This is a genomic window from Mesorhizobium sp. YC-39, from assembly GCF_025753795.1.
Classification (GTDB): Bacteria; Pseudomonadota; Alphaproteobacteria; order Rhizobiales; family Rhizobiaceae; genus Mesorhizobium.
Window position 1 is genome coordinate 1 of the sequence record NZ_JAOWPS010000006.1, and the last position, 110280, is coordinate 110280.

Sequence of the window (110280 nt, forward strand, 5' to 3'; positions counted from 1 at the left end):
ACAGAAAACCGTCAGACAGCCGCTCGCCTTTGCCCGCCTTGTGCGGCTCAACATCATGCACAGGCGCTCAATCGACGCCCTCAAGACCCCGCCGCCGCCCAAACATGACGACAGACAGACGATCTTCAGCCTATCTTCAGTTTAACCGGACAGCAGTGGGCTTGACCCGAGGATGACGAAGTAGGTATTCCGCCAGCGCCACCGCATTGTTGTGCGCCTCATCATGCGCGCCATAGAGTAGCGTCACCTTGCCGTCGCGAAGCAGGGTGCGCAGTTCCGCCAATGCCCCGCCATTCTCACCCAACTCGGCGCGATACCGCCTCTGGAACTCCGCCCAATGCTCAGGCTTGTGCCCGAACCATTTTCGCAACTCATCGCTCGGCGCCACATCCTTCAGCCATAGCGTCAGCGCGGCGTGCTCCTTGCTGACCCCGCGCGGCCATATCCGGTCGACCAGCACCCGCTGGCCATCGGCTTTTTCCGGCGCTGCATAGATGCGCTTGACTGCGATGTCGAAGGTCATTGCAACCTCCGCCTTGTCGGCTCCCCTAGGCCCATTCGCCCTTGCGCATGACCGGCACCCTTCTGCCGTCCTTGCCGAGCCCGTCTATGTCGATCTTGTCCGAGCCGATCATCCAGTCGATATGGATGAAACTCTTGTTACCGCCGCGTGCCGCGATCTCGTCCTGGCTGAGCGAGGCGCCGTCGACGAAGCACTTCGAATAGCACTGGCCGAGCGCGATGTGGCAGGCGGCGTTCTCGTCGAACAGCGTGTTGAAGAACAAAAGGCCGCTCGCCGAGATCGGCGAGGAATGCGGCACCAGCGCCACTTCGCCGAGCCGGCGTGAGCCCTCGTCGGTGTCGAGCACCTTCTTCAGCACGTCCTCGCCCTTCGAAGCCTTTGCCTCGACGATCCTGCCTTCCTCGAAGCGCACCGAGATCTCGTCGATCAGCGTGCCCTGGTAGGACAGCGGCTTGGTCGAGGAGACATGGCCCGAGACGCGCCGTGCATGCGGGGTGGTGAAGACTTCCTCGGTCGGAATGTTGGGGTTGCAGGTGATGCCGTTCTTGGCGGTCGAGGCGCCGCCCATCCATTCATGGCCGTCGGCCAGCCCGACGGTGAGATCAGTGCCTGGCCCGGTGAAATGCAGCGCATGGAAATTGTGGCCGTTCAGCCATTCGGTCCGGCTCTTCAATGCCGCATTGTGCGCCGTCCAGTTGCCGATCGGGTCCTCCACATCCACCCGCGACGCGGCGAAGATGGCGTCGGCGAGCTTCACCACCGCGACGTCGTCGGCGTCGCCTGGGAATACCTGTTTGGCCCAGGCGAGGTCGGGGTAGGCGACGATGTTCCAGTTGATATCGAAGCCGGTGATCTTCTCCAGCGCCGGCTGATAAGCCATCGAATTCGCCTTGTTGGCGCGCGCCACCTTGGCGGGGTCCTGCGCCGACAGCAGCGACGGATCCTCGCCGCGCACCGCAAGCCGCGCCGCATTGCCGGCGAAGGCCTTCGCCATGCCCTCATAGAGCCAGCCGGTGGCACGGTCGAAGCCGGCGTCCGCCCCGTAGCGGAAGCGCGCCAGCGTAATCTCGTCGTCGTTGAAGATCGGCGTCACCAGCCCGGCTCCGGCCTTATAGGCATGCTCGACGATCCGCCTGGTCAAGGGCAGGGCCGCGATCGATGAGGTCAGCACCAGATCCTGCCCCGGCTGCAGTTGCAGCCCGACCTTGATGGCGACCTCCGCCAGCCTGTCGAGCTTCACCGGGTCGATCGTTGCGGAAACGCCGCGCGAATGTGTGGTCATGGTCCTGCCTGCCGTGATGTGTGGGGTTCGTTATACATAGACCGGTGGGTTGGCGCTTTCCACCGTCATTGCGGTGGGCCACAGCGCCACGCGTCCATTTGGACGTGCGAAGGACGCGGTGGCATCTGGATTGTGCGCGAGCGTCAAGCCGCGCTGTCGAGCGCGCCGAACTGCGCCATCGTCGCCTCGATCTCTTCGCGGATCCAGGCCTTGAAATCGCGCACCTTGCGGCTCTCGCTCTTGCTGGCGGAGGTCACCAGCCAATAGCCCAGCCCGCTCTCAGCGCGCACGCCGAACGGCGCCACCAGCCGGCCGTCGGCGAGAGCGTCGGCGGTCAGCAATTGCCAGGCGAGCATCACACCATGACCGGCGATCGCCGATTCCAGACAGAGCATCGGGTCGGTGAAGCGCGCGCCCTTGAGAAAGGTCACGGGCTTCGCACCCGCCGCCTCGAACCAGCTTTCCCAGTTGATCATCGCCCGCTCGTCGGTGATCGCACAGGTCTGCGCCAGATCCTCGATCGATTTCAGTCTGGCTGCGATCGACGGCGCGCAGACCGGAAACACCTCCTGCGCCAGCAGCAGTTCCGCGCGGACGCCCGGCCATTTGCCGTCGCCCATCCGGATTCCGATGTCGATGTCGGAATGGTCTAGATCGGCGATCCGTCCCGAAGCGTCGATGCGCAGCAGCACGCTCGGATGGCGGGCGAAATGCCTGGACAGCCGTGGCAGCAGCCATTTCGAGGCAAAGGCCGGCGCCACCGAAACCACCAGCGTGCATTGGCTCGCCTCGTCAGCCAGCGCCACCGCCTGCGCAAGCTCGCGGAAACCCGCGCTGAGCCGCGCCGTGAAGACCGTGCCGAACTCGGTCGGCACGAGACCGCCTGGCGTGCGCTCGAACAGCGCCTGGCCGAGTTGTTTCTCGGTCCGCTTGATCTGCTGGCTGACGGCGCTGGAAGATACGTTAAGTTCGCCGGCTGCCGCGGCAAGCGACCCCAGGCGGGCGACAGTTTCCACGGCGCGCAAGCCGTTGAGATGGACGCGGTTCAGCATGGCCATGTAGTTTTTCTAAACCGTCATGGCCGAAATCTCAATTGAAACATGCAAGAAAATGGCAGATTTTAAGGAGGCTAGTCAGACCTGAGGAGGCGAAGATGGTGAAGATTTTATCATTGCTCAGGGGCCTTTTTGTCGCCGATACATGGCGAGGCCGGCGACATGAAAGCGAAATCGGCCGATGGGTGATCGATCCGCTGTCGCATCCCGTTCTGGACACCATGTCGGAGCGAGAGCTTGGCGACGTGCCGTTCCGGCTGACGGCGCGGCGCACTGCCTATGAGACGGCGCGGGCCGGCTGCGGCTGAATCCTTCGCACAGAGGATCGCTGCCGAGACGTCGGCGGGACAGCGCCCCCCTCTGTCCTGCCGGACATCTCCCCCACGAGGGGGGAGATTGGCGTCATCTCCGCTTTCGCCAATCTCCGAAGACGAAGAAGGAGAGCCGGCGCCGAAGCTGCCGATCTCCCCCTTCGTGGGGGAGATGTCCGGCAGGACAAAGGGCGCGCGAAGGATCGTCGACGCTCGTTCTGTATCTCAGCGGCGCTCGAATCCTAGCGAACCCTTCTGGCCCAACATAAGTGGATTGTTTGATAGGCCGGCGCACTTATTGTGCACCGCAATGAAAGCCGCTTCGCCATCCCCTTTACGCCTCGCCTTCGCCGGCATGGTCGCGCTTGCCGTCGCTATGGGCATCGGCCGCTTCGTCTATACGCCGATCCTGCCCGGCATGATGGAAGAACTCGGCCTGTCGCCGGCCGATGCCGGCTGGATCGCGTCGGCCAACTATCTCGGCTACCTCGTCGGCGCGCTTGCCGCCGCCGGTGGCTGGGCGCATGGGCGCGAGCGCATGCTGATGTTCTCCGGCCTTGCTGCCAGCACCGTGTTGGCCGCGCTGATGGGGCTGACCGACACCATGGCGGCCTTTCTCGTCATCCGTTTTCTTGGCGGTGTCGCCAGCGCCCTGGTCATGGTTTTCATGTCCAGCATCGTCTTTGGCCATCTTACCGCGGCCGACCGCAACGACCTGCAGGCGCTGCATTTCGGTGGCGTTGGCCTCGGTATCGCGGCCTCCTCGGCGCTGATGGCCGTTCTCGTCACCGGACATGCCGGCTGGGCGGCGGGCTGGCTGTGGTCGGCGGCGATTTGTGGCTGCGGCTTCGCTGTCGTGGCGTTGCTGGTGGGGCCTGCCTCGACCACCAACGGCGTTGCGGTTCGCGAACCGGCGCTGCCGAAGGACCGGTCGCTGGTGAAAATGATTGTCGCCTACGGCCTGTTCGGCTTCGGCTATGTGGTGACGGCGACGTTTCTCGTCGCCATCGTTCGCCAGGGCGGCGGCGGCCGCGTCTTCGAGGCGATCGTCTGGTTGGTCACCGGCCTTGCCGGAATTCCCTCGGTCTGGCTGTGGCAGAAGATCGCAGAACGGATCGGCCTCTATGCGGCCTGCCTTGCGGGTTGCCTCATTGAGGCGGTCGGCGTCACCGCCAGCGTGGCCATGGGCGGGCGCGCCGGGCCGCTGCTCGGCGGGTTTCTGCTTGGCGCCACGTTCATGGCCATGACCGCGCTCGGCCTGCAGGCCGTAAAGCTGCTCGCCCCGCAGGCGCCGCGCCGGACTTTCGCGCTGATGACGGCGTCCTTCGGCCTCGGACAGATCATCGGCCCGCTGGTCGCCGGTCTGCTGGCGCAAGCATCAGGCGGCTTTTTCCTGGCCTCGATCGTGGCCGCCGCTGTCCTGATCGTCTCCGGCGTGGTCGCCTGGTCGGCTGCGCCAAAATCGCCATGATTGTGGGTTTGCTCGGGGCCGGGCACTAGGCACGGGGCATTTTCTTTCCACCTAATGTGTGACCTTATGCCCGCTGTAGTCAGCTGATTTGCGCACCGACCGAGGATTTCGCCACAGTGTTCGTATCGTTTTTCCCGCAGCCGAAGTTGTTTTTCACCTCGGCCGCCGTCTGGAGCCTTGCCGCGATCTTGTTCTGGTTTTTCGGCGGAGAGCAGTTGGGTGCGCTAATCGGGCTTCCGCCCGCCGCTGCCGGCGCTCCACCAATCATCGGCATTGCCGTGCTCTGGTCGAAGCCGTTCCTGTGGTTCTACATCTATTTCGGGATCTGCGTGGCGATCTTTTACGCTTTCTGGGCCTGGTACTCGCCACATCCCTGGCAGAACTGGTCGATCCTGATGACCGCCGTCATCCTGTTCTTCATCTATTTCAACGTGCAGGTCAGCGTCGCAGTCAATGCCTGGTATGGCCCTTTCTTCGACTACGTGCAGGGGCTGATGTCGGGCACGACGAAGTCGACCGACGGTGAGTTCTATATCGGCTTGGCCGATTTTTCATGGCTGGCATTGGTCGGCATGAATGTGCAGGTGGTCAATGCCTTCATCGTCAGCCACTGGATCTTCCGCTGGCGCACGGCGATGAACAATTATTTCGTCGAGAACTGGAGCCGGCTTCGCCATATCGAAGGCGCCTCGCAGCGTATTCAGGAAGATACGATGCGTTTCTCGCAGATCATGGAAGATCTGGGCTCCAGCTTCGTCCAGTCGATCATGACATTGATTGCATTCCTTCCGGTCATGATCCAGTTGCAAGCCCATATCAGCGAATTGCCGATTGTCGGCGCCATCCCGCAGCCATTGGTGGTCGCAGCACTTGCCTGGTGTCTGTTCGGAACGATTTCGGTCATGATAGCCGGCATGAAATTGCCGGGACTGCAGTTCCGCAACCAGCGTGTGGAAGCCGCTTATCGCAAGGAACTCGTCTACGGCGAGGATCATGCCGACAGGGCCCAGCCTGCGACCACTGCCGAGCTGTTCGCCAATGTCCGCCACAACTATTTCAGGCTCTATTTCCACTACATCTATTTCAACGTCGTCCGTTACACCTATCTGCAGGCTGACAACATTTTCTCGCTGCTGATCCTCGGGCCTTCGCTTGTGGCACACAAGATCACCTTCGGCGCCCTGAACCAGATATCGAACGCCTTCGGCAAGGTGACAAGCTCGCTTCAGTTCCTGCTCACCTCGTGGTCGACCATCGTGGAACTACAGTCCGTGCATAAGCGACTGCGCGCCTTCGAGGCGACATTGCAGGGCGAGCCGCTGCCTGAAATCGACCAGCGCTATCTCGCCAGGCAGAGCGCCGAGGATCCGGCCTGATATCTAAGGAAAAAGCGTGGGCGGTTCAGCCGCCCACATTTGCCTGTCTCTCGCCGGCGCGTTGCCGCGAAACATAGTCGCGGAAACTGATGCACTCGACGTCGGCTTTGACGCAGACCTCGCCGGCGAAACGCTCCAACGCGTTCCAGTAGGCGCCGTCATTCATCAGCGTGAAGTGGAAGCCGAGCTCCAGCGGGATGCGGCCGCCCGCATATTGCTTGTCGAAGGCGCTGCGGAAGGCCTGATAGGTCCGCTCCGCGAACTCGCCCCCCTTGCTTGGCCGCTCGAAACCGCCGGAATGCCTGACATAGAGATTGTAGTCCATGGCGATAACAGGCCTTGATTTCGGGCCTTCCGGAATCTGCGGCAGCGAAAAATGCGTGATGCCGTTACTGGTCGGCGCCCGGACCGGGCCTTTTGAGACGCCGCTCGCGTCGAACTGGAAGCCGGCCTTGGGCAACGCCTCGTAGAGCGCCTTGTTCGTCGACAGATAGGGCGCGCGAAAGCCGATAACCGAATGCCGCGCGAAATCGCGCCAGCCCTTGGGTTCGGGCGCAATGCCGTTGATCGAATAGGCGTTTTCCAGAATGTGCTCGAACGAGCCGAACTCGGCGAGCCAGTCGGCCTTGTTCCAGTCCTTGCCGTCGAAATGGCCACAGCCATGGCTGCCGATATCGTGGCCTTCCGCGGCAGCCAGCCGGATCTGTTCAAGCCGGTCGGCTACGTCCTGTTTCGAGGCGGCAAAGCCGATATTGGATTTGCCGGCGCTCTTGCCGGGCGCCGTGTACTCCGCGCGCGTCTGCGGCGAGAGCAGGAAGACGCAGGAGAGAAAATAGGTGAAATGGGCGCCGGTGCGCTGCGCCAGCGCGCGGCTGCGCTTCCACTGCGAAATGTCGCGGGCGCTGTCGAACGAGATGATGACGACCTGCTTCGGCTTTGTCGGCGGAGGCGCCGCGGGCGGATCGGCGAAAGCCGTGCCGGCTGCGGCAAGCGAGGCCAGAGAAAGCGAGGCAAGAGAAAACGCAACAACGCGGGACAAACGAGGCATCGGCATCCGGTCTGGCACAGGAACGGTTAAGGTCGGCTATCGGCGAAATGTGGCGCGGGTACGGTCGGCTTTGCCGTCGCACGTTGGGTCGCCTGCCTGGCGCTCAGCCGATTTTCCTGGGGAACCCCTTCCATGCCGGCGAAATTTCGCTAAAACGCGGGCTCATGAAGCGCTCCGCTTTGGGGCAGCAATGGTTTGATTGATGTCCGACGACAGTTTTATCCGCGAAGTCAACGAAGAGATTCGTCGCGAACAGGCGCAGGTGCTGTGGGATCGTTTCGGTCCAGCCCTGCTTGTGCTCGCGGTGCTGGTGGTGCTCGGCACCGCCGCCGTCGTCGGCTACCGCTATTGGGACGAGACCCGCGCCAACCGTTCGGGCGACGCTTTCTCGCAAGCGCTGAAGCTTGCCAATGACGGCAAGAGCGATGAGGCTCTGGCCGCGCTCGATTCGCTGGAAAAGGACGGCTACGGCGCCTACCCGCTGCTCGCCCGCATGCGTGCGGCGACCGTCAAGGCCGACAAGGGCGACGTCGACGCTGCCGTCAAGGACTTCGACGACGTTGCCGCCGACACCGACATTCCATCGGGCCTTCGCGACATGGCGCGCCTCAGGGCAGCGCTGTTGCTGGTCGACCACGGCTCCTTTGCCGATGTCTCCAGCCGCGTCGAGGCGCTCACCGCCGACACCAATACGCTGCGCCACACCGCGCGCGAGGCGCTTGGCCTTGCTGCCTGGAAGGAAGGCAAGGCACAGGATGCTCTGAAACTGTTCGACCAGATCGCCGCGGATGACGGCGCCCCGCGCAACACGCGCGAACGGGCGACGCTGATGTCCGAGTTGATCCGCGGGTCGGGCAGCGCGTCGTGATCTTGGATGTCGTTCAAAGTCGCCATCATCGGCCGGCCTAACGTCGGCAAATCGACCCTTTTCAATCGGCTGGTGGGAAGGAAGCTGGCGCTTGTCGACGACACGCCGGGCGTCACCCGTGATCGCCGTGTCCATGCGGCAAAACTCTACGATCTGCATTTCGACGTCATCGACACCGCCGGTTTCGAGGACGCCGGTGCCTCGACGCTGCCCGGCCGCATGCGCGTCCAGACCGAGATCGCCATCCACGAGGCCGACCTGATCTTCTTCACCGTCGATGCCAAGTCCGGCCTGCTGCCCGACGACCGGACCTTTGCCGAGATCGTCCGGAAATCTGGCAAGCCGGTGGTGCTGGTTGCCAACAAGGCAGAGGCAAAGGGCGCGCAAGGCGGCATGCTGGAAGCCTGGGAGCTTGGGCTCGGCGAACCGATCCCGGTCTCGGCCGAGCACGGCCAGGGCCTGCCGGACCTGCGCGACGCGGTGATCGCGGCGCTTGGCGAGGCACGCGCCTTCGGCGAGGACGAGGACGGCGAAGACGAGGAGATCGCCGCCAGCGAGGTGCTGATCGGCGAGGACATCGCCGATCCCGACGCCGAACCGGCCTATGACGACACCAAGCCGATGCGCATTGCCGTCGTCGGCCGTCCGAACGCCGGCAAGTCGACGCTTATCAATGCGCTGATCGGCGAGGAGCGGCTTTTGACCGGGCCGGAAGCCGGTATCACCCGCGATTCCATCTCCGTCGACTGGGACTGGCGCGGCCGGCGGGTGAAACTGTTCGACACCGCCGGCATGCGCCGCAAGGCCAGGATACACGAAAAGCTGGAAGTGATGTCGGTGCAGGACGGCTTGCGCGCCATCCGTTTCGCCGAGATCGTCATCATCGTGCTCGACGCCACCATTCCCTTCGAGAAACAGGATCTGCAAATCGCCGACCTGATCATCCGCGAGGGCCGCGCCCCAGTGATCGCCTTCAACAAATGGGACCTGATCGACCGCCCCCAGGAGTTGCTGGCGGAGTTGCGCGAGAAGACGGAGCGGCTGCTGCCGCAGGCGCGCGGCATCCAGGCGGTGCCGGTCTCGGCCGAGACCGGGCGCGGCCTCGACAAATTGATGGATGCCGTCATCAGGACGCACAAGGTCTGGAACAGTCGCGTCTCGACCGGCAAGCTCAACCGCTGGCTGGAAGGCATATTGGCGCATCATCCGCCGCCCGCCGTCGCCGGCCGCCGCCTGAAGGTCAAATACGTCACCCAGGCCAAGACGCGGCCGCCGGGCTTCGTTGTCCAATGCTCGCGGCCCGACGCGATGCCGCAATCCTATGTCCGCTATCTCTCGAACAGCCTGCGCGAGGCCTTCGACATGCCCGGCGTGCCGATCCGCATCGCCTTGCGCACCTCGGACAATCCGTTCGCCGGCAGGGCCAAGAAGCGCTAGCGGCAGCGCTCCGGCGCCATGGTCATGCGCGTCTGGAGCGGGCGCTTCACCGATCGCCACGGCAACCGCCTGTTTCTCCGGTTATGCAGCGCGCTTAGCGCGCTTGCCTTTGTGCTGCTTTGGCTGCTGGTTCTGCTCGCCTCCGGGCAACCGGCGCTGATGTGGGCGCTTCCGATCGCGCTGGTCTTTGCTGGCATCTGCGTTTCGGCCTGGCACGGCGTCGCCTATACAGAGCTTGCCACGCTTGCTGGTGCCGGACATGTCGGAACCGCACTCAGCCTTGCCAACAGCTGCGTTTTCGTCGGCTTTTTCCTGGTGCCGGCAGCCATTCCGGGTCTGGTGGTTCTCTGGTCGTGGTCGGGTGTATGGCTGGCGGCGGCCGTCTGCGCATTGATCGCCTGGCCGGTTTTTCTTCGGCCGAGCTGAATTTCCGGCCTGGTTGGGCGGCGCAAAGACGTCTCGTTTCGGATCAACATTAAAAAAACACGATCGACCCCGTTAACGCCCCATCAAGGTTAATGCATCATTGTTCCTCTCCAGTGGGGTCCGTGGCGTTTCTGGAGAGTTCCGTGCATCGACGTGTTGTGAAGCGGCTGGTCGCCGCCGCCGGTGAGAAAAGACGTTCACTCCTATCTCCGTCCATTGTTGGTCTGTGCATTCGGGTCGGCTTTCCCCGGAGTTCTGTGCATCGACGTGTCTTGAAGCGGCTTCTCGCCGCCGCCGGCGAGAAGAAGCGTTCCTTCCTGTCTCCTCTGGTCATTGGGCTTGGCATCTGGGTTGGTTTTCCCAATGTCATTGCTTACCAGGACATGACGAGCCTGGTTTCCGGCCTCGAAGCGCCGAACGCCCGCTGGAACGCCTTTGTCGAAAAATCCGTCGCCGGTTCGGTTCATGCCGCCGAGATGCCTTTTCTTGATTCCGACACCACCGGTTCGATCTCGGGTTCAGGCGTCCGCTTGCCCGGCATTGGGGCTGTGTCGTTTCGCGGCAAGGGCAGCGCAGCCAGCACGACACCCGACGAGGATCGCGTCATGCGTGCCGACAAGAAGGGCCGCATCATCCAGGTCTCGCCAGTGGCGCCGCCGAAGCACTTCAATGCCGGCTCGATCTTCGAGCGCACCTCCTCGCTGCTTCGCCCGAGCATGGACAGCGGCCTGAAGATGGCCTTCGCCAAGCCCGAGATCAAAGGCAAGGAGATCGAGATCGCCGCCGCATTCCACACGCGCGTCGACAAGAAGCCCGATCCCGCCATGCCGGCCATGCTTGCGGCGCTGGTCAACAACGATCACCCCGATGTGCTGGCGACCGCCTATGCATCGGCCGCACCAGACTATGCGCAGGCCTCGCCCTTCGAGGCCTTGCTGCAGGACGAGAAGCCGAACAATGGTCGCTTCATTCCGCCGATGACCAAGGGCGACCATTCCTGGATGCAGAACCCGTTGCCGGCGAGTGTCTTCTCCAAGCCGGAGCAGACATGCCTTGCCAACGGCATCTATTTCGAGGCGCGCGGCGAGAGCGTGCGCGGCCAGGCCGCCGTCGCCCAGGTCATCCTCAACCGCGTCCGCAATCCCGCCTATCCGAATTCGATCTGCGGTGTCGTCTACCAGAACGACAAATGGTTCAATCGTTGCCAGTTCTCCTTCGCTTGCGACGGCAGGAAGAAGCGCATCGAGAGCCCCGCCAACTACAAGATCGCCCAGGACGTCGCCATGGCGGTCACCGCCGGCAAGATCTTCATCCCGGAAGTGGGATCGTCGACCCATTACTACGCCAATTATGTCAATCCGGGCTGGGCGCGGGCGATGAAAAGAATGACGAAGATCGGCCTGCATATCTTCTACCGCACCTATGGCGGCGGCTGGAGCTGAGCGCCCTGGGCGCGGCCAATCGAAGGGCCATCGCCGGAGGGATTCGGCCGTCGCGCGCCAGAGACAATGTCGGGCACGATGTCGCACCTTGACAAGCCATTGATTTAAATACGAAAAATACTTCAGGCCGAAGTTCTGCCCGTGGCTTGACGGAGACAGACCCTCTAACTATGTTGCCGGCGACTTTACAAGCGGACGGACGGCGACGGTCTGACCGGGCAGGGGGGTTCGATGGCCGACAAGAATGGGCCACACGGAACCGGAGAAACCGGCCGCGGCAAGCAGCATGAAGCCGACATCCGCGACGACGATCTTGAGCGCCGCCGGCGCGACCTTGAAGCATCGCTAGCGTCAAGGCGGCCGGACCGGCTCGAGGGGAAAGACGACGCGAAAGCGGGCAGTGCGGCCGGATACGGCCAGGCACTCAAACTGTCCAGCGAGTTCATCGCCGGGATAGTGGTGGGTGCGGCTCTCGGCTGGTTTGTCGATCGCCTGGCGGGAATGTCGCCATGGGGTCTGATAGTCGGCCTGCTGCTCGGCTTCGGCGCCGGCGTGCTCAACGTCCTGCGTTCCGCGGGGCTGGTGGCGCAATTCGGACAGGGCGAGAAACCGCGCGATCCGAAAGAATGAATGAAGGCGCCGCTGGCCGGCGCGATGAACGGGACAGTAAAGTCGCGCGCGGCTGTGATGGGGATTATTAAGTGGCTGCTGACAAGGTCGATCCGATCCACCAGTTCCATATCGTCAAGCTGATTCCGATCAACATCGGCGGCTATGATTTGTCCTTCACCAATTCGGCGCTCTTCATGGTCGCCACCGTTGCCGTTGCATCGGCGTTCCTCTACCTCACGACGTCGAGCCGCAGCCTTATTCCCACCCGTCTTCAGTCGATCTCCGAAATGGCCTACGAATTCGTCGGCAACATGCTGAGGGATGCGGCCGGAACGCAAGGCATGAAGTTCTTCCCCTTCGTGTTTTCGCTGTTCATGTTCGTGCTCGTCGCCAATCTGCTTGGCCTTTTCCCGTATTTCTTCACCGTCACCAGCCACATCATCGTCACCTTCGGTCTCGCCGCGCTGGTGATCGGAACCGTCGTCGTCTATGGCTTCATGAAGCACGGCCTGGGTTTCCTGAAGCTGTTCGTGCCGCATGGCGTTCCCGTCTACCTTTTGCCACTGGTAGTGCTAATCGAGGTGATTTCCTTCGTATCGCGTCCGGTTAGCCTCTCGGTTCGTCTGTTCGCCAACATGCTGGCCGGCCACATCACGCTGAAGGTGTTCTCCGGCTTTGTCGTCAGCCTGAGCGCGCTGGGCGCGGTCGGCGTCGCCGGCTCGGTCCTGCCCTTGGCGATGGCGGTGGCGCTGACGGCACTGGAGTTGCTGGTCGCCTTCCTGCAGGCCTACGTCTTTGCCGTGCTGACCTGCATGTATCTGAACGACGCCCTGCATCCCGGGCACTGATCAAGAGTTTCCGGCCCAAGCGTTTCGACATTGCCGCCGGATGGAATTGCAACGGAATTTTAGATCCAAAGGAGTTGAACACATGGAAGCAGAAGCAGCAAAGTACATCGGCGCCGGCATCGCGTGCCTCGGCATGGGTGGCGCGGGCATTGGCCTCGGCAACATCTTCGGCAGCTATCTGTCGGGCGCGCTGCGCAACCCGTCGGCTGCGGATGGCCAGTTCGGCCGCCTGATTTTCGGCTTCGCCGTGACCGAAGCTCTGGGCATCTTCTCCCTTCTCATCGCGCTTCTGGCCCTGTTCGGCTGAGCCCATGTTCGGCTAACATTGGGAATTGGACGGGCCGGCTGCAAGCCTGCGGCAGGCCTGATATCAGGGGATAGTCCATGTTCGTGACATCTGCGTTTGCAGAAGAGGCCGCGCCCGCCGTCGAAGGTGGCCATACCGGGACGGAAGGCGATACGCATTCCAGCACCGGCGTGCCCGCCGAGGCGCACGGCGTGTTCCCGCCATTCGATCCGGCGACTTTCCCGTCGCAGCTTCTGTGGTTGGCGATCACTTTCGGGCTGTTCTACCTGTTCCTGAAGAAGGTGGTGATGCCGCGCGTCGGTGGCATCATCGATGTGCGCAATGACCGGATCACACAGGATCTCGATCATGCTGCCAGGCTGAAGGGCGAGGCCGACGCCGCGGTTGCCGCCTATGAGCAGGAACTGGCGGAAGCCAAGACCAGGGCCAACGCGATCGGCCAGCAGGCCAACGACGCCGCCAAGGCGGAGGCCGAGACCGCCCGCAAGAAGATCGAGGCAGCGCTCGACCAGAAGCTTGGCGAAGCGGAAGCCCGCATTTCTTCCATCAAGGCCAATGCCATGAAGGAAGTCGGCACGATCGCCGAGGATACTGCTTCGGCAATCGTCGAGGCGCTGGTCGGCGGCAAGGCCAGCAAGGCCGAGATCGCGGCCGCGGTCAAATCCGTGGCCCGGTGAGGAGCGCATCATGGACGCCACATCTCTCGCAACGCTTTGGGCCACGGTTGCCCTGGTCATTTTCCTGGCCATTGCCATCTACATCAAGGTACCGGGCCTGATCGCCAAGGCGCTCGATGCTCGCGCCGCCAAGATCAGCGCCGAGCTTGAGGATGCGCGCCGGCTGCGCGAGGAGGCCCAGCAACTGCTTGGCCAATACCAGAAGAAGCGCAAGGAAGCCGAGCAGGAGGCCGCCGACATCGTCGCCGCCGCCAAGCGCGAGGCCGACATGCTTGCCGCCGAGGCGCACAAGAAGACCGAGGATTATGTCATCAGGCGCACCGCGCTTGCCGAGCAGAAGATCGGTCAGGCCGAGCGTGAGGCGATCGGCGAAGTGCGCGCCAGCGCCGTTGACATTGCTGTCGAGGCTGCCCGCACCTTGCTTGCCGCCAAGACGGACGCCAAGGCTGGTGCGGACCTGTTCAAGGCTGCGCTGCAGGACGTGAAGGCAAAGTTGAACTGAGTGGCTTCCAGGGCCGCTAATATGAAGCCGCCCGGGCAACTTGGCGGCTTTTTTGTTATGGCGCGGATAATCTCCCCCTTGAGGGGGAGATGTCGCCAAAGGCGACAGAGGGGGTCGGGCCGACCGGGCGCGACGCCTTTTGCGGCGAAAAACGAAGCCGGCGCTTCACGCGAGGCTACCCCTCTGGCCTGCCGGCCATCTCCCCCTCAAGGGGGGAGATTACGCGCCTAGCCGCTTTCGCTACTCCAGGCCCGCTAAGCCCTCTTCCTCCACCACTTCCGTCCCGCCAAGCCGGAACGGGGCGAAGGATACGCGGTGCAGCCGCGCCACCGGCCCATGCGCCTCGATGGCCGTGCGGTGACGGACTGTCGCATAGCCCATATGGACCTCGAAACCGTAATGCGCGTGATGGCTGCCGCAGCCGCACATCATGCGGTCGCGCATCACCTTGGCGACGATCGAGGCGGCGGCGATCGACTGCGAGCGCTGGTCGCCCTTGATCAGCGCGCGTCCGGCGCAGGGCAGGCCAGGCGGCACGTCGCGGCCGTCGGCGAGCGCCAGTTTCGGCTGCACCGGCAGGCCGACCAGGGCGCGGCGCATCGCCTCTAAGCTGGCCTTGAGGATATTGCTGTCATCGATGCCCTCGGCGCTGACCGAGGCCATCGATACGCCAAAGGCGGAACCAAGGATTCTCGAGAACAGCGCCTCGCGCTGCAAATGGCTAAGGCGCTTGGAATCGTCGAGACCGTCGGGAATGTTGGCGGGATCGAGCACCACCGCCGCCGCCACGACCGGCCCGGCGAGCGGCCCCCTGCCGGCCTCGTCCATCCCCGCCACCGGCCACAGGCCTTCGGCCATCGCCTTCGTCTCGAAGGAGAAGTCGGGTCTCTCGACGATTTCAAAGAGAAGCGGAGAATCGGAACGCTGGCGAGCCATGGTGCGGCGAGGTTCGCATCAGCTCCGATTCTCCGCAAGCCCCTCCGGGCCGGTGGGGCACCGGACCCGGAGGGCACCGTCTACAAGCCCGGGGACAGGACAGGCCGGACGGAATTTTTTCGCGTGCCGCCGGTACCGGCGGCACATCACGTCTTCAAAGCAGCATCAACTGCTCGGTTGCCTTGGCGGCCGCGACGAACCGGTCGGTCCTGAGCGACCGCCGCTCGGCATTGAGGCCAAGCCGCTTGGCGGCGATTTCGAAGCGCCGGCCGATCTGCCAGGCATAGGGACCGGAGCCTTTCATGCGCTTGCCCCATTCCGAATCGTAATCCTTGCCGTCGCGCATCGAGCGGATCAGCGACATGACGTGACGATAGCGGTCGGGATAGTGGCGCAGCAGCCAGTCCTTGAAGATCGGCGCGACCTCCAGCGGCAAGCGCAGCAGGACATAGCCGGCCTCGCGCGCGCCGGCTGCGTAGGCCGAATCGAGGATACGTTCCATCTCCTGGTCGGTCAGGCCAGGCACGATCGGCGCGACCATGACCGAGGCGGGAATGCCGGCATCCGAAAGCTGACGGATCGCCTCCAGCCGCTTGGTTGGCGTCGACGCGCGGGGTTCCATGGTGCGCGCCAGCATGCGGTCGAGAGTCGTCACCGACAGCGCCACCTTGGCCAGTCCGCGTTCGGCCATGCGCGCCAGAATGTCGATGTCGCGCGTCACCAGCGCCGATTTGGTGACGATGCCGACCGGATGGCCGCGCGCCTCCAGCACTTCCAGGATCTCGCGCATGATCCGGTACTGCTTCTCGATCGGCTGGTAGGGATCGGTGTTGGTGCCGATGGCGATGGTGCGCGGCTGGTAGCCGTCCCTGGACAATTCCTTGTCGAGCATCCGCGCTGCATCCGGCTTGGCGAACAGCTTCGATTCGAAATCCAGCCCCGGCGACAGGCCCATGAAGGCGTGCGTCGGCCTGGCGAAGCAGTAGACGCAGCCATGCTCGCAGCCGCGATAGGGGTTGATGGAACGGTCGAAGGAAATATCGGGCGACTCGTTTCGGGTGATGATGGTGCGCGGCCTCTCGACCTGTACCTCGGTCTTGAAGGGCGGCAGTTCCTCCAGCGAATTCCAGCCGTCGTCGAAGACATGCCGGCTGACCGGCTCGAAGCGGCCGGACGGATTGATGCCGGCGGAGCGGCCGCGATTGCGGTCGGGACGCACGCGCATGCCGCTCTGTTCGATCATCGCATTGGCCATCTCGGCTCTTCCGGCTCCGAAGGCTGCAATGTCCGCACGCACGATCTGTTCCATTTTCGCCCTCTCCCAGGGACTGTCGGCCGGCTGTCGAATCGCTCTGTTCATGAAATTATTCCTATTTCACCAAATAGAACAAATCAAGAACTTTTTATGGTGCGACGCGAAAACTGGCGCTCCGTCCGGCTTTCCGCTATTCGGCTAGGAATGCTCAGCGTTCTCATCGAAACCCTGAATGACGAAGAGGGCCTTGCCCGCACGCTCGCCTCGCTGATCGGCGGCGCGGTCGAGGGGGTGGTGCGCGATGTCATCGTCTGCGACAACGGTTCGACCGACCAGACGCATCGGGTCGCAGAGCATGCCGGCTGCCACTATGTGGCGGGCGGCGTTGCCACCGGCATCCGGCAGGCCAAGGGAGATTGGTTGCTGCTGCTGGAGCCCGGCGCACGGCTGGCGGAAGGCTGGATCGACGATGTCGCCGTCCACACGGCCAGGCAAACCATGCCGGCGCGGTTCTCGCGGGCGCGTGCCAGCCGCACGCCGTTTCTGTCACGGGTCTTTTCGGGAAACCGGGCGCTGGCCGAAGGGCTGGTGATCAGCAAGCGTCAGGCTGCTGCCTTATCCAAGAACGCCCGCAGCGCCGAAGCCATTGCGCGCGGCCTGGCGACCAAGCGGCTCCACGCCGAGATCTGGGTCGCGCCGGCGAAGTGAGGTCTTCCCGTATGGTAGGCGGGGGGAGGCCGCGTCCTTCGCTGAAATAAATTTTTTGCAAAGGTCGTCGTTTATTGTGCATTGCACAAAATTTGACCTGGGGTTACCATTCCTTCGATGCGGGCGGATTGGGTTTGGGTAATGCCGGAGCGGTGAGCGACCGACACTTCGTCGACGCCGCCTTCACAGCCGAGGAGCCGATGACCCTTTCAAGCCCTGACAAATCCGGCGCCGCCAGCCTCGAGGCGATTGCCCGAAACGGCAGCCTGTTGCGCCGCATCGCCGTGCGGATTCCGACCTATCTGACGGACCTTCGCGAGAACCCGGCCTGGCTGCCGATGTTCATGCTGGCGCGCACCATGCCGGCGCGGCGGCTGCATTGGCGGGGCGCAAAACCGGTTCGGCCGGCACAAAAAGCCCAGGAAACGATGTTCACCGGCGTCGATCGCGAGGCGGTGGTCGATGCGCTCCGCTCCGACGGCCTCTTTTCCGGGCTCGTCCTGCCGTCGTCGATCCACGAAGAGATCGCTAGCTTTGCGCAGCGCACGCCGTGCTTCGGCAACTTCGACCGCCGGCTGGAATTCCTGCCGGCCAAACATGCCGAGGCCGAGAAGCATTTCGGCCGTCCATTGCTCAGCGGGCATTTTTTCGAACGGATCCTCGACTGCAATGCCGCGCTCGCCGTCCAGCGTGATCCGCTGCTCCTCGACATCGCCGCCCACTATCTCGGCGGCCAGGCCAAGCTGATCACGACGCGTGTCTGGTGGAGCTTTCCGACGGGCGGGGTATCCGACGCCGAGAAAAACCTCGCGTCGCTCGGCAAATACCACTTCGACCTCGACGACTGGCGCATGCTGAAATTCTTCTTCTACCTTGTGCCGGTCGACGATGGCACTGGTCCGCATGTTTATGTCAGGGGCAGCCATAACCGCCGCATCGTCAAGCATCAGATGACGCTTCTCGTCGGCCATCCGGCTGAGGAGGTTCTGAACGTCTACGGCGTGCAAAGCCCGATCACGCTGACCGGCGAGGCCGGTCTCGGCTTTGTCGAGGATCCCTTCGGTTTCCACATGGGCACCGTGCCGACGCGCGCGCCGCGGCTGATGATGGAAGTGGGCTTCGGCGTCTCGCCACCGTCGCGCCGGCGCTTCCACGGCGAGCCGGTCATTCGCTGATCGCGCTCCTATCCGGGCTTGCCCCGCCTGAGATGCTCGTCCAGCCGTGGCATGATCTCGACGAAATTGCAGGGCATGTGCCGGTAGTCGAGCTGTGGCTTCAGGATACCGTCCCAGGCGTCCTTGCAGGCGCCGGGCGAACCCGGCAGCACGAAGACGAAGGTGGCGTTGACGACGCCGCCGGTCGCCCGGCTCTGGATCGTCGAAGTGCCGATCTTGTCGTAGGAGATGCGGTGGAACACTTCGGAAAACCCGTCCATGCGTTTTTCGAAGATCAGCTCCAGCGCTTCAGGCGTCACGTCGCGGCCGGTGAAGCCGGTGCCGCCGGTGGTGATGACGACATCGACCGCTTCGTCCCTGGACCAGCCAAGCACCTTGTCGCGGATCTTTTCCCGGTCGTCGGTGACGATGTCGCGGGCGGCAAGGATGTGGCCGGCTTCAGTGATACGGTCGGCCAGTGTCTGGCCTGATTTGTCGTCGGCGAGGCTGCGCGTATCGGAAACCGTCAGCACCGCGATGCGCACGGGGATGAAGGGGCGGCTCTCGTCAATCCTGGCCATGTCAGTCGGCCTCCAGGCTGCGTGTCGCCGCGACGAACCAGTCAGGCTGGCGGCCGCGGATTTCGGCGGCGGCGCGCTTGGCGACATTGCCGGTCTCGAATAGCCCGAAACAGGTCGCGCCGGAACCGGACATCCGGGCGAACCCGGCGCCGGCCTTGTTCAGCACGGAAAGCGCCTTACCGATAGCCGGCTGGATGGCGCGCGCCGCCGGTTCGAGATCGTTGCGGGTGATCTCCAGCCAGTTGCGGACGCTGTGGAAATCGAACGTACGCGGCAGCGGCGGCAGCCCATCATTGTCACGGCGCGAAAGTGCTGCGAATATCTCGGCCGTGGAGACAGCCGTGCCCGGATTGACCAGCACCAGTCCCAAGGCCGGAAAATTCGGCACGAGCGACAACTCGTCGCCGACGCCGCGCGCGATCAGCGGCTTTGCCGCCAGACACATCGGAATGTCGGCGCCAAGCGAAAGGCCAATCCGCGCCAGGTCGGTATCGCCAATGTCGAGCTCCCAGCTCTGCACGAGCCCGCGCAACACGGCCGCGGCATCACTTGAGCCGCCGCCGACGCCGGACGCGACCGGCAGGTTCTTTTCCAACCGAATGACAACCGGCGGCGCATGCAGGAGACCAGCCTCCTGCCGCAAGGCGTCGCGCGCTTTCACCACCAGATTGCTGTCGTCGAGCGGGACGGCGGACGCGTATTTGCCGGAGACGGAAAACCCGTCGCTGTCGGCACGCTCGATTTCGACCCTGTCGCCGAAGCGCGTGAAGACGGCGAGGCTCTCGATCAGGTGATAGCCATCCGGCCGCTTGCCGGTGACGTGCAGCGCAAGGTTGATCTTGGCATGCGCGTGCCACGTCCGCAGGTCGGAATTCACGGTCTCGGCGACGAGGGAGATGGCGTTCAGTCCTTGGCCAGGCGGTATTCGCCGGTCTTCGGATCCTTGACCAGCGTTCCCATCGTGCCGTTGGTCGCCTGCTTTTCGGTGCGCCGTATCTTGGCTGTCACGCGCTGGGCTTCCCTGACGAAGGAGCGATAACCGACATAGGCGAGCACCCCGACGGTGGCGAAGAAAATGATCTGTGGCATGTCAAACTCCTCCCTCGCAGGGCTGGCGAACGCGGCCAATGGGGTCGGTTAGGACACTATGCTAGACGGTTCCGCTGGTTTTTCAAAGCCCGAAGCGAGCCCACAGCGCGCGCTCTTCCGCCGCATCGATCACGCTGCTAGCAGCGGCAGCGGCGATGTCGGGCGCCGAAAAGCCCTGGCGCGAGCCGAACAGGCCGAACCGCCCGAACAGGCCGCGCGGCGCTGTGATCAGCCTGAGCTGGGTCTTTGCGCCGAAACGGGTCTTCAGCACTCCGCGCATGTCGCCCAGCGCATCGACAAGGCCGAGCTCCAGTCCTTTCTTGCCGGTCCAGAACAGCCCGGTGAACAGGTCGGGATCATCCTTGAGCCTGGTGCCGCGCCGCTCCTTGACGAGATCGATGAAGGTCTCGTGGACCTCGAGCTGCAACGCCTTCAGCCGTTCGACATCCTCCTTCTTCTCGGGCTTGAACGGGTCGAGCACCGCCTTGTTCTGGCCGGCGGTGTGGACGCGGCGCTCGACGCCGATCTTCTTCATCAGTTCGGGAAAGCCGAACGAGGCCGACACCACGCCGATCGAGCCGACGATGGAGGAGGGGTCGGCAAAGATCTCGTCGCCGGCAACCGCGATCATGTAGCCGCCCGACGCCGCGACGTCCTCGACGAAGACCAGAACCTTCTTGTTCTTCTCGCTCGCCAGGTCGCGAATGCGTCTGAAGATCAGCCGCGACTGCACCGGCGAGCCGCCCGGCGAATTGATCGAGATGGCGACCGCGGGTGCGGCGAAGGAGAACGCCTTCTCGATGAGGCCGGCGGTGGAAGCCAGCGACAGGCTCGGCCGGAACTGGCCGCCGCCGGCCATGATGGTGCCGTGCAGCCGGATGACCGGAATGACGACGACGTTCGAGCGCCAGGATTTCGGCAGCAGGTGGTTGAGGAAGCGTTTCACGAGGTCTCCGGTCAACAAGTTGAAGGCATGTAGGGATTCGCCGGCCAACCGCAATGCCGCGACGCCGGCCAGCAGGAATCAGTCAGTCGCCAAACAGCGACACCAGTCCGTTGTTGATCATCTCGGTCCGCTCCGTTGGGTGGTCGCCCGATTGCGCGTGCAACATCAGCGGCGGGCGGATCGATAGTTTTCCGCGTGCGCCGAGCGTTGCCCTGACGACAATGCGGATTGCTGCCGCCTCGGGGCGCGGGTGGACTGCCAGCATTTCGGCGTCGCCGAAACGGCCCGACATCGCGTCGAGAATGGCGCCGAGCTGCTCTGGCCGGGCAATAGTGGCGAGACCGCCGCGTGGCCTAACCACTGCCGCGGCACTTCGGATCCAGTGGTCGAACAGCCCGTCTTCCATCACATGCGCCGCCTTCCTCAGCGGGTCGGGCGTGGCGCGATCCGCGGCGGCGTTGAAGGGCGGGTTCATGATGACGAAATCGAAGGAATTGTCGGCAAGGCCAGCGGCCGTCCGTGCCTGGCCCGACAAGGTGACATCGGCGGCGAGCACGGAGGCGCGGTCGCCGAGATGGGCGTTGCCGGGGTGAGCGAGCGTGGTTGCGGCAAAACCCGCCATTTCAGGCGAACGTTCGACGAGCACCACCTCGGCCGCCGGACAGCGCGACAGCACCGCGAGGCCTGCGGCACCGGCGCCCGCGCCGAAATCGGCGAGCCGGCCAGTAAAGGCGGACGGTACCGAAGCGGCCAGCATCATTGCGTCCATGCCGGCGCGATGGCCACCCTGTTTCGGCTGCACCAGCCAGAAGCGCCCGCGATGGAAGGCATCGACCGTATGGGCCGGCGTATCGCGGACAAAGGTGGCGCGCGACACCGACATTATGTCAGGCGGATCTCGTTGGCGATGCCGGCATCGGTCAGGATGCGCCGCGCCGCGTCGGCCTGATCGGCGTCGACCATGATGCGCCGTGGCAGGATACCGATCGACCCATCGAGCACGCTCATGTTCTGATCGGCCACGAAACAGCCGATGCCGGCGTCGCGCATCAGCGATTCGACAAAGGAGATGATCACGGCATCGTTGGTACGGATGAGCTCTATCATCGGGCGAGGTTCGCAGTTTGCAGCGTTGATGTAAATGTGGATGGACCCAAGCGCCAGAGCACCCGCGCCAATTCGCCTCTTGCCGCCCCCGTGTGTAGCGCCCTAGAGTCCCCTCAAGGGACCAGCATGCCGTCGTGCATATTGAGGTTGGGAGTTTTGTCGTGGGTGTCGTTCTCAACATTGAAAACGGGAAGCGGGACGTTGCGTCCATCAAGGATCTCATCGATCTGACGGCGGCCGACATGGCAAGGGTCAACGAATTGATCCTGTCGAAGGCCGGTTCCGACGTCGAGATGATCCCGGAGGTTGCCAACCATCTGATCTCGTCCGGCGGCAAGCGGCTGCGGCCGATGCTGACGCTCGCCTCGGCCCAGATGTTCGGTTATTCCGGCGAGGGCCACGTCAAGCTCGCCACATCGGTCGAATTCATGCATACGGCCACGCTCCTTCACGACGATGTCGTCGACGAGAGCGGCATGCGGCGTGGCAAGAAGACCGCCCGTATGATCTGGGGCAACCAGGCGAGCGTGCTGGTCGGCGATTTCCTGCTCGGTCAGGCCTTCCGCATGATGGTCGATGTCGGCTCGCTGGAAGCGCTCGACATCCTGTCCAGTGCCGCTTCGATCATCGCCGAGGGCGAGGTGATGCAGCTTGCCGCCGCCAAGAACCTCGAGACCACCGAGGATGAGCATTTCGCTGTCATCAAGGCCAAGACGGCGGCGCTGTTCTCGGCCGCCGCCGAGGTCGGTCCCGTCATCGCCCAGGCGACCCGCAACGATCGCGCGGCACTGCGCTCCTATGGCATGAATCTCGGCCTGGCCTTCCAGTTGATCGACGATGCGCTGGATTATGGCGGCACCAGCAAGGATCTGGGCAAGAATGTCGGCGACGATTTCCGCGAAGGCAAGGTGACGCTGCCAGTCATCCTCGCATATAGGCGCGGCACCAAGGCCGAGCGTACCTTCTGGAAGCGCGCTATCGAGGACAATGTCACCGACGATGCCGGGCTGGAAAAGGCGATCGGCCTGATGACCCGCCACGGGGCGATCGCCGACACGATCGGACGTGCCCGCCATTTCGGCGAGATCGCCCGCGACGCGTTGGCGCCGCTAGAGGCCACGCCGCAGAAGTCGGCGCTGATCGATGTCATCGATTTCTGCATCAGCCGGGTGAACTGAGAAGCGTCACCCGGGTGCCGGCTACTTCGCTCTTCCTGGCAGGACCATCGCGGCGAGCAGGCTGATCACTATGCCTGCCGCTGCGAGCCAGAAGGCTACCTGTATGCCGTCGGCTATCGCGGCTTTCAGTGCATCGCCCGTCAGCCCGCTGGTATGGCTGTTGGCAATCGCGATCAATGTCGCCATGCCGATCGCATTGCCGATGTTGAGCGTCGTGCAGGCCATTCCCGAGGCAACGCCCTGTTCGTCGTGAGCCACGCCCGAAGCGGCCGCGATCCACATGGCGGTCCAGACGATGCCTTGCCCGACACCGGAGATGACCAGGCCAGGAACGATGGCGGCATAGCTGCTTTCGGCTGAAGCCCCCAGAACCATCAAGGCTGTGCCAGCAGCCCCGACGACCATGCCGCCGACTAAGGTTGAGCGTGTCGAAAAGCGCGTCGCCAGGCGTTCGCCTAGTTGCGTGCCGGTGGCGATGGCGATCGATGGCACCAGGAACGCCAGGCCCGTCTGCAGGGCGGTGAAGCCGTGCACGGTCTGCAACAACACGGTGAGGAAGTAGGGTAGGGCTCCGAACGTTCCCATATAGAGGAAGGTGATCGTCATGCCGGCGACAAGGCTGCGATTTTGGAATAGGCGAAGCGGCATCAGCGGGTCGGCGCTCCTTGCCTCGATCATGGTGAAGACGATCAGGAACAGGGCTGCCAGCAGGGCGCTTGCGAGGATCGTCGGTGAAGCCCAGCCATAGTCCGGTCCCTGAACCAGCGTGAAAACCAGCAGTGTGGCTCCGGCGGTAACGGTCAGCGCGCCCGGCAGGTCGAAGTTGCGGTGCTCATGTCGCTTCGGATCGCTCGGGATGATGGCAAAAGCAGCGACGATGGCGATCCCGGCCAGCACCACATTGACATAGAACACGGCCGGCCAGCCGAAGGCACCGGTGAGGAACCCTCCCGCCAGTGAACCGAGCGTCAGGCCGCTTGCCCCGGCGCCGCCCCAGACCGCGAGCGCCCGGTTGCGCTCCGGTCCCTCGGCGAACAGGCGGTTGATCAGCGACAATGTCGCTGGAAACAGGAAGGCAGCGCCGATGCCTTGCACGGCACGTGCCGCGATGATGATCCAGGGCGACCAGGCGAGACCGCCAAGCAGCGACGAAAGCGCATAGAGCCAGAGCGCGAGGATAAACACCCGGCGCTGGCCCACGAGGTCGGCGGCGCGGCCGCCGAACAGCAGGAAGCCGCCGGTGAAGACGGTGTAGGCGCTCACCACCCATTGCAGTGTCTGGGCCGAAAAGCCGAGGCTGGAGCCGATCTCCGGCAGCGCCACGAAGACGATGTTGAGGTCGAGCGCGATGATGAGCTGGGCGAAGGCAAGCAACGCCAGCGTTGCGCCGCGCCTCGTATCGATCCCCCCGCCTGTTGCCGTCACCCCGCCTGTTTCAATCACCCCGCCTGTTTCAATCACATTGAGTGGCGCTCCTTGGTCCAATGAACTCATGTCGGTCTCCATTCCATGATTCTTTATCGATTGACAAAGAATTAGAATTTGCAATCCGGAGTCAAGCGGATTATTTGTTGATCGATAAAAAATGGAGTCCGCCGTGGCAGGAAGGCCGAGGGAGTTCGATCGGGATCAGGCGTTGGAGAAAGCGCGCGACGCCTTTTGGACGCGCGGTTACGAAGGCGTTTCGATGGCTGATCTCGTCTCGGCGCTTGGCATTGCTTCGGCCCGTATCTATGCCGCCTTCGGCTCGAAGGAGGAGCTGTTTCGGGAAGCCGTCAGCCTTTACGAAGCCAATGAGGGCGGCTTCGCCACCCGCGCACTTGCCGAAGAGGCGACCGTCCGGCGCGTCATCGAACGGATGCTGCGCGAGGCTGTCGAAACCTACACCAGGCCGGGGCAGCCGCAAGGCTGCATGGTGGTGTCGGCGGCAACCAACTGCGCTGCCGAAAACGACGGCGTGCTTAACTGGCTGGCGGAGCATCGCCTGGCACGCACCGCATCGATCATCGAGCGGTTGCAGCAGGGCGTTCGGGATGGCGAGCTGAAGCCGGACACGGATGCCGAGACGCTTGGCGATTACTACGCCACGCTTATGCATGGCCTCTCGGTGCAGGCGCGCGATGGCGTGCCGAAACAGCGGCTCGGCGAGTTGATCACCGTGGCGATGCAGGCGTTGGATGCCAGACTTTCGCAGAAACTGTGAAATTCACGGATCGTGGCGTATCGACAATCCATCGCACAGCAAATTATCTATAAAAATGGCAAAGACCGCAGACGACACCATCGCCGTCCGCATCAGCAAGGTGCTGGCGGATCGCATCATATCCGGCGTCATCGAGCCGGGGGCTCGGCTGCGGCAGGATCACATTGCCGAGGAATTCCAGACCAGCCATGTTCCGGTACGCGAGGCTTTCCGGCGTCTTGAGGCGCAAGGCCTGGCGACCGGCGAGCCGCGCCGCGGCGTGCGCGTCGCATCCTTTGATCTCGGCGAGGTCAGGGAAGTCGCCGAGATGCGGGCCGCACTCGAAGTGCTGGCGCTGCGCCACGCCGCGCCGCATCTGACAGCGGCTATCCTTGATCTCGCCGAGGAGGCGACCAAGGCCGGCGATAAGTCTCGCGACGTCCGTTCCTGGGAAGAGGCCAACCGCACTTTCCACCGGTTGATCCTGGCGCCATGCGGCATGCCGCGTCTGCTCGCCACCATCGACGACCTGCACGCGGCGAGCGCCCGCTTCCTGTTCGCCGCCTGGCGATCGGAGTGGGAGATCCGCACCGATCAGGATCACCGGGCAATCCTGAGTGCGCTCCGGCAAGGCAACACCGAATCGGCCGCCGCCACGCTCGGCCGGCATGTGCAGTGGATCGGCCAGAAGCCGGTCAAAACCGCCTCCGGCAGGACGCGGGACGCCTTCGCTATCGTCGGATAGACCAAGCGAGGTCGGCAGCATGACGTTTCGCGATCAGGCCGAGGTGTCCGATCCGTAGGCAACGAACGTTGGGATCTCGGATCAGGCGGCAGCCTGTCTGAGCGGATTTCTCCAGGCCATTTAATCGCTCTGCAGCGATCCTTCACACCCCCCTCTGTCATGCCAGGGGGGCTGTCCCGCCGGTCTTCTCAGTGTCCTGTATCACGACGCTCAAAAGCCCAGTCCTTTTCCAAACCGGGCTTGCCATCTCCGCAGAAATATGGATTCGATAATAGATCGAATATAAAAATTATCTATAATTTGTAACCAGCCGAGGGAATCCACCGTGACCAACATCGCCTTTTCATCCCGCAAACCGTCCTTCAGCCCGCTGCGCCTGCAAGACCGCTCCCTCGGTTGGCAGGTCGGAGCCGTCGTCCTCGGCACGCTGTTTCTGGCGCTGTCGTCCTATATCGAGATGCCGATGGTGCCGGTGCCGGTCACCATGCAGACCTTTGCCGTCACGCTGATCGGCGCCCTCTATGGCTGGCGGCTTGGCGCTATCACCATCGCGGCCTGGCTTGTCGAGGGTGCGGTGGGCTTTCCGGTGCTGGCCGGCGGCGCAGCCGGCGTGCAGCATTTCCTTGGGCCAACCGGCGGCTATCTCTTTGCCTTCCCGCTCACCGGCGCACTGGTCGGCTGGCTGGCCGAACGCGGCTGGAACGGCAACCGGGTCGTGCTGGCCTTTGTCGCCATGCTGCTTGGCAACCTCGCTTGCCTGGTTCTCGGCACGGCGTGGCTCGCCGTCATGATCGGTCTCGAAAAGGCCGTCACTTTCGGCTTTCTGCCGTTCATCGTCGGCGGCTTGCTCAAGTCGGCGCTCGGCGCCGCGACGTTGAAGCTGTGTGCCGGCAACAAGGCGGATCAGATCGATCCCTCCTGAAGCGATGACCGTCAGGCTGCGCTCCCACCACCTGCTTTGCCTGCTGACCTATGTCGGCAAGGGCTACAGCGCCGCCTTCACGGCAAACTATGACAAGATCGTGGAGCGTCTTGGCCGGGGCGAGGATATCCTGATCGTCTCCGGCCCGGACGACATCTGCGCTCCGCTGCTCGACGAGCCGGAGCCGCATTGCCTGGGCGAAAGCGCGGCCGAGCGGGATCGGCTTGCGGCGCGCGACGTCGGAAACTTGCTGGCTCGGCCGATTCAGCCTGGCGCCCGCGTCAGCTTCGATACCGGAATTTTGGCCACGATGCGCGAGGCCTTTTCGGCCGGGCACACACGCCAGGCATGCCAGGGCTGCGAATGGGTCGGGCTGTGCAGCGCCGTCTCCGCCAGCTTCTATCGCGGTACCCGGTTCTAACGCATGTCGCCGCCCAATCGGCCAGCCTGCAAACATGCCTGCGGCCTACAAAAACGACCGCGCGCTCTTCAGCAGCGCCACGAGCTGGCTTTGGCGGTTGGTCCCGGTCTTTCGGAAGATTCGTTCGAGATAGGAGCGGGCCGATTTGACGGCGACGCCGACCTCCATGGCCGCTTCCTGCGTGGAACGGCCCGAGGCAAGCGCCGTGGCGAGCCGGGCTTCCGCCGGCGTCAGGTCGAACAGGGCCGAAAGGATACTCGGCGAGGGCATGTTGGCGTCAGCGTTTACCGTCGCCGCGATGACGAGAATATCGGCGCCCGAAAAAATGTCGTGCGCCGCGCGGCGCAGCGGCATCAGGTGAACGATCAGCCCGGCCCGCTCCTGCACGGCCGGGACGGGGATGGAACGCACGGCGCGGTCATCCCTGTTTTGCGCGATGGCTTGCTGGAAAAGCGCGTTCGCCGGTTCGTCGGCAAGCGCCATGCCGCCATGAGACAGGAAGATGTCAGCCATCTTTTCCAGCAGGCTGTTGGCCGACAGCACGCGACCAGACTCGCCGATAACCGCTGCCGGCAGTCCCATATCGCCGAGGACGGAAACGGCCGTGCTTGCCCGTTCCAGACCCAGACGCCGGGCTATGAGGCCAGCGCGTGCCAGATGCGGACGCAGCCCGTTCAAAAGGTCGATCGCCGCCTCATCGTAGTCGCCATCCTTCAGCCAACGCTGGAAGACAAACAGGGCAAGCTCTCCGCCAGGCATGGAAATCGATGTGCAGACAGGCGACCCGACGCCGAACGGTCTGGCGCTGGCATAAAGCGGATCGCGCCCGATTTCTTGGCCGGTCATGAAATCGTCTATCCGCACAAAACTTGCGGGCCTGGCGCTGCATATGCGCTGCACGCTCTCGGAAAATCTCCAATTGTTGTCCGCCATGAACGCGTCGAGCAGGGGCTGGAGATGCGCTTCGCCAATAGCGCGAACCGGCGAATGGTCGCTGACCACGAAAATCGCGCCGCCCGCCGAGCGCGAGAGCGCGCTGGCCGCTTCCAGCGCATCCGGCCACAGCTCGGTAGCGAAAGCCGCTTCATAGATCCGATCGGCAATGGCGAAGGCTTGCTCGTCCTGCGGCATCTTCAGCATCGGCATCTCTCTGAGCGAAACAAGCGCATCCATCTGCATGCACCACGCGTCATTCCGTTGCGGCAGTTTTCAACTCCTGCCGCTTACGCATCGCTTACGGGAATATCGAAGGCATTGAAGTGAACAACGTCACATTGGAACGTCGCGTGGCGATATTCGAAGACGCTTTTTCGCTTGTCGCATGCTTTCTTAAGCGCATGACCCGATTGTGAATTCGGGCCGGATTGATGCTTGACCCAAAAAAGGCCATGCTTTGCCCGGAAAAGATCGAGTCTACGGTGACCCCGCTGATGCGGAGCCCAGGCTGAAAGGGATATGATGCGGCAAGGATGTGCGCGCTGGCTGGCAGGGCTGGCAATTGTGACGGCTATGGCGGTGTCCGATCTGCCGGCCTATGCCAAACAGGCCACCGAACCGGTCAAGATCACATCCTTCTCGGGCGCTTATCTCGCCGCGCGGGTCGCCGAAGGCGACAATGATCTCGACAGCGCCATCACCTATTACAAGCAGGCGCTCGCCTTCGACCCCAGCGACACCTCGTTGCAGCAGAGCCTGATGCTGTCGCTGATCGCGCAGGGACGCTTCGACGAATCCCTGGTCTATGCCGACAAGCTCAAGACGGTTCCCGACGTCGAGCGATTCTCGCGCCTGGCGCTCGCCGTCGGTTCCTTCCACAAGAAGGACTTCCCCAAGGCTGAGTACTGGCTCAAGCTTTCGCTCGAATCCGATCTCGACCGGTTGATCTCGGGCATCATGACCGGCTGGGCCAAGCAGGGCGCCGGCGACAGCAGCGATGCCCTGGCCTTCGTCGACAAGCTGCAGGGGCCGGACTGGTTCGGCCTGTTCAAATCCTTCCATCGCGCGCTGATCGCCGATGCCTCGGGCCTGCCCGAAAAGGCGGATGAACTCTATGCCGCGACCTTGGCTGACACCACGGCCGGCGGTGCTGCGCCCGAGACCTGGCTGCGCAACGCGCAGGCCTACGCCTCCTTCCTCGCCCGCAAGGGCGACAAGGACAAGGCACTTTCCGTCCTCGACCAGGCCGAGACGTTTGCGCCGGGCAAGGTGGAAATCGCTGCCCTCCGCGACAAGATCACCAAGGGCGAGAAGGTCGAACCCTTTGTTGCCGGTCCGTCGGACGGTGCCTCGGAAATCCTGCTCGATCTCGCCACCGCGCTCAATCGCGGCGGTGGTGAGCCGTTCGTGCGCCTCTATCTGCAATACGCCCTGGCGCTGAAGCCCGACAGCGACGCGGCACTCGTCCAGCTTGCGGCCGTCGCCGAACAGTTGAAGGACGGCGATGGCGCCATTGCCTTGTATCGCCGCATTCCGGCCACTTCGCCGCTGAAGGAGCTTTCGGACCTGCAGCTCGGCCTCAACCTTGCCGATCTCGACCGCCATAACGAGGCGGTCACCCATCTGAAAGCCCTGGTCGACGCTCACCCCGACGACATGCGCGCCTATCTGGCGCTCGGCGGCGTCTACTCCTCGAAGGAGGATTTCCGCTCCGCCGCCAATCTCTACGACAAGGCGGTGGAGGTGCTGAAGACGCCCACCGGCGCCAACTGGAACATCTTCTATCAGCGCGGCATCGCCTATGAGCGGTTGAAGGAATGGCCGAAGGCCGAGCCGAATTTCCGCAAGGCGCTGGAATTGTTCCCCGACCAGCCGCAGGTTCTGAACTATCTCGGCTATTCCTGGGTCGACATGAACATGAACCTCAAGGAAGGCCTTCAGATGATCCAGAAGGCCGTCGATCTGAGGCCAAGCGACGGCTACATCGTCGATTCGCTGGGCTGGGCCTATTACCGCCTTGGCAGGTTCGACGACGCCGTGCGTGAAATGGAGCGGGCCGTGTCGCTGAAGCCGGAAGATCCGGTGCTGAACGATCACCTCGGCGACGCCTACTGGCGCGTCGGCCGCAAGCTGGAAGCCACCTTCCAGTGGAACCAGGCCCGCGACCTGAAGCCGGACCCCGACGTGTTGGCCGCTGTGCAGCAGAAGCTTTTGAAGGGCCTGCCGCCGATCGAATCCAACACCGCGCAGGAAACCCCGAAGGCAAAGCCGCCGAAGGGCTGAATACTTCTGAATTCGATTACGCGGGGCTCGAAGTCAGGCCCCGCTTCTGTTTTCAGAACAGCTTTCGGTAGACGACAAAGCCGGAGCGGTCACCGACCTTGTCGTAAAGCTTCATCGCCGAGTGATTGGTTTCATGCGTCAGCCAGTAGACCCGGCCCGAGCCGGCGGCTTTGGCGCGGTCGTAAACGCCTTCGATCAGAGCTCTGCCGACGCCTTTTCCACGCCAAGCCTCGGTGGTGAAAAGATCCTGCAAATAGCAATTCGGCGCGATCGACGTGGTGCTGCGGTGGTAGAGATAGTGCACCTGGCCGAGAAGCTGCCCGTCGGTCTCGGCGACGAGCGCATGCACCGGCTCATAGACGTCGAAGAAGCGAGACCAGGTCATATCGGTAATTTCTTTTGGCAGAGCGGTAGTGCCTGAGCGGCCGTAGAATGCGTTGTAGCCATCCCATAGCGGCAACCATTGGTCGAAATCCTGTCGCGTGACAGGGCGGATGGTGATCGGACTGGGCATTGCTGAACCTGCTGTCTCTGAACCGTGGTGCCGGGGCAGCAGACTGCAGCCACCGATGGCGGGCAATGGGCCAGCACCTGGCAAAGCGACACGCCTCAGGTCAGCTGCGGCCGGCCCTTTGCCTTGACGCTTGCGGGTGGGCCCTCTAGGGAGGACCGCATCCCACCGCTCCGCCGAGGCCGCCGTGACTGTCGCCATACCCGCCCATATGCATCCTAGCCGCTCATTTCAGGGGCTGATCCTGACCCTGCACAATTACTGGGCGGACTATGGCTGCGTCATCCTCCAGCCCTACGACATGGAAGTCGGCGCCGGCACCTTCCATCCGGCGACAACGCTGCGCGCGCTGGGGCCCAAGCGCTGGAACGCGGCCTATGTCCAGCCCTCGCGCCGGCCAAAGGATGGGCGCTACGGCGAGAATCCGAACCGGCTGCAGCACTATTACCAGTATCAGGTGATCCTGAAGCCGAACCCGCCCAATCTGCAGGAGCTCTATCTTGGCTCGCTCAAGGTCATCGGCGTCGATCCGCTGCTGCATGACATCCGCTTCGTCGAGGACGATTGGGAAAGCCCGACGCTGGGCGCCTGGGGACTGGGCTGGGAGTGCTGGTGCGACGGCATGGAAGTCTCGCAATTCACCTATTTCCAGCAGGTCTGCGGCATCGAATGCGCGCCGGTGGCGGGCGAGCTCACCTACGGGCTGGAGCGGCTGGCCATGTATGTACAGGGCGTCGACAATGTCTACGACCTCAACTTCAACGGTCGCGAAGGCGCCGACAGGGTGACCTATGGCGACGTCTTCCTGCAGGCCGAGCAGGAATATTCGCGCCACAATTTCGAATTCGCCGACACGGCGATGCTGCTGCGGCACTTTGACGACGCCGAGGCCGAGTGCAAGGCGCTGCTCGATGCCGGCGCGCCCGCGCCAAGCGACAATCTGGCGATGCACCGCATGGTGTTTCCCGCCTATGACCAGTGCATCAAGGCCAGCCACGTCTTCAACCTGCTCGATGCGCGCGGCGTGATTTCGGTCACCGAGCGCCAGAGCTACATCCTGCGGGTGCGCAATCTGGCCAAGGCCTGTGGCGAGGCGTTTCTGCTGACGCAGGCCGGCGGGCTGGCGGCCTAGTTTAGGGCGTTTTGTGCAATTTCGAGCGGAGTGGCGGTAGGCGGCATGCTCTGGCTGTTCGCACCGTCCATGGTCCGCAGCGCCTGCCTCACACCCGGCATCGCGAACGTGCCATGGACCTGCGCGGCAAAGCAGGCGCTGAGTGCGAGGATCTGCAGGAATGTCGATGCCGTTTTCATTGTCGTTAAGCCAATAGCTCTCTGCCTGAGCGTGGGTCGCTTCAGCGCTGCGTTCGGTTCATGGAAATCTTTGACCCAAGGACGAGCGGGTTTGCCTCGGCCCGACAGTCCGTCGAATTTTTTCGGAAATCGCCGCCAGATGCTCCGATGTTGCGCGGAAGGGTGACAGCGGCCAGCCGAGTTGCTATGCCCCGCGCGGACCATTTTGCCGCGTGAGCCCCATCAATGCCCGACCTGCTTCTAGAACTCCGCTCGGAAGAGATCCCAGCCCGCATGCAGCGCAAGGCTGCGGGCGATCTCAGGAAGATGCTGACCGACGGTCTTGTCGAGGCGGGCCTGACCTATGAGGCAGCGCGCGAATACTGGACGCCGCGGCGTCTGACGCTCGATATCAGGGGCCTCACCGCACGCTCGAAGGATGTTCACGAGGAGATAAAAGGCCCCTCGACCAAGGCGCCCGAACAGGCCGTCCAGGGTTTCCTGCGCAAGGCCGGTCTTGCCTCGGTCGCCGAGGCGCATGTCCATGCCGACCCGAAGAAGGGCGATTTCTATGTCGCCCATATCTCCAGGCCGGGCAGGGCGGCGGAACAAATCATTGCCGATCTTGTGCCAGGCATCATCCGCAATTTCCCGTGGCCGAAATCGATGCGGTGGGGGCCGGCCTCGGCAAAGCCGGGCTCGTTGCGCTGGGTGCGGCCGCTGCAATCGATCCTCTGCACCTTCGGCCCCGAGACCGAGGAGCCGGTGGTGGTCGATTTCGAGATCGACGGCATCCGCTCCGGCAATGTCACCTACGGCCATCGCTTCCTCGCGCCGGGCGAAATCACCGTGCGCCGCTTCGACGATTATGTGAGCAAGCTGGAAGCGGCCAAGGTCGTGCTCGATGCCGACCGGCGCAAGGAGATCATCCTTGCCGACGCCCGCAACCTTGCCTTCGCCAACGGGCTCGATCTCGTCGAGGACGAGGGGTTGCTGGAAGAAGTGTCCGGGCTGGTCGAATGGCCGGTCGTTCTGATGGGCGAATTCGAGCAGGATTTCCTGGCAATACCCGCCGAGGTTATCCGGCTGACCATCCGCGCCAACCAGAAGTGTTTTGTCACCAGGCCGCAGGGCGCGGGCGAGGATCTGTCCAACCGCTTCATCCTCACCGCCAATATCGGGGCCAAGGATGGCGGCAAGGAGATTGCGCACGGCAACGGCAAGGTGGTGCGCGCGCGTCTCTCCGACGCGCTCTATTTCTGGACGACCGACCAGGGCGACCTGCCCGATCTCGACCAGCTCAAGGCCTCGGCCGAAAAATTCGGACTCGATCTCAAGAAGCCGCTCGACCAGCGCATGGCTCGGCTGGATCATCTCAACGTGACGTTCCATGCCAAGCTCGGCACGCAGGGCGAACGGGTGGAGCGCATCAAGCGGCTGGCGGAAGAACTGGCGCCGATCGTGGCGAAGGGGATCTCCCCCCTTGAGGGGGAGATGGCCGGCAGGCCAGAGGGGGTCGCATCGCGTAAAGCGCCGGCATCCTCTGTCCACAATAGGGAGTCGCATCAGGACGTGCCGCCCCCCTCTGTCGCCTTCGGCGACATCTCCCCCTCAAGGGGGGAGATTCCAGCGCTCGCACGCCGCGCCGCGGTCCTGGCCAAGGCCGATCTCACGACCGAAGTGGTCGGCGAATTCCCGGAACTCCAGGGCGCCATGGGCCGCAAATACGCGCTGCTGCAGGGCGAGCATCCGTCCGTCGCCGCCGCGATCGAGGAACACTACAAGCCGCAAGGCCCGTCAGACCGCGTGCCGACCGATCCGGTTTCGATTGCCGTCGCGCTCGCCGACAAGCTCGACACGCTGGTCGGCTTCTGGGCAATCGACGAAAAGCCGACCGGGTCGAAGGACCCCTATGCGCTCAGGAGGGCGGCGCTCGGAGTGGTGAGGACGCTGGTCGAGAACAGTATCCGATTGGGGCTAGTACCCGTCTTTGGCCGTGCCTCCAGGAGCTACGCGGGTGGCAATGCGTCTCAAACTTCCGACCTCCTCGCTTTCTTCCACGATCGCCTGAAGGTTTACCTCCGCGACCAGGGCGCTCGCCATGATCTGATTGATGCGGTGCTGGCGCCGCGCCCAATCTCCCCCCTTGAGGGGGAGATGTCGCCGAAGGCGACAGAGGGGGTCCTCTCGCGTGGATCGGCGACCCCCTCTGCCCTTCCGGGCATCTCCCCCTCAAGGGGAGAGATTGGCCAATCACCGAACGACGATCTCCTGCAAATCGTCCGCCGGGTCGAAGCGCTCGGCTCCTTCCTCGACACTGAGGACGGCAAGAACCTGCTCGCCGGCACCAAGCGCGCCGCAAACATCCTGGCCGCGGAGGAGAAGAAGAAAACAGTGATTGCCGACCATGTTGAGCCGGCGCTGTTCCGGGAAGCGGCCGAGAAATCGCTGTTTACCGCGGTGAATCAAGCTGAGAGGCAAGCCGGCGAAGCGATTCGAAACGAAGACTTTTCCGCCGCCATGCTGGCGCTTAGCGTGTTGCGCGAGCCGGTTGATTCATTCTTCGAGCAAGTGCTCGTAAATGACGAGGATCAGGCCGTCCGCGCCAATCGCCTGGCATTGCTCGCCCGCATCCGGGCAGCCACCGATCAGGTCGCCGATTTTTCCAGGATCGCGGGCTGAATTAGCAGAAAAAATCTTGCTGGGCCGGCCTTCCAGCCGGCTTACAGTCATATGACGATGATCTCTCCGTGGCAAAAGGACATGTTCCCCAACCCACGGAGGCTTCCATGAATTCCGCTCACGAAATCGAAGTGACAGAAGAAACCCCGGCCCCCGCCGAGGCGCTTGATTCCGCTTCCGAAACGACGCTCGACCAGGCCGCCGCCGCAGTGGTCGAGGCCGCCTACCTGTCTGACGACGAGCAGGAAGGCGACGACGAAGACAGCGAAGAATCGGAAGAGGAAGGCGATGAAGACGAAGAAGCCGCTACCCTCTCGGACGATGAGGACGACGAAGACGAAGATGATGACGACGATGACAAGGAAGACGACGACAGCGTAAAGGCCGAAGCCGACGACGCTGACGAAGAAAACGATGAAGAAGAATCCGAAGAGGCGTCCACCGACGAGGCGGACAAAGAGGTCGCTGCCTGAGATTTTTCAGGCGCCAGAATGAATAGAGCGGGATGCGTGCATCCCGCTCTATTCATTTGTTTTGGTCGCATTTGTCCGGTGCCAGGCGATTTCACTTGGCGGCAAAATGCTCTTGGATTTTTACGGCAAAGGAATTTGAGCTAAGCTGGCGCATCCCTGCCACGCTGGAGCAACACGCCTTATGGCCGAACGTCCGAGTGGAGGTGAAAGCAACGGTACTGCCGCAAGCAGTCCTGCCGACGATGACCCTCGTATGGCGTTCATCTATCAGGAGGCGGTGAGAGGTCTTACGCAGCAGCAGAACCTCGTCGAGAACATGAGTACCCGCGCCGGGAGCCTTATCTTTGCCACCGCATTCGCCAATTCATTGCTCGGCGGCGCGGCCCTTGCCAACGGGCTCGGGCTTTGGGACTGGATCGCGGTGGCCCTGCTGTTCGGCATCGGCGGGCTGATCGTCTTCATGCTTTGGCCGTACCACCAATACACATTCCGCTTCGACCCGGAAGAACTGCTCCATCAGTATGTCGATAGCGACAGGCCGACAACGATGTCGACCATGCGCCGCGCGCTTGCCCTTCGCATCAAGGCGGACATGGCCAGCAACTGGCGAATCCAGCGGCTCCGGGTGGCGTTGCAGATTGCGCTGCTGTTTCTGTTGTTCGATATCCTGGCCTGGCTTTTGGCGATTGCGGGCGTTTGAGCCGGAAGCGCTTCGAACTCTATTTGGCCGTGTCGGTCTCGGGGATGGGAGTCGGCTGCGGCGTCGCGGGCGGGCTGTTCGCCGCTTCCGTCTTGTTGCCGGATCCTGCCTGAGGTGCCGCGGCAGTGGTGGCCGGTGCTGGTATGGAAAAGTCGCCGCCGACAATACCGCCGCGAATGATCATCAGGCCCGGCATGAAACCGCGTTTGAGCTCGGGCTGGTTCGGGATCGCCGCGACCTTTTCATAGGTGACGTCGGGCTCAGCCGCGCCGAGCGCCACGACCGATGGCGTTGAGTGGCCGGCCTGGTTCTCGGCCATCGTCACCGTCTCGGGCGCGCCGAGCTTGACGACCGATGGCGTCGAAGACGGTGCGCCGAGAACGATGATGGACGAAGCCTGCGCTTCGCCCGCCGCCAGGATGAAACCAAGCGCTCCAAGAATGCGCACCGAGACCATGATAATTCCCCTTGCCCTAGAAGCCTGCACCATACTGTGCGGTGATTGATGCGGGCTTGCGGGGAAGCGTGGCATTTTAGCGATCGAGGATTCGCTCATGGCCGGACTTGCCCCACGGCCGCCGCCGTACTACGCAGCCGGCATCTGTGAGGTAACGACCGTGGTTGAAATACGCGCCGTCGGCGATGCGATGGAAATGGCGCTGGCGCTGCTGGAAGGCGGCGAGGTCGTCGCCATCCCGACAGAGACCGTCTATGGGCTGGCCGCAGATGCGACCAATGGCGTCGGCGTGGCGCGCATCTTCGAGGCCAAGGGCCGGCCGCGCTTCAATCCGCTGATCGCCCATGTTGCCGACCTGGCGATGGCCGAGCGCATCGCGCTGTTCGACCCGTTGTCGAAACGGCTGGCGCAGGCATTCTGGCCGGGGCCGCTGACGCTTGTGCTGCCGCAACGCCCCGGCAATGACATTCATCCGCTGGTCACCGCGGGGCTGGAGACGATCGCGCTGCGCATGCCCCGGGGGTTTGGCGGCGAGCTCATCGCAAGGCTCGGCCGCCCGCTTGCTGCGCCCAGCGCCAATTCCTCGGGCAAGATCAGCGCGACGACGGCTGAAGCCGTTGCAGCCGATCTCGGCCCAAAAATCAAATTGGTGGTCGATGGCGGGGCAACACCGGTTGGATTGGAATCGACGATCGTCAAGGTTGAAGGCGAAAGATTGCGGCTGCTGAGGCCGGGTGGTATTGCCGCTGGCGACATAGAAGCTGCCGCCGGCATGCCGCTGCTGCGCGGCGCGGTGGGCATCGAGGCGCCAGGCATGCTGGCCTCGCACTACGCGCCGGGCGCCGCGGTGCGCGTCAACGCTCGGAAAATCGCCAAGGGCGAGGCCTTGCTGGCCTTCGGCGGCCGCCGCGCCGAGGGCTGGCAAGACGCTGCCGCCCTGCGCAACCTGTCGGTGTCAGGCGATCTGCGCGAGGCGGCGAGCAACCTTTTTGCCCATTTGCAGGATCTCGATCGCAGCGGCGCCAAGACCATCGCTGTCGAGCCTATCCCGTTCGATGGGCTGGGCGAGGCGATCAACGACCGGCTGTCGCGCGCCGCCGCCCCTCGTGACAAGATCGACTGAGCACAATAGTTTCCACCCATGAACGACGTATCCCAAGACCTCGGCGCCGCCCTCATCGACCGCTTCGCGACAATCGTCGGCGACAAATATGCGCTTCGCGAGCAGCAGGATATCGCGCCTTTCCTCACCGAGCGGCGCGGCCTGTGGCATGGCAGAACGGCGCTGGTGCTGAGGCCCGGCAGCGTCGACGAGGTCAGCCGCATCATGCGGCTGGCGAGCGAGACCGGCACGCCGATCGTGCCGCAAAGCGGCAATACCGGGCTGGTCGGCGCTCAGGTGCCGGATGCTTCCGGCCGCGAGATCGTGCTGTCGCTGTCCAGGCTGAACCGCATCCGCGAGATCGATGTGCTGTCCAACACGGTCACCGTCGAGGCCGGCGTCATCCTGCAGACCTTGCAGGAGGCGGCCGATGCCGCCGATCGGCTGTTTCCGCTGTCGCTCGCCGCGCAGGGCTCCTGCCAGATCGGCGGTAATCTCTCCTCCAATGCCGGCGGCACCGGCGTGCTTGCCTATGGCAATGCGCGTGAGCTCTGTCTCGGCGTCGAAGTGGTGCTGCCGACCGGCGAGGTGTTCGACGATCTGCGCAAGTTGAAGAAGGACAACACCGGCTACGATCTGAAGAACCTGTTCGTCGGCGCGGAGGGTACGCTCGGTATCATCACCGCCGCCGTGCTCAAGCTTTTCCCGAAGCCGAAGGGGCGGGAGGTGGCTTTCGTCGGCATGTCCTCGCCCGAGGCCGCACTGTCCCTGTTTAGCCTGGCGATGGACCGCGCCGGCGCCGCGCTCACCGCCTTCGAACTGATCGGCCAGAGGCCCCACGATTTCACACTTGCGCATGCGCAGGGCGTGGTGCGGCCGCTGGCCGAGGATTGGCCGTGGTATGTGCTGATGCAGATATCATCGGGCCGTTCAGCCGAGGATGCGCGGGCGCTGATCGAGGAGGTATTGTCGGAAGGTCTCGAGCAGGAGATCATCGGTGATGCGGTGATTGCGGCAAGCATAGCGCAGGGCGACGCTTTCTGGAATTTCCGCGAGGTGCTGCCCGACCAGCAGAAGCCGGAGGGCGCCTCGATCAAGCACGACATCTCGGTGCCGGTGGCGTCCATCCCGTCATTCATCGAAAAGGCGGCCGGCGCCGTGCAATCGGTCAGTCCAGGCGCGCGCGTGGTCTGCTTCGGCCACATGGGCGACGGCAATTTGCACTACAATATTTCCCGGCCGGTCGACGGCGATGACGAGGCGTTTCTCGGCCTCTACCACACCATGAACAAAGCCGTGCACGATGTCGTGCGCAGCTTTCACGGCTCGATCTCGGCCGAGCACGGCATCGGCCAGTTGAAGCGCGACGAATTGATCGCGACGGCGCCGCCCATGGCCATCGAATTGATGCGCAGGGTGAAGGCGGCTTTCGACCCGGCCGGCATCATGAACCCCGGTAAGGTTATCTGATCCTTTCGTCGGCGTGAGCCCGGTGGCATTCCGATAACCATCCCTGCGATCAGCAAAATTTAACTGACTTTCTTAAGCGCCGCGGTAAGAAGCGCGCGCTAATGTTTCTCCACAACGAGGCTGGACAAACCGGCCCGGAGAGAACCGCAAGCCGGCTCTCAGGAGAGACAGGAAAGGCAATCTATGAACACCGGACTGAAGCCAGTCTGGGCCGGGTGCAACATGCGCCTCGACCCATTCCGCCTGCCGCAGGTGGCAAGCTACGCCACCCGCGACGACTATGGCGACGTTACCTTCACCATCGACCAGCGTGGCGCCGTCATTCGCCGCACGCTGGAGATGAGCGGCGTGCCGGCGATCATCGCTCTGCCCGCCAACGCGTTTCGCGGCGTGGCCGCCCGCGCGATGGAGGATCCGGATGGCAATGTCACGGTGACCCTGGAACTCCTGCACAATGATCCGATGCTGTCGGTGCCGCTGCTGGTGGCCGACGATCTCGACGATGTCGCCGCCGACTGGCGCGCCTGGGCCGACGCCTACCGCTTGCCGATGCTCTTGATCGAGGCCGACGGCGTTGCCCGCACGCTGGAAGAATCGCTTGGCGCCGCCATCAAGACGCTGCCGGCGCAGGACCGCCGCAAGGGCCGCATCTCGACCACGCGTCGCCCGCGTTTCCTCGCCCGCCGCAGGGCCGGCGATCTCGGCCTCAGGCTGGTCATCGGCGGCCAGGAAATCATCTCGCCCGACGAGTGATGTGGTCGCGCAAAATTGCGCAGCGTGACGCTTTAGGGTGTGTTGAGATTCAGGTCAGGCCGAGTCGAAAATGGTGGCTTCCGAGAACCGGAGCGGAGCGTACTTTTCGTACGTGAGCACCGGAAGCGCAGGAAGCCGCCATTTGCAGGCCGGCATCACCTGAATATCAACACGCCCTAAACCAGCGGCTTCAGCGCCACCCACACCGCGCCGCCGATCAGGCCGAGAAAAATCAGCCAGCCGACCTGGTTGTTCGACTGGAACAGTTTGAGGCACTGGTCCGGATCGTCGATGTCCAGCCTTGCTATCTGCCGCGCCATATGGGCGCCGGCGGCGATCAGCCCGGCCAGCGCCGGCACCGGCGCCTGCGCCGAGGCGAAGGCGATGGCGAAGCAGACCAGCGCGCCGCCATAAAGCCCCACGAGCCAGGCCTTGGTGTTCTCGCCGAACAGGCGCGCGGTCGAGCGCACGCCGACGATGGCGTCGTCCTCCTTGTCCTGATGCGCGTAGATCGTGTCATAGCCGATCACCCACAGGATCGAGCCGATATAGAGCATGACGGCAGGGCCATCGAGATCGCCGAATTCGACCGCCCAGCCCATCAGCGCGCCCCAGGAAAAGGCAAGGCCGAGAACCAGTTGCGGCCAGTTGGTGAATCGCTTCATGAATGGGTAGATGGCGACGATGACGAGCGAGACGATGCCGAGCGGGATGGCGAAGTCGTTGAACTGCAGGAGCACCGCCAGACCGACCAATGCCTGAATGGCGACGAACGCCCAGGCCTGCCGGCGTGTGACTTTTCCTGACGGCAGCGGCCGCGACCGCGTGCGTTCCACCTGGTTGTCGATGTTCTCGTCGACCAGGTCGTTGTAGGTGCAGCCGGCGCCTCGCATGGCGATGGCGCCGACCAGGAACAGCAGGAGATACCATGGCGCCGGCAGCAGCGTCAGCAGCGGGTCCGAGGGGCGGGGATAGGCGCTTGCGGCAAGGGCCGCCGACCACCAGCACGGCCACAGCAGCAACTGCCAGCCGATCGGCCGGTCCCACCTTGCAAGCTGCGCATAGGGCCAGATCCAGCGTGGCAGCACCCGATAGACCCAATGGCCGCTCGGCGCATCGGCGACGCGCCCCTGGGCTGCTTTCGATTGGATGTTTTCCATCCCGTTGAAGTGGCAGCAGCGGCGAAGGCCGTCAAGCGCTTGGCCGAATGGCCATGACGTGAAAATCCTGGACGGAAGCCGGCCCATCCTGTCGTGGTCGGTGTTTACCTGCCGGCCAGCGGCTGCGATAGTTGGCCATCCCGTAGGAGACCCCGATGGCTTCCCAGCATCAGATCGACGCCGAAACCATAGAAGACTATCAGCGCGATGGCGCCGTCTGCATCCGCGGCGCCTTCAAGGATTGGGTCGATACGATTGCCGCCGGCATCGAGCGCAACATCCAGAACCGCAGCGCCACCGCATCCGACATCGCCAATGGCCGCGGCAGTTTCTTCGACGACTATTGCAACTGGGAGCGCATTCCCGAATTTGTCGAGGTGGTACGAGAATCACCCGCGGCCGAACTGGCGGCGGCGGTGATGCAGTCGCGCACCGCGCAGTTCTTTCACGATCACGTTCTGGTCAAGGAACCTGGCACGCAGAAGCCGACGCCATGGCATCAGGACGTCCCCTATTACTTCGTCGACGGGCGGCAAACCGTGAGCTTCTGGATTCCGATCGATCCGGTCAAGGAAGCCACGTTGCGCGTCATCGCCGGCTCCCACAAATGGGACAGGATGATCCTGCCGGTGCGCTGGCTCGACGACAGCAATTTCTACGCCGCCGAGGGCGACTATCTGCCGGTGCCCGATCCCGACAAGGATCCCTCGCTGAAGGTTCTCGAATGGGAAATGGAACCGGGTGACGCCATCCTGTTCGACTTCAGGACCGCGCATGGCGCCCGCGGCAACATGACTGCGGCACGGCGCCGCGCGCTGTCGCTGCGCTGGGTTGGCGACGATGCGCGCTATGTCGAGCGGCCCGGCCGCACCTCTCCTCCTTACCCAGGCCACGACATGAAGCCCGGACAAAAACTGCGCGAGGATTGGTTCCCGGTCGTCTTTCGCAGCTGATCGCGCTGCGCTCACCGAAGATTGATGTCTGACGTTCCCGTGTGCAACCGCGCTCATGCTGCCCAAATGTCTTGACCAGTCGTGCGAGGCGCAATAGCGCAGTCCCTGTTGTGGAATGAAGGAACATGGGCATGCGCGTTTTGTTGATCGGCTCTGGTGGCCGCGAACATGCCCTGGCCTGGAAGATCGCGGCCTCGCCGCTCTTGACCAAGCTCTATGCCGCACCCGGCAATCCGGGCATTGGCCGCGACGCCGAGCTGGTCAAGCTCGACATTGCCGATCATGCCGCGGTCGCCGCCTTCTGCCAGGAGAAAAAAATCGATCTTGTCGTCGTCGGTCCGGAAGGGCCGCTGGTCGCCGGCATTGCCGATGATTTGCGCGCCGCGGGCATCCGCGTCTTCGGCCCGTCCAAGCGGGCGGCGCGGCTCGAAGGCTCGAAGGGCTTCACCAAGGACCTTTGCGCCAAGTACAACATCCCGACCGCTGCTTACGGCCGTTTCGCCGACCTCGCCTCGGCGAAAGCCTATGTCGAAAAAATGGGCGCGCCGATCGTCATCAAGGCCGATGGACTGGCGGCCGGCAAGGGCGTTACCGTCGCCATGACGCTGCCCGAAGCGCTGGCTGCGCTCGACGCCTGTTTCGATGGCTCCTTCGGGCAGGCCGGCGCGGAGGTGGTGGTCGAGGAATTCCTCGCCGGCGAGGAGGCGAGCTTCTTCTGCCTGTGCGACGGCGTCACCGCGCTGCCATTCGGCACCGCGCAGGACCACAAGCGCGTCGGTGACGGCGACACCGGCCCGAACACTGGCGGCATGGGCGCCTATTCGCCAGCGCCGGTGATGACACCGGAGATGACGGAGCGCACCATGCGCGAGATCATCGAGCCGACCATGCGCGGCATGGCCGAACTTGGCGCGCCGTTTTCAGGCATTCTGTTTGCCGGGCTGATGATATCGGACAAAGGGCCGAAGCTGATCGAATACAACACCCGTTTCGGCGATCCTGAATGCCAGGTGCTGATGATGCGGCTGAAGGACGATCTGCTGGTGCTGCTCAATGCTTCCGTCGACGGCCAGCTTGCGCACACCTCCATCCGCTGGCGCGACGATGCGGCCCTCACCGTGGTGATGGCGGCGAGAGGCTATCCCGGCACGCCGGAAAAAGGCTCGGTCATTCGTGGCGTCGACGAGGTGGCTAGCGATGGCGTCGAGATCTTCCATGCCGGCACCGCCATCAATGGCGGCGCGCTGGTCGCCAATGGCGGCCGCGTGCTCAACATCACGGCGCTTGGCGGGACGGTCGGCGAGGCGCAGAAGAAGGCCTATGCCACCCTTGACCGCGTCGATTGGCCACAAGGTTTTTGCCGCCGCGACATCGGCTGGCAGGCCGTTGCGCGCGAGAAAAGTGGCGCCTGATCCTTGTCCGGCGATCAGGCCGCCTGATTCTTACGGCCCGTTCTTGCCCAGGCCGGCAGCCAGTCGCCATGAGCGGCGAGCAGATCGTCGACCAGCGACCATATCTGGTCGAGGTCGAGCTCGGCGGCGGTGTGTGGGTCCATCATCGCCGCATGGTAGATGTGTTCGCGGTTTTCCGTCACCAGCGCCCGGACCGTCAGTTCCTGCACATTGATGTTGGTGCGGATCAGCGCCGTCAATTGCGGCGGCAGGTCGCCGATATAGGTCGGCTGGATGCCTGAGGCGTCGACGAGGCACGGCACCTCGGCCGCGCAATCCTGAGGCAGCGAGGTGATGCAGCCATTGTTGCGGACGTTGCCGTAGATCACCGAGGGCTCGCCGGTCCACACCGAATTCATGATCGAGGAGGCATATTCTTTCGACTCTTCGACCTCGATCCGCTCCGCCGAGCGGTAGGCCTCCGCCTGGCCCTTCCAGCGCTCGATCTGTTCGATGCAGCGTTTCGGATATTCGTCGAGCGGGATGCCGTATTTCTCGATCAGGTCGGGGCGGCCCTCCTTGATGAAATAGGGCGTGTATTCGGCGAAATGCTCGGAGCTTTCGGTGACGAAGAACCCCAGGCGCGTCAGCATCTCGTAGCGCACCTTGTTGGGGCAGCGCGGGTTCCAGCCGGGCTTTGGCGCGCGGCCTTCGCGGTAGGCGCGCACGAGATCGGGATAGAGGTCGCGGTAGGAACCGTCCGGCTGGCGATGCTCGAACTCCAAATAGAAGGCCATGTGGTTGATGCCGGCCGAGCGATAGCGGATCTCCTCGTAGGGAAGGTCGAGGTCGTGCGCCAGCTCCATCGCCGTTCCCTGCACCGAATGGCAGAGGCCGACCTGTCTGATGTCAGGATATTTCTCTGATATCGCCCAGGTGTTGATCGCCATCGGGTTGACATATTGCAGCATGATCGCCTGCGGGCAGACGGCGCGCATGTCCTCGCAGACCTTCCACAGATGCGGCACGGTCCTCAGGCCCCGCATGATGCCGCCGACGCCGAGCGTGTCGGCGATCGTCTGGCGCAGGCCGTATTTCTTCGGCACTTCAAAGTCGGTGACGGTGCACGGTTCGTAACCGCCGATCTGGAAGGCGACGACGACGAAATCGGCGCCCGCCAGCGCCTTGCGCTGGTCGGAATAGGTTTCGGCCTTGGCTTTCACGCCGAGCGTCGCGATCAGCTTGTTGACGACGACGGCGCTTTCTTCCAGCCGCTGCGGATTGACATCCATCAGCGCGATGGTCGCGCCCGCTAGCGACGGGCGCTGCAGCACGTCGCCGACGATGTTCTTCATGAACACCGTCGAGCCGGCGCCGATGAAAGTGATCTTGGGATTTCTTGCCACGCTAACCTCCGGCATATGTTCAGGCCACCTCGAATGCGGCCCTGACGAGCCGTTCGGTGTAGGCGGTCTTGGGATTGGTGAGGACCTCGTCGACGGGACCCTGTTCGACGATCTTGCCGTGCTGCATGACGATGACGCGATGGCACAGCGCGCGCACCACCTTGAGGTCGTGCGAGATGAAGAGGTAGCTCAGGCCGCGCTCGTCCTGCAGCTTGCGCAGCAGGTCGATGATCTGCGCCTGGACGGAGAGGTCGAGCGCCGATGTCGGCTCGTCGAGCAGGATGAATTCGGGCTCCAGCGCTATGGCGCGGGCGATCGCGATGCGCTGCCGCTGGCCGCCGGAGAATTCGTGCGGAAACCGCGACAGGATGTCGCCGGGCATGCCGGCGCTGACCAGCGCCTCGCGCACCCGCTCGATGCGTTCGCGCCGTGTCGCCCCGATCTTGTTGACGATCAGTCCTTCCTCGATGATCTGCCCGATCGTCATGCGCGGATTGAGCGACGAGAACGGATCCTGGAAGACGATCTGCATGCGCGAACGCAGCGGCCGCATCTCGGTCCGCGACAGGTCGTGGATCGGCTTGCCGTCGAAACGGATCTCGCCGCGTTTGGCGTCGATCAACCGCAGCAGGGTCTGGCCGAAAGTGGTCTTGCCCGAGCCGGATTCGCCGACCAGTCCCAGCGTCTCATGGCGGCGCAGGCTGAGGTCGAGGTCGTCGACGGCGACCAGTTCGCGCCAGTCCGGTTTGAGGAAGCTGCCATGGCGCAGCATGAAGCAGACGCGCACGCCGCTCGCCTCGAGAATGGTGCCGCAGCCCTCGGGCAGCGGTTTCGGTCGCCCGCGGGGCTCGGAAGCAAGCAGCCGCCTCGTATAGGGATGCTGCGGATCGGCAAAAAGCCGTTCGGTGACGTTGTGCTCGCACATTTCCCCATACTGCATGACATAGACATAATCGGAGAATTGGCGCACCACGGTGAGGTCGTGGGTGATCAGGATCACCGCCATGCGCAGCTCTTTCTGGAGATTGCGGATCAGGTTCAGGATCTGTGCCTGGACCGTGACGTCGAGCGCGGTCGTCGGCTCGTCGGCGATCAACACATCGGGATCGTTGGCCAACGCCATGGCGATCATCACCCGCTGGCGCTGTCCGCCCGAGAGCTGGTGCGGATATTGCTTGAGCCGCGCAACGGGGTCGGGAATCTGGACATGCTGCAAAAGTTCGAGCGCCCGCGCCCAGGCCTGCCTGCGGCTCACCTTGCGGTGCACTCTGATCGCCTCGACGATCTGGCTGCCGACCGTGTAGATCGGGTTGAGCGAGCTCATCGGCTCCTGGAAGATCATCGAGATACGGTTGCCGCGCAGCTTGCGCCGCGCGCTCTCGGGGAATTTCAGGATGTTCTGTCCATTGAATTCGACGCTCGACTTGGGCGACACCGTGGCCCGCCGGGACAGCAGCCCCATGACGGTGCGTGCCGTCACCGATTTGCCGGAACCGGATTCGCCGACGATGGCAATCGTCTCCCCGCGATAGAGCTGGAACGAGACGTCCTTGACCGCTTCGACGACGCCGTGCTCGACCTTGAAGGCGACCTCGATATTGCGGGCGTCGATGACGGGTTGATCCTGGCGCCCGTCATGGTCGCAGCGGACGGCTGGTGCGAAAGGTTCGGCAAGTACAACGGTCATCTCTGCCACCTCAATAGGGGTCGACGGCATCGCGCAGACCGTCGCCGAGTGCGTTGAAGGCAAAGACGGTGACGAGCACGAAACCGACCGGTGACAGGATCCAGGGATAGGTGCCGATGACCGAATAGGTCGCGGTGTCCTGCAGCATGAGGCCCCACGAGATCAGCGGCGGCTTGACGGCGAAGCCGAGGAAACCGAGGAAGGATTCCAAGAGCACCACCGTCGGGATCGCCAGCGTCACGGCGACGATCACATGGCTCATCACATTGGGGAAGATGTGCTGCATGATGATGCGCCGATCAGTGGCGCCGACCGCCATGGCAGCGCGCACATACTCGATCTGCGCCAGCGCCAGCGTCTTGCCGCGCACCTCGCGCGACATCTGCGCCCAGCCCAGCGCCGACATGACGATAATGACGAAGGCAAGGAAGACGTTGGTCGGCGCGGTGACCGGGATCAGTGTCGTCAGCGCCAGATAGAGCGGCAGTTGCGGGAAGGCGAGCACCAGTTCGACGAAGCGCTGCATCCAGACATCGAACCTGCCGCCGAAATAGCCGGAGACCATGCCGACGGTGGTGCCGATGACGGTGATGATGAAGACGACCGTCAGCGCGATCATCAGCGAGACGCGCGAGCCCTGGATGGCGCGCGACAGCACGTCGCGGCCGAACTTGTCGGTGCCGAGGAAATGCACCGGCTCGCCGTCCAACGAGCCGAACAAATGCCGGTTCGCCGGAATGAGCCCGAGCAGCTTGTAGGGCGCACCCTCGACGAAGAATCCAAGCAGCCGCGGATGGTCGTAGTCGGCGCCGACAATGGGCTGGAAAGTGACCGGATCGAGATCGGCGGAGTCGGCCAGCGCGTAGACCCTCGGCCGCGCGACGAAATTGCCGTCCCTGTCGTGAAAGCTCGGCATTTGCGGCGGCGCGAAGCCGACATCGGTCGCCTTCGGGTCCATCGGTGCCAGGAACTCGGCGAACACCGTCATCACCAGCAGGAGCACGACCAGGCAAAGCCCGGCCATGCCGGTCCACGAGCGCTTCAGCCGGCGCCAGACAAGCGCGATGTAGCGCTCATTACCGCGCTGTGGCTTGGTCACGGTTCCCTCGACCGGCAGCGGCGGCAGCGGTGTGTCGCGGGCCAGCATCTACTTCTCCCCGAACTGGCGCACGCGCGGATCGAGCAGCACGAGCAGCATATCGGCGATGATGTTGCCGACGATCAGCGTCGCCGACAGCACCATCATGAAGGTGGCGGTGACATTGACGTCGCCGACCGCCATCGAGCCGACGATGGCCGGGCCGACGGTCGGCAACGCGAAGATGATCGCCGTCTCGATCTCGCCGGTGAGCATATAGGGCAGCACCACGCCCTGATACATGACCAGCGGGTGCAGCGCGTTGGGCACGGCGTGGCGCATGACGACGGCGCTGCCGGTCAGGCCCTTGGCCTTCGCCGTTTCGACATATTGCGCGTTCAGCGTGTCGAGCAGATTGCCGCGCATGACGCGCATATTGTAGGCGAGCCCGCCAAAGGTCGCGATCGCCACGACCGGCCAGACATGCTTGACCAGGTCGACGAACTTGGCCCACGACCATGGCGCACCGCCATATTGCGGCGAGAAGAAAGAGCCGATCTCCGAGACGTTGAACTGGAAGACCAGGAGGTAAACGATGATCAGCGCCATCAGGAAGCGCGGCACCGTCATACCGAGGAAGGAAATGGCCGACAGCGTCGAGTCGATCCAGGAATATTGCCGGGTCGCCGCCCATATGCCGAAGGTGATGCCGAGGACCGAGGCGAGCAGATGGCAAACCAGCGCCAGAAGCAGCGTGCGCGGCAGACGCTCTCCCACCACATCGGCCACCGGCTTGTTGTAATAGAGGCTGTAGCCGAAATCGCCGCGGGTGATGATGCCGCCGATCCAGTTGAGATACTGGACGGGAAGCGGCTTATCGAGACCATGCTCTATCCGATAGGCCTTGGCCTGCGCGTCGGCCTCGGCGAATGAGGCTCCGCCCTGATTGATCAGCTGCGAGCGGATATAGTCGGCGTAATCGCCCGGTGGCGCCTGGATGATGGCGAAGGTGACCAGGCTCAAAATGGCGAGGACCGGGATCGCCGACGCTATGCGCGTGAGCAGGAATCGCAACATCGGCCGGTCTGCTTCCTTGTCTCGCCGGTCGCTCCCGTTGAGGGGCGTTCGGAGGTTTGGTTTTGTCCCGGCCGCGCCGCGGCGCGGCCGGGTCTCTCTTGGTCAGGGGAGGTAACCTTACATTGGACCCTTGTCTCCGGGTTTACCGGGAAGCTCTTCCGGGAAGAGCTCATATTTGGCCTGTTTGTCGGCCGTCACAAAGATCCGTTCGCGGACGATCGAATCCTCGGCCCAGTTGAACATGAAGATCGGCGTGCCCTGCGGAATGTTCGAGAAGCGCTTGTTGATAATCAGCGCGCCGGGATATTCCGTCAGGCCGACATTATAGACGTGCTCGGTCGAGATCTTCTGGAACTTCTTCATTAGGTCGGCACGCTGGTCGTTGTCCTGCGTCGTAACGAATTTGTTGACGATGTCGACGAGATCCTTCTCGAACGGCATCAGGTCGACTTCGCCGCTTTCCGGCGCGCGATGGTTCCAGCTGGTCTTCGGACCGACGGGAGCGAGCTGCTCGGTGTTCTGCACCACGGAGGTCAGCTCAGTCTCGTTGCGCCGGATCAGCCAATCGAAGCGGCCGGAATATTGCGTGAGGTCGCGCTGGGTGCCATTGAGCCCGTTGAGCACGACCCTTAAGCCCAGCTTCTCCATTTGCGCGACGACGCCTTCGGCGAGGCTCTTGTCCGTGCCGTAGTCGTTGTTGACCAGCATCACGATCTCGACGTTCTTGCCGCCGGCGGTACCGGCCGGGAAATTGACGAAACCGTCGCCATCCGTGTCCTTGAGACCGGCTTTGGCAAGCTCGGCCGTGGCGCCTTCGAGGTCGAAGGGATAGTAGACGGTCGATTTGCGGTCGTAGAAGCTTGTGCCCGACGAAAAGCCGCCGGGATAGATGGCGGTGAACGGTCCCTTGACCAGGGAATCGCCCAGCGCCTTGCGGTCGAGCGCCATGGTGATGGCCTTGCGGAAGTCCTCGTTGCGGTTTAGTTCGCGCAGCGCCTGTCCGCGCTCGTCCGGATTGCCCCAGCCATTGGCGGAAAAGTTCATGCGCAGATTGTAGCCGATGAGGCGCGGCCCGAAGGCAAGGCGCGCCGGAGCGTTCGGGTCAGCCGCGCGCTTCAGCGAAGCGACGAAGTTTTCTGGCTGCTCCAGGTTGGAAAAGTCGGCGGAGCCGGCGACCGCCTGGACGTCGCGGTCGGCCCAGGTCGAGAGCTTGTACTGCAACTCGTTGAGATAGGGCAGCTGGTTGCCCTTCTCGTCGACCTTCCAATAATAGGGATTGCGGCGCAAGACGATGATGTCGTCTGGCCGGTATTCGACCGGCACCCAGGCACCCATCACCGGCATGTTCATGAAATCAGGCGGGAAGGCGTTCTTGAACTGGTCGTAGGTGTTCTTCGAATATTTCGGATGCTGCGGCTTCAATATATGCGAGGGGCCTGGGCAGAAGGTGCCGTAGGCCATCGCATAGAGATACTGCCGCGGAAACGCATCCTTGAACGTCCACTCGACGGTGTAGTCGTCGATCTTCTTCAGCGTCGTGCCGACGCCAAAAGTCTCCTGCGTCGCACCGTTGAGCGGCGAGACGCTCGGGTCGACCACCTCGTTGTCCCAGTAGAACATGACATCGTCGGCGTTGAACGGCACGCCATCCGACCATTTTGCGCCTTCGACCAGATGCATGGTCAGCTTGTGGCCGTCCGCCGACCAGTCCCAGCTCCTGGCGAGGTTGGGCAGCGGCTCGGTGTCCTTGGCCTCGACCTGGAACAACGGCGCCGTACGCGTCAGGCATTCGGAAAGGCCGATGTCGATACCGCCCCAGCCTTGCGTCTGGCCGGCGCCGTAGTTCCAGCCCTCCGGCCGGCCGCCGATGACGTGGCGCATCGTGTCACCGTAGACGCCGATGCCGTCAGGCATGTTGCCCGTCTTGAAGACCAGCGGCTCCTTCGGCAACCTGTCCTTCACCGGCGGCAGCTTGCCGGTCTTGACGTATTTCTCGGTGACCCAGTCCGGCTCGTGATATTGCGGCAGCGCCTTGAACTCCAGGATGGAGTCGCGCGCCACGTAATTGATCTTGCCCTCGGCCGGGAACGTTGCCGGCTCCGGCGGGACCGTCGGTTCGGAAGCGAGTGCGTTGAGTGCCGGCACGGAGACGCTCAGCGCCAGTCCGGCCGCAATGCCTATGTTGCGTAAATTTCTCATGGTCTCCTCCCAAATGTTTCGAAGTCTTTGCTGCTGCTCCGCGTCTCCTTGAAGCAGGACGGTGCATCGCGGCGGGCCTCCTCGTGGATCGTTCCGCGCCTGAGGTGTCAGCCGGCCTGCTTCAGCGCGGCCTTCTCGGCGCGCAATTCCTCGATCGAGCGAACATTGCGCCGTGCCGCGCCGGCCCATTCGCGGGTCTTTACCTCTGATTTCGAAAGCCGCTCCCTGGCGGCCGGAACCGCATGGGCATATTGCGGCAGCCAGCCGGCCTGGGCGACAACCATCTCATCCACCATCTGCCAGACCTCTTCCGGCGTCGAAACCGCACCAACCAGCGGGTCATGCAGCACGGCAAGCTTCAAGAGATCGATATCGCCTGAAATCGCGGCATGAACCGACATGCGCTGGACATTGATCGAAGATATACAGGTGGCGGCGCAGGCTTCCGGCAGCGTGATGCCGGCGGCCATGTTGATGCCGAAACGGTCGACGAAGCCGGGCGACTCGATAATGGCGTCCTGCGGCAGATTGGTGATCACCCTCTTGTTCCTGACGTTGAAATGGCCGCGATAGACGCGGTTGGTCTCCAGCGCTTCCAGTATGTGGCTGGCATGTTCGTTGGAGCGCTTGGACGCGTCGATCGGCTTTGACGCCGCTTCGAGGAATTGCGGATATTCCGTCTCGAACCAGTTGCGGGTCTCGGTCGAATAGCGGAGATAGCCGCCGGTCTCGCCATGGATCCAGTCGGACATGTCGATCCAGCGCGTGATTTCGTCCGGCCGCTTGCGGTACCAGGGCAGGTACTCGGAAAGGTGGCCGTTGCTTTCGGTCGAATAGACGCCGAAGCGCTTCAGCACGTCGATGCGCAGCTTCTCCTGCCTGGAATAGACCGGGTGCGCCTCGAAGGCGGCAATCAGTTCGTCCTTGCCGATGCGACGGCCGTTCAGGCGCAGATCGATGAACCAGGTCTGATGATTGATGCCGGAACAGACATAGTCGAGTTCCCTAGGTGATTTGGCGCCCAGCACCTCGGCGATCTGTTCCGCGCCATGCTGGACGCCGTGGCACAGCCCGACCGTGTCGACCTTGCCATACTCGATCGCCGCCCAGGTGTTCATCGCCATCGGGTTGGCATAGTTGAGGAATTTCGCGTTCGTCTCGGCGACCTCTCTTATGTCCCTGCAGAAATCCAGGATCACCGGGATGTTGCGTTGGCCATAGAGAATGCCGCCGGCGCAGATCGTGTCGCCGACGCATTGGTCGATGCCGTATTTCAGGGGAATGCGGATGTCGTCGGCATAGGCTTCGAGGCCGCCGACCCTGACACAGCTGATGATGTAGCGCGCGCCCTCGATCGCCTGGCGGCGGTCGGTGGTCGCCGTCACTTTTGCCGGCAATTTGTTCGCCTCGACGATCCTGTCGAGGATCGCCTTGATCATCTGCAGATTATGCTCGCTGACGTCGGTCAGCGCGAATTCAATATCCCTAAACTCCGGCACGCACAAAATGTCGGTGAACAGTTTTTTGGTGAATCCGACGCTGCCGGCGCCGATAATAGCGATTTTGAAACTCATCACCTTCACCTCGATCCAATCGAATGCTAGGCAAGGAGCAACAAGGGAGGACAAGGCCACGCGCCACGGCGCGCATGCCATTCAAGCCGGAATCCGGCTTCTTTTCCTCCCCGCCCGCTCCTCGACCGCGGGTCTTTCGCGTTCTCTGGGGAGGGATTATGCGCTTATTCACAAGCGCGAACAGAGAAGGATTGTGCTTTCAGGGGTAATTTTGTGCTGCAGGATCTGATCACCAACGGACCATCGATGCGGACGATCTCGCTGCCGCGCGGCCGCCAGCGCCTGCATGCCATGCCGACAAGCACGGGCTACGAAGTGCGTGAGGACGAAACCTACGACTGGGACGGGCGAAGGCGCGGCCAGACGCCGTTCACCGTGCTGCAGCACACGATCAGCGGAACCGGCCAGTTGCGCTACGAGAACCGCAACTACCGCCTGCAGAAGAACGACACGCTGCTGGTGCTGGTGCCGCACAACCACCGCTACTGGCTGGCCAAGGACGAGCGCTGGGAATATTTCTGGATCTCGATGAACGGCGAGGAGGCGCTGCGCATCCACAAATCGATCCTCGGCGTCTCCGGTCCGGTGTTTCGGCTGCAGCCGGCGACCATCGATCATCTAGCCGATTGCAGCCTGCGTCTTATCAAGGGGGCCGCCTCGCCGGGTGCTGCTTCCGCTGTCGCTTATGAGGCGGCGATGGCGCTCTACGATGATGTTTTCGGCTCACATGCCTTTGCCGAAAAACAGAGCGCCATGCAGCCGGTCATCGACCACATCAACGCCAATCTCGATAAGGCCTTGCCGGTGGCCGAGCTCGTCCAGATCAGCGGTCTCAGCCGCGCCCATTTCTCGCGCTGTTTCGCCGACAGCGAAGGCATCCCGCCGGCAGAGTTTGTGTTGCAGCAGCGTTTGCAGCGCGCGGCGAAGTTGCTGACAAAGGCGGATTTCCTGCCAGTGAAGGAAGTCGCCATCATGTGCGGCTTCGAGGATGCGAATTACTTTTCCAAGGTCTTTCGCCGCTGCTACGGCATTACGCCCAGCCAGTTCCGCACCACCGGCATGTATGCCAGCATGGGGAGCCGCCGGTGATCAGGTGGGCGCTTCAATGCATGTCGCGCAAAGTGTGCAGCGGTTTTGCGATAACGACATGCATAAAAACAAGAATTCTAGCGCAGACCGCGATCGGACTCGGTCGAGGCGGTACTGACCGTATCGCTTGTGACAGGCGCGGCCTCAAAGGCTGATGCGGCGCGCTTTTCTTTCCGCGTCCAGGTCACATATTCGGCAATCCCGCGCGGCAGGCGCGGCGCCGCCGTCACCGCAGGCATCTGAAAACCGTTGCGGAATTTGGCCCAACGCGCGCTGAACACCGCAACCATCTCGTTGAAAGTCGGTGGCGTCGCCACGGTGGCGTAGGTGATGGTGACATTGCCGGCGAGTGCGGCTTCGCGCGAAAGCGGCAGCGGTATCGAGGCGAGGTAGTCCAACTGCATGTCGATCAGGCCACCAAAAGGCCATTGCGCGCGCAGTGTCGCGGCATCCGCCGGCGCGACATTGACGTCGATGTCTGTGGGCGTGCCGGCGACCCGGTAGGGGCAGCGAAAGCGGCCGCAATTCGCTTTCGCCGAAAACTGCCACAGCGCGTAGCCTTGCCAGTTGCCCATCGGAAAGTGCACCCCGATGTCAGGCTTGTAGCGCGCATACCAGAGCGGCAGCCGCGACAGCAGCCGGTATTTATATCTGTTGTCGGCAATGTGCCCGGCGGTGCTGCCGTTGGTGTAGAGCACCGGGAAGCGGCCGATCCGCCGATGCACCTGGCGCACGAATTCCTCAGCATCCTCGAGCGACATCCATTGCGTGGGATCGTCATCCTCGATGTCGAGGGCAAGCAGGTCGTCAGGGTCGGGTTGGGCGAAATCGATGAAATTATTGGCCTGTCCGACCGGATTGCCGGGCCGGGCAAGGTGATAGGCGCCCCATTTGAGGCCGAGCGCCTTGGCCACCACCTTGCGCGTCTGGAACAACTCACGCGCCACCGCATAGCGCCTCCACAGCGTCTTGCAGAGCCGTGCCTCGGTCTCGTCGCCGAAACAGAAATAGGGTGGCGGCATCCCATCGGACGCCTTGTTGATGAAGCCCACGATCCGCTTGTCGGTGGCAAGCTGGCCCCAGTCGATGGGATTGTATTCATAGGCGTCGATGACCAGCGCCCGGTCGGCGTCCTTCCACGGCTCGGAGAAGTCCGAGGCCTTTGCCGCCGGCGTCAGCGCCATCGCAGCGGCGACAGCGAGGACTGCTGAGCGGCGAAGTGGGCGCGCCGGCTTTTTCAAACAGGGAACCCCCGCTGACCAGACACCGATCCTGAACCGCCATGGTTAAGGAAAAGCTTCGGATCCGCAAGAGGCTGAGTTGGGGTTGGCGAAACGATCATTGTGATACCTTTGAGAGCAAAGCGACGAGCATGATTGTCAGTCAAATAGCTTCAATGCAGTTGCTATGGGCAGGAACAGTGAAAGCGGGCGGCTCTGAAATGGGGTAAAGCCATGCTTGCGATAGAAAGCGACCGCCTGGTCATCCTTGGCATCGACAATCAACGCGAAGGATGCAGGAGCAGCACTAATGCTGCGTCGTAGCGCATCCACGATCAGCGCCGACCCGATCCGCTGCCCTTGGTATCGGGTATCGACCGCCAGCCTGCCGATCAATATGGCGGGCAGGATCGGATAATGCGGCAGGCGTTTTGCCTGGTCTTCAGGCAAGGACGCGACCGGTATGCTCGACGCCGCCAAAGTGTAGTACCCGGCAATGGCGCCTGCATTGCGATCCACGGCAACAAAGCAATTGCCGACTCGGCGTTTGACATCCTGGCTGGCTTGTTCCCGGATGTAGCGGTCGAGCGCCAACACCCCGCAGTTGAACGCCTTGCGATCATGCGAGCCGTCGAGCGGTTCGATGATGAGGGCGAAATTCAACGCGACTCGACGACAAGCCGTTTGTGAGCGTCGGCGGCTTTGCGCAGCGCGTCATTGGGCTCGGGCGGATTGAGAATCGCCTCCATCATGGCGCGCTGATCCTCGATGGAAATACGCAAAATGGCGGTATTCTCGATAGTGCGCTGCGCCGCCTCTTGAGCGGCTGCGACCACGAAGTCACTGACACTGCGGCCTTGGATTTCGGCGGCACGTTTCACCACGTTCAGCATATCCGGCGAAATACGAGCTTCGAGACGGGCGGTACGGGTTTGTTGGTTTGGCATCACAGTCACCTCTGATGCGGATATGTACGGTATATAGCCGTACATATCAAGAGGCCTCGGTATGGCCGCCGGTCGGCGATCAACGGCGCGAGAGCGGCTGGATTTCGAACGGGTCGGGCGCTGGCGCCTGCGGCAGTGTGCCCTCGGCCGCGCGCTTGCGGTGATGGGCCAGCGACCATTGCGGCGAACACAGGATGCCGCGATCCGACCAATAGGCGGCGCCGTTCTCGATATTGCCCTTATGGTAGGCAAAACCGGTCGCCCGATAGGGCAGGCCGCAGTCTGGCCAGTATGGCGGGCTTCCGATCCAGGGGCATGCGCCGGATCCAGCTTTGGCGAATTTAACCTGCGCCGCGGCATTTGCAAAATCCGCGTGACAAAATTTGACGTTTACGTAAAAAGAAGATGGAGGGGCGACCCAAAGACCGATGGTTTTGCGTCGCCAGCAGACTTAGGTTGATCCGCCAGTTTGAGGAGGACAAGCGGCATGTATCGGGCACCGGTCGAGGATATCGCCTTCACGTTGAAGCACGTCGCTGGCCTGAAGCCGGCGCTCGACGCAGGCACCTTTGGCGAGCTCGGCGAGGACCTGGTCGATGCCATTCTGGCGGAAGCCGGCCGCTTTGCCAGCGAGGAGGTGGCGCCGCTCTACAAGATCGGTGACGAACAAGGTGCTGTGCTGAAGGATGCGACCGTCACCACGCCGCCCGGCTGGAAGGCGCTTTATCGCCGCTGGATCGATGGCGGCTGGAACGCGCTGTCCGCCTCAGAAGAATTTGGTGGCCAGGGCCTGCCGACCATGCTCGGCGTTGCCGCGCTCGAAATGTGGAACTCAGCCGCCATGGCCTTCGGCATCGCTCCGACGCTGACCATGGGCGCGGTCGAAGCGCTCGATAAGCATGCTTCGCCGGCGCTGAAGGCGACATATCTCGAAAAGCTCGTCTCCGGCGAATGGATGGGCACGATGAACCTGACCGAGCCGCAGGCGGGCTCGGATCTCGCCGCGCTGCGCGCCCGCGCCGAACCGGCCGGCGACGGCACCTACCGCATCTTCGGCCAGAAGATTTTCATCACCTATGGCGAGCACGACTTCACCGACAACATCGTCCATCTGGTGCTGGCGCGGCTGCCCGACGCGCCGGCCGGTACGCGCGGCATTTCGCTGTTCCTGGTGCCGAAATTCTTGGTTGGCGACGATGGCACGCTCGGCGTGCGCAACGACGTCTTCTGCTCCGGGCTGGAACACAAGCTGGGTATCCACGCTTCGCCCACCTGCACCATGATCTATGGCGATGGTTTCGAAGGGGCCTCGCCTGGCGCGATCGGCTGGCTGATCGGCGAGGAGAACAAGGGCCTCGCCTGCATGTTCACCATGATGAACAATGCCCGCCTTGCCGTCGGCATGCAGGGCGTCGCGGTCGCTGAGATGGCTACGCAGAAGGCGATCGCCTATGCCAATGAACGCCGGCAAGGCAAGGCTGCGACCTATGACGGGCCTGGCATGGCGCCGATCGTTCATCACCCCGACGTGCAGCGCAATCTCTTGACCATGAAGGCGCTGACGCAGATTGCGCGAGCCATCAGCTATTCCTGCGCGCATGCCATCGATTGCGCACGCGTCTCGGACGGCGACGCTGCGCATTGGCGCGACCGCGCCAATCTTTTGACACCGCTGGCCAAGGCCTTCTCCACGGATGTCGGCGTCGAGGTTGCCTCGCTTGGGCTGCAGGTGCATGGCGGTATGGGTTTCATTGAGGAGACGGGCGCGGCGGCGCTCTATCGCGACGCGCGCATCGCACCGATCTATGAAGGCACCAATGGCATCCAGGCGATCGACCTGGTGGCGCGCAAGCTGCCGCTTGGCGGCGGCGAGCACGTGCATGGCTACATCGCCGAACTGGCGGCGATGGCCAATGCCGTTCGGACGTCGAACCTCAAGGGGTTTGGCCGCACGGCGGATATCCTCGACCAGGCTCTGGACGACCTCACTGAAGCGACGCGCTTCCTGCAAAAGCTGCTCGCCGACGGTCGTTCGGACGCCGCACTGGCCGGCGCCACGCCTTATCTCAAACTGTTCTCGCTTACCGCCGGCGGCGCCTATCTGGCGCGCGGCGGGCTTGCCGACCAAAGCCGCGTGCCGCTGTGCCGCTTCTTTGCCGAAAACCTGCTTGGCGAGGTGCGCGCGCTGAAGGAGCGTGTCATTGGCGGCGCCGACAGCCTTGCCGACGCCGGCAAGGCACTGATTTCCGTCTGAATTTTTCAACCCCTGATGTTCCAAGGAAAAGCCGTGACAGACCATATCCTCGTCGAGCGCCAGGGCGCCATCCAGATCATCCGCATGAACCGCCCGGACAAGAAGAACGCCTTGACGCGGGCCATGTACGCGAAAATGTCGGCCGCCCTTGCCGAGGGCGACGCCGATCAGGCGGTCCGCGTCCATGTCTTTTTGGGCGTGCCCGGCGCCTTCTCGTCTGGCAACGATCTGACCGATTTCATGGTTGTCGCCACCGGCGGCGAGGGTGGCACCGAGGTCTGGGATTTCCTGATGGCGCTGGCCAAAGTGGAAAAACCCATAGTCTCCGGCGTCGACGGCATCGCGGTCGGTATCGGCACCACACTCAATTTGCATTGTGACCTGACCTTTGCCACGCCGCGCACCCTGTTCCGCACGCCCTTCGTCGATCTCGGCCTTGTACCCGAGGCGGGGTCCAGCCTGCTCGCGCCGCAGGTGCTCGGCCGGCAAGGCGCTTTCGCGCTGCTTGGGCTCGGCGAAGGGTTTTCGGCCGAGCGGGCGAAGGCCGCCGGGCTGATCTACGAGGTGGTCGCAGAAGAGGCGCTCGAAACGTCGGTTCTCGCCGCCGCCGCCCGGATCGCCGCCAAGCCGCCGCAGGCGCTGAAGATCGCGCGCGACCTGATGCGAGGCTCCCGCGAAGACCTTGTCGCCCGCATCGGCGAGGAGAGCGAGCATTTCCGCGAGCGTCTGAAATCCGACGAGGCGCGCGCTGCGCTGATGGCCTTCATGACCAGGAAAAAAGGATAGGCTGGGCTCCTACCGGTGCTCGGTTGCAATACGAATGCCGAGCCCGATCAGCACCACTCCGGTCACGCCCTCGATGACGCGGCGGATCGATGGCCGGCGCAAGAAATCGCCCGCCTTGGCGACGACCGTCGCGTAAAGCGTCAGCCAGACGAAGGTCATGACGGCAAAGACTGCTCCCAGACCAAGCAATGCCGCGAAGCTTTCCCCACCGGGCGGCACGAACTGGGGCAAAAGGCTGGCGAAGAACACCGCCATCTTCGGATTGGAGAGATCGCTGATCAGGCCCTGGCGAAAGGCGCTTGCCGCCGTCAGCCGCCGCGAAGGTTTGGCGATGGCCGCCCCCTCCGCCTGATGGGACGGCCGCCAAGCCTCTTGCAGCGCCTTGACGCCGAGATAGATCAGATAGGCAGCACCCGCATATTTGACGGCGAGGAAAAGCGGTTCGGAAGCCACGAGCAGGGCGACAATGCCGGCACTGGTGGCCAGCGCCCAGATCGTCTGGCCGCCGGCGATGCCGAGCGCGGTGAACACGCCGCCGGCGCGGCCACCGAGAAGTGCGTTGCGGATGGTGATGGCCGTGTCTGGTCCGGGCGTGGCGAGGATGACGAACGAGACGCCGAGAAAGGCCAGGAACAGGCTCATGGATCACCTCTTTTGCGATTGGCGCGGCATAGGATCCTGTCTTGCCGCACGATCTTGGAAAACCTGCTACGGATAAAGCCTCGTCTTGTCCCAGCCGCCTTGGGTATTGCGGGAAAAGACAATGCGGTCGTGCAGCCGGAACGGCCGATCGTGCCAGAACTCGATCGTCTGCGGCACGATGCGGAAGCCCGACCAGTATTTTGGCCGTGGGATCTCGCCAATCGGATAGCGCGCGGTGTATTCGGCAACGGCCTTTTCCAGCGCGAAGCGGCTTTCCAGGGGCCGCGATTGCTTCGATGCCCAGGCGCCGATGCGGCTGCCGCGCGGACGCGTTGCATAATAGGCATCAGCTTCCGCCTCGGTGACGATTTCCACCGGTCCGCGCACGCGCACCTGCCGGCGCAGCGACTTCCAGTGGAAGCACATCGCCGCCTTCATGTTGCCAAGAATCTCGCGGCCCTTGGCGCTCTCGAAATTCGTATAGAAGACAAACCCGCTTTCATCGAACCCCTTGAGCAGCACCATTCGCACATCCGGCATGCCCTCGGCATCGACGGTCGCCAGCGCCACGCCGTTGGCATCATTGATCTCGCTCTTCGTCGCGTCCTCGAGCCATGCGGCAAAAAGGCGGAACGGCTCGGCGACCTCGGTAAAGTCACCGCTTGTTAACCCGGTTTCGCTCATAGTTTTTCCAAATCTTAATCGCTGGCTGGGGAGATTGCCGATTGTCGCGTATCGCGCAAGCTTTTGACAGCGGGCAACGCAGCGTATTTGCTTCGGCCAGCGCCAAAGCCGCGATCGTTCTGGTCGCCTTGCCGCTGGCCGCCTGCGGTGGCGGTGGCTTCAGTCTGGAGCAGGCCGAGGTCGACCGCACGATCCTGACCAGCAGCACGTCACCCACCGGTTCGCCGATCGATCAGAACCGCGCCTCGGACCAGACGACGATCGGCAATGCGGTATCTTCCGCCGATATCGAGCAGCTCGGCGGGCAGGCCGTTCCCTGGGCGAATGCCGATACCGGTTCGCGCGGCTCCATTACCGAACTGGCGGAGTCCAGGGACAACGGCCAGACGTGCCGCCGCTTCACTGCGTCGCGCGAAAGCTTCGACGGCGTCGCTCTGTTCAAGGGCGAGGTCTGCCTGGCCGGCGCCGGCGCTTGGCGCATGCGGGACTTCAAGGCGCTCTGATTTTCAGCCATCATTATCGCCACTCGCCACTGGAATTTCTTCCTATGCGAGCGCATATAGGTGGCAATCGTGGACTCACACCCTCTTGCAGGCAGGAAGCATGCGCGACCCCTATGAGGTTCTGGGCGTTGCCAAGAACGCATCGGCCAAGGACATAAAATCGGCGTACCGCAAACTCGCCAAGAAGCATCATCCGGACCAGAATCCGAATGATCCCAAGGCGAAGGACCGTTTTGCCGCCGCCAACCAGGCTTACGAGATCGTCGGCGACGAGAAGACGCGTGCGGCTTTCGATCGCGGCGAGATCGACGCCGACGGCAAGCCGCGTTTCCAGGGTTTCGAGGGTGCCGCGGGCGGCGGCGATCCTTTTTCCGGCTTTCGCCGGCAGCAGGGACCAGCCGGTTCACGATTCGAGTTTCGCTCCGGCCGTCCCGGCGGCGATCCGTTCGACGGCAACAGCGATATCTTCAGCCAGATCTTTGGCGATGCCTTCTCGGGAGCGCGCGGCGCCGGCTCGGGCGACCGCCGGCAGGCGCAGTCGGCCCCCGACCTCAACGTAACGCTCGACATCACCATCGAAGAAGCGGCGACCGCGGAGAAGGTGACGGCGATGTTTCCGGACGGCCGCAAGGTCGCGGTCAAGCTACCGGCCTATGTCGAGGACGGCCAGACCATCCGGCTGAAGGGCCAGGGCGAGCAAGGACCGGGACAGCCCGGCGATGCGCTGGTCAAGATCCGCTTTCGGCGGCATCCGCGTTATCGTGTCGATGGCCGCGACCTCCATGCCGATCTGCCGGTGGCGCTGGCCGATGCGGTGCTTGGCGCCAAGGTGGCGGTCGAGACGCCGACCGGCAAGCTGGCAGTCAACATCCCCGCCTGGTCGAGCTCGGACAAGGTGCTGCGGCTGAAGGGCAGGGGCCTGCCGGAAAAAGCCGGCGGTCATGGCGATCTCTATGCGCATGTGCGGCTGATGCTGCCGGAAGGCGGCGACAGCGATCTCGAAGCGCTGCTGCGCAACCGAAAGCGCTAGCGCCTTACCCGAATCGAAGGGTTAGTGTAACAAAGTTCGGTTCCGATTTTCGCAGGGATCATGCCCGGGATTGAGTGCTGCGGCATCCTTTTGCTTATTCAAAAAGCACGCTCGGCGCTGTAGAGCGACGCTTTTGTCCCCCGAACTGTCCGTTTTGCACGCTTGAAGGGGCCCTGTGCCTGTGCGATAGGGCACTCCACAAAGCAGAAAATCTTGCGGAGAGAGCTCACATGGCGGGTGGACAGGGCATTATGGCCGGCAAACGCGGGCTTATCCTTGGCGTCGCGAACAATCGGTCGATCGCCTATGGCATCGCCAAGGCCTGTGTCGACCATGGCGCCGAGATCGCGCTCACCTATCAGGGCGAGGCGTTCAAGAAGCGCGTCGAGCCGCTGGCGGCCGAGCTCAACGCGCATGTCGCCGGCCATTGCGACGTGACCGACCCGGCAAGCCTCGATGCCGTGTTCGCCGATATCGCCAAGCATTGGGGCAAGCTCGACTTCCTGGTCCACGCCATCGCCTTTTCCGACAAGGACGAGCTGACCGGCCGTTATGTCGAGACGACGCGCGACAATTTCCTGCGCACCATGGACATTTCGGTGTATTCCTTCACCACCATCGCCAAGCGCGCCGAGGCGCTGATGAGCGAGGGCGGCTCGCTGCTGACGCTGACCTACTATGGCGCGGAAAAGGTGATGCCGCACTACAACGTCATGGGTGTCGCCAAGGCGGCACTCGAAGCCAGCGTGCGCTATCTGGCCGTCGACCTCGGCGCCAGGAAGATCCGTGTCAACGCCATCTCCGCAGGTCCGATCAAGACGCTTGCCGCCTCCGGCATCGGCGATTTCCGCTACATCCTGAAGTGGAACGAATACAATTCGCCGCTGAAGCAGACGGTTACCCAGGAGGAAGTCGGTGACTCCGCCGTGTATTTCCTGTCCGACCTTTCGCGCGGCGTCACCGGCGAAATCCACCATGTCGATTCCGGCTACCATGTCGTCGGCATGAAGGCCGTCGACGCACCCGACATTTCGACCGTCAAGGACTAGTTCCTTCCACGAACACCAACCCTGCCTGTCTGCTCCCGATCTCACCCGGAAGACCTGATGTATCCGCTCGTCTACATCGCGCGCCATGGCCAGACGGAGTGGAACGCCGAGGCCCGGCTGCAGGGGCAGGCCGACACCGACCTCAATGCGCTCGGCCGCCAGCAGGCGACCCGTAACGGCCGTCGGCTGGCCGAACTCGTCCATAACCCCCGCGATTTCGACTTTGTCGCCAGCCCGATGAGGCGGACGCTCGAGACAATGGAACGCATCCGTGCGGCGATGAAGCTCGATCCGCACGCCTATCGCACAGAGCCGCTGCTTGTAGAGTTGAGCTTTGGCGACTGGCAGGGTTTCACCTTTGCCGAACTTGAGGCCAAGGATCCCGGCTCGACCAGGCAGCGCCGCCTCGACAAATGGAATTTCCAGCCGCCCGGCGAGGGCGCCGAAAGCTACCAGATGCTGTTCGAACGGGTGAAGCCATGGTTCGACGCACTCGATCGCAACACGGTCTGCGTGACCCATGGTGGTGTCGTGCGGGCGCTGTTCCGCCTGGTGCTTGGAATGTCCGCGCAAGATGCGGTCAGCATGGAAGTGCCGCAAGACCGCTTGCTCCGGCTGGAAGGCTGGCGCCTGGAGTGGCTTTAGGGTCGAAATCCAATCGCCGTGAACGATCGAATTCAGCCGACATTGTTGAAAAATCCGGTGCGCCATGAGCAGCGCCGACGGCAGAATTCTAATTTTGGGCGAGGCTCGGTTGCGCCGTCGCTTTAAGCCCTGTGCGTCAGCGGGTCGTTGCGTGTCCTTTTGGCCAGCCGCCATTTCGCCTTGAGCGCGCCTACCGGGGCTGACGACCAATGCGACCTCGGCCGCTACCTGCGAGGAGTGACCGGCATCCTGGTTCGCGAGCTCGCGCCACACGGCGTGTCGCACATCTGACACGAGCTAAAGGGGAGGCGGCGCCCGGCGGGAAAGACCGGGCGCCGCCAAGCATCAATCGCCACCAAATTCGGTTTTGAAGGTCTCGAAATCGATCTGCATCCCGTTCAGAACTGTGCTCCAGTGACGGACATATCCTGCGAGCGCAACAGCCTCGGCGACCTCCTCGTTTGTTGCGCCACGATCCTTCGCCATCTTGGTTTCAAGCCAGATGCAGTAGCGGCATGGGATCTGCGCCGCCACAGCAAGGTTGATGAGCGACTTCACCTTCGGTTCGAGCGCGTTGCCTTCGTCGCCGAAGTCAAGGCCCTTAGTCATGGCCCAGGCGCCGGCAATCGCCGATTTCGGATAGGCTTTGAGGTGAGTAGGCACCGTGCCAATTGTCGCCTCGATTTCCTTGTAGGTCTCCTCGGCGGTCGGCAGTTGCTGCGCGGCGGCGGAGGATGCGGCGAACAGGACGGTCGCGGCGATAAGCGCCGCGGTGGTAAGTGTCTTTTTCATAGGCCGGTTTCCTTGTCTTTGTGTTTGGGATGAAGGGAAAAAATCGCCCGTCTCCGCGCCCTTCGCACAGCGGGCAGGAATCGCCCGGCTCTTGCGACCGGCGTCTGGTTCCGAACCGAAATCCGGAGATCTCGTAGAAAAGCGATGTCAGGCGCGCGGGCGCAGAAGCGTCCGAGCGCGACGGGCTCAGCGCCCGCGGATAACCCGCCTGATGTCCGATCTCGACAGGCCGATATCCTTCAACTGGCTGTCCGAGATGTCGTCGAGAAGCCGCGCGGTTCGACGCGCGCGAAGCGCGGCAGCGAAACGAGCGAGGCTCCATCGCCGCCTGGCCGGGTTTTCGAAAATGCTCATGGTCGTATCCTTTATAGGTTGATAGGTTGCGATTGGTCGCAGGATCGGGGGAGGTGATCGTCCATCCGTGCGAGCCCGGTCGTCACGAAGTTTTCCTCAAATGCCGCAGATCCGGCAGATCAGAGCCGTGCCTCGAGGATGAGGTTGAACGGCGTCGCGAGAGCGCGGCGGAAGCGATTGAAGCCAGCTTTGCGGAACACATCCGCCAGCCGCTTCTCGCCGGCCTGCGCGCCGAGCACCAGATGGCCGCCTTCGGAGATTGCGTGCGCGCAACAGATCGTCGTGGAGGCGGCGTAGTACAACCTGGCTACCGGCGAGATGTTGTCTTCGACCCGGTCATTGGCGAAGGGCTCCACCAGCATCACGGCGCCGTCTGGCGCAAGCGCCTTGGCGGCATGCTCTGCCGCGCCAAGCGGATCGCCCATATCGTGCAGAGCATCGAAGAAGCAGATCAGGTCGTAGTCCTTGCCGGGATAGTTGTCGGCCCGCGCCGCCGCGAAGGTCGCCCGCTCCGAAACGCCAGCCTCGGCAGCAACCGTCCGAGCTTCCGCAAGCGATTGCTGGTGCGTGTCGAAACCGCGGAACCGCGAGGCCGGAAAGGCCTCCGCCATCAGCACCGTCGAATGGCCGTGGCCGCAGCCGATATCGGCCACCAGGGCGCCAGCCTTGAGCTTGTCGACGATTCCGTCGAGGGCCGGCAGCCATTCGGGGACCAAGCTTGCCTTGTAGGCGTTGCGGTAGAAACCCGCGACCCCGCAGGCGAGCCGCCCGTCATGGTCGCCCCAGGGTATGCCGTTGCCGGTGCGGAATGCCTCTATGGCCTTGTTCTCGTCGGCCCACATCGATGCGGGGACGGCCCAGGCGTTAGGGAAGAAGGCGGGGCTGTCCTCGTCTGCAAGGACCATCGTCTGCTCCGGCGTCAGCTCGTAAGTGTCGCTGACCGGGTGGTAGGCCACATAGCCGCCGGCAACCTGTGCGTTGAGCCACTCGCGCACATAACGCTCGGCGCAGTCGGCGCGGGTGGCAAGCTCACGCGCGCTGAGCGGGCCGGCCCCGGCCATGGCCTTGTACAGGCCGAGCCGGTGGCCGAGGCTGATCATCACGCCGCCATAGCCGGCCGAAAGATCGCCGAATGCGCGTGCAACCAGCGCGTCAAGTTTCGCGGAATCGACATTGCTGTGGGTGTGTTCCATTTGCTGCTCTCCTGTTTTGCTAACCCAGAGAAATCTGAGGCTGCCCATACATCACAGGACAGAAGGCGAGCGGCAGAGCCGGACTCTCCAGAATCGGGCCGTTTATGCCACGCCCGTTGGCAATCACTCGGCAACCCGCCTGCCTGCTATGCCGACAGCGGGCATGGCTTCATCGTTTCGTCGGTGCTATTTTCGCTGTTGAAGGGACGGCCGGCATGCTGCGAGACAACACTGCCTCGACCAGATCTCATACGCTCCATGTGAGCCTCGTCGCCATTCCGGAGGCCGTGGTATCGACGCTCTCCGGCGTTTTCGACGTGATGAACGCGTTCTCCATGTTGCACCCACCCGGAAAGACGCTGCAGGCACGGCCGTTCCAAGTGGAAATCGTGGGACTCCGGACAGGCCCGCTGGAACTCGCCAGCCTCCTCCCTGTCACTGTACAGCGAAGCGTGGCGGACATTGATGCAACCGACATAGTCATCGTCCCCTCGATCCTGCTCGGGCCGCAGGGCTGGTCGAAAGGACAGCACCCGGAGTTGATCGATTGGTTTCGCGCCATGCATAGCCGCGGCGCGCTTCTTTGCTCGGCCTGCTCAGGCATCTTCCCGCTCGCCGAGACGGGGCTCTTCGATGGCATGGATGCCACGGTGCATTTTGGCTATGCTCGGGCCTTTGCTTCCGCCTTCCCGCAGGTGCCGATCCACCCTGAGCGTGTGCTTGTCGTCTCCGGCAAGCGTGAGGAACTGATCACGTCCGGCGCCTCCATGACCTGGCACGATCTGGTGCTCTACCTGATAGCGCGCCACGTGGGAGCCACTGCGGCACAGGATGTCGCGCGGCTCTTTGCGCTGCAATGGCATCAAGATGGACTGGCACCTTATATGGTCTTCGAAGGGCGAAAGGGCCACGGCGACCTCGCAATTCAGGCGGCCCAGGATTGGGCCGCCACGCATTTCTCCGTGGCTAATCCCGTCGAAGCGATGATCCTGCGCACCGGACTTACCGAGCGCACCTTCAAGCGTCGCTTCACGAGCGCGACAGGCTTGAGTCCCATCGCCTACGTGCAGCGCCTGAGAATCGAGGACGCCAAGCGGCGCCTTGAGCGAACCGAATCTTCTGCCGATGAGATCAGCTGGCAGGTCGGATACGAGGAGCCGGCCTTCTTCCGCCGCCTCTTCAAGCGCGTCACAGGGCTCACGCCTGGCGCCTATCGACGACGTTTCAAAATTCCCGATTATGCGCGACCGAAAGCGCGGCTCACATTGTGAGGAAGCAAACGCCCGTCCGGTCCTCTAGGCGGTGCGTCCGCCACCGTTGGGATCGTGGGACAGGTGAGGAATTCACGTTAAGGCGATGGCAATCGGCTCTATCGAGCTAGACAGCTTTCGAGAAGCGCCTCAACGGCAGCTTCTGACGCACTGTCTCGTTTCCGCCCGCCGGTTCAATGGCAATATTCCATAACCCATCTCGGCCACTGGCGGCAGCGAGATCATGGTCAAACGAACTTCATCCCGGCCTTCGGGATGGATCAGCGGAAAAGACTCTATTCGGCCGATTCGCTGTCCGGCAGTTGCATATCAGTGACGACGTTCTCGCCATTCGTCACGTCATAGGCGATCACGATATCCATGCCCGGCTTCAGTGCGTCGAGGTCGGTTTCAGCATTCAGCTTGTAGGATTTGCCGTCGTCGAGCGTCAGCGTCAGCGCGTCCTTGTCGACCTTCTTGATCAGGCCTTCGGTCTGGCCAGCGAAGGCGGCGGTGGAAATCAGCAATGCAGCGGCAGCGGCGCCAATCAGGATACGCATCATCGTCCTCTTATCATTGCGCCGGCAGGATGGCGGCGAGGGTTCAACAGACCGGTCAAGGGAAGCAGAAACCAACCGAATGTGTCAAAACTAAATCCGCCGGATCACAGTTTGACCACCGTGGAAAACGCCAATAGAAGGCAGGCTACAGCGCCGCGCGTCCTCTTGGACGCGCATAGGACGCTGTAGCATTTTTTGATTTTGCGCATGATCCTTTCCGAAAATCGCAGCGATTTTCGGGGTCATGTGCTAAGCCGGCTCCAACGCCGGGCAGGGCAGCTTTTCATGTCTCACAACACATTCGGCCATCTTTTCCGCGTCACCACCTGGGGCGAAAGCCACGGCGCAGCGCTTGGCTGCGTGGTCGACGGCTGTCCGCCCGGCATCCGCTTCACGCAGGCCGATATCCAGGCCGAGCTCGACAAGCGCCGCCCCGGCCAGTCACGTTTTGTGACGCAGCGTCGCGAACCCGACGAGGTCAAGATCCTGTCCGGGTTCATTCTGGACGAGGACGGCGAGACCATGATCACCACCGGCACGCCGGTGTCGATGCTAATCGAGAATGTCGACCAGCGCTCCAAGGATTATGGCGAGATCGCCCGCCAGTATCGGCCGGGCCATGCCGACTACACCTATGACGTCAAATATGGCCTGCGCGACTATCGCGGCGGCGGCCGCTCGTCGGCCCGCGAGACGGCGGCGCGGGTGGCCGCCGGAGCGTTGGCCCGCAAGGTCGTGCCCGGCATGGTGGTGCGCGGCGCGCTGGTGGCGATGGGCGAAAAATCAATCGACCGCGCCAACTGGAACTGGAATTTCATCGGCGACACCGAAAATCCGTTCTTCACCCCGGACCCGGCATCGGTGGCGGTCTTCACGCAGTATCTGGACGGCATTCGCAAGTCGGGCTCCTCGGTCGGCGCGGTCATCGAAATCGTCGCCGACGGCGTTCCCGCGGGCCTCGGCGCGCCGATCTACGCCAAGCTCGACCAGGACATTGCTTCGGGCCTGATGTCGATCAACGCCGTCAAGGGCGTCGAGATCGGCAATGGCTTCGAGGCAGCCCGCATCACCGGCGAACAGAATGCCGACGAGATGCGCATGGGCAATGACGGCAAACCGGTCTTCCTGTCCAACAATGCCGGCGGCATCCTTGGCGGCATCTCGACCGGCCAGTCGATCGTCGCCCGTTTCGCCGTCAAGCCGACATCGTCGATCCTGACGCCGCGAAAGTCGATCGACAAGGACGGCAAAGACGTCGAGATCATGACCAAGGGCCGGCACGACCCGTGCGTCGGCATCCGCGCCGTGCCGATCGGCGAGGCGATGGTTGCCTGCGCCATCGCCGATCACTATCTGCGGCACAGGGGACAGACGGGGCAGGGAACAGGCAGTAGGCAGTAGGCAGTAGGCAGTATGTCAGCCTGCCCGCCGACGCGGCCATTTTTTCCTTTCCCCTACTGCCTTACTGCCCTACTCCCATATTCCCTGCGAGCGAAGCGAGCCAATGCCTTACGACCAGAAGAAAATCGTCGAAGCCCTGCGCGCCTTCGAGCGCGGCGAGATCGTTGTCGTCATGGATGATGACGGCCGCGAGAACGAGGGCGACCTGATCGTCGCAGCCGTCCACTGCACGCCGGAAAAGATGGCCTTCATCGTACGCAATACCTCCGGCATCGTCTGCACGCCGATGCCGCGCGAGGAAGCCAAGCGGCTCAACCTGCAGCCGATGGTGGCCGACAACGACTCTGCCCACACCACCGCCTTCACCGTCAGCGTCGACTTCAAGCACGGCACGACAACAGGCATTTCAGCCGACGACCGCACGCTGACGGTGCGCAACCTTGCCAACGGCAATGTCGGCGCTTCCGATTTCGTCCGCCCCGGCCACATCTTTCCGCTGATTGCGCGCGAAGGCGGCGTGCTGATGCGTTCGGGCCATACAGAGGCTGCGGTCGATCTCTGCAAGCTCGCCGGCTTGCCGCCGATCGGTGTCATTTCCGAATTGGTCAACGATGACGGCACCGTCAAGCGCGGCCCGCAGGTGCAGGCCTTCGCCGAGGAGCACGGCCTGAAGCAGATTTCGGTCGCCGACCTCATCGCCTACCGCCAGCGCAAGGAAACGCTGGTCGAGCGCGTCGCCTGCTCCGACATCGACACGCCGGGCGGCAAGGCGCAGGTCTTCACCTACACGCTGCCCTGGGATTCCATGCACCATGTGGCGATCGTCTTCGGCGACATCCGCGACGGCGAGGATGTGCCGGTGCGGCTGCATTCCGAGGATGTGGTGAGCGACGTCTTCGGCACCAGCCACCGGCTGGACGGCATCATGAAGGCGATGGGCGAGCGCAAACGCGGCGTCATCGTCTATCTGCGCGAGGGCTCGGTCGGTGTCGCCCATCAGGAGCGCAAGCGGCCGGCGAGTGGCGACCGCGAGGACCATGAAGAGGCGCGCCGCCGCGAGAACGAGTGGCGCGAAATCGGCCTCGGCGCCCAGATCCTGAAGGATCTCGGCATCTCCTCGATCAACCTGATCGCCTCGCGCGAGCGCCACTATGTCGGTCTCGAAGGTTTTGGCATCCACATCGCCAAGACCGAGATTCTCTGAGACGGTCGACAATCAAGGGATAGCGCCCGGCTCGCTCGAAACCGGGCGCTTCGCAGATCATTCCGCAGGAACAGCGGCCGCTTCGCATGCGTCCATGTCGCAGTCCGGCGTCGCAAGGCTGCGCTGGCCAAGCAGCACGGTGGCGAATGCGATTGTGCCTGCCACCACTGAGACAAAGAACCCGCTCTCAGCGCCGAACGCGTCCACCACCGCGCCGGCGGCGAAGGAGCCGAGTGCCATGCCGATGCCTATCCCGGTCATCACCCAGGTGACGCCTTCGGTCAGCATCGCCCCTGGCACATGTCGCTCGATCAGGCCGAACGCGGTGATGAAGGTCGGCGAGATCGCCACGCCGCTGACGAAGACGGCCAGCGCCAGGGCCGGCACCGTGTCGGCGACCAGCAGCGGCAGGGTGGTGAGCGCGATGATGGCGATCGCGATTGCCAACTGGCGCTGCAGCGGCATTTTCAGGTTGAGCGCGCCGATGATGATCCCCACCACGAACGATCCCAGCGCATAGACGCCGATGACCAGGCTGGCGGCACCAGGCTGGCCAAGCTCCTCGGTGATCGCCACGGTGGTTACTTCGGTGGTCGCGAAGGTCGCGCCGATGAAGATCAGGGCGAAAGTGATGATCTGAACCGGCCGCAGGCGGATGGCCGAGCCGCTCGAGCCATGGTCCACCGGTCGCACCTGCGGCTCGGTCGAGCGCTGCAGGATGAAGGCCGTCGAGCCGAAGGCGAGGAACAGGGTGCTGACCAGCATGCCCGCTTCCGGGAACAGCGCGGCACTCAGTCCGACCGACAGCGATGCGCCGGCGACATACACCAACTCGTCCGCCGTCGACTCGAAGGCGAACGCTGTGTTGAGCTCGGGACGACCGCGAAAAATCTCGGTCCAGCGCGCGCGCACCATTGCGGGAATGCTGGGCATGGCGGCGGCCAGCAGTGCGGACACGAACAGCGTCCATATCGGCCAGCCCTGGTTGGCGGCCATAATCAGGATGGCGAAAGCGAGCACGGAAATGACCGTGGTGGGCACGACGATCCGCGTCTGGCCGAGCCGGTCGACCAGCCGTGATATCTGCGGCGCAAGGAAAGCGTTGGCCAGAGCGAATGTCGCGGCGACGGCGCCGGCCAGCCAGTATTCGCCATGCGTCTGCGAGAGCATCGCGACGATTCCGATCGGAGCCATGGCGAACGGCAAGCGAGCAACGAAGCCCGCGGCCGCGAAACCCGCGGCTCCCTTTGCCTTGAAGATTTCGCGATAGGGGTTGGGCATTGGAAAGCTCCTGGCTTTTTGAGGGGGAGCCACTTATATACGTGGCGTATGCTAATTGAGAGATAGATACATACGAGGCGTATGTCAATTAATATACGCAACGTATGTGAAGGAAAAAGTGAATGGTGCACAGACCGCGCAAAGAGATGATCGCCGAGACTCGCGCCAAACTGGTCGCCGCGGCGCGCCAGGCCTTTGGCACTGTCGGCTACGTCGAAGCCTCGATGGATGACTTCACCGCATCGGCCGGCCTGACGCGCGGCGCGCTCTATCATCACTTCGGCGACAAGAAGGGACTTCTGCAGGCGGTTGTCGCCGAGATCGACGCGGAAATGCTGGCCCGGCTGAAAGTCGTTTCGGCAAGGGCGGATAATCTCTGGCAGGGTTTTGTCGACGAGTGCACGGCCTATATCGAGATGGCGCTTGAGCCGGAAATCCAACGCATCGTGCTTCGCGACGGTCCGGCGGTGCTCGGCGACCCCTCGCAATGGCCGAGCCAGAATGAATGCATCCGGTCCATGGCCGAGAGCCTGCGGAAGCTTAGGGATGAAGGAACCATTCGTGACGTCGATCCCGAGGCGGCGGGCAGGCTGGTCAGCGGCGCATCGCTGCATGCCGCGCAGTGGATCGCCAATTCGGACGATCCGGAAGCTACATCGAAAAAGGCCGTGAAGGCCTTCAACGTGCTACTGGAGGGCCTGCTTCGCGTCCCCGTTCCGGTGGGAGCGCGCGAACGCGCCCGGTGAGCATCCCACGCGTCGCCGGAACGCCGTACTGAAGGCGCTGGCGGAATCATAGCCTATCTCGTCGGCGAGGCGGTCAAGCGACCTTCCGCCCCGGCTCAACGCATCCTGAGCGAGCGTCATTCGCCAGCGCGAAAGATATTCCATCGGAGCGCAGCCCAGGGTCTCGGAAAACCTGGCCGCAAACGCTGATCGCGACATGCCGGCAAGTGTCGCGAGTTCGGCCACCGTCCATCCGGCGCGAACGTCGGAATGCAACGTGCGCAAGACTCGAGCCAGGGCTGGATCGCGCATTCCCGACAGCAACCCTGCCGGAAGCGTATCCTGGCTGATGCCGGGCCAGCGCAGGCCCTCCACCAGCATGATTTCGAGAAGCCGTTCCAGGATCATTTCCCGGCCTGGCCCATCGGCGGCGCACTCTTCCATGATAAGATCGATGATGCGGGCGAGACGCCCGGTATCGGCTTCCGCAGCGCGTATATGGATCATCCTGGGCAGCAGCGTGAGCAGAAGCGGCGCATTGACCTTGTCGATCTGGAAGCTGCCTCCAAGCATCTGAAAGTCAGGCTCACCATTTGGATCGCCATGCCGGACGGCTTCCTGTGAAGGCCGGCCCGGAACGCATTTGGCATCCGGTTGGCTCAGCAGCGCAAATGCCGGCGAAGTGGCCAGCAGCACGAAATCTCCATGATCGAGCAGCACTGGCTCCGCCTCATCGATAGCGAGCCAACATCGCCCCGCGAGCACGATGGAGAAGCCCGGCGCCTGATAAGCGGGATAACGAACGCCCCATGTCCCGCGGCCCGTTATCGGCTTTGAGAACACGGCGTGCGGCCGCAGCAGAGCGATCACATCGCTGAGAGGATCCATATGGACGATCGATAATGATTTACGGACGCCAGATTATAGACCGTCCTGTCTGCTTGTCTATCTTGCGGGCAGAAAAATGGAGATCCGAATGACCAGGACAATTCTGATTACCGGCACATCGTCGGGCTATGGCAAGTCCGTTGCCGAATTCTTCCTCGATCGGGGCTGGAACGTCATCGCGACGATGCGGCGCCCCGATCCGAGCGTGTTCGCGGCCTCCTCCGATCGTCTCAAGGTGTTGCCGCTCGATGTCACCGATGCCGGCAGTATCAGCAAGGCGATCTCTGCAGGTGTCGCTGCATTTGGTGCGATTGATGTGCTCGCCAACAATGCCGGGGTCGGACTGGCATCGGTCGTCGAAGCGACGCCGGACGGCACCGTGCGCGAGATCTTCGAAACGAACACCTTTGGCGTGTTCGCGACCAGCCGCGCCATTATCTCGCAAATGCGCAAACAGGGTCACGGCGTTATCATCAACGTCACGTCGAGCGTCACCCTCGGCATCATGCCGCTCGTGGCGATCTACGCCGCCAGCAAATGCGCCGTCGAAGGCTTCACCGAGTCGCTGTCCTATGAGTTGGACGCGTTCAACATCAGGGCTCGGCTGGTTGAGCCTGGCTATGCGCCGACCACGAACTTCAGCGCCAATAGCGGCGCACGCATGAAGGATTTGATCCCGGCGGACTACGGATCCTTCGCTCAATCCTATTTCGAGAAGATGACCAACTATCCAACCCCTTATTGCACCGAGGCGGAAGTCGCCGAGGCAGTCTTTGCGGCAGCGACGGATGAAGGGCGGAGGATCCGCTATCCCGCCGGCGCGGACAGCAAACTCCTCGCGGAGTTGCGCTGGACGACCTCGGAAGAGCATTACCTCAAGAAAATGCGCGAGATGTTCAGTCCGGAACTGCCGTCCTAGTCTTTGAAGATGCCGAAAGCCCGACGACCGCTGGACCAATCCCAGTCGCCGGCGCCGCCCGCGATTGACAATCGCCGGCCCGAAGTCATCCTCAGCATCCATCTCTGAGGGGGAGATTCGGGAGCATGTGGGATTTCCAGATCGGCAGGTCGGTGTCCATCATGATCAGGACATGGCCCTTCATCGTCTTTCGCATGATCGTCTATTTCGGCATCACGCTGGCCTATATCGTGGCGACCGGCACGGGCGCCGGCGTCGGCTATGGCGTCGGCCACGTCTCCACCGATCCCGACGGACCGCTGTCTTTCGCCTTGTGGGGTGGTGTGGTCGGGTTCGGCGTCGTTTCGATCGCCGTATACTGGATACGCGAATACATCCTTTACATCGTAAAGGCCGGCCATATCGCCGTCATGGTCCATCTGATCGACGGCCAGGCTGTGCCCGGTGGCCAGAACCAGATCGCCTATGCCAGGGAAGTCGTGAAAGAGCGTTTCGCCGAGGCCAACGTTCTTTTCGTGCTCGACCAGCTGGTCAAGGGTGCCATCCGCGCCATAACCGGCCTCATCGGCGGCATCGCCGCCTTCCTGCCCATCCCGGGCCTGGGCGGTCTGGTCAGCTTCATCAACACGGTGATCCGCCTGTCGCTGACCTATGTCGACGAGATCATTCTCGGCTACAACATCCGCGCCAATTCCGCCTCGCCTTTCGAGACGGCGCGCCAGGGTGTCGTGCTCTACGCGCAGAACGGCAAGACCATGGTCAGGAACGCTATCTGGCTGGCGGTGATCATGTGGGGCATTTCCTTCATTATTTTCCTGCTGATGCTGGCACCGGCCGGCGCCATCCTCTGGTTCATGCCCGGCCAACTCGGCGGCTGGGCCTTCGTGCTTGCCATCGTCTTCGCCTGGGCCTTCAAGGCGGCGTTCATCGAACCCTTTGCCATCGCTTGCCTGATGCAGGTCTATTTCAGGACCATCGAGGGCCAGGTGCCCGATCCCGACTGGGACCGGAGGCTGGCCGAAGCCTCCTCGAAGTTCAGGCAGATCAAGGACAAGGCACTGGCTTCGGTCGGTGGCTCGCGCTGGACGCAGCCGGCATCCAATAGCTAAACCCTGTTGAACGTCCGGCTTTAGTCGCGCGAAAACATGGTCAAAACGGCCGGGCGCGCCTATATCGGGGCATGGCCACCCGTCTCTACACCCACCCGATCTTCTTGGAACATATAACGCCGCCGGGCCATCCGGAGCGCCCCGACCGCTTGCGCGCCATCGAGCGCGTGCTCGACGACGAGGCCTTTGCGGCACTCGATCGTGCCGAGGCGCCGGCAGGCGACGAGGCGACCATCCTCTACGCGCACCCTGAGGAATTCGTCGCGCGCGTTCGTGCCACCATACCGGACACCGGCATTGCCCGCATCGACGCCGACACCACCGCCAGCCCGAAAAGCTGGCAGGCGGCGGTGACGGCGATCGGCGCCGCCAACGCCGCTGTCGACGACGTTTTCGAGAAGCGCGCCGACAACGTCTTTGTCGCCGCGCGTCCACCCGGCCATCATGCCGAGAAGACGACGTCCATGGGTTTCTGTCTCTTCAACACGGCGGCGATCGCGGCGCGCTACGCGCAACGGAAGCATCGGGCCGAGCGCGTCGCCGTCGTCGACTGGGATGTGCATCATGGCAATGGCACGCAGGACATTTTCTGGGACGATCCGTCGGTGCTCTATTGCTCGACGCACCAGATGCCACTTTACCCCGGCACCGGAGCGAAGAATGAAACCGGCGCCGGCAACATCGTTAATGCGCCGCTTTCGCCGCGCACCGGCAGCGAGATGTTCCGCGACGCCTTTTTGTCGCGCGTCTTGCCGGCGCTCGACAATTTCGCGCCTGACCTCATCATTATCTCGGCAGGGTTCGATGCGCATCACCGCGATCCGCTGGCCGAGATCAACCTGACCGAGGATGATTTCGATTGGGCGACCGGCCAGTTGATCGAGTGTGCCGGGCGCCACAGCGGCAACCGGCTCATTAGCCTGCTGGAGGGCGGCTACGATCTGCAGGGACTGGCATTTTCGGTCGCCGCCCATGTCGGGCGACTGATGAAAGGATGAGGAATGGCTGGCGAAGCGAATGAAGACGTCAAGGCGATGAGCTTCGAACAGGCGCTCGACGCGCTGGAGAAGATCGTCGATGATCTGGAGCGCGGCGATGTGCCACTCGACCAGTCAATCCGCATCTATGAGCGCGGCGAGGCGCTGAAGGTGCATTGCGACCGGTTGTTGAAGGCGGCCGAGGACAAGGTTGAGAAGATCAGGTTGTCGCGCGACGGCAAGCCGGTGGGAACAGAACCGCTCGACGCGGATTGAAGCACCGCCTCGAAACCACAATTTCGCCTTATCGGCTTTTGGACATGATCATGATTGAGGATAAAACTCATCTCGATTGAAACGGCTCCAAGACGAGGAGATTGCGAACGATGTGCAGAAACATCAAGACTCTGTTCAATTTCGATCCGCCGGCGACCAACGACGAGGTGCATGACGCCGCACTTCAGTTTGTTCGCAAGCTGAGCGGCTCCACCAAACCTTCCAAGCGCAACGAGCATGCCTTCAACCATGCCGTCGAGGCGATCGCGGCTGCTGCGCGCGAACTGCTCGATTCGATGGAAACCACCCAAGAGCCACGCAATCGCGAAGAGGTGGCGGCCAAGACGAAAGCCAGATCCGCACTCCGCTTCGCCTGAGGAGACCGCATGAGTTTCTTTCCTGGAAATGACCCGCAGGCTGGCGATGCCTTCGCCAGCGACCAGATCGAATTGATGGTCATTCCAAACGCCAAGGATATTGGCGGCTTCCAGGTTCGCCGTGCCTTGCCGACCGCCAAGCGCCGGCTGGTTGGGCCTTTCATTTTCTTCGACCGCATGGGTCCGGCCATCCTGCGGGCCGGCCAGGCGCTCGATGTGCGTCCGCATCCGCATATCGGCCTGTCGACGGTCACCTATTTGTTCGACGGCAAGATCAGGCACCGCGATTCGCTCGGCACTGAAATGGTGATCCAGCCCGGCGACGTGAATCTGATGACCGCCGGCCGCGGCATCGTCCATTCCGAGCGCACGCCGGAGGAGTTGCGCGGCGCGCCGATGTCGGTCTCCGGCCTGCAGACATGGCTGGCGCTGCCGGACGGCAAGGAAGAGGTCGCGCCGGTCTTCGAGAACACTGCCGCCCTGCACCTGCCCGAAATCGATGCCGATGGCGTCAGCGGACGCATCGTCATCGGCGCGTTTTCCGGGTTGCGGTCTCCGGTAAGCACCGCCTCGGAGACGCTCTATGCCGATCTCAGGCTGGCGCCCGACGCCAGCGTGAAAATCCCGGCCGATGCCGAAGAGCGCGCCATCTATACGCTTGAAGGTGAGGTTTCGATCTCCGGTGACCGCTTTCCGGCCGAGCGGCTGCTGGTGTTCCGGCCCGGCGACGAGATTGTCGTGTCGTCGGAAGGCGGCGCTCATTTCATGCTGTTTGGCGGCGCCTCGCTCGGCTCAAAGCGCTATATCTGGTGGAACTTCGTCTCATCGTCGAAGGAACGCATCGAACAGGCGAAAGAAGAATGGAAGACGGGGCGCTTCGATATCGTTCCAGGAGATGAGAAAGAATTCATTCCTTTGCCGGACAATTAGAATGCGGCCTCCTGGGTGCACAGAGCGCACTTTAACACTTGGAATCCCCGCCGCGTCACTGACACGCATTTACATTCGCCGGCCATCGGCCTATCTCGCGATGAACAAAAAGCCTGAGCAGGCCCGTAACCAGTGAACGCAAAGCCCGATACGCCGCTTCTCGACAAGGTCCGCATTCCGGCCGACCTCAGGACGCTTGCCGAAGGCGAGCTGCCGCAGCTGGCGTCGGAGCTTCGTGCCGAGTTGATCGACGCCGTGTCCCACACTGGCGGACATCTTGGCGCCGGCCTTGGCGTGGTCGAACTGACGGTTGCGCTGCACTATGTCTTCAACACGCCGGATGACCGGCTGATCTGGGATGTCGGCCATCAGGCCTATCCGCACAAGATCCTGACCGGCCGCCGCGACCGCATCCGCACGCTCAGGCAAGAGGGCGGCCTCTCCGGCTTCACCCGGCGCGCCGAGAGCGAATACGATCCGTTCGGCGCTGCGCATTCCTCGACCTCGATTTCCGCCGGCCTCGGCATGGCGATGGCGCGCGACCTCTCTGGCGGCCGCAACAATGTCATTGCCGTCATCGGTGACGGCGCCATGTCGGCTGGCATGGCCTATGAAGCGATGAACAATGCCGGTGCGCTCGATGCCCGTCTCATCGTCATCCTCAACGACAACGACATGTCGATCGCCCCGCCGACCGGCGCGATGAGCGCCTATCTGGCCCGCCTTGCCTCCGGCAAGACCTATCTGGGCTTGCGCGATTTCGGCAAGAAGCTGACCTCCTATCTCGGCGAGCGCGCCGATCGCGCCATTACCCGGGCGGTCGAGCACGCGCGCGGTTACGTCACCGGCGGCACGCTGTTCGAGGAGCTTGGCTTCTATCACATCGGCCCGATCGACGGCCACAATCTCGAGCATCTGATCCCGGTGCTGAAGAATGTCCGCGACAATGCCGACGGCCCGGTGCTTATCCATGTCGTGACCCAGAAGGGCAAGGGCTACGGGCCGGCCGAGGCCGCGCCCGACAAGTATCACGGCGTCAACAAATTCGACGTCATCACCGGCGCGCAGGCCAAGGCGCCGGCCAACGCGCCGAGCTACACCAAGGTCTTCGCCGAGAGCCTGATCCAGGAGGCCCGGGAGGACGACCGCATCGTCGCCGTGACCGCCGCCATGCCGAACGGGACCGGTCTCGATCTCTTCGGCGAGGTGTTCCCGACAAGAACCTTCGATGTCGGCATTGCCGAGCAGCATGCGGTGACCTTTGCCGCCGGTCTCGCCACCGAGGGTTACAGGCCCTTTGCCGCGATCTATTCGACCTTCCTGCAGCGCGCCTACGACCAGGTCGTCCATGACGTGGCGATCCAGGGCCTGCCAGTGCGCTTTCCCATCGACCGCGCCGGCTTCGTCGGCGCCGATGGCGCCACCCATTGCGGTGCCTTCGACACGACCTTTCTGGCGACGCTGCCCGGTTTTGTCGTCATGGCGGCGGCCGACGAAGCGGAACTGCGCCACATGGTGCGCACGGCGGCAAGCTATGATGACGGGCCTATCGCCTTCCGTTATCCGCGTGGCAACGGCGTTGGCGTCGACATGCCGGAGCGCGGCTCCGTGCTCGAAATCGGCAAGGGCCGCATCGTCAGGGAAGGGACCAAGGTCGCGTTGCTGTCCTTTGGAACGCGGCTGCAGGATTGCATGGCTGCCGCGGAGGAACTCGGCGCGGCGGGGCTTTCCACCACGGTTGCCGACGCCCGTTTCGCCAAGCCGCTCGACGAGGACCTGATCCGGCGGCTGGCGCGCTCGCACGAGGTGCTGGTGACAGTGGAAGAAGGCGCGGTCGGCGGCTTTGCCAGCCATGTGCTGCAATTCCTGGCGCATGAGGGATTGCTGGAGAGCGGCCTGAAGGTGCGCCCGCTGGTGCTGCCCGACGTGTTCACCGATCACGCCAAGCCCGAAAAAATGTATGCCGACGCCGGGCTGGACTCGGCCGGCATCGTGCGTACGGTTTTCGTTGCCCTTGGGCACGCCGCCAGCGCGCAGCGCGCCTGAATCAAAACCTCAACGGCTTGAATCAATTTGCCGGCGAACAATAGTAACCTATTGTTTACGCTGCAATTTGGCGTTTTGCTTACCGTGTCTCTTGGCCGTTTTTCAACGGTGCCCTGCTAAAGTTTGATCAGGCAGGGAGACAAGTACAATGAGAACGCTTCTGTGCGGCGTGGCGCTTTTGGCCGTCATCGCCGCGCCGGCCGTGGCCGAAACGCCCTACGATCGCAACCTCGAAAAGGCGGCGGTGGGCATTGTCGCCAGCAAGATGGGCGATATCCGCGGCGGCTTTTCCTACAAGCAGGTGCCGCAATTGGTCGTCGTTCCCGAAGCCGCATCGCCACCGCCCGTCCCAGCCGAGCGTTCGCGCAAGGAGGCGTCAGGCGGTAGTGGCGACCGCTTGATGCCGGCCGTCGACCGACAGATTTCGCGAACAATCTTTTAGAAACTAGACTAGAACCACATGTCGCGCACGCAGCGGCCATCGCTCGGCAGGTCCTCGAATGTGTCGAGGCCATCGAAATGGTCGATAGGGAGGTCGGCGACCGCCTCCGGCGGCGCCAGCCTCACATTGACGGCGATCCGCGTGCGACCCTTTGCGCTGGGACGCAGGCCGCGCCATGCCAGGACGCAAGCACAGGTAGGACAGAACAGGATCTCGAGTGCGGGCGCATCCTTTCCGGCGCGCGTATAGGAACGCAGAGGTCCCGCAACGCGTATGCGCTCATCGGCATAGTCGTAGGCCCAGAGCACGCCATAGCGGCGGCAAAGCGTGCAGCTGCAGGCTGTGATCGAGCCGGGATCGCCCTCCAAGGTCCAATGGGCCGCACCGCAATGGCAGGTTCCAGTCAGCATTCGTCCTCCTTCGCATTGCCTGAGCAAGAGGCGTCTGGCCCTCGCATTTTGCCGGACTGGGTGCGATATTCAACACGCCGTGGGGTCGGTCAGCGTCCTCTGCTCTAATATCCTTGCCTTCGTGGCTGGCTTTCGCCAATGAAGGTCGATGAATTCCCCTGTGCCTGCCAGCATACGCCAGCGGCTTGACGAATTGCTCGTCCAGCGCGGCCTGTTTCCCAGCCGCTCGCGCGCCCGTGACGCCATCGAGCGTGGCACCGTGACGGTCGACGGCGTCGTCGCCCGCAAGCCCGGCCAGACCGCGTTGCCCGACTGTCTCATCGCCATCGACGATCCGGCTCAGGGTTATGTTTCGCGCGCGGCGCTGAAGCTGATCGCCGGGCTCGACCATTTTCGCCTCGACCCCTCAGGCAGCGAAGCGCTCGATGTCGGCGCCTCGACCGGGGGCTTCACCCAGGTGCTGCTCCAACGCGGTGCTGCGCATGTCACGGCGATCGATGTCGGCCATGGCCAGATACATCTGGACATTTCTGGCGATCCGCGTGTCACTGTTATCGAAGGCCTCAACGCTCGTGAACTACTGGCCAATGATCTTGCCGGCCGTATTCCCAATTTCATCGTCTGCGATGTCAGCTTCATTTCGTTGAAGTTGGCCTTGCCGCCGGCGCTTGAACTGGCCGGCAAAGGTGCGCGCGCGCTGCTGCTGGTCAAGCCGCAGTTCGAAGCCGGCCGCGCGGCGATAGGCAAGGGCGGCTTGCTGAAGGATCCCTACGATGCGGCGCGCGTTGCCGGCCTGCTCGGGGATTGGCTGGACGGCATTCCCGGCTGGCGCTCGCTGGGGCTGAATCTGTCGCCGATCGAAGGCGGCGACGGCAATCGTGAGTTCCTACTCGCCGGGATCAAGGACCGATGAGCGCGCGCTTCGCCATCGCAAGGCTGGGCTCCCAGGGCGACGGCGTCGCCGAGACCGACAGCGGTGAGGTTTTCATTCCCTTCACGCTGCCCGGCGAAACCGTCACCGCCGCACGCGAAAAGGATCGCGCCACGCTGATGTCGGTGCTGGAGGCTTCGCCGCTCAGGATCGACCCGGCCTGCCGGCATTTCACCGAATGCGGCGGCTGCGCCCTCCAACATCTGGAGGCTGAAACCTACCGCCAGTGGAAGCGCGACAAGGTCATGCATGCACTGAAGAGCAAGGGCATTGCTTGCGACGTCGGCGTGCTGGTGCCGTGCTCGCCGCAGACGCGCCGCCGTGTCGTCTTCAGTGCGCGGCGGACCGAGGCCGGCATGCGGCTCGGCTTCGTCCGCGCGCTGTCGTCCGAAGTCATTGCCATCGAGGAATGCCCGATCTCGCTGCCCGGAATCGTCGCCGCGTTCGACCGCTTGAAAGCCCTCGCCGGGCTGATCTGCGCAACCACCAAATCGTTCCACATGACGGTGACGATGACCGGCTCCGGCCTCGATGTCGCGGCTCACGAGTCCGGCAAGCTTGGCGAGAACCAGCGCCGCGTCGCCTCCAACTTCGTTATCGCCGAGGGACTGGCCAGGCTTTCGGTCGACGGCGAGATCATCGTCGAGCCGAAGAAACCGGTCGTCCTGTTTGGTGGCGTCGCCGTCGCGCTGCCGCCAGGCGCCTTCCTGCAGGCCACAGAGGCCGCCGAGCAGGCGATGGCCGGCATCGTCGGCCAGCATTTGTCGCGCGCGAAAAAGGTCGCCGATCTCTTCGCCGGTTGCGGCAGCTTTGCGCTGCGCCTGGCCGCGAAATCGGAAGTCCATGCCGCGGAAGGCGATGCGCCGGCCCTTGCGGCGCTCGACCGTGCCTTCCGTTTCGCCAGCGGCCTGAAGCGGGTGACCAGCGAGCGCCGCGACCTGTTCCGGCGGCCGCTCACATTCAAGGAATTGAATGGCTTCGACGGGCTTGTCTTCGATCCGCCGCGCGCGGGTGCGGAAGACCAGTCGAAACAGATCGCCCGTTCCGACGTGCCGCTGGTCGCCGCGGTTTCCTGCAATCCGGTGACGCTGGCGCGGGATCTGCGCATCCTCATCGACGGTGGCTATGCCTTGAAAAGTGTGACGCCGATCGACCAGTTCCTGTGGTCGCCGCATGTCGAGGCTGTGGCGCTGCTGGAGAAGCCGAGGAGAAGACGATAGGCTGGTAGAAATCGAGGGCCGGCATCCGTTGAGCTTGAATTGCGCGTGGATTGCGCATATTTTGATGGAATAGTGTCAAAATGCGCAGGAAATCGCCATGGCTGTAGCCCTCGACATCCCAGCGTCGCGTTTCGGTGAGGAACGCACGCCATTTCTCTCGGCAAGGCGGGTCGCCGAACTGCTCGGCGTCAATCTGACGGAACTGGCCGGCCTGATCGGTGTGGCGCGCAACACGCTTGCCGCCAAGGCCGGCGCGCGTAAGGTCGACGCTGCCCTCAGTCCCGTCGTTCGCATTCTGTCGATGGCGGGCGAAATGGCCGGCAACGAACAACGCGCGGCGATCTGGTTCAAGCATCAGCCGATCCCCGGCTGGGCGGGAAAGACCGCTTACGATCTGGTTCGCGAGGGCAAGACGGACAAGGTGCTCGCCTATCTGGAGGCAGTACGCTCCGGCATCTATGCCTGAAACCAGGCTGACCCTATGGCGCGCCTTCGTGCCACGCTGGGCACATCTGCCGCTCTCCGGCGCGGGTGCTGCCCGCTTCGGCGGCCGCTGGAATCCGCTGGGCGCCGCAACGATCTATGCCGCGCGGGAACTGTCCACCGCCTGGGCCGAGTACAATCAAGGCTTTGTCCAGCACCCGGCGCTGATCGCACAGTTCGAACTGACAGGCGCGCGGCTGGCCGACCTGACGGATGCCGATACGCTGACTGAGCTCAGCGTATCGGCGGACATCCACCGATGCGAATGGCGCGACATCATCGATAGAGGGTTTGTGCCCGAGACGCACACACTGAGGGATCGCCTGCTCGCCGACGGTCTGCACGGCGTGATCTACCCGTCCTTCATGTCGCCCGGCGGCACCTGTGTCGCGCTCTGGCGCTGGAACGAGGACAATGCACCACGCCTCGACATCATCGATCCCGGCCATCGCCTGCCGAGGACGCCGGCGTCATGGCTGTAAGAGCAGCTAGACTCAAACCCTGGTGCCACCCACCGTCATCTGGTTCATCCTGAGATGCGGCTGGCCGACGCCGACAGGCACGCCCTGTCCGGCCTTGCCGCACATACCGATGCCATTGTCGAGCTTCATGTCGTTGCCGATCATCGAGACGCGGTGCATGGCGTCCGGCCCGTTGCCGATCAGCATTGCGCCCTTGATCGGCTGCGTCACCTTGCCGTTCTCGATCATATAGGCCTCGGTGCAGCCGAACACGAACTTGCCCGAAGTGATGTCGACCTGGCCGCCGCCAAACGAGACGGCATAGATGCCGTTCTTGACCGAGGCGATGATCTCTTCCGGCTGCATATCACCTGCCGTCATGTAGGTATTGGTCATGCGTGGCATCGGCTGGTGCGCGTAGCCTTCGCGCCGTCCGTTGCCGGTGGCCTTCATCCCCATCAGCCGCGCGTTCTGGCGATCCTGCATGTAGCCGACCAGCTTGCCGTCCTCGATCAGCACGTTGCGGGCCGATGGCGTGCCTTCGTCGTCGACGGTCAGCGAGCCGCGCCGCTCGGGCAAGGTGCCGTCATCGACGACGGTGACGCCCTTCGCGGCCACTTGCTGGCCCATCAGCCCGGCGAAGGCCGAGGTCTTCTTGCGGTTGAAGTCGCCTTCCAGCCCATGGCCGACGGCCTCGTGCAGCATGACGCCTGGCCAGCCGCTGGAGAGCACGATGTCGAACGTGCCGGCCGGCGCCGGGATCGCCTCGAGATTGACCAGCGCCTGGCGCAGCGCCTCCTTGGCGGCGTGCTTCCAGCTGTCCTCGACCAGGAACTCGCCAAACGCCTTGCGCCCGCCCATGCCGTAGGAACCGCTTTCCTGCCGGTCGCCATTGCCGACCACCACCGACACGTTGATCCTGACCAGCGGGCGGATATCGCGCACCATCTGGCCGTCGGCGCGCACGATCTCGACATGCTGCCAGGAAGCGGCGAGCGAGGCCGTCACTTGCCGCACCCGCGGATCCTCGGCGCGCAGCCAGGCATCGATTTCCTGCAGCAGCTTGGCCTTGGCCTCGAAAGAGGGCGAGGGGATAGGGTTCTCTTCGCCATAGAGATGGCGGTTGGTGCGGGCGGGGGCGGCGGCAAGCGTGCCGGAATAGCCGCCCTTGACTGTTGAAACGGCGTCGGCGGCACGCAGCAGCGAGGCCTCGGAAAGATCGCTGGAATGTGCGTAGCCGCTGGCCTCGCCGGCAACCGCGCGCAGGCCAAAACCCTGGTCGGTGTTGAAATTGGCGGTCTTCAGCCGGCCGTTGTCGAACATCAGCGCTTCGCTCTCGCTGTATTCGAGAAACAGTTCGCCGTCATCGGCGCCATTGATGGTCTCGGCGACGATCTCCTTGATGCGATCGTCGGAAATGTCGAATTGGCCGATCAGGCTGTTCATGGCAGGTCCATTCATGGGAAGATTGATCGTGGGTTCCCTCGATGTAGGCGCGAAGACAGGCTCAGACAATCGGCAATGACGCCAAACGCGGTGACGATCGCCGTCGGACGGGCCAGATAATCGTCAAGGACTGGGATGTGCGGCCGATTTCAGGGCAGGGCGGCGAAGCCGTCCGCGAAACCCTTCAGGTCGACGGGAATGCCGATACCTTCTTCCGGCGTCTGGAAGACGATGAAGGTGGCCGAGGTGCCGGTCTTCAGCGTGTCGAGCAGCGGCTTTTCAAGGATGACCTCGGCATAGCAGCCGTCCTGGAAGCAGCGCACGAAATAGGCACGGCCGATATCCTTGCCGTCGACATTGAGACCCAGCCCGTTGGGCAACAGCACGCCGAGCGGCGCCAGCACGCGCAGGATCTCGGCCTTGTTGTCGGCGGTGCGCAGCACGACGACGGAAAGCCCCATCTCGGGGCGATCCTCGGCGACGACGTTCTGCATCATCACGCATTGTTCTGAAGTCGCGCCGGCCGGCGTGTCGCAGATGATCGACCACGCCCCATGCGTCGACTTGACCGTACCGCTTGGCTGCGCGGCGCTGGCCTGGCCGATGCCGGACAAGCCAATGGCGGCGAGCAAGATGACCTTCGCCAAGGTTCTCGAAAGCCAAGAGGTCATGACGGCTCCATTGCGAATCACGGCACTTTAAGCCGCGCCAAGGCCAAGTAAAGGACGAGACCGCTGCCGGTCTGCCCCGATCTGGGAATATTGCGCTTTTCCCTAGCAAATTCGCCCGAATTGCGACCGCCCGGCGCATCGCTCCGGGGTAGTCGCTGCCGTTCACGCGCCGGTGATCCGCGAAGGGCGTTTTGTCACCTCAACGGCGCGGCCAGTGCCTGCGCGCAAAAATGCCGCACGGTTTCCTCCGCTCCTTTCTTGCGGAGGCAAATAGAGTATGGTTTGAACCAGCCTTGGGACTGTCCGGGATTCTCGTCCCGGCCTGTTCGATAGTCTTGCGGTCCGATCGCGAGGAACTGGGAGATGATGAGGGCGATGAGAAAATTCCTGGCAGGCGCCAAATTCCTAGCAAGCGCTGCGGCAGCCATCTTGTTCGCTGGAGCGTCTGCCCATGCGGCCCAGCCGCAACCCTGGGAAACCACTTTTCAGCCTCCGGCGACCGACATCATGCGGCAGATCGAGTGGTTCGGGAACTACTCGATGTTTTTCGTCGTTCCAATCACCGTCCTGGTGCTGCTCCTTCTCGCCTACTGCATCTTCCGGTTCCGGGCGAGCGTGAACCCTGTGCCCTCGAAGACCAGCCACAACACGCTGATCGAGGTGATCTGGACCGTCGGGCCGGTCGTCATCCTGCTCTGCCTCGCCATTCCCTCCTTTCAGTTGCTGACCGCGCAATACACGCCGCCGGAAGAAGCCAAGCTGACCATCAAGGCGACGGGAAACCAGTGGAACTGGGACTACGAATACCAGGTCGACAAGACGCTCTCCTTCAATTCCGCAATTCTCGCGGATGCTGACCGCGCGGCGGCCGGCAAGGAAGATCGCGCCGTCTATCCGCGCCTGCTCACCGTCGACAACGAGTTGGTGGTGCCGGTCAACACCATGACGCGCGTGCTGGTCACGGCGACCGACGTTATCCATGCCTTCGCCATGCCGTCCTTCGGCATCAAGACCGACGCGGTTCCCGGCCGCATCAACGAGGTCTGGTTCAAGGCGGAGAAGGAAGGCCTCTATTACGGCCAGTGTTCGGAGCTCTGCGGCAAGGATCACGCCTTCATGCCGATCGCGATCCGCGTTGTTTCCGACGCGCAGTACAACACCTGGCTGGCAGCGGCCAGGACCGACCTGCCCGGCGCCAACAAGGCGCTGATGGCTGAGGTTGACAGCGCAGACAAGGTAGCGGCCGCCGGCAACTGATGCCGCGGCCAGGAAAGATCAGGGAACGGAGCGGAATATGGCAGAGGCTGCAGCTCACGACGATCACGACCACAAGCCCTATCATGGCTGGGTCCGCTGGGTGTATTCGACCAATCACAAGGATATCGGTACGCTCTACCTGATCTTTGCCATCATCGCTGGCTGCATCGGCGGTGCGCTTTCGGTCGTCATGCGCATGGAACTGATGGAGCCGGGCATCCAGATCTTCACCGGCCTGGCGCAGATGGTCTACGGCATGGATGGCGATGCGGCGCTCGACGGTGGCAAGAGCATGTACAATGCCTTCACCACCGCGCATGCGCTGATCATGATCTTTTTCATGGTTATGCCGGCGCTGATCGGCGGCTTTGCCAACTGGATGGTACCGATCATGATCGGTGCGCCCGACATGGCCTTCCCGCGCATGAACAACATCTCCTTCTGGCTGCTGCCGCCGGCCCTGATCCTGCTGCTCATCTCGATGTTCGTGCCGAGTGCGCCCGGCGCCTACGGCGTCGGCGGCGGCTGGACGATCTATCCGCCACTATCGACATCGGGTCAGCCCGGACCGGCCATGGATCTGGCCATCCTGTCGCTGCACATCGCCGGCGCCTCCTCGATCCTCGGCGCCATCAATTTCATCACCACCATCTTCAACATGCGCGCGCCTGGCATGACCATGCACAAGATGCCGCTGTTTGCCTGGTCGGTGCTGATCACCGCCTTCCTGCTGCTGCTGTCGCTGCCGGTTTTGGCCGGCGGCATCACCATGCTGCTTACTGACCGCAATTTCGGCACCACCTTCTTCACGCCGGATGGCGGCGGCGACCCGATCCTGTTCCAGCACCTGTTCTGGTTCTTCGGCCATCCGGAAGTCTACATCCTGATCCTGCCCGGCTTCGGCATCATCAGCCACATCGTCTCGACCTTCTCGAAGAAGCCGGTGTTCGGTTATCTCGGCATGGCCTACGCCATGGTCGCGATCGGCGCCGTCGGCTTCATCGTCTGGGCGCATCATATGTATACGACCGGCCTGTCGCTCGACACGCAGCGCTACTTCGTCTTCGCCACCATGGTCATCGCGGTGCCGACGGGCGTCAAGATCTTCTCCTGGATCGCCACCATGTGGGGTGGGTCGATTTCGCTGAAGACCCCGATGCTGTGGGCGATCGGCTTCATCTTCCTGTTCACCGTCGGCGGCGTCACCGGCGTCCAGCTCGCCAATGCCGGCCTCGACCGCCCGCTGCACGACACCTATTTCGTCGTCGCGCACTTCCACTACGTGCTGTCGCTGGGTGCGGTCTTCGCCATCTTCGCCGGCTGGTACTACTGGTTCCCGAAGATGACCGGCTACATGTATTCGCCTGTCATCGGCAACACCCATTTCTGGGTCACCTTCGTCGGCGTCAACCTCGTCTTCTTCCCGCAGCATTTCCTCGGCCTGTCAGGCATGCCGCGCCGCTACATCGACTATCCCGATGCCTTCGCCGGCTGGAACATGGTGTCGTCCTACGGCTCCTACATCTCGGCCATTGGCGTCGTCATCTTCCTCTACGGCGTGTTCGAGGCCTTCCAGAAGAAGCGGGTGGCTGGCGCCAATCCATGGGGCGAGGGTGCGACGACGCTCGAATGGCAATTGCCTTCGCCGCCACCCTTCCACCAGTGGGAACAGCTGCCGAAGATCAAGTAGCGGTTGCCTCAAGAATACGAAACCGCCGGCCCGCCCGGCGGTTTTGGCCAACGGAATGATGGACTTTTAGTACGCATGGCCCTTGTCGACGAGAGATTGACTGACGAAGCGGGTTTCCGCATGTCGGAAGCGACGGCGGGCGATTTCTTTGCCCTGCTGAAGCCGCGCGTCATGTCGCTGGTGGTGTTCACCGCGTTTGTCGGCCTGGTCGCCGCACCGGTGACCATCAATCCGCTGCTGGCGGTGATCGCGATCCTGTCGATCGCAATCGGTGCCGGCGCCTCCGGCGCGCTCAACATGTGGTATGATGCCGATATCGATGCAGTGATGACCAGAACCGCCAGCCGTCCGGTGCCGGCTGGCCGCATCCTGCCCGGCGAGGCGCTGAGCTTCGGCCTGGTACTTTCGGTGATGTCGGTGATGACGCTCGGCGTGCTGGTCAACTGGCTGTCAGCCACGCTGCTCGCCTTCACCATCTTCTTCTACGCCGTCATCTACACGATGTGGCTGAAGCGCTGGACGCCGCAGAACATCGTCATCGGCGGCGCCGCCGGCGCCATTCCGCCCGTCATCGGCTGGGCGGCGGTGACCGGAACGGTCAGCCTGGAAAGCCTCATCCTGTTCCTGATCATCTTCCTGTGGACGCCGCCGCATTTCTGGGCGCTCGCTCTCTTCAAGTCCGAGGACTATGCCAGGGCCGGCATCCCGATGATGCCGAATGTCGCCGGCCAGGCGTCGACCAGACGTCAGATCTTCGCCTATGCGCTGATCCTGGCGCCGGTGGGCGTGCTGCCATGGGTGCTCGGCTTCACCACGCCTGCCTATGGCGTCGTCGCGGCCCTGCTTGGCGCCGGCTTCATCTGGTATGCCTGGAAGGTACTGCGCATGGCGGAAGACGACAAGGTGATGAAGCCGGCCAAGGCCCTGTTCGGCTACTCGCTGCTTTATCTCTTCGCCATCTTCGCCGTCTATCTCGCCGACTGCGTTGTCGGGCGCGAGCTGGCGATCGGCGGAGCATGACCATGGTCGACAAGAATCTTGAGCTCGTTTCGCTGACCGAGCGTCAGCAGAAGGCCCGGCGCAATCGTTCGGTGGCCATCGGCGTGGCGCTGGCGGTGCTGGTCGTCATCTTCTATGTCGCCACCATCGTGAAGTTTGGCCACAACCTCGCTGGAACGATGTGAGATGAACCGCGACACCGTGACCGATCCCAAGAAGAAGAACACGAACCGCATTGTCGCGGGCGTGTGCGTCGCCTTCTTCGGCGGCATGATCGGCATGGCCTACGCCGCGGTGCCGCTCTATGCGATGTTCTGCAAGGCGACCGGCTATGGCGGCACGGTCAAGCGCGCCACCCAGCAATATGCAGATCGCGTGCTCGACCGCGATATCACCATACGCTTCGACGCCAACACGGCCGGCGTTCCCTGGCAGTTCCAGCCGGTCGCCCGCTCGGTCACCATCAAGATAGGCGAGACGACACAGGCGCATTACAGCGCGACCAACAAGTTCAGCCGCGCCTTCACCGGCCGCGCCACCTTCAACGTGCAGCCGGAACTGGCCGGGCCTTACTTCAACAAGGTCGAGTGCTTCTGCTTCACCGACACGACGCTGAAGCCCGGCGAGACGCTGGACATGCCGGTCGTGTTCTATGTAGATCCCGACATCGTCAATGTGCCGGAACTGAAGGACTTGAAGACCATCACCCTGTCCTACACGATGTTCCCGGTCGAGAAGAACAAGCCGGTGGCATCGTCGGTGCCGGTCGAACGCAGCAACAAGATTTCAAATACCGAAGGAAGCCTCGGGGGTTGATATGGCAGACGCGCACGCAAAACCACAGCATGACTACCATCTCGTCGACCCCAGCCCGTGGCCTTTCCTGGGTTCGGTCGGCGCGCTGGTGACCGCGATCGGCGGCGTCTGCCTGATGCAGTATCTCAAGGCCGGCGACTTCCCGATCTTCGGCTACAACATCGCCAATCCCTGGCTTTTCTTCATCGGCCTCCTGATCGTCCTCTACACCATGTTCGCCTGGTGGTCGGACACCATCAAGGAAGCGCATGAAGGCCACCACACCCGTGTCGTGTCGCTGCATCTGCGCTACGGCATGATCATGTTCATCGCCTCCGAGGTGATGTTCTTCGTCGCCTGGTTCTGGGCTTTCTTCGACGCCAGCCTGTTTCCGGGCGAGGCACAGCAATACGCCCGCACCGCCTTCACCGGCGGTGTCTGGCCGCCCAAGGGCCTCGAGGTCCTCGATCCCTTCCACTTGCCGCTCTACAATACCGTCATCCTGCTCCTGTCGGGCACCACGGTGACCTGGGCGCACCACGCGCTCATCCATGGCGACCGCAAGGGGCTGATCAACGGCCTGGTGCTGACCGTCGGCCTCGGTATGCTGTTCACCATGGTGCAGGCCTACGAGTACATACATGCGCCCTTCGGCTTCAAGGATTCCATCTACGGCGCCACTTTCTTCATGGCGACGGGCTTCCACGGTTTCCACGTCATCATCGGCACCATCTTCTTGGCTGTGTGCCTCGTCCGTGCGATGAAGGGCGACTTTACGCCCAAGCAGCATTTCGGCTTCGAGGCGGCCGCATGGTACTGGCACTTCGTCGACGTGGTCTGGCTGTTCCTGTTTGCGTCCATTTATGTCTGGGCCTCGAACGGCGCGATGATCGAAGGCCACTGACAAAAGGCTTCCGGAATTTGATGAGGCGGCTGCGGCGACGTGGCCGCCTTATCTTTTGCTGCAAAGCGAATTAAGGTGGCGAGATGAGTGAAGACAAGGCGATCTGGCCACCGGTCGATCCGATTTCGGCTGGCCTGCACGGCCGCTGCCCGCGTTGCGGCGAGGGACGGCTGTTTTCCGGATTCCTCACCGTCGGCAAGCGCTGCGTCAATTGCGGCCTAGACTATTCCTACGCCGATGCCGGTGATGGACCGGCGGTGTTCGTCATCCTGATCATAGGCTTCATCGTCGTCGGGCTGGCGCTGTGGATGGAGGTGACGCTGAACCCACCGCTCTGGCTGCATTTCTTGCTGTGGATACCGCTGACGCTGGTGCTTTGCCTGGGGGCACTCAGGCTGATCAAGGGCGTGCTCTTGACGCTGCAGTACCGCAACAAGGCGGCAGAGGGCAGGCTGGACCACGGCGAATGAGCACGACATCCGGTTCCATCGCCGGCCGTTCGCGGGCGAAGACGGCATTGCTGCTTGGCCTCGGCCTTGTGCTGTTCCTCATCCCTTTGGCGCTCGGCTCCTGGCAGGTCCAACGCCTGCACTGGAAGGAAGGACTTCTCAGGACCATCGACCAGCGCACGCATTCGCCACCCCGGCCGCTGGCCGAGGTCGAAAGCGAGTTCGCGTCCAGCGGCGATGTCGACTACACGCCGGTGATGGTGACGGGCACCTTCCTGCATCAAGGCGAGCGGCATTTCTTCGCCACCTGGGAAGGCGCTTCCGGTTTCGATGTCTTCACACCGCTTGAACTGGACGATGGCCGCTTCATCCTGGTCAATCGCGGCTTCGTGCCTTACGACCTGAAGGACGCGGCCAAGCGTCCGCTAGGTCAGGTAGCGGGCGAAGTGACGGTGACGGGCCTGGCCCGCAACCCGCTGCCGGCGAAGCCGTCGATGATGCTTCCCGACAATGATCTGAAGAAGAACATCTTCTACTGGAAGGACCGCGACGCGATGGCGACGAGCGCCGGTCTGCCGGCCGGCGCTCGCCTGGTGCCATTCTTCATCGATGCCGACAAGGCGCCAAATCCCGGCGGATTGCCGGTCGGCGGCGTCACCATCATCGACCTGCCGAACAGCCATTTGCAATATGCCGTTACCTGGTACGGCCTTGCCGCCGCCCTTGCCGGGGTGCTGCTCTTCAGGCTCCGCCGCTCGGGAAGGCGGGATGATTAAGTCGCCGCCCTTGACAGGGCAGGTGCGCGCACCTCATTTCGCGCCTTGAGTTCCCGAGTCCACGATCCGATCAACCGGCCCGCAAACATGCTTCAGACAAAGCCACCGCTGACGATCCGGCTCTGCCAGCCGCGCGGCTTTTGCGCCGGTGTCGACCGCGCCATCCAGATCGTCGTGCTGGCGCTAAAGAAATACGGCGCGCCGGTCTATGTCCGCCACGAGATCGTGCACAACCGCTATGTCGTCGAGGGGCTGCAAAGCCTGGGCGCCGTGTTCATCGAGGAATTGTCAGAGATCCCGGCGCAGCATCGCCAGAGCCCGGTCGTCTTTTCGGCGCATGGCGTGCCGAAGTCGGTGCCGGCGGACGCCCAGGCGCGCAACCTGTTCTATCTCGACGCCACCTGTCCGCTGGTGTCGAAGGTTCACAAGCAGGCGATGCGCCATCAGCGGCTCGGTCGCCATGTGCTTCTGATCGGCCACGCCGGGCACCCGGAAGTGATCGGCACGATGGGCCAATTGCCCGATGGCGCCGTTACGCTGATCGAGACCGAAGCCGACGCCGCGAAACTGGTGCCCGCCGACCCGCAGGCGCTCGGTTTCGTCACCCAGACGACGCTGTCGGTCGAGGACACCGCCGGCATCATCCGGGCGCTTAGGGACCGCTTTCCAGATTTGCATGCGCCGGCCGCGGAATCGATCTGCTACGCCACCACCAACCGTCAGGAAGCGGTCAAGGAGACTGCAGCGGGCGCCGATCTCTTCCTGATCGTCGGCGCGCCCAACTCCTCCAATTCGCGGCGTCTCGTCGAAGTGGCGGAACGCGCCGGTGCCTCGATGTCGCTTCTCGTGCAGCGCGCCTCCGAGATTCCTTGGAATGACATTGCCGGTATCTCGACGCTCGGCCTGTCGGCGGGTGCGTCGGCGCCGGAAATCATCGTCGACGAGATCATCGACGCGTTCAGGCAACGCTTCGACGTAACCATCGACCTGGCGATCACGGCGACGGAAACGGAGGATTTTCCAGTCATGCGGGTTCTGCGCGATGTCGAACTGACGAAGGCCGACATGGCCTTCGTCAACGGAGCCGCGTGAACAGTCCATGGCAGTCTATACCGACGTCAATGAAGGCGAACTCGGCGCGTTCCTGAAGGCCTATCCGGTCGGTGACCTCTTGTCCTACAAAGGCATCGCCGAAGGCACCGAGAACTCGAATTTCCTGCTCCACACAACCAGCGGCTCCTACATACTGACGCTCTATGAAAAGCGCGTCGACAAGGCCGATCTCCCCTTCTTTCTCGGCCTCATGGGCCATCTCGCCAGGAAGGGCATTTCGTGCCCGCTTCCGGTGACCGCGCACGACGGCACCGTCATCGGCACGCTGGCCGGAAGGCCGGCAGTCATCATCACCTTTCTCGAGGGGCTGTCGCTGCGGCGGCCGACGGCGGCACATTGCGGTGAGGTTGGCAAGGCGCTGGCGCAACTCCATCTTGCGGGTCAGGACTTTCCCATGACCCGGCAGAACGCGCTTGCCATCGATGGCTGGCGCAAGCTGTGGGTTGCCTCCCACGCCCGGGCCGACGAGGTCGAGCCAGGACTGGCGGCCGAGGTCGATGCCGACTTCGCCGATTTCGAGCGGAACTGGCCGAAGGGCCTGCCGAAAGGCATCATCCACGCCGATCTTTTCCCGGACAACGTCTTCTTTCTCGGTGAAAAGCTGTCCGGCCTGATCGACTTCTATTTTGCCTGCAACGATCTCTACGCCTATGACGTCGCCACTTGCCTCAACGCCTGGTGTTTCGAGAAGGATTTCTCCTTCAACCTGACCAAGGGCACCGCGCTGCTTGCCGGTTACCAGAGCGTTCGGCCATTGAACGGAGACGAGAAGGCGGCATTGCCGATGCTGGCGCGCGGCTCGGCGCTGCGCTTCATGCTGACCCGGCTCTACGACTGGCTGACCGTTCCCAACGGTGGGCTGGTCATAAAACGCGATCCGACCGAATATATCCGCAGGATGCGCTTCCACCGGGCGATCAGCTCTCCCTCCGAATACGGACTGATATGACCAAGCACGTTGAAATCTTCACCGATGGTGCCTGTTCGGGCAATCCTGGGCCGGGTGGCTGGGGAGCGATCCTGCGCTTCAACGGCAAAACGAAGGAGCTGTCGGGGGGGGAGGCCGAAACCACCAACAACCGCATGGAACTGCTCGCGGCCATTTCGGCGCTGAATGCGCTGAAGGAACCATGCGAGGTCGATCTTCACACAGACAGCAAATACGTCATGGACGGTATTTCCAAGTGGATCCATGGCTGGAAGAAGAATGGCTGGAGGACCGCCGACAAGAAGCCGGTGAAGAATGGTGAATTATGGCAGGCGCTTGATGAGGCCAACCGGCGCCACAAGGTCACCTGGAATTGGGTCAAGGGCCATGCTGGCCATACCGAAAACGAGCGTGCCGACGAGCTTGCCCGCGAAGGCATGGCGCCGTTCAAGAAAGGTCCGGTCATATCTGCAGCGGCGCCGAAACCGGCTGCGCTGGCAAAGCAGCCGGCGGCCACAAAGGCGCGCCGCTCTACCCAGAGTTATTGAATTCCGGCGCGGGTCCGCTCACTGGCAGAAAGACCTCTATCGTGCCTGTCGCATACTATATCACGCATCCCCAGGTTCGGATCGATGCCGGCATTCCAGTGCCGCAGTGGGGACTATCCGACATCGGGCAAGCAAGAGCCTCGGCAATGCTCGACCAGCCGTGGGTTGGGTCGATCCAGCGTATCGTGTCGTCAGGCGAACGTAAGGCGATAGAAACCGCGGAGATCCTCGCAAGACATCTGCGCCTTGCGGTCGAGGTGAGGGCGCGGATGCATGAGAATGACCGGTCGGCAACGGGTTTCCTGCCGCCGTCGGAGTTCGAAGTCGTCGCGGACCAGTTCTTCGCCAATCCACACAGCAGCATTCGCGGATGGGAGCGGGCTATCGACGCCCAGCATCGTATTGTGAGCGAGGTCGATACCGTGCTTGGCACGAACGGCGCAGGCGATATTGCTTTGGTGGGCCACGGCGGCGTGGGAACGCTCCTGCTGCTGTCTCTCAGCGGTCGGGAAATCGGCCGCGAAGCGGATCAGCCAGCAGGCGGCGGCAACTACTTCGCTTACGACATCGGAGCGCGTCGCGTTATTCACAGCTGGCGGCCGATTGACGGGCCGGTGCAACTCGGCGTCGGCTAGTTCAGCTAGCGGATCAGCAGGGCCGTCCCGTAAAGCCCGAGCGCAAACACTGTATGCGACACCAGGTTGAGGGCACGGATCTGCATCGGGTTGGGGCGCTTTGAGGCGGCCCAGCCGGCGCCCATGCCGGGCGCCAGCAGGAACCATCCTGCACCTACGGTGACCATGCCGAGGATGAAGGCCGGCAGGAAGGTCGGCGCGTTGAGCCATGCCGATCCCGCCAAGACGACCAGAATGATGCCGTAGGCGATGCCGACAAGATAGTGGAAGGCCCAGCCCAGCGCCGATTCATGCGCATAGGGCGCGGCATTGCCAATATCGTCGTGAAAGACTTTCTCACGCAGATGCCAGACCCAGCGGCCGACCAGCCCCCAGTTCGGTCGCGGTTGGGCAAACGCCAAATTGAGGAAAATCGCCCAGATATCCATCAGCGCTGTGGCGCCGATGCCGATCGCTACAGCGCGCCAGAAGATGTCAAACGCCATGGAAGTCCCCCAAGCAGGCAATCGCCCAGCGAAAGCTAGAGCTGGCCGAGAATGTGAGCCGCACCTGATATGTCGACGCCGGGCTTGCTCTCGATATTGAGCGCCGTGACCTTGCCATCGTCGACGATCATCGAAAAACGCTTCGAGCGCAGCCCCATACCGCCGCCGGAAAGGTCGGCGTCAAGCCCGATCGCCTTGGCGAAATCGCCATTGCCGTCGGCCAGATAGAGGATCTTGCCTTCGCCGCCGCTGAAGCGGGCCCAGGCACCCATGACGTGAACGTCGTTGACGGCAACGACGGCAATCGTGTCGACGCCGCGCGCCAGGATAGCGTCGTAATTGTCGAGATAGCCGGGCAGATGGTTATTGCTGCAGGTCGGCGTGAAGGCGCCGGGAACGGCGAACAGCACCACTTTCTTTCCCGAGAAAATCTCGGCCGTCGTGATCGCCTTGGCGCCGTCGGCGGTCATCGTCTTGAGGGTCGCTTCGGGCAGCTTGTCGCCAATGGAAATGGTCATTGAATCTCTCGCTTGGGAAGGATGGGAAGGAGCTGTGCTTGCGATAGCGGACCAGGCCTATTCCTGCAACTGGCCAGCGGCCGGCATCCGAGCGGCCAGCATCAATGCATGTCGCCCAAAAGTGCGTAGCGGTTTTGGGATAACGACATGCATGAAACAAGAACCCTCAGGGGAACGGCAGTAGTCCCTCGACAGCGCCATCGGCGCTGGTCAGTGTATAATAGAGACCGCCATCCGTCGGAGTCGTCGACGGCCGGTCGAGGATTGGCACCGTAAACACCAGCTTGCCGTCTTTTTCACTGCGGGCAGGGGCACCGAACATGTAGTCCCGTTCGCCGGCGACGAAGAAATCCGCCGCCTCCGGATCGCCCGGAAAGCTCGCCTCGACGATCAGCGTCTCGTGGTCGCCCGGCAAGATATTGATGCCGAAATCGGGCCTTGCAGGGGTGGGCAGCGTTGCAAGGGCAGCCTTCACCAGCGCGGCGTCCTCGGCATTGTCCGGATCGGAGCCGGGGTCGACGGTCAGCCGCGTCTGCACCGGAATGCAGATCGTCTCGCAGATGCCGAGAAAAATATCGGCATCGATGACGGCCGGCTGGTTCGGTGCCGACAGCGTGAACGTCACTGGCAACGAGACCGGATGGTCGTAGCCGGCCCATTTGCCGTAGCCGTCGTCGTGGCGCTGGGGCGGCGGAAACGAAAATGTCGCATCAGTGATGTTGGTGCTGGCCGAGATATCGAGCTGCGGCGGCACGCCGGCGTCGCCCGGATCGCGCCAATAGGTTTTCCAGCCGGGCTTGAGCGCGATATCAAGCACGCCGTGGATGCGCCCGGCTTCGTCGGGCCTGCCGCTGGTCACCAGCCGCACTTTGCCGCCTTCGCTGTTGTACCAGATCGACGATGAGGCGGCTGCGGGAAGACCTGTTCCCAATCCAAGAGCGGCGCCGAGCAGCAGGACTTTCAAGCTTTGCATGGCGCTGATTTGAGCGTCAGTTGATGGCTGTGCAATGATTTCATGGCGTCGCTGGTATCATATTTGCGTGACTTCGGGCACAGCTTTGCGCGAGCCTGGGTACACGGCTTCGTGTGACCCGGATAGAGAGCTCCGGCGCGAATCGCGCGCGGCGCATCTTTTCGGCGATGCGGAAACGCGTTACCCTCCGTCACATGGACTTGTTGCGCCACAAGAAGACGGCTGCCGCACGCGGCTTCCTCGATGATCAGTTCCTGATTGCCATGCCCGGCATGAAGGACGACCGTTTCACGCGCTCGGTCATCTATATTTGCGCGCATAGCGATGAAGGCGCGATGGGCCTGATCATCAACCAGACCCAGCAGATGCTGTTTCCTGACCTGCTTGTGCAGCTCGGCATCATGAACGAGCAGGAGGCAATCCGCCTGCCGGCGCAGGCCCGCGATTTCGTCGTGCGCAATGGCGGCCCGGTGGATCGCAGCCGGGGTTTCGTCCTGCATTCGGGCGACTACCGGGTGGAATCTTCGCTGACCGTCTCCGACGACATTTGCCTGACCGCAACCGTCGACATATTGCGCGCGATCTCGTCGGGCCGAGGGCCACGGCACGCGCTGATGGCGCTCGGCTATTCGGGCTGGGGCGCGGGACAATTGGAAAGCGAAATCGCCGAGAACGGCTGGCTGACCTGCCCGGCAAGCGCCGAGCTTCTGTTCGACACCGACATCGAGCGCAAATACGACCGCATCCTCGCCTCGATAGGCATCGATCTGGCGCATCTCAGCGTGGCGGCCGGTCACGCCTGAGCCTCATCACGTCCTGGATCGTATCACGCTTGAGTGAGCGGGTACTGTTCCTTCAGCGTCTTCAGCACCTGATCGCCAGGCATCGGCGCGCCGAACATGAAGCTCTGCACATATTCGCAGCCCATCTGGCGCAGTTCGAGCGCATCGCTTTCGTCCGAGATGCCCTCGGCCACGACCGAGAGGCCGAGGTCATGCGCCATGCTGACCATCGATTTGAGCAGCACCGCGCGCTTCGGCGTCGTGTCGTCGACGAAGCTCTTGTCGATCTTGATCGTGTCGAAGGGAAAGCGCGTCAGATAGGCCAGTGATGAATAGCCGGTACCGAAATCGTCCAGCGACAGGCCGATGCCAAGCTGCTTCAGCTTGGTCAGCACATGGGCTGACTGTTCGGGATTGTCCATCACCAGCGATTCGGTGAGTTCGAGGCGGAAGCAGCGTGGCTTCAGATTGGCGCGCGCGATCACCGAGCGGACGTCGCTGACCAGATCGCGGCGGATGAGCTGGCGGCTGGACAGATTGACCGAAACCGACAGCGGCGCATCGCCGATCTGTTTCTGCCATCCCGCGAGGTCTTCGGCGGCCTGCTGCATGGCGAACAGGCCAAGCTGCACGATCAGGCCGCAGCTTTCGGCGACGGGGATGAAATCCGCCGGCGGGATCATGCCGCGGCGCGGATGGTCCCAACGCAATAGCGCCTCGAACCCGGCAACGCTGCCGTCTTCCAGCCGCACGATTGGCTGATAGGCCAACGTGAATTCGCGCCGTTCGATGGCGCGGCGCAGATCGGATTCGAGCTGCAGCCGGTCGGTGCCGACCGTGCGGAAGGCTGGGCGGAACGGCTCGATCCTGTCGCCGCCGAAGCGTTTGGCCTGATGCATGGCAAGCTCGGCGTCCTTGACCATGTCCTCGGCCGAAGTCTGCGCCGAGGTCCAGGTGATCAGCCCGATCGAAGCGGTCAGCACGATCTCGCGCTTGGCGAAGGTGATCGGGTTGTTGATCGCATGCTTGATGGCGTCCGCTACGCCCGCGATGCGGGCAGGATCCTGCTCCGACAACAGCATAAGCGCGAACTGGTCGCCGGCAAAGCGCGACAGCGAATCCTTGGGCTTGAGCAGCCGGTGCAGCCGGCGCGCGATCGTGAGCAGGATAGTGTCGCCGGCCGAGATGCCGAGCCCGTCATTGACCTGCTTGAAGCGGTCGATGTCGATGACGAAGACGGTGGGGCGCACCTTGTCTTCGGTGCGGGCGATCGAGATGATCGCCTCCAGCCGGTTCATGTACAGCTCGCGGTTAGGCAGGCCGGTCAAATTGTCGTGCACGGCGTCGTGCAGCAACCGTTCCTCGGACTTCTTCTGCTCTGTCACGTCGACCATCGTGCCGACGCAGCGGATGACCTCGCCGTCCGATCCGATCACCGGCCGTGCCCTGAGCGAGAACCAGTGATAGTGCCCGTCGGCGCCGCGCAGGCGGAAATTCTGCGCCACGCGGCCGCGCCGGTGCTCCAGCACCACGTCGAGCGTGGTGCGGAAAGTATCGCGATCATCGGCATGCAGCACTGGCAGCCAGTTGCGGGCGGCACCGCCGAGGCTGTTGGGCGCGAGCCCAAGCTGGATGCTGACGTCCGGCTTGGTGACGACGCGGTCGCGCAGCACGTCCCAGTCCCACACCGTGTCGCCCGATCCGGCGACGGCCAGCGCCTGGCGTTCGAGATCGGAGAAAAGGCCCTGATGCAGCGCGCCGCCGGCAAAGGCATGCTGCATGACGGTGAAGCCGATCAAAAGGATGATCAGGATCAGCCCGCCGCCCAGCGCCGGCTGGGCGATGTCGTTGTCGAGCATGCCGGTGATCGCCATCCACGACCCGCACAGCCACAACAGCACCATGACCCAACTGGGCACCAGCATGATGGCGCGGTCGTAGCCGCGTATGCCAAGGAAGATGATCAGGCCGAGCCCTGTCAGCGCGGTGGCGGCAAAGGAAATCCTGGCAATGCCGGCGGCGACCGCCGGATCGACGATGGCGACGCCGGCGATCAGCACCAGCCCCAGGATCCAGACCAGAGCGCCGTAGCTGAAATGGCCGTGCCAGCGGTTGAGGTTGAGATAGGCGAACAGGAACACCACGAAGGTTGCCGCCAGCGCCACCTCCGTGCCGGCCCGCCACATCTGCTCATTGCCCGGCGATATTTCTATGATCTTGTTGAGGAAGCCGAAATCGACGCAGATATAGGCGAGCACCGCCCAGGCGAGCGCCGCCGTCGCCGGAAACATCGAGGTTCCCTTGACAACGAACAGAATGGTCAGGAACAGCGCCAGCAGGCCGGCGATGCCGATGACGATACCGCGAAACAGCGTGTAGGAGTTGACCGAGTCCTTGTAGGATTCCGGATCCCAGAGGTAGACCTGCGGCAGTTTGGGCGAGGCAAGCTCGGCGATGAAGGTGACCACTGTTCCGGGATTCAGCGTCACCCGGAACACATCGGCATCGGGACTGGTCTGGCGGTCGAGCGCGAAGCCTTCGCTCGGCGTGATCGCGGCAATGCGGGTCGAGCCGAGATCCGGCCAGAAGATGCCGGAATTCACCAGCCGGAAGTGCGGTGCGACGATCAGCCGGTCGAGCTGCTGATCTGTGGTGTTGGCCAGTGCGAACACCGCCCAGTCGCCGGTCGAGCGAGCGTCATTGGCCTCGACCTCGATGCGCCGCACGATGCCATCAGGCCCGGGCGCTGTCGACACCTGGAAGTTCTCGCCCTGGTTCCTGTAGATTTCGACGGCGCCTGAAAGGTCGAGCGCCACATCGTCGCGGGCGATCTTGATCGGTTCGACGGCGAAGGCCGAGGACGCCGCGCCAAGCGTGACGATTGCCGTCAGGACAAAGGCGAACAGCGACCTGATTCGCAGGAAATTCGTCAAAAATCAGTCCTTCGTTCCTGCGCCAGGCGGATCGTCCGCGATCCGGGCGTAGAGGTAGTGGTCCTGCCAGATGCCATTGATCCTGAGGTAGGATCGCAGAAGTCCTTCGCGCCGGAATCCGGCTTTTTCAAGCACGCGGATCGACCGGGCGTTGTCGGGAATACAGGCAGCTTCGATCCGGTGCAACCTCAGCGTATCGAAGGCGAAGCGCGTGACAACCTTGACCGCGTCGGTCATCAGGCCGCGGCCGCTGTAACGTTCGCCGATCCAGTAGCCGATATGGCCGCTTTGCGCGACGCCATGGCGGATGTTGCCGAGCGTGATGCCACCGGCAAGCTTGCCGCTCGTCTTCTCGAAGATGAAGAAGGCGATCGCCGTTCCCTGCGCATAGTCTTCGCGGTAGCGGCCGATGCGGTGGCGCCATGCCGTGCGGTCGAGCTCGTCGGGGGTCCATCGAGGCTCCCACGGCTCCAGGAAGGCGCGGCTTTCCCCGCGCAGCGCCGACCATTCGCGATAGTCGTTGGTCAGCGGCACGCGCAGCGTTACCCGGTCGCCCTTCAGCGCCGGCAGGTCGCGGCGAAAGAAAGGGAGCGCGAACACAACGCCTGGACAGGCTTAGACGGCGAGCTTGCGGGCCGTGGTCTGCGTGCCCGAAAGCGAGTCGAGGATCGCTTCATAGGGCGCGAGCGTACCCACCGGTCCAACAGCGGTCAGCGTCGGTTTGGTCGAGAACAGCCGCGACGACAGGTCCGTCAGCCGCTCGATCGTCAATGCCGACAGCCGTTCCATCAGCTCTTCCTTGGCGATCGGCCGGCCGAACAGAAGCAATTGCCGGGCGATCTGCGAGGCACGGCTGGCCGGGCTTTCGGCCGACATGATCAATCCAGCGCGGTACTGGGCGCGTGCCCGGTCGAGTTCTTCCTGCAGGATGTTCTCGCCGGCCTTCTGCAACTCGTCGATGACGACGGGCACCAGTTCGGCGATGTCGCTCTGCCCGGTCGCGGCATGGACGCCGAATATGCCGGTGTCGGAAAAGCCCCAGTGGAAGGCATAGACCGAATAGCACAGGCCGCGCTTTTCGCGGACCTCCTGGAAAAGGCGCGACGACATGCCGCCGCCAAGGATCATCGACAGAACCTGCGAGGCGTAGAAGTCGCGCACATGATAGGCGCGGCCTTCGAATCCCAGCACGATCTGGGCGTCCATCAGGTCGCGGTCCTCGCGGAAATCACCGCCGACATACTGCGCATATTGCGGAATGTTGCCTTCGGCCTTGGCGCGGAAGCCACCGAGATGCCGTTCCACCTCACGCACGAAATTGTCGTGCTTGATGTCACCGGCTGCGACGATCACCATGCGCTCGGCGGCATATTGCCGTTCAATGAATTTGTGCAGCTGCTTCGACGTGAAGGATTTGACGGTGTCCGGCGTGCCGAGGATGGAGCGGCCGATCGTCTGGTGACGGAAGGCCGTCTCGGTGAAGCGGTCGAAAACGATGTCGTCTGGGGTGTCGTGCGCGGCGCCGATCTCCTGCAGGATCACATGCTGCTCGCGTTCCAGTTCCTGCGGATCGAACTCGGACTCCTGCATGATGTCGGCGAGGATGTCGACGGCCAACGGCACGTCGTCGCTCAGCACCCTTGCATAGTATGAGGTCGTCTCGACGCTGGTGGCGGCATTGATCTCGCCGCCGACATCCTCGATTTCCGACGCGATCTCGAAAGCGCTTCGCCGCCTGGTTCCCTTGAACGCCATGTGTTCAAGCAGGTGGGCCATTCCGTGCTCTTCGTCACGCTCATTGCGGGCGCCTGATTTGACCCAGGCACCAAGAGCAACGGATTCGAGACTTGGAAGGGTTTCGGTGGCGACTGTCAGGCCGTTCGACAGACGGCTTACCTCAACACCCATATAGCTGATACTCCCTAACTTGCCGCCCGCGTGTGGTGGCTAACGTAATCTTCCACCATTTTCAGGTCGGATGGAAGTACCGTGTATTTTTCCTCTGATGTCATCAACCCGCCTAGCCATGCGGGCAGGGCGGGCGACACGCCGCAGGCTTCTTCGACGGCAGCCGGGAATTTTGCCGGATGGGCCGTGCCAAGCACCACCATCGGCACGGCATTGGCGGCGTTCGCAGCGGCAACATGCATGGCTGCGGCGGTGTGCGGGTCGAGCAGGTAGTCGCTGGCCGCCAGCGTCGAGCGGATCGTGGCGGCGACTTCGTCCATCGTCGAACGGCCGGCGTCGAATTCGGCGCGGATTCTGGCGATCTCCGCCACTTCGATGGTGAAGGCGCCGGACTGTTTCAGCCCGTTCATGTAGCGCCGTACGGTCGAAGCATCGCGGCCGGCCGCCTCGAACAGCAGGCGTTCGAAATTCGACGAAACTTGAATATCCATCGACGGCGAGGTCGTCGAAAAGACGCCTTTTGTGCGGTATTCGCCGCTCGACAGCGTGCGCGCCAGAATGTCGTTGTCGTTGGTCGCGATGATCAGCCGCTCGATCGGCAGGCCCATCTTCTTGGCGGCGTAGCCGGCGAAAATGTCGCCGAAATTGCCTGTCGGCACCGTGAAGGAGATAGGCCGGTCGGGCGCGCCCAACGACAGCGCCGACGAGAAATAATAAACGATCTGGGCCATGATGCGGGCCCAGTTGATCGAATTGACCCCGGACAGCGACACCCGGTCGCGAAAGCCATGGTCGTTGAACATGTCCTTCACCAGGCCTTGGCAATCGTCGAAATTGCCTTCGATCGCCAGCGCGTGGACGTTTGCGGCGGTGGATGTCGTCATCTGCCGCTGTTGCACCGGCGAAACGCGGCCATGCGGGAACAGAACGAAGATGTCGGTACGGGCGCGCCCGGCAAAGGCATCGATGGCAGCCCCGCCAGTGTCGCCTGACGTGGCCCCGACGATTGTTGCGCGCTGGTCGCGTTCTGCAAGCACATGGTCCATAAGCCGGGCGAGAAGCTGCATGGCCACGTCCTTGAAAGCCAGCGTCGGGCCATGAAACAGTTCCAGCACGAATGTGTTCGGAGCGGTCTGCACCAGCGGGCAGACGGCCTCGTGACGGAAGGTCGCATAGGCTTCGCGCACCAGCCGTTCGAACACCGGCATCGCTATCTCGCCGCCCAGAAACGGCGCCAGCACACGAATGGCGAGATTGGGATAGGCAAGGCCGCGCATGGCGCGGATTTCGGCTGCCGAAAGATGCGGCCAGGCGCTGGGCACATAAAGCCCGCCGTCGCGCGCCAGTCCCGCCATCACCGCGTCGGAAAAACCAAGCACGGGCGCTTCCCCGCGGGTACTCACATATTGCATCGTCACATGTCCATTGCTGCCGGCGGCTCCATCCCGGCAAAGTGGTTAATTTCTGCGCTGGCTCAGTCGCATTTTTGCCGCGCGGTTGATATACGTCACCGGCTTTGCGAGAGGGAAGAGCAGTTCATGGCGTTTTGTTCGTTCAACGGTCGCCCATTTTATTATCGCTTTGTCGCGGGTCTGGCGCTCACTGGCTTTATGCTTGCCGCCGCCGGCTGCCAATCGAGCGACAATGGCATCCTCGGCTTCGGCAAGAAGGATACGTCGCCGCCTCCGCCTCCGGACCCCCAGGTTCTCAGAAGCCAATTGCTGGCCTATTGCCCGAAAGTGACGCTGCGCGACGGCACCGCCTTCTTCAACACCTATGCCAAGAGCGGCCCGAAGCCCAAGAAGAAAGCCGAGCCCGCCGCTGACGCAGCACCGACCGACCAGCCGGCGCCGGACGGCACCATAGTCGATCCGCAGAAGGATCCGACGAAGATCATCTACCAGGCCTCGATCACCGATGTGACCCGCGATTGCAGCCGCGCCGACGGCCAGCTGGCGATGAAGATCGGGATCGCCGGCAAGGTCGTTCCGGGACCGATGTTCAACCCCGGCACCATCACCATGCCGATCCGTATCGCCGTGATGCATGGCAGCGAGGTGCTTTACTCGCAGCTTCACCAATATCAAGTCCAGGTTACCGACCCCTCGACTGCTACCCAGTTCGTCTTCACCGATTCCAACGTCGTCGTTCCCGAGCCCAGCGCGAAGGATTACCAGGCGTTTGCCGGCTATGATGAAGCCGCCCCGAAGAAGAGCGACAAGAAGAAGGTTGCCGCAGCGGATTAAGCCGTCGCGGCACGACTGCGCCTCCAGCCGGAGGCGCATGCCTTACGCATCCGCCGACCATTCCGACAGGGCGGCGATCACGCTTTTCAGCTCGGCCCAGCGGCGAATGACCGTTTCGGCGCCGGCCTCGGTCAGCGCATCGGCATGGCCGGGATAGCTGTGGCTGGCTCCCGTGAAGCCGATCACGCGCATGCCCGCCGTCCTGGCGCCGGTCACTCCATGCACGGAATCCTCGATGACGAAGGTGTTTTGCGGATTGGCCTTGAGCTTTTCCGCGGCAAAGAGAAACACGTCGGGCGACGGCTTGGTTTTCCCGGTCGGTGTTTCCATCGCCGAAAAAATCCGGCCGGCGAAGAACGGCAGCAAATGCACCTTCTCCAGCATGAACTCGATCCGCTCGCTGCGCGAATTCGAACAGACGCAGCGCGGCACTGTCACCGCGGCAACCGCCTCGCGCACCCCGTCGATGGCGCGCACGTCGCTGCGCAGCCTGCGGTCGACCAAGTCTTCGGCGCGGTCGATCAGCGAGGCCTGAAACGGGATGCGCGACTTCTCCTCGACCCGCATCATGATGTCCTTGAAGGTCAGCCCGGCATAGGTTTCGGCAACCTCCTCGGCCGATATCTCATATCCGGCCGAGGTCAGCAGCTCGGCTTCAATGCGCGCGGCGATGATTTCGGAATCGACGAGCACGCCGTCGCAATCGAAGATGACAAGGTCTGGCTGTGGCATGGCGGTCCGGAAGCGGGAGGGCGGGCGTTGGCCCGATAAAGCTCGAGCGGCGCGGGCATACACCAATGGGCCGGGCTTCGCAAATTGCCGGGTCCGGACCCAGTGGCCTTCACCGAATATTTACGCTGATCGGTAACCATAACAGGGAGTAAACAGTAACGCGTGCTTTTGGGTGTAACAATGTCTGCCGTGCGTCTTCTCGACGAGCTTTCCCGTGCTCCTCAGCAATCCGAGTGGCTGGATACGATCCTGAAAGGCGATTGCGTCGCCGCGCTCGACCGGCTGCCCGAAAAATCCATCGACGTGATCTTCGCCGATCCGCCCTACAATCTGCAGCTTGACGGCGATCTGCACCGGCCCGACCAGTCCAAGGTCGATGCCGTTGACGACGACTGGGACCAGTTCGAGAGTTTCGAGGCCTACGATGCCTTCACCCGCGCCTGGCTGCTAGCGGCGCGCCGTGTCTTGAAGCCCAATGGCACCATCTGGGTCATCGGCTCCTACCACAACATTTTCAGGGTCGGCGCCAAGATGCAGGATCTGGGCTTCTGGATCCTCAACGATGTCGTCTGGCGCAAGACCAATCCGATGCCGAATTTCCGCGGCCGCCGCTTCCAGAACGCCCATGAGACGATGATCTGGGCCTCGCGCGACCAGAAGGGCAAGGGCTACACCTTCAACTACGAAGCGCTGAAGGCGTCGAACGACGACGTTCAGATGCGCTCCGACTGGCTGTTCCCGATCTGCACTGGCGGCGAACGGCTGAAGAACGACAATGGCGACAAATTGCATCCGACGCAGAAGCCGGAAGCCTTGCTTGCCCGTATCATGATGGCTTCGACCAAGCCTGGCGATATCGTGCTCGATCCCTTCTTCGGGTCCGGCACCACAGGCGCGGTGGCCAAGCGCCTCGGCCGCCATTTCGTCGGCATCGAGCGCGAGCAGGCCTATATCGACGCCGCCAACGAGCGCATCGATGCGGTCCGGCCCTTGGACGGCGCCGATCTGACCGTGCTCACCGGCAAGCGCGCCGAGCCGCGCGTTGCTTTTGTCAGCTTGATCGATACCGGGCTGATGCTGCCGGGCGCCACGCTCTACGACGCCAAGAAGCGCTGGGCCGCCAAGGTGCGCGCCGACGGCACGGTGGCGATCGGCGACAGCGCCGGATCGATCCACAAGATCGGCGCTGAAGTGCAGGGGCTGGACGCCTGCAATGGCTGGACCTTCTGGCACTATGAGCGCAGCGGCGGCCTGACCCCGATCGACGAGCTCCGCCGTATCGCCCGCCTCGGCATGGAGCGGGCAGGGGCTTGAAAATTTGGCAGCCTCTGCCGCGTTGAATCAAATTCTCAGGCGATCACTCGAAGTGATTCAAATCACACTTCGATCCCTAACCGCTTGAGGTCCGCCTCGAGCGTTTTTGCGTCGATGAACAGCACGGACTGCCAGCCAGCCGCCTTGGCGCCTTCGACATTCTTCGGGCTATCGTCGATGAACAATGTGGCCGCCGGCTCAAGGCCGAACGCGGCGACGTGGTGATCGTAGATGCCGCGATCCGGCTTGATCAGGCCGATCTCGCCTGAAATGGTCACGCCGCGCGGACGGTTGAGGAAATCGAAACGCTGCCGGGCTTCGGCGAGCGTATCTGAGGCGAAATTGGTCAGCATGGTGACGTCGTGGCCGCTGTCGATCAGCTTCTCCATGATCTCAACGCTGTCCTCATAAGCATGCGGCACCATCTCGTGCCAGTGGCGGCGGAAACTGCGGATGTTTTCGGCATGGTCGGGATGCTCGGCGATCAGCAGCGCCTCGGCCTCTTTCCATGTCCGTCCGCGATCCTGCTCGACGTTCCAGTCATGCGTGCAGACATTGTCGAAGAACCACTTTCTCTCCTCGGCATCCGGAATGATACGGCTGAACGGCAAGTTCGGGTCGTAGTGGATCAGCACTCTGCCGATGTCGAAAACGATGTGGCGGATTTCAGTCATTGTCGTCCTTTTCAATGCGGGCGCTGCTTTTGGTGAATCTCGCCCAAAAGTGTGCAGCGGTTTTGGGAACACGGCATGCACAAAACAAACAATCCAAAGCGCGTTGCGGTGTGATCAAGTCACACGCGACGCGCTTTGGTCGCGCCCGGTATCGCCGCTTCGATTACCTTTTTCATGACAGTGGGCAAGGCTTCCCCGGAAATTTCATGGGCCAGCGACCAGAAATGCCCCGCTGGAGCGGCAGCCTCGGTCGTCGTTTTGAACACGTCGAGTTCAAGCGCGAAGTGGGTGAAGACATGGCCAATCCGCCCGGCAGGCCGCCAGTCGCCGGGGAAGGGGGCTGCCGCATCCGTGGTGGCGCCGTCGACCCGCGCGGTCCAGCCGGTCGTCGGCACCTCGGTCATGCCGCCGAGCAGGCCTTTTTCCACGCGTTTTCTCAAAAGAATGGCGCCGTCGGCCCTGACGGCGACAAAGGCTGCGCCACGCCGCAATGGTTTTTCGGCCTTCGGCAGGCGCACTGGAAAATGCTCGGGATCACCCGAGACGGTGGCGCTGCAATCCTCGCGCAGCGGACAAAGCATGCAGCGCGGTCGGCGCGGCGTGCAGATCGTCGCGCCCAGATCCATCATCGCTTGGGCGAAATCGCCCGGTCTTTTGTCCGGAACCATGCGTTCGACAAACACGCGGATCTCGGCCTTGGCCTCGCTTAGCGGCGTCGCGATCGAAAACAATCGCGAAACAACCCGTTCGACATTGCCGTCGACGACCGCGGCAGGATGGTCGAAGGCGATCGCCGCGATCGCCGCCGCCGTATAGGCGCCGATGCCGGGCAGTTCTTTCAGGCCTGCTTCCGTATCCGGAAAACGCCCGCCTTGCCGTGCGACAAGATCGGCGCAGGCCTTGAGATTGCGTGCGCGCGAATAATAGCCGAGCCCGGCCCAGGCCTTCATGACATCTTCGGTCGATGCGGCTGCCAATGCCGCGACATCAGGCCATTTCCCGACAAAGGCCCGGAAATAGGATTTGACCGCTTCGACCGTGGTCTGCTGCAGCATGACCTCGGAAAGCCAGACGCGGTAGGGATCGGGCCGTATGCCGCGCAAAAGCTCGCGCGGCGCAACGCGCCATGGCAGGTCGCGGTGATGTGCGTCGTACCAGCCAAGCAGCCGGGATGCGATGCCGCCGCTATCCCCGGACGCGGCTCTGCCGCTGTCCCCGGATGAGGTACGGTCTGCGGATGCGGTCTTGCGGGTCTGGTCGTGCAGTGCCATTGATCGAGGGCTGGCCTAACCGCTGCTTGGCGAAGGTTGTGACTGGAGAACGCACATGGCAGGGAAACGGCCCTTCGGCAATCCCGTTCCGGTGAGCGATCTCGCCACCGAGATCCTCGATCCGGTGCTGCGCAAGCGGGCCGGCATGTCGATCGGCCTCGTCCAGTCATGGGAAGAGATCGCCGGGCCCAGGCTCGCCAGCCGCTCGCGCCCCGAAAAGATCCAGTGGCCGCGCCGCATGCATGAGGACGATCCGTTCGAGCCGGCGGTGCTGGTCATCGCCTGCGAGGGCATGGCCGCGCTTCATCTCCAGCACGAGACCGGCGAGATCATCAACCGGGTCAATGCCTTCCTTGGTTTCAACGCCATTGGCCGGATCAGGATCGTGCAGAAGCCGGTTCTGTCGCAAAAGCTCCGCCCGAAACCGGCTGCCAGACCACTCAATGATGCAGAAAAATCAAAGCTTTCGCGAACAGTCGGCAAGATCGAGGACGATGGCCTGCGTGCCTCGCTGGAGCGGCTCGGCGCAACTATTCTTGGCCAAAGAAAGCCATAGACCTGTCG

The 110280-nt window shown here is 63.0% G+C and carries 117 protein-coding genes; 68 read left to right on the plus strand and 49 right to left on the minus strand.

From position 1 onward, the window contains the following. Window positions 1-136 precede the first annotated feature (136 nt). The 3 genes from OHD62_RS28880 to OHD62_RS28890 form a co-directional block, all read right to left on the minus strand. Window positions 137-523, minus strand: coding sequence for a DUF488 domain-containing protein (locus OHD62_RS28880; RefSeq protein ID WP_263790213.1), 387 nt, complete (start codon window positions 521-523; stop codon window positions 137-139). Window positions 524-548: 25 nt separating this feature from the next. Further along, entirely contained in the window at window positions 549-1805 is a 1257-nt protein-coding gene (locus OHD62_RS28885) for an aminopeptidase (RefSeq protein ID WP_263790215.1), read from the minus strand. 143 nt (window positions 1806-1948) lie between these two features. Next, window positions 1949-2863: a LysR substrate-binding domain-containing protein gene (locus OHD62_RS28890; protein WP_263790218.1), complete on the minus strand. Its 915-nt coding sequence runs from the start codon at window positions 2861-2863 to the stop codon at window positions 1949-1951. A 95-nt stretch (window positions 2864-2958) separates the two neighbouring features. Here OHD62_RS28890 and OHD62_RS28895 point away from each other — a divergent pair, with 95 nt between their 5' ends. From OHD62_RS28895 to sbmA, 3 genes are all read left to right on the plus strand, one after another. Beyond that, window positions 2959-3168, plus strand: a complete 210-nt coding sequence (locus OHD62_RS28895; RefSeq protein WP_263790220.1) for a hypothetical protein — start codon at window positions 2959-2961, stop codon at window positions 3166-3168. A gap of 313 nt (window positions 3169-3481) precedes the next feature. Beyond that, the gene (locus OHD62_RS28900) at window positions 3482-4642 is read left to right on the plus strand and encodes a YbfB/YjiJ family MFS transporter (protein WP_263790221.1); all 1161 of its coding nucleotides are present in this window, start codon (window positions 3482-3484) and stop codon (window positions 4640-4642) included. Between the two features lie 116 nt (window positions 4643-4758). Then, window positions 4759-6018 (plus strand): peptide antibiotic transporter SbmA, encoded by a 1260-nt coding sequence (gene sbmA, locus OHD62_RS28905; protein ID WP_263790223.1) that lies wholly within the window; start codon window positions 4759-4761, stop codon window positions 6016-6018. A 25-nt stretch (window positions 6019-6043) separates the two neighbouring features. Here the strand turns inward: sbmA and OHD62_RS28910 are convergent, their stop codons facing one another. Then, window positions 6044-7066 carry a polysaccharide deacetylase family protein gene (locus OHD62_RS28910; protein WP_263790224.1) on the minus strand — a complete coding sequence of 341 codons (1023 nt, stop codon included), beginning with the start codon at window positions 7064-7066 and terminating at the stop codon, window positions 6044-6046. 202 nt (window positions 7067-7268) lie between these two features. On the opposite strand from OHD62_RS28910, the gene OHD62_RS28915 reads away from it, so the two are divergent. The 9 genes from OHD62_RS28915 to OHD62_RS28955 all read left to right on the plus strand — a co-directional run bounded on the left by OHD62_RS28915 (window position 7269) and on the right by OHD62_RS28955 (window position 14185). Beyond that, window positions 7269-7934, plus strand: coding sequence for a tetratricopeptide repeat protein (locus OHD62_RS28915; RefSeq protein ID WP_263790225.1), 666 nt, complete (start codon window positions 7269-7271; stop codon window positions 7932-7934). 6 nt (window positions 7935-7940) lie between these two features. Next, the gene (der, locus tag OHD62_RS28920) at window positions 7941-9371 is read left to right on the plus strand and encodes a ribosome biogenesis GTPase Der (protein WP_263790227.1); all 1431 of its coding nucleotides are present in this window, start codon (window positions 7941-7943) and stop codon (window positions 9369-9371) included. Between the two features lie 24 nt (window positions 9372-9395). Beyond that, window positions 9396-9797: an MFS transporter gene (locus OHD62_RS28925; RefSeq protein ID WP_263790229.1), complete on the plus strand. Its 402-nt coding sequence runs from the start codon at window positions 9396-9398 to the stop codon at window positions 9795-9797. Window positions 9798-10054: 257 nt separating this feature from the next. After that, on the plus strand, window positions 10055-11239 hold the full coding sequence (locus OHD62_RS28930; protein WP_263790231.1) for a cell wall hydrolase: 1185 nt from the start codon (window positions 10055-10057) through the stop codon (window positions 11237-11239). A 231-nt stretch (window positions 11240-11470) separates the two neighbouring features. After that, window positions 11471-11869: an AtpZ/AtpI family protein gene (locus OHD62_RS28935; protein WP_263790233.1), complete on the plus strand. Its 399-nt coding sequence runs from the start codon at window positions 11471-11473 to the stop codon at window positions 11867-11869. A 71-nt stretch (window positions 11870-11940) separates the two neighbouring features. Next, complete coding sequence (locus tag OHD62_RS28940) at window positions 11941-12699, plus strand: F0F1 ATP synthase subunit A (protein WP_263790234.1); 759 nt, start codon at window positions 11941-11943, stop codon at window positions 12697-12699. 82 nt (window positions 12700-12781) lie between these two features. Beyond that, a complete protein-coding gene (locus tag OHD62_RS28945) occupies window positions 12782-13006 on the plus strand; it encodes a F0F1 ATP synthase subunit C (protein WP_006330271.1) in 225 nt (74 codons plus the stop codon). Window positions 13007-13083: 77 nt separating this feature from the next. Then, window positions 13084-13683, plus strand: a complete 600-nt coding sequence (locus tag OHD62_RS28950; protein ID WP_263790238.1) for a F0F1 ATP synthase subunit B — start codon at window positions 13084-13086, stop codon at window positions 13681-13683. Window positions 13684-13693: 10 nt separating this feature from the next. Then, window positions 13694-14185 (plus strand): F0F1 ATP synthase subunit B, encoded by a 492-nt coding sequence (locus OHD62_RS28955; RefSeq protein WP_263790240.1) that lies wholly within the window; start codon window positions 13694-13696, stop codon window positions 14183-14185. Window positions 14186-14425: 240 nt separating this feature from the next. Here the strand turns inward: OHD62_RS28955 and OHD62_RS28960 are convergent, their stop codons facing one another. Together OHD62_RS28960 and OHD62_RS28965 are read right to left on the minus strand one after the other, a co-directional pair. Continuing rightward, window positions 14426-15121 carry a ribonuclease HII gene (locus tag OHD62_RS28960; RefSeq protein WP_263790241.1) on the minus strand — a complete coding sequence of 232 codons (696 nt, stop codon included), beginning with the start codon at window positions 15119-15121 and terminating at the stop codon, window positions 14426-14428. A gap of 154 nt (window positions 15122-15275) precedes the next feature. After that, window positions 15276-16430 carry a PA0069 family radical SAM protein gene (locus OHD62_RS28965; protein ID WP_263790682.1) on the minus strand — a complete coding sequence of 385 codons (1155 nt, stop codon included), beginning with the start codon at window positions 16428-16430 and terminating at the stop codon, window positions 15276-15278. A gap of 150 nt (window positions 16431-16580) precedes the next feature. Between OHD62_RS28965 and OHD62_RS28970 the strand changes: the two genes are divergently transcribed. Next, entirely contained in the window at window positions 16581-17084 is a 504-nt protein-coding gene (locus tag OHD62_RS28970) for a glycosyltransferase (protein ID WP_263790243.1), read from the plus strand. A 200-nt stretch (window positions 17085-17284) separates the two neighbouring features. After that, window positions 17285-18259, plus strand: a complete 975-nt coding sequence (locus OHD62_RS28975; RefSeq protein ID WP_263790685.1) for a hypothetical protein — start codon at window positions 17285-17287, stop codon at window positions 18257-18259. Window positions 18260-18267: 8 nt separating this feature from the next. Here the strand turns inward: OHD62_RS28975 and moaB are convergent, their stop codons facing one another. The 6 genes from moaB to OHD62_RS29005 all read right to left on the minus strand — a co-directional run bounded on the left by moaB (window position 18268) and on the right by OHD62_RS29005 (window position 21961). Further along, window positions 18268-18819 carry a molybdenum cofactor biosynthesis protein B gene (moaB, locus tag OHD62_RS28980; protein WP_263790245.1) on the minus strand — a complete coding sequence of 184 codons (552 nt, stop codon included), beginning with the start codon at window positions 18817-18819 and terminating at the stop codon, window positions 18268-18270. A gap of 1 nt (window position 18820) precedes the next feature. Then, window positions 18821-19696, minus strand: coding sequence for a 4-(cytidine 5'-diphospho)-2-C-methyl-D-erythritol kinase (locus OHD62_RS28985; protein ID WP_263790247.1), 876 nt, complete (start codon window positions 19694-19696; stop codon window positions 18821-18823). 26 nt (window positions 19697-19722) lie between these two features. Continuing rightward, window positions 19723-19908: a hypothetical protein gene (locus tag OHD62_RS28990; RefSeq protein ID WP_263790248.1), complete on the minus strand. Its 186-nt coding sequence runs from the start codon at window positions 19906-19908 to the stop codon at window positions 19723-19725. 82 nt (window positions 19909-19990) lie between these two features. Next, window positions 19991-20854: a S49 family peptidase gene (locus tag OHD62_RS28995; protein ID WP_263790249.1), complete on the minus strand. Its 864-nt coding sequence runs from the start codon at window positions 20852-20854 to the stop codon at window positions 19991-19993. An 82-nt stretch (window positions 20855-20936) separates the two neighbouring features. Then, complete coding sequence (locus OHD62_RS29000; protein ID WP_263790251.1) at window positions 20937-21737, minus strand: tRNA1(Val) (adenine(37)-N6)-methyltransferase; 801 nt, start codon at window positions 21735-21737, stop codon at window positions 20937-20939. Beyond that, entirely contained in the window at window positions 21737-21961 is a 225-nt protein-coding gene (locus tag OHD62_RS29005; RefSeq protein ID WP_097575540.1) for a DUF2007 domain-containing protein, read from the minus strand. The genes OHD62_RS29000 and OHD62_RS29005 overlap by 1 nt, the downstream gene beginning before the upstream one ends. 161 nt (window positions 21962-22122) lie before the next feature. Between OHD62_RS29005 and OHD62_RS29010 the strand changes: the two genes are divergently transcribed. Beyond that, window positions 22123-23139: a polyprenyl synthetase family protein gene (locus OHD62_RS29010; RefSeq protein ID WP_263790254.1), complete on the plus strand. Its 1017-nt coding sequence runs from the start codon at window positions 22123-22125 to the stop codon at window positions 23137-23139. Between the two features lie 21 nt (window positions 23140-23160). Here the strand turns inward: OHD62_RS29010 and OHD62_RS29015 are convergent, their stop codons facing one another. After that, complete coding sequence (locus tag OHD62_RS29015) at window positions 23161-24633, minus strand: MFS transporter (RefSeq protein ID WP_263790256.1); 1473 nt, start codon at window positions 24631-24633, stop codon at window positions 23161-23163. A gap of 103 nt (window positions 24634-24736) precedes the next feature. Here OHD62_RS29015 and OHD62_RS29020 point away from each other — a divergent pair, with 103 nt between their 5' ends. The 4 genes from OHD62_RS29020 (at window position 24737) to OHD62_RS29035 (ending at window position 27409) form a co-directional block, all read left to right on the plus strand. Next, window positions 24737-25342 (plus strand): TetR/AcrR family transcriptional regulator, encoded by a 606-nt coding sequence (locus OHD62_RS29020; protein ID WP_263790258.1) that lies wholly within the window; start codon window positions 24737-24739, stop codon window positions 25340-25342. A gap of 55 nt (window positions 25343-25397) precedes the next feature. Next, window positions 25398-26066 carry a GntR family transcriptional regulator gene (locus OHD62_RS29025; protein WP_263790260.1) on the plus strand — a complete coding sequence of 223 codons (669 nt, stop codon included), beginning with the start codon at window positions 25398-25400 and terminating at the stop codon, window positions 26064-26066. Window positions 26067-26391: 325 nt separating this feature from the next. Continuing rightward, a complete protein-coding gene (locus OHD62_RS29030; protein ID WP_263790262.1) occupies window positions 26392-26988 on the plus strand; it encodes a biotin transporter BioY in 597 nt (198 codons plus the stop codon). 4 nt (window positions 26989-26992) lie between these two features. After that, window positions 26993-27409, plus strand: a complete 417-nt coding sequence (locus OHD62_RS29035) for a DUF1284 domain-containing protein (protein WP_263790264.1) — start codon at window positions 26993-26995, stop codon at window positions 27407-27409. A gap of 45 nt (window positions 27410-27454) precedes the next feature. Here the strand turns inward: OHD62_RS29035 and OHD62_RS29040 are convergent, their stop codons facing one another. Continuing rightward, window positions 27455-28582, minus strand: coding sequence for a helix-turn-helix transcriptional regulator (locus OHD62_RS29040; RefSeq protein ID WP_263790265.1), 1128 nt, complete (start codon window positions 28580-28582; stop codon window positions 27455-27457). 285 nt (window positions 28583-28867) lie between these two features. On the opposite strand from OHD62_RS29040, the gene OHD62_RS29045 reads away from it, so the two are divergent. Beyond that, entirely contained in the window at window positions 28868-30628 is a 1761-nt protein-coding gene (locus OHD62_RS29045) for a tetratricopeptide repeat protein (RefSeq protein WP_263790687.1), read from the plus strand. A 52-nt stretch (window positions 30629-30680) separates the two neighbouring features. Here the strand turns inward: OHD62_RS29045 and OHD62_RS29050 are convergent, their stop codons facing one another. Continuing rightward, window positions 30681-31142, minus strand: a complete 462-nt coding sequence (locus OHD62_RS29050; protein WP_263790267.1) for a GNAT family N-acetyltransferase — start codon at window positions 31140-31142, stop codon at window positions 30681-30683. Between the two features lie 184 nt (window positions 31143-31326). Between OHD62_RS29050 and OHD62_RS29055 the strand changes: the two genes are divergently transcribed. Further along, entirely contained in the window at window positions 31327-32271 is a 945-nt protein-coding gene (locus OHD62_RS29055; RefSeq protein ID WP_263790269.1) for a glycine--tRNA ligase subunit alpha, read from the plus strand. Here OHD62_RS29055 and OHD62_RS29060 read toward each other — a convergent pair. Further along, window positions 32268-32450, minus strand: coding sequence for a hypothetical protein (locus OHD62_RS29060; protein WP_263790270.1), 183 nt, complete (start codon window positions 32448-32450; stop codon window positions 32268-32270). The two genes, OHD62_RS29055 and OHD62_RS29060, sit on opposite strands and share 4 nt — an antisense overlap. Before the next feature lie 225 nt (window positions 32451-32675). Between OHD62_RS29060 and glyS the strand changes: the two genes are divergently transcribed. The 3 genes from glyS to OHD62_RS29075 all read left to right on the plus strand — a co-directional run bounded on the left by glyS (window position 32676) and on the right by OHD62_RS29075 (window position 36284). Further along, on the plus strand, window positions 32676-35111 hold the full coding sequence (gene glyS / locus OHD62_RS29065; RefSeq protein ID WP_263790272.1) for a glycine--tRNA ligase subunit beta: 2436 nt from the start codon (window positions 32676-32678) through the stop codon (window positions 35109-35111). Between the two features lie 107 nt (window positions 35112-35218). After that, a complete protein-coding gene (locus tag OHD62_RS29070) occupies window positions 35219-35584 on the plus strand; it encodes an ATPase (modular protein) (protein WP_263790274.1) in 366 nt (121 codons plus the stop codon). Between the two features lie 253 nt (window positions 35585-35837). Next, window positions 35838-36284 carry a hypothetical protein gene (locus tag OHD62_RS29075; RefSeq protein WP_263790277.1) on the plus strand — a complete coding sequence of 149 codons (447 nt, stop codon included), beginning with the start codon at window positions 35838-35840 and terminating at the stop codon, window positions 36282-36284. Window positions 36285-36303: 19 nt separating this feature from the next. Here the strand turns inward: OHD62_RS29075 and OHD62_RS29080 are convergent, their stop codons facing one another. Continuing rightward, window positions 36304-36741, minus strand: a complete 438-nt coding sequence (locus OHD62_RS29080; RefSeq protein WP_263790278.1) for a hypothetical protein — start codon at window positions 36739-36741, stop codon at window positions 36304-36306. A 97-nt stretch (window positions 36742-36838) separates the two neighbouring features. On the opposite strand from OHD62_RS29080, the gene OHD62_RS29085 reads away from it, so the two are divergent. The 3 genes from OHD62_RS29085 to OHD62_RS29095 all read left to right on the plus strand — a co-directional run bounded on the left by OHD62_RS29085 (window position 36839) and on the right by OHD62_RS29095 (window position 40066). Then, on the plus strand, window positions 36839-37864 hold the full coding sequence (locus tag OHD62_RS29085; RefSeq protein ID WP_412177431.1) for an L-threonylcarbamoyladenylate synthase: 1026 nt from the start codon (window positions 36839-36841) through the stop codon (window positions 37862-37864). 18 nt (window positions 37865-37882) lie between these two features. Continuing rightward, window positions 37883-39313, plus strand: coding sequence for an FAD-binding oxidoreductase (locus OHD62_RS29090; protein WP_263790279.1), 1431 nt, complete (start codon window positions 37883-37885; stop codon window positions 39311-39313). 183 nt (window positions 39314-39496) lie between these two features. Next, window positions 39497-40066 carry a DUF6101 family protein gene (locus OHD62_RS29095; RefSeq protein WP_263790280.1) on the plus strand — a complete coding sequence of 190 codons (570 nt, stop codon included), beginning with the start codon at window positions 39497-39499 and terminating at the stop codon, window positions 40064-40066. 176 nt (window positions 40067-40242) lie between these two features. Here OHD62_RS29095 and ubiA read toward each other — a convergent pair whose 3' ends face one another. Next, complete coding sequence (gene ubiA, locus OHD62_RS29100) at window positions 40243-41226, minus strand: 4-hydroxybenzoate octaprenyltransferase (protein WP_263790282.1); 984 nt, start codon at window positions 41224-41226, stop codon at window positions 40243-40245. Between the two features lie 155 nt (window positions 41227-41381). Between ubiA and OHD62_RS29105 the strand changes: the two genes are divergently transcribed. Continuing rightward, entirely contained in the window at window positions 41382-42179 is a 798-nt protein-coding gene (locus tag OHD62_RS29105) for a phytanoyl-CoA dioxygenase family protein (RefSeq protein WP_263790283.1), read from the plus strand. Window positions 42180-42310: 131 nt separating this feature from the next. Further along, on the plus strand, window positions 42311-43591 hold the full coding sequence (gene purD / locus OHD62_RS29110) for a phosphoribosylamine--glycine ligase (protein ID WP_263790285.1): 1281 nt from the start codon (window positions 42311-42313) through the stop codon (window positions 43589-43591). Window positions 43592-43605: 14 nt separating this feature from the next. On the opposite strand, the gene OHD62_RS29115 is transcribed toward purD, so the two are convergent. The 6 genes from OHD62_RS29115 to OHD62_RS29140 all read right to left on the minus strand — a co-directional run bounded on the left by OHD62_RS29115 (window position 43606) and on the right by OHD62_RS29140 (window position 52591). After that, entirely contained in the window at window positions 43606-44976 is a 1371-nt protein-coding gene (locus OHD62_RS29115; RefSeq protein WP_263790287.1) for an alpha-glucosidase/alpha-galactosidase, read from the minus strand. Window positions 44977-44995: 19 nt separating this feature from the next. Further along, window positions 44996-46663, minus strand: coding sequence for an ABC transporter ATP-binding protein (locus OHD62_RS29120; protein WP_263790289.1), 1668 nt, complete (start codon window positions 46661-46663; stop codon window positions 44996-44998). A gap of 10 nt (window positions 46664-46673) precedes the next feature. Further along, a complete protein-coding gene (locus tag OHD62_RS29125) occupies window positions 46674-47810 on the minus strand; it encodes an ABC transporter permease (protein ID WP_263790291.1) in 1137 nt (378 codons plus the stop codon). After that, on the minus strand, window positions 47811-48818 hold the full coding sequence (locus OHD62_RS29130) for an ABC transporter permease (RefSeq protein ID WP_263790293.1): 1008 nt from the start codon (window positions 48816-48818) through the stop codon (window positions 47811-47813). Window positions 48819-48935: 117 nt separating this feature from the next. Continuing rightward, entirely contained in the window at window positions 48936-51017 is a 2082-nt protein-coding gene (locus tag OHD62_RS29135) for an ABC transporter substrate-binding protein (protein WP_263790294.1), read from the minus strand. A 107-nt stretch (window positions 51018-51124) separates the two neighbouring features. Continuing rightward, window positions 51125-52591 carry an alpha-glucosidase/alpha-galactosidase gene (locus OHD62_RS29140; RefSeq protein WP_263790295.1) on the minus strand — a complete coding sequence of 489 codons (1467 nt, stop codon included), beginning with the start codon at window positions 52589-52591 and terminating at the stop codon, window positions 51125-51127. 213 nt (window positions 52592-52804) lie between these two features. Between OHD62_RS29140 and OHD62_RS29145 the strand changes: the two genes are divergently transcribed. Further along, complete coding sequence (locus OHD62_RS29145; protein ID WP_263790296.1) at window positions 52805-53680, plus strand: AraC family transcriptional regulator; 876 nt, start codon at window positions 52805-52807, stop codon at window positions 53678-53680. 77 nt (window positions 53681-53757) lie between these two features. On the opposite strand, the gene OHD62_RS29150 is transcribed toward OHD62_RS29145, so the two are convergent. The 4 genes from OHD62_RS29150 to OHD62_RS29165 all read right to left on the minus strand — a co-directional run bounded on the left by OHD62_RS29150 (window position 53758) and on the right by OHD62_RS29165 (window position 56154). Continuing rightward, the gene (locus OHD62_RS29150; protein ID WP_263790691.1) at window positions 53758-54864 is read right to left on the minus strand and encodes a glycoside hydrolase family 25 protein; all 1107 of its coding nucleotides are present in this window, start codon (window positions 54862-54864) and stop codon (window positions 53758-53760) included. A gap of 195 nt (window positions 54865-55059) precedes the next feature. Further along, window positions 55060-55563 (minus strand): GNAT family N-acetyltransferase, encoded by a 504-nt coding sequence (locus tag OHD62_RS29155; protein WP_263790298.1) that lies wholly within the window; start codon window positions 55561-55563, stop codon window positions 55060-55062. Next, window positions 55560-55847, minus strand: coding sequence for a DUF1778 domain-containing protein (locus OHD62_RS29160; protein ID WP_263790300.1), 288 nt, complete (start codon window positions 55845-55847; stop codon window positions 55560-55562). The genes OHD62_RS29155 and OHD62_RS29160 overlap by 4 nt, the downstream gene beginning before the upstream one ends. Window positions 55848-55926: 79 nt before the next feature. Next, entirely contained in the window at window positions 55927-56154 is a 228-nt protein-coding gene (locus OHD62_RS29165) for a hypothetical protein (RefSeq protein ID WP_263790692.1), read from the minus strand. Window positions 56155-56334: 180 nt separating this feature from the next. Between OHD62_RS29165 and OHD62_RS29170 the strand changes: the two genes are divergently transcribed. Beyond that, window positions 56335-58101, plus strand: coding sequence for an acyl-CoA dehydrogenase (locus tag OHD62_RS29170; protein WP_263790301.1), 1767 nt, complete (start codon window positions 56335-56337; stop codon window positions 58099-58101). Window positions 58102-58134: 33 nt separating this feature from the next. After that, window positions 58135-58887 (plus strand): crotonase/enoyl-CoA hydratase family protein, encoded by a 753-nt coding sequence (locus tag OHD62_RS29175; protein WP_263790302.1) that lies wholly within the window; start codon window positions 58135-58137, stop codon window positions 58885-58887. Between the two features lie 9 nt (window positions 58888-58896). Here OHD62_RS29175 and OHD62_RS29180 read toward each other — a convergent pair whose 3' ends face one another. Both OHD62_RS29180 and pdxH read right to left on the minus strand, forming a co-directional pair. Beyond that, window positions 58897-59529: a LysE family translocator gene (locus OHD62_RS29180; protein WP_263790303.1), complete on the minus strand. Its 633-nt coding sequence runs from the start codon at window positions 59527-59529 to the stop codon at window positions 58897-58899. Window positions 59530-59595: 66 nt separating this feature from the next. Continuing rightward, window positions 59596-60213: a pyridoxamine 5'-phosphate oxidase gene (pdxH, locus tag OHD62_RS29185; protein WP_263790305.1), complete on the minus strand. Its 618-nt coding sequence runs from the start codon at window positions 60211-60213 to the stop codon at window positions 59596-59598. 41 nt (window positions 60214-60254) lie between these two features. Here pdxH and OHD62_RS29190 point away from each other — a divergent pair, with 41 nt between their 5' ends. The 4 genes from OHD62_RS29190 to OHD62_RS29205 all read left to right on the plus strand — a co-directional run bounded on the left by OHD62_RS29190 (window position 60255) and on the right by OHD62_RS29205 (window position 63440). After that, entirely contained in the window at window positions 60255-60716 is a 462-nt protein-coding gene (locus OHD62_RS29190) for an RT0821/Lpp0805 family surface protein (protein ID WP_263790306.1), read from the plus strand. 100 nt (window positions 60717-60816) lie between these two features. Next, window positions 60817-61746 carry a J domain-containing protein gene (locus OHD62_RS29195; RefSeq protein WP_263790308.1) on the plus strand — a complete coding sequence of 310 codons (930 nt, stop codon included), beginning with the start codon at window positions 60817-60819 and terminating at the stop codon, window positions 61744-61746. A 230-nt stretch (window positions 61747-61976) separates the two neighbouring features. After that, complete coding sequence (fabI, locus tag OHD62_RS29200; protein ID WP_263790310.1) at window positions 61977-62795, plus strand: enoyl-ACP reductase FabI; 819 nt, start codon at window positions 61977-61979, stop codon at window positions 62793-62795. Between the two features lie 57 nt (window positions 62796-62852). Next, on the plus strand, window positions 62853-63440 hold the full coding sequence (locus tag OHD62_RS29205; RefSeq protein ID WP_263790313.1) for a histidine phosphatase family protein: 588 nt from the start codon (window positions 62853-62855) through the stop codon (window positions 63438-63440). Between the two features lie 345 nt (window positions 63441-63785). Here OHD62_RS29205 and OHD62_RS29210 read toward each other — a convergent pair whose 3' ends face one another. From OHD62_RS29210 to OHD62_RS29220, 3 genes are all read right to left on the minus strand, one after another. Then, window positions 63786-64232 (minus strand): carboxymuconolactone decarboxylase family protein, encoded by a 447-nt coding sequence (locus OHD62_RS29210; protein ID WP_263790314.1) that lies wholly within the window; start codon window positions 64230-64232, stop codon window positions 63786-63788. Between the two features lie 186 nt (window positions 64233-64418). Then, window positions 64419-64586, minus strand: a complete 168-nt coding sequence (locus OHD62_RS29215) for a DUF1127 domain-containing protein (RefSeq protein WP_263790316.1) — start codon at window positions 64584-64586, stop codon at window positions 64419-64421. A 119-nt stretch (window positions 64587-64705) separates the two neighbouring features. After that, entirely contained in the window at window positions 64706-65779 is a 1074-nt protein-coding gene (locus OHD62_RS29220; RefSeq protein ID WP_263790317.1) for a class I SAM-dependent methyltransferase, read from the minus strand. 215 nt (window positions 65780-65994) lie between these two features. On the opposite strand from OHD62_RS29220, the gene OHD62_RS29225 reads away from it, so the two are divergent. Further along, window positions 65995-67050, plus strand: a complete 1056-nt coding sequence (locus OHD62_RS29225) for a GlxA family transcriptional regulator (RefSeq protein ID WP_263790318.1) — start codon at window positions 65995-65997, stop codon at window positions 67048-67050. A 275-nt stretch (window positions 67051-67325) separates the two neighbouring features. Here the strand turns inward: OHD62_RS29225 and OHD62_RS29230 are convergent, their stop codons facing one another. After that, a complete protein-coding gene (locus tag OHD62_RS29230; RefSeq protein ID WP_263790322.1) occupies window positions 67326-67589 on the minus strand; it encodes a DUF1344 domain-containing protein in 264 nt (87 codons plus the stop codon). Between the two features lie 285 nt (window positions 67590-67874). On the opposite strand from OHD62_RS29230, the gene aroC reads away from it, so the two are divergent. Both aroC and ribB read left to right on the plus strand, forming a co-directional pair. Next, window positions 67875-68990, plus strand: a complete 1116-nt coding sequence (gene aroC / locus OHD62_RS29235; protein ID WP_263790324.1) for a chorismate synthase — start codon at window positions 67875-67877, stop codon at window positions 68988-68990. Between the two features lie 103 nt (window positions 68991-69093). Further along, entirely contained in the window at window positions 69094-70194 is a 1101-nt protein-coding gene (gene ribB / locus OHD62_RS29240; protein WP_263790326.1) for a 3,4-dihydroxy-2-butanone-4-phosphate synthase, read from the plus strand. Between the two features lie 57 nt (window positions 70195-70251). Here ribB and OHD62_RS29245 read toward each other — a convergent pair whose 3' ends face one another. Continuing rightward, complete coding sequence (locus tag OHD62_RS29245; protein ID WP_263790327.1) at window positions 70252-71475, minus strand: MFS transporter; 1224 nt, start codon at window positions 71473-71475, stop codon at window positions 70252-70254. A 125-nt stretch (window positions 71476-71600) separates the two neighbouring features. Between OHD62_RS29245 and OHD62_RS29250 the strand changes: the two genes are divergently transcribed. Next, on the plus strand, window positions 71601-72221 hold the full coding sequence (locus OHD62_RS29250; RefSeq protein ID WP_263790694.1) for a TetR/AcrR family transcriptional regulator: 621 nt from the start codon (window positions 71601-71603) through the stop codon (window positions 72219-72221). On the opposite strand, the gene OHD62_RS29255 is transcribed toward OHD62_RS29250, so the two are convergent. After that, window positions 72162-73088: an AraC family transcriptional regulator gene (locus tag OHD62_RS29255; RefSeq protein ID WP_263790328.1), complete on the minus strand. Its 927-nt coding sequence runs from the start codon at window positions 73086-73088 to the stop codon at window positions 72162-72164. The two genes, OHD62_RS29250 and OHD62_RS29255, sit on opposite strands and share 60 nt — an antisense overlap. Before the next feature lie 88 nt (window positions 73089-73176). On the opposite strand from OHD62_RS29255, the gene OHD62_RS29260 reads away from it, so the two are divergent. The 8 genes from OHD62_RS29260 (at window position 73177) to OHD62_RS29295 (ending at window position 80164) form a co-directional block, all read left to right on the plus strand. Next, a complete protein-coding gene (locus tag OHD62_RS29260; RefSeq protein ID WP_263790329.1) occupies window positions 73177-74007 on the plus strand; it encodes an SDR family oxidoreductase in 831 nt (276 codons plus the stop codon). A gap of 125 nt (window positions 74008-74132) precedes the next feature. Further along, on the plus strand, window positions 74133-75116 hold the full coding sequence (locus OHD62_RS29265; protein WP_263790330.1) for a hypothetical protein: 984 nt from the start codon (window positions 74133-74135) through the stop codon (window positions 75114-75116). Window positions 75117-75187: 71 nt separating this feature from the next. After that, window positions 75188-76114 (plus strand): histone deacetylase family protein, encoded by a 927-nt coding sequence (locus OHD62_RS29270; protein ID WP_263790331.1) that lies wholly within the window; start codon window positions 75188-75190, stop codon window positions 76112-76114. A gap of 3 nt (window positions 76115-76117) precedes the next feature. Continuing rightward, complete coding sequence (locus tag OHD62_RS29275; protein ID WP_006330579.1) at window positions 76118-76369, plus strand: exodeoxyribonuclease VII small subunit; 252 nt, start codon at window positions 76118-76120, stop codon at window positions 76367-76369. 110 nt (window positions 76370-76479) lie between these two features. Next, window positions 76480-76746, plus strand: a complete 267-nt coding sequence (locus OHD62_RS29280) for a DUF2277 domain-containing protein (RefSeq protein WP_263790336.1) — start codon at window positions 76480-76482, stop codon at window positions 76744-76746. Between the two features lie 9 nt (window positions 76747-76755). Further along, window positions 76756-77676, plus strand: a complete 921-nt coding sequence (locus OHD62_RS29285; protein WP_263790338.1) for a pirin family protein — start codon at window positions 76756-76758, stop codon at window positions 77674-77676. A gap of 132 nt (window positions 77677-77808) precedes the next feature. After that, window positions 77809-79722: a 1-deoxy-D-xylulose-5-phosphate synthase gene (gene dxs / locus OHD62_RS29290; protein WP_263790340.1), complete on the plus strand. Its 1914-nt coding sequence runs from the start codon at window positions 77809-77811 to the stop codon at window positions 79720-79722. A gap of 148 nt (window positions 79723-79870) precedes the next feature. Next, complete coding sequence (locus tag OHD62_RS29295; RefSeq protein WP_263790342.1) at window positions 79871-80164, plus strand: hypothetical protein; 294 nt, start codon at window positions 79871-79873, stop codon at window positions 80162-80164. 8 nt (window positions 80165-80172) lie between these two features. Here OHD62_RS29295 and OHD62_RS29300 read toward each other — a convergent pair whose 3' ends face one another. Beyond that, window positions 80173-80574 (minus strand): GFA family protein, encoded by a 402-nt coding sequence (locus tag OHD62_RS29300; protein ID WP_263790344.1) that lies wholly within the window; start codon window positions 80572-80574, stop codon window positions 80173-80175. 148 nt (window positions 80575-80722) lie between these two features. Between OHD62_RS29300 and OHD62_RS29305 the strand changes: the two genes are divergently transcribed. The 4 genes from OHD62_RS29305 to OHD62_RS29320 all read left to right on the plus strand — a co-directional run bounded on the left by OHD62_RS29305 (window position 80723) and on the right by OHD62_RS29320 (window position 83690). Then, entirely contained in the window at window positions 80723-81487 is a 765-nt protein-coding gene (locus OHD62_RS29305; protein ID WP_263790347.1) for a TlyA family RNA methyltransferase, read from the plus strand. Continuing rightward, a complete protein-coding gene (locus OHD62_RS29310) occupies window positions 81484-82725 on the plus strand; it encodes a class I SAM-dependent RNA methyltransferase (protein WP_263790349.1) in 1242 nt (413 codons plus the stop codon). Before OHD62_RS29305 ends, OHD62_RS29310 begins: the two co-directional genes overlap by 4 nt. Before the next feature lie 97 nt (window positions 82726-82822). Beyond that, window positions 82823-83191, plus strand: a complete 369-nt coding sequence (locus OHD62_RS29315) for an MbcA/ParS/Xre antitoxin family protein (RefSeq protein ID WP_263790352.1) — start codon at window positions 82823-82825, stop codon at window positions 83189-83191. Beyond that, a complete protein-coding gene (locus OHD62_RS29320; protein WP_263790354.1) occupies window positions 83184-83690 on the plus strand; it encodes an RES family NAD+ phosphorylase in 507 nt (168 codons plus the stop codon). The genes OHD62_RS29315 and OHD62_RS29320 overlap by 8 nt, the downstream gene beginning before the upstream one ends. Window positions 83691-83702: 12 nt before the next feature. Here OHD62_RS29320 and tldD read toward each other — a convergent pair whose 3' ends face one another. Both tldD and OHD62_RS29330 read right to left on the minus strand, forming a co-directional pair. Then, window positions 83703-85115, minus strand: coding sequence for a metalloprotease TldD (gene tldD, locus OHD62_RS29325; RefSeq protein ID WP_263790355.1), 1413 nt, complete (start codon window positions 85113-85115; stop codon window positions 83703-83705). Window positions 85116-85264: 149 nt separating this feature from the next. After that, on the minus strand, window positions 85265-85786 hold the full coding sequence (locus OHD62_RS29330; protein WP_263790356.1) for an invasion associated locus B family protein: 522 nt from the start codon (window positions 85784-85786) through the stop codon (window positions 85265-85267). Window positions 85787-86161: 375 nt separating this feature from the next. Here OHD62_RS29330 and coxB point away from each other — a divergent pair, with 375 nt between their 5' ends. From coxB to OHD62_RS29390, 12 genes are all read left to right on the plus strand, one after another. Further along, window positions 86162-87043 carry a cytochrome c oxidase subunit II gene (gene coxB, locus OHD62_RS29335; RefSeq protein WP_412177432.1) on the plus strand — a complete coding sequence of 294 codons (882 nt, stop codon included), beginning with the start codon at window positions 86162-86164 and terminating at the stop codon, window positions 87041-87043. A gap of 37 nt (window positions 87044-87080) precedes the next feature. Further along, entirely contained in the window at window positions 87081-88733 is a 1653-nt protein-coding gene (gene ctaD, locus OHD62_RS29340; protein ID WP_263790358.1) for a cytochrome c oxidase subunit I, read from the plus strand. Window positions 88734-88808: 75 nt separating this feature from the next. Further along, window positions 88809-89753: a heme o synthase gene (locus OHD62_RS29345; protein WP_263790360.1), complete on the plus strand. Its 945-nt coding sequence runs from the start codon at window positions 88809-88811 to the stop codon at window positions 89751-89753. A gap of 2 nt (window positions 89754-89755) precedes the next feature. Then, window positions 89756-89917, plus strand: a complete 162-nt coding sequence (locus tag OHD62_RS29350; RefSeq protein ID WP_107650175.1) for a hypothetical protein — start codon at window positions 89756-89758, stop codon at window positions 89915-89917. Between the two features lies 1 nt (window position 89918). Further along, window positions 89919-90548, plus strand: a complete 630-nt coding sequence (locus OHD62_RS29355) for a cytochrome c oxidase assembly protein (protein WP_263790362.1) — start codon at window positions 89919-89921, stop codon at window positions 90546-90548. 1 nt (window position 90549) lies between these two features. Then, window positions 90550-91431 carry a cytochrome c oxidase subunit 3 gene (locus OHD62_RS29360; protein WP_263790364.1) on the plus strand — a complete coding sequence of 294 codons (882 nt, stop codon included), beginning with the start codon at window positions 90550-90552 and terminating at the stop codon, window positions 91429-91431. Window positions 91432-91514: 83 nt separating this feature from the next. Further along, the gene (locus tag OHD62_RS29365) at window positions 91515-91901 is read left to right on the plus strand and encodes a DUF983 domain-containing protein (protein WP_263790365.1); all 387 of its coding nucleotides are present in this window, start codon (window positions 91515-91517) and stop codon (window positions 91899-91901) included. Next, the gene (locus OHD62_RS29370) at window positions 91898-92656 is read left to right on the plus strand and encodes an SURF1 family protein (protein WP_263790368.1); all 759 of its coding nucleotides are present in this window, start codon (window positions 91898-91900) and stop codon (window positions 92654-92656) included. The genes OHD62_RS29365 and OHD62_RS29370 overlap by 4 nt, the downstream gene beginning before the upstream one ends. Window positions 92657-92743: 87 nt before the next feature. Further along, window positions 92744-93748, plus strand: coding sequence for a 4-hydroxy-3-methylbut-2-enyl diphosphate reductase (ispH, locus tag OHD62_RS29375; protein WP_263790369.1), 1005 nt, complete (start codon window positions 92744-92746; stop codon window positions 93746-93748). A gap of 7 nt (window positions 93749-93755) precedes the next feature. Beyond that, window positions 93756-94718 (plus strand): homoserine kinase, encoded by a 963-nt coding sequence (locus OHD62_RS29380; protein ID WP_263790371.1) that lies wholly within the window; start codon window positions 93756-93758, stop codon window positions 94716-94718. Beyond that, complete coding sequence (gene rnhA / locus OHD62_RS29385) at window positions 94715-95245, plus strand: ribonuclease HI (RefSeq protein WP_263790373.1); 531 nt, start codon at window positions 94715-94717, stop codon at window positions 95243-95245. The genes OHD62_RS29380 and rnhA overlap by 4 nt, the downstream gene beginning before the upstream one ends. A gap of 41 nt (window positions 95246-95286) precedes the next feature. Next, the gene (locus tag OHD62_RS29390; protein WP_263790698.1) at window positions 95287-95880 is read left to right on the plus strand and encodes a histidine phosphatase family protein; all 594 of its coding nucleotides are present in this window, start codon (window positions 95287-95289) and stop codon (window positions 95878-95880) included. Between the two features lie 5 nt (window positions 95881-95885). On the opposite strand, the gene OHD62_RS29395 is transcribed toward OHD62_RS29390, so the two are convergent. The 3 genes from OHD62_RS29395 to OHD62_RS29405 all read right to left on the minus strand — a co-directional run bounded on the left by OHD62_RS29395 (window position 95886) and on the right by OHD62_RS29405 (window position 97856). After that, window positions 95886-96365 carry a DUF2938 domain-containing protein gene (locus OHD62_RS29395; RefSeq protein WP_263790375.1) on the minus strand — a complete coding sequence of 160 codons (480 nt, stop codon included), beginning with the start codon at window positions 96363-96365 and terminating at the stop codon, window positions 95886-95888. Between the two features lie 35 nt (window positions 96366-96400). Then, window positions 96401-96883 (minus strand): peroxiredoxin, encoded by a 483-nt coding sequence (locus tag OHD62_RS29400; protein ID WP_263790376.1) that lies wholly within the window; start codon window positions 96881-96883, stop codon window positions 96401-96403. A 166-nt stretch (window positions 96884-97049) separates the two neighbouring features. Next, on the minus strand, window positions 97050-97856 hold the full coding sequence (locus OHD62_RS29405) for a protein-disulfide reductase DsbD domain-containing protein (protein WP_263790378.1): 807 nt from the start codon (window positions 97854-97856) through the stop codon (window positions 97050-97052). A 194-nt stretch (window positions 97857-98050) separates the two neighbouring features. Between OHD62_RS29405 and OHD62_RS29410 the strand changes: the two genes are divergently transcribed. Continuing rightward, complete coding sequence (locus OHD62_RS29410) at window positions 98051-98659, plus strand: YqgE/AlgH family protein (RefSeq protein ID WP_097576712.1); 609 nt, start codon at window positions 98051-98053, stop codon at window positions 98657-98659. Window positions 98660-98682: 23 nt separating this feature from the next. On the opposite strand, the gene OHD62_RS29415 is transcribed toward OHD62_RS29410, so the two are convergent. From OHD62_RS29415 to thrC, 4 genes are read right to left on the minus strand one after another with little or no spacing between them, the layout of a single operon-like run. Continuing rightward, window positions 98683-101571, minus strand: coding sequence for an EAL domain-containing protein (locus OHD62_RS29415; RefSeq protein ID WP_318528646.1), 2889 nt, complete (start codon window positions 101569-101571; stop codon window positions 98683-98685). A 3-nt stretch (window positions 101572-101574) separates the two neighbouring features. Then, complete coding sequence (locus tag OHD62_RS29420) at window positions 101575-102171, minus strand: GNAT family N-acetyltransferase (RefSeq protein ID WP_263790381.1); 597 nt, start codon at window positions 102169-102171, stop codon at window positions 101575-101577. A 15-nt stretch (window positions 102172-102186) separates the two neighbouring features. Further along, entirely contained in the window at window positions 102187-103479 is a 1293-nt protein-coding gene (locus OHD62_RS29425) for a M16 family metallopeptidase (RefSeq protein ID WP_263790382.1), read from the minus strand. 14 nt (window positions 103480-103493) lie between these two features. Next, on the minus strand, window positions 103494-104891 hold the full coding sequence (gene thrC / locus OHD62_RS29430) for a threonine synthase (protein WP_263790384.1): 1398 nt from the start codon (window positions 104889-104891) through the stop codon (window positions 103494-103496). A 126-nt stretch (window positions 104892-105017) separates the two neighbouring features. On the opposite strand from thrC, the gene OHD62_RS29435 reads away from it, so the two are divergent. Further along, on the plus strand, window positions 105018-105725 hold the full coding sequence (locus tag OHD62_RS29435; RefSeq protein ID WP_263790385.1) for a hypothetical protein: 708 nt from the start codon (window positions 105018-105020) through the stop codon (window positions 105723-105725). Window positions 105726-105767: 42 nt separating this feature from the next. Here OHD62_RS29435 and OHD62_RS29440 read toward each other — a convergent pair whose 3' ends face one another. Then, window positions 105768-106457: an HAD family hydrolase gene (locus OHD62_RS29440; RefSeq protein WP_263790387.1), complete on the minus strand. Its 690-nt coding sequence runs from the start codon at window positions 106455-106457 to the stop codon at window positions 105768-105770. A gap of 180 nt (window positions 106458-106637) precedes the next feature. Here OHD62_RS29440 and OHD62_RS29445 point away from each other — a divergent pair, with 180 nt between their 5' ends. Beyond that, window positions 106638-107771: a site-specific DNA-methyltransferase gene (locus OHD62_RS29445; RefSeq protein ID WP_263790390.1), complete on the plus strand. Its 1134-nt coding sequence runs from the start codon at window positions 106638-106640 to the stop codon at window positions 107769-107771. 62 nt (window positions 107772-107833) lie between these two features. Here OHD62_RS29445 and OHD62_RS29450 read toward each other — a convergent pair whose 3' ends face one another. Then, complete coding sequence (locus OHD62_RS29450) at window positions 107834-108445, minus strand: HAD family hydrolase (protein WP_263790392.1); 612 nt, start codon at window positions 108443-108445, stop codon at window positions 107834-107836. 119 nt (window positions 108446-108564) lie between these two features. After that, complete coding sequence (gene mutY, locus OHD62_RS29455) at window positions 108565-109716, minus strand: A/G-specific adenine glycosylase (RefSeq protein WP_263790394.1); 1152 nt, start codon at window positions 109714-109716, stop codon at window positions 108565-108567. Between the two features lie 55 nt (window positions 109717-109771). Here mutY and OHD62_RS29460 point away from each other — a divergent pair, with 55 nt between their 5' ends. Further along, window positions 109772-110272 (plus strand): DUF721 domain-containing protein, encoded by a 501-nt coding sequence (locus tag OHD62_RS29460; protein WP_263790396.1) that lies wholly within the window; start codon window positions 109772-109774, stop codon window positions 110270-110272. Window positions 110273-110280 lie beyond the last annotated feature (8 nt).

Coding starts and splice junctions, on each gene's coding strand:
- OHD62_RS28880 (WP_263790213.1), bottom strand. CDS start 523: ATGACCTTCGACATCGCAGTCAAGCGCATCTATGCAGCGCCGGAAAAA.
- OHD62_RS28885 (WP_263790215.1), bottom strand. CDS start 1,805: ATGACCACACATTCGCGCGGCGTTTCCGCAACGATCGACCCGGTGAAG.
- OHD62_RS28890 (WP_263790218.1), bottom strand. CDS start 2,863: ATGGCCATGCTGAACCGCGTCCATCTCAACGGCTTGCGCGCCGTGGAA.
- OHD62_RS28895 (WP_263790220.1), top strand. CDS start 2,959: ATGGTGAAGATTTTATCATTGCTCAGGGGCCTTTTTGTCGCCGATACA.
- OHD62_RS28900 (WP_263790221.1), top strand. CDS start 3,482: ATGAAAGCCGCTTCGCCATCCCCTTTACGCCTCGCCTTCGCCGGCATG.
- OHD62_RS28910 (WP_263790224.1), bottom strand. CDS start 7,066: ATGCCTCGTTTGTCCCGCGTTGTTGCGTTTTCTCTTGCCTCGCTTTCT.
- OHD62_RS28915 (WP_263790225.1), top strand. CDS start 7,269: ATGTCCGACGACAGTTTTATCCGCGAAGTCAACGAAGAGATTCGTCGC.
- der (WP_263790227.1), top strand. CDS start 7,941: ATGTCGTTCAAAGTCGCCATCATCGGCCGGCCTAACGTCGGCAAATCG.
- OHD62_RS28925 (WP_263790229.1), top strand. CDS start 9,396: ATGCGCGTCTGGAGCGGGCGCTTCACCGATCGCCACGGCAACCGCCTG.
- OHD62_RS28935 (WP_263790233.1), top strand. CDS start 11,471: ATGGCCGACAAGAATGGGCCACACGGAACCGGAGAAACCGGCCGCGGC.
- OHD62_RS28945 (WP_006330271.1), top strand. CDS start 12,782: ATGGAAGCAGAAGCAGCAAAGTACATCGGCGCCGGCATCGCGTGCCTC.
- OHD62_RS28950 (WP_263790238.1), top strand. CDS start 13,084: ATGTTCGTGACATCTGCGTTTGCAGAAGAGGCCGCGCCCGCCGTCGAA.
- OHD62_RS28955 (WP_263790240.1), top strand. CDS start 13,694: ATGGACGCCACATCTCTCGCAACGCTTTGGGCCACGGTTGCCCTGGTC.
- OHD62_RS28960 (WP_263790241.1), bottom strand. CDS start 15,121: ATGGCTCGCCAGCGTTCCGATTCTCCGCTTCTCTTTGAAATCGTCGAG.
- OHD62_RS28965 (WP_263790682.1), bottom strand. CDS start 16,430: ATGGAACAGATCGTGCGTGCGGACATTGCAGCCTTCGGAGCCGGAAGA.
- OHD62_RS28970 (WP_263790243.1), top strand. CDS start 16,581: ATGCTCAGCGTTCTCATCGAAACCCTGAATGACGAAGAGGGCCTTGCC.
- OHD62_RS28975 (WP_263790685.1), top strand. CDS start 17,285: ATGACCCTTTCAAGCCCTGACAAATCCGGCGCCGCCAGCCTCGAGGCG.
- moaB (WP_263790245.1), bottom strand. CDS start 18,819: ATGGCCAGGATTGACGAGAGCCGCCCCTTCATCCCCGTGCGCATCGCG.
- OHD62_RS28990 (WP_263790248.1), bottom strand. CDS start 19,908: ATGCCACAGATCATTTTCTTCGCCACCGTCGGGGTGCTCGCCTATGTC.
- OHD62_RS29000 (WP_263790251.1), bottom strand. CDS start 21,737: ATGTCGGTGTCGCGCGCCACCTTTGTCCGCGATACGCCGGCCCATACG.
- OHD62_RS29005 (WP_097575540.1), bottom strand. CDS start 21,961: ATGATAGAGCTCATCCGTACCAACGATGCCGTGATCATCTCCTTTGTC.
- OHD62_RS29015 (WP_263790256.1), bottom strand. CDS start 24,633: ATGAGTTCATTGGACCAAGGAGCGCCACTCAATGTGATTGAAACAGGC.
- OHD62_RS29025 (WP_263790260.1), top strand. CDS start 25,398: ATGGCAAAGACCGCAGACGACACCATCGCCGTCCGCATCAGCAAGGTG.
- OHD62_RS29035 (WP_263790264.1), top strand. CDS start 26,993: ATGACCGTCAGGCTGCGCTCCCACCACCTGCTTTGCCTGCTGACCTAT.
- OHD62_RS29040 (WP_263790265.1), bottom strand. CDS start 28,582: ATGGATGCGCTTGTTTCGCTCAGAGAGATGCCGATGCTGAAGATGCCG.
- OHD62_RS29045 (WP_263790687.1), top strand. CDS start 28,868: ATGCGGCAAGGATGTGCGCGCTGGCTGGCAGGGCTGGCAATTGTGACG.
- OHD62_RS29050 (WP_263790267.1), bottom strand. CDS start 31,142: ATGCCCAGTCCGATCACCATCCGCCCTGTCACGCGACAGGATTTCGAC.
- OHD62_RS29060 (WP_263790270.1), bottom strand. CDS start 32,450: ATGAAAACGGCATCGACATTCCTGCAGATCCTCGCACTCAGCGCCTGC.
- glyS (WP_263790272.1), top strand. CDS start 32,676: ATGCCCGACCTGCTTCTAGAACTCCGCTCGGAAGAGATCCCAGCCCGC.
- OHD62_RS29070 (WP_263790274.1), top strand. CDS start 35,219: ATGAATTCCGCTCACGAAATCGAAGTGACAGAAGAAACCCCGGCCCCC.
- OHD62_RS29075 (WP_263790277.1), top strand. CDS start 35,838: ATGGCGTTCATCTATCAGGAGGCGGTGAGAGGTCTTACGCAGCAGCAG.
- OHD62_RS29080 (WP_263790278.1), bottom strand. CDS start 36,741: ATGGTCTCGGTGCGCATTCTTGGAGCGCTTGGTTTCATCCTGGCGGCG.
- OHD62_RS29085 (WP_412177431.1), top strand. CDS start 36,839: ATGGCCGGACTTGCCCCACGGCCGCCGCCGTACTACGCAGCCGGCATC.
- OHD62_RS29090 (WP_263790279.1), top strand. CDS start 37,883: ATGAACGACGTATCCCAAGACCTCGGCGCCGCCCTCATCGACCGCTTC.
- OHD62_RS29095 (WP_263790280.1), top strand. CDS start 39,497: ATGAACACCGGACTGAAGCCAGTCTGGGCCGGGTGCAACATGCGCCTC.
- ubiA (WP_263790282.1), bottom strand. CDS start 41,226: ATGGAAAACATCCAATCGAAAGCAGCCCAGGGGCGCGTCGCCGATGCG.
- OHD62_RS29105 (WP_263790283.1), top strand. CDS start 41,382: ATGGCTTCCCAGCATCAGATCGACGCCGAAACCATAGAAGACTATCAG.
- purD (WP_263790285.1), top strand. CDS start 42,311: ATGCGCGTTTTGTTGATCGGCTCTGGTGGCCGCGAACATGCCCTGGCC.
- OHD62_RS29120 (WP_263790289.1), bottom strand. CDS start 46,663: ATGACCGTTGTACTTGCCGAACCTTTCGCACCAGCCGTCCGCTGCGAC.
- OHD62_RS29125 (WP_263790291.1), bottom strand. CDS start 47,810: ATGCTGGCCCGCGACACACCGCTGCCGCCGCTGCCGGTCGAGGGAACC.
- OHD62_RS29130 (WP_263790293.1), bottom strand. CDS start 48,818: ATGTTGCGATTCCTGCTCACGCGCATAGCGTCGGCGATCCCGGTCCTC.
- OHD62_RS29135 (WP_263790294.1), bottom strand. CDS start 51,017: ATGAGAAATTTACGCAACATAGGCATTGCGGCCGGACTGGCGCTGAGC.
- OHD62_RS29140 (WP_263790295.1), bottom strand. CDS start 52,591: ATGAGTTTCAAAATCGCTATTATCGGCGCCGGCAGCGTCGGATTCACC.
- OHD62_RS29150 (WP_263790691.1), bottom strand. CDS start 54,864: ATGGCGCTGACGCCGGCGGCAAAGGCCTCGGACTTCTCCGAGCCGTGG.
- OHD62_RS29160 (WP_263790300.1), bottom strand. CDS start 55,847: ATGCCAAACCAACAAACCCGTACCGCCCGTCTCGAAGCTCGTATTTCG.
- OHD62_RS29170 (WP_263790301.1), top strand. CDS start 56,335: ATGTATCGGGCACCGGTCGAGGATATCGCCTTCACGTTGAAGCACGTC.
- OHD62_RS29180 (WP_263790303.1), bottom strand. CDS start 59,529: ATGAGCCTGTTCCTGGCCTTTCTCGGCGTCTCGTTCGTCATCCTCGCC.
- pdxH (WP_263790305.1), bottom strand. CDS start 60,213: ATGAGCGAAACCGGGTTAACAAGCGGTGACTTTACCGAGGTCGCCGAG.
- OHD62_RS29195 (WP_263790308.1), top strand. CDS start 60,817: ATGCGCGACCCCTATGAGGTTCTGGGCGTTGCCAAGAACGCATCGGCC.
- fabI (WP_263790310.1), top strand. CDS start 61,977: ATGGCGGGTGGACAGGGCATTATGGCCGGCAAACGCGGGCTTATCCTT.
- OHD62_RS29205 (WP_263790313.1), top strand. CDS start 62,853: ATGTATCCGCTCGTCTACATCGCGCGCCATGGCCAGACGGAGTGGAAC.
- OHD62_RS29210 (WP_263790314.1), bottom strand. CDS start 64,232: ATGAAAAAGACACTTACCACCGCGGCGCTTATCGCCGCGACCGTCCTG.
- OHD62_RS29215 (WP_263790316.1), bottom strand. CDS start 64,586: ATGAGCATTTTCGAAAACCCGGCCAGGCGGCGATGGAGCCTCGCTCGT.
- OHD62_RS29220 (WP_263790317.1), bottom strand. CDS start 65,779: ATGGAACACACCCACAGCAATGTCGATTCCGCGAAACTTGACGCGCTG.
- OHD62_RS29225 (WP_263790318.1), top strand. CDS start 65,995: ATGCTGCGAGACAACACTGCCTCGACCAGATCTCATACGCTCCATGTG.
- OHD62_RS29230 (WP_263790322.1), bottom strand. CDS start 67,589: ATGCGTATCCTGATTGGCGCCGCTGCCGCTGCATTGCTGATTTCCACC.
- aroC (WP_263790324.1), top strand. CDS start 67,875: ATGTCTCACAACACATTCGGCCATCTTTTCCGCGTCACCACCTGGGGC.
- ribB (WP_263790326.1), top strand. CDS start 69,094: ATGCCTTACGACCAGAAGAAAATCGTCGAAGCCCTGCGCGCCTTCGAG.
- OHD62_RS29245 (WP_263790327.1), bottom strand. CDS start 71,475: ATGCCCAACCCCTATCGCGAAATCTTCAAGGCAAAGGGAGCCGCGGGT.
- OHD62_RS29255 (WP_263790328.1), bottom strand. CDS start 73,088: ATGGATCCTCTCAGCGATGTGATCGCTCTGCTGCGGCCGCACGCCGTG.
- OHD62_RS29260 (WP_263790329.1), top strand. CDS start 73,177: ATGACCAGGACAATTCTGATTACCGGCACATCGTCGGGCTATGGCAAG.
- OHD62_RS29265 (WP_263790330.1), top strand. CDS start 74,133: ATGTGGGATTTCCAGATCGGCAGGTCGGTGTCCATCATGATCAGGACA.
- OHD62_RS29270 (WP_263790331.1), top strand. CDS start 75,188: ATGGCCACCCGTCTCTACACCCACCCGATCTTCTTGGAACATATAACG.
- OHD62_RS29275 (WP_006330579.1), top strand. CDS start 76,118: ATGGCTGGCGAAGCGAATGAAGACGTCAAGGCGATGAGCTTCGAACAG.
- OHD62_RS29280 (WP_263790336.1), top strand. CDS start 76,480: ATGTGCAGAAACATCAAGACTCTGTTCAATTTCGATCCGCCGGCGACC.
- OHD62_RS29285 (WP_263790338.1), top strand. CDS start 76,756: ATGAGTTTCTTTCCTGGAAATGACCCGCAGGCTGGCGATGCCTTCGCC.
- OHD62_RS29295 (WP_263790342.1), top strand. CDS start 79,871: ATGAGAACGCTTCTGTGCGGCGTGGCGCTTTTGGCCGTCATCGCCGCG.
- OHD62_RS29300 (WP_263790344.1), bottom strand. CDS start 80,574: ATGCTGACTGGAACCTGCCATTGCGGTGCGGCCCATTGGACCTTGGAG.
- OHD62_RS29305 (WP_263790347.1), top strand. CDS start 80,723: ATGAATTCCCCTGTGCCTGCCAGCATACGCCAGCGGCTTGACGAATTG.
- OHD62_RS29310 (WP_263790349.1), top strand. CDS start 81,484: ATGAGCGCGCGCTTCGCCATCGCAAGGCTGGGCTCCCAGGGCGACGGC.
- OHD62_RS29315 (WP_263790352.1), top strand. CDS start 82,823: ATGGCTGTAGCCCTCGACATCCCAGCGTCGCGTTTCGGTGAGGAACGC.
- OHD62_RS29320 (WP_263790354.1), top strand. CDS start 83,184: ATGCCTGAAACCAGGCTGACCCTATGGCGCGCCTTCGTGCCACGCTGG.
- tldD (WP_263790355.1), bottom strand. CDS start 85,115: ATGAACAGCCTGATCGGCCAATTCGACATTTCCGACGATCGCATCAAG.
- OHD62_RS29330 (WP_263790356.1), bottom strand. CDS start 85,786: ATGACCTCTTGGCTTTCGAGAACCTTGGCGAAGGTCATCTTGCTCGCC.
- coxB (WP_412177432.1), top strand. CDS start 86,162: ATGAGAAAATTCCTGGCAGGCGCCAAATTCCTAGCAAGCGCTGCGGCA.
- ctaD (WP_263790358.1), top strand. CDS start 87,081: ATGGCAGAGGCTGCAGCTCACGACGATCACGACCACAAGCCCTATCAT.
- OHD62_RS29345 (WP_263790360.1), top strand. CDS start 88,809: ATGGCCCTTGTCGACGAGAGATTGACTGACGAAGCGGGTTTCCGCATG.
- OHD62_RS29350 (WP_107650175.1), top strand. CDS start 89,756: ATGGTCGACAAGAATCTTGAGCTCGTTTCGCTGACCGAGCGTCAGCAG.
- OHD62_RS29355 (WP_263790362.1), top strand. CDS start 89,919: ATGAACCGCGACACCGTGACCGATCCCAAGAAGAAGAACACGAACCGC.
- OHD62_RS29360 (WP_263790364.1), top strand. CDS start 90,550: ATGGCAGACGCGCACGCAAAACCACAGCATGACTACCATCTCGTCGAC.
- OHD62_RS29365 (WP_263790365.1), top strand. CDS start 91,515: ATGAGTGAAGACAAGGCGATCTGGCCACCGGTCGATCCGATTTCGGCT.
- OHD62_RS29370 (WP_263790368.1), top strand. CDS start 91,898: ATGAGCACGACATCCGGTTCCATCGCCGGCCGTTCGCGGGCGAAGACG.
- ispH (WP_263790369.1), top strand. CDS start 92,744: ATGCTTCAGACAAAGCCACCGCTGACGATCCGGCTCTGCCAGCCGCGC.
- OHD62_RS29380 (WP_263790371.1), top strand. CDS start 93,756: ATGGCAGTCTATACCGACGTCAATGAAGGCGAACTCGGCGCGTTCCTG.
- rnhA (WP_263790373.1), top strand. CDS start 94,715: ATGACCAAGCACGTTGAAATCTTCACCGATGGTGCCTGTTCGGGCAAT.
- OHD62_RS29395 (WP_263790375.1), bottom strand. CDS start 96,365: ATGGCGTTTGACATCTTCTGGCGCGCTGTAGCGATCGGCATCGGCGCC.
- OHD62_RS29400 (WP_263790376.1), bottom strand. CDS start 96,883: ATGACCATTTCCATTGGCGACAAGCTGCCCGAAGCGACCCTCAAGACG.
- OHD62_RS29405 (WP_263790378.1), bottom strand. CDS start 97,856: ATGCAAAGCTTGAAAGTCCTGCTGCTCGGCGCCGCTCTTGGATTGGGA.
- OHD62_RS29410 (WP_097576712.1), top strand. CDS start 98,051: ATGGACTTGTTGCGCCACAAGAAGACGGCTGCCGCACGCGGCTTCCTC.
- OHD62_RS29425 (WP_263790382.1), bottom strand. CDS start 103,479: ATGGGTGTTGAGGTAAGCCGTCTGTCGAACGGCCTGACAGTCGCCACC.
- thrC (WP_263790384.1), bottom strand. CDS start 104,891: ATGCAATATGTGAGTACCCGCGGGGAAGCGCCCGTGCTTGGTTTTTCC.
- OHD62_RS29435 (WP_263790385.1), top strand. CDS start 105,018: ATGGCGTTTTGTTCGTTCAACGGTCGCCCATTTTATTATCGCTTTGTC.
- OHD62_RS29440 (WP_263790387.1), bottom strand. CDS start 106,457: ATGCCACAGCCAGACCTTGTCATCTTCGATTGCGACGGCGTGCTCGTC.
- OHD62_RS29445 (WP_263790390.1), top strand. CDS start 106,638: ATGTCTGCCGTGCGTCTTCTCGACGAGCTTTCCCGTGCTCCTCAGCAA.
- OHD62_RS29450 (WP_263790392.1), bottom strand. CDS start 108,445: ATGACTGAAATCCGCCACATCGTTTTCGACATCGGCAGAGTGCTGATC.
- mutY (WP_263790394.1), bottom strand. CDS start 109,716: ATGGCACTGCACGACCAGACCCGCAAGACCGCATCCGCAGACCGTACC.
- OHD62_RS29460 (WP_263790396.1), top strand. CDS start 109,772: ATGGCAGGGAAACGGCCCTTCGGCAATCCCGTTCCGGTGAGCGATCTC.